Here is a 115,343-nt window from a genome sequence, read left to right as displayed (position 1 = left end):
ACATAATTCCCCACAATGCCATACAGTTCCTGCTTATAGCTACCGGTATAAATAACCTGACCATTGACGCCCAATACATCTACGCTGCGGCCATTCCCTTCGAGTTCAATCTGGCTGGCAACAATAGTGCCGACCGACGACAGGCTACCTTTCACCTCAACCACTGCACCAATCGCCGGAGCAGGTAAATTACCGATGTCGACTTTGGTGCCCGAGACAACAATACTGGTGCCGCTGACCGAATCAACAATACCTTTTATTTTGACGATGCTGCCGGTGGCAAATGTGGAACTGGCGGAAGTCAACTCACCTGCGCCCAACACCAACACTTTCGTTGCAACGAGTTTGCCGCTGACAGGTGCCGCAGCAGAAATAATCCGGACATCAGAGCCAACGCGAATCAACGCACCTTTGGGAACAACTTTGTCGGCGCTATAAGATACGCTGATACCGTTCGCCAGAGTGAAACTGTCATTGCCCGCAGTTGTTGATGCAACGATCCCGCGCAATGCAACACCGCTGATTGCGCCTGACGTCTCTGCATACGACTCGATCCGTGTTGCAACAAAACTGCCGTCGGCCTGAGGCAACCCATACACCTCAATCTGATTACCGACGAGTAACCCGGCAAGCGTCGTTGTATTGCCATCAAATACCGTATTGTTCGTCACCTTCACCAACTGATCGTTAACACGCAAAGTGCCAAGTTGCAGATCAATTCCGGTAATTTTTCCACGCAATCCACCAACAATACGGATATCTGAAGCGCTGCCAGCAGCACTTTTTTCATCTACATTTCCCGCCACCGCGACCGTCGTGCCAAGCCCAATCACAGATTGATATTTCGCCGAGCCATAAGGATCATCGCCATCATGCACAAACGCGCCCACAGTTTCAAAGCGAACGCCATTCACAATGATAGAACCTAGACCTGCCACCGGCCCGGTATAGGTACTCACTGCAAGCGCTGGATTGACTGCTGACTGAGGCGGGGATGACACCGATGTGCTGCTACAGCCACCACCACAAGCGCTCAGCACAAGCAATGCACCAGCGCTGGTAGTCATCAATTGAATTCGGGATTGCCATTGGCGAGTAAAACCTGAAGATCTGATCATGTTGGATTCTCCTTTTGTCTTATGTTTGTGAATATGACTGACACAGCAGATCGGAAGAGAAGTGATCAGACTGTCGGCAAAAGTATGTGCAGTAAAACTTAAGGCAAAATTAAGTTGTACCAATGCAGTCACAATCTGCAAAAGACGTTGTCAGAGGAAAAAATACGTCGTCTGTGTCTGAAGAGAAACCATATCCTGAGTCAGTATCTGATCAAGGAATATGTAGATCGTGCAGGCAAGGCAATCGGCCGGAAACCCATTGCCAGCAAGCCTGTCGATTGATTGATGAGCCGCCATCTGACGATCTGTATATTACCCAGACCGCAGACGACGTCATGTTGTGTGGATACCAGCTCAGTTATCTGGAAGAATCTGAACATAGCGACAATAACCCCGTGCCAACATCAGCACACGGGGTTGATCTAATACAGATCAGGCAATCGCTTCGTAAGCGCCAGTGCCGTCTGGCCACGGAGTCAGCACTTCAAAACCGTTGGCAGTCACCACCACCATATGTTCCCATTGTGCCGACAAGGAATGATCCTGCGTGACGACAGTCCAACCGTCCTGCAATTCTTTGACGCCGCGTTTTCCGGCATTGATCATCGGTTCTATCGTGAAAATCATGCCTTCTTCGAGGCGCAAACCTTCACCACGTTTGCCGTAATGCAGTACCTGCGGTTCATCATGATAAATTTTGCCGATACCGTGGCCGCAGTACTCACGTACCACGTTGAAACCATCGCGATGCGCAATGGTCTGGATCGCATGGCCGACATCGCCCAGTGTCGCACCTGGGCGCACCTGCATGATGCCCGCCCGCATTGCCTCATAGGTCGTATTCACCAGTCGGCGTGCCTGTGGGCTGGGCTCTCCGGCAAAATACATGCGGCTGGTATCACCAAACCAGCCGTCTTTGATGACGGCAACGTCAATGTTAACGATATCGCCTTTTTTCAGAATTTTTGTCGATGACGGAATACCATGACAAACCACGTGATTCACCGAAGCGCAAATCGTTTTTGGGAAACCGTGATAGCCGATATTGGCAGGAATCGCCTTGAGTTCATCCACGATGTAATCATGGCACAGCTTATCCAACTCTTCGGTACTGACGCCCGGTTTGACATGCGGCGTAATCATATCCAGCACCGCTGCCGCCAATTTGCCGGCGGCACGTGACATGGCGATTTCGTCCGGCGTATTGATTTTTACTTTAGCGCCTCTCATTGCACACCTCCGACGGCGGCACCTGTGCCTGGTCCGGCGGTACGGATAGACGATAAAGTCGCCAGATCGAAACCACCGGCCTGTTCGGCACGAATCAGCAACTGACAGATATCGCGGTGATCCAGATCAGGGTAGATTTCGGCCAACATGCCGATACGCATCCAGTGTTCAGCCTGCGCGTTGATAGAACGAGAGAGCGCATTGCTGGCAACACGCAGATTCTCATGCATTTGTTCGGAAATTTTTACGATGCCCATGGCTTTTCTTATATATGAAACATAAACAATTCATATATTACCATAAAGCTAGGCAAGCGTTGCCAGCCAGCGCCTTTTCTAGCCCCGAGCGACGACGTGCAAACTATTCCGCATCAAATTGCTGTGCTGGTGCCGCCAGTTGAAATGCTTCCAGCGACTCACATGCAGCAACGATGCGGCTGATCACGGGTAAGTCGTCCAGCGGACATTGAAAACGCCGGGCATTGAATACCTGCGGGATCAGGCAGCAATCCGCCAGTCCCGGCGTATCGCCATGGCAAAAAATGCCGGTGCGCGGATCGTTGGCCAGCAATTGCTCAACCGCTGCCAGCCCTTCATTGACCCAATGCCGGTACCAGTCATTTTTCTGCTCTTCAGTGATGCCGATATTTTTTGTCAGATAAGCGAGTACCCGCAAATTATTCAGAGGATGAATATCACAGGCGATGGTCTGCGCAATCGCTCTGACGCGAGCGCGTCCGTCGGCATCGTCGGGCAACAAAGCGACTTGCGGATAAGTTTCATCTAACCATTCGATGATCGCCAGCGACTGCGTGAACACCGCATGTTCAGTCTCCAGCGCAGGGACGATGCCTAGCGGGCTTTTCTGTTTGTATTCCGCCTGCTTCTGCTGACCACCATCGCGCAGCAAATGCACAGCCACGGCGTCATACGGCAGTTGTTTCAGATTCAGCGCAATGCGGACACGATAAGCAGCCGAGCTGCGGAAATAGGTATACAGCTTCATGGAAGAAATTTCAGTGTGATGATTGATCAGTCGGTTATCAGCGCAACCTTTACTCGCATAACCAGAAAATACAGCCACTGTATTCTATTGAAGTTTGAGCGCTAACGTTCGCTTATCTTGTGCGAAATTTGCGTCGAATTTTCCCTGATCTTGCGTTCGCCATTCATCACCGCACCGGCCTCGACCATCACATCAGGCTGATCACCAATTTCCCCAGTGTCTGCAAGGCCGCATCCATACGCGCATCAAAGCGATGTCCATAATTGATACGCAAACAGTTTTTGAAATGCCGTTGCGCTGAAAACATCGGCCCCGGCGCGACACTGATGCCCAATGATAATGCCCGCCGATGTACCTCTAAGGCATCCACATGCGCGGGCAATTCTACCCACGAAAAATAGCCGCCACCCGGCCGCGTCGCTTTTGTCTCTGCCGGAAAATAACGGGCTATCGCCTCAATCACCGCGCTTTGCTGCACCGATAAAACATGCCGCAACTGCCGCAAATGGCGATCAAACTGCCCCTTCGCCAGATAATCCGCCAGCGCCTCTTGTGCCGGAACAGACGCCGATAAGGTCGTCGTCAGTTTATGTCTGGCGACCGCGCTGGTAAAACGCCCCGGCATCGCCCAACCGACGCGAAAGCCCGGTGCCAATGATTTGGAAAACGACGAACAATGCATGACCAGCCCTTTGCTATCAAAGGCTTTTGCCGGCAACGGGCGGCGCTCGCCGAAATACAACTCGGCATACACATCGTCTTCAATCAGCGGCAATTCGTAACGGGTAATCAGTTCCACCAGCGCGCGCTTTTTTTCGTCCGACATCTGGCTGCCAAGAGGATTCTGGAAATTCGTCATCAGCCAGCATGCTTTCGGCTGATGCTGTTCTATCGCCTGCGCCAGCGCATTCAGATCGACGCCTTCACGCGGATGCGTTGGCACTTCAATTGCCCTAAGACCCAGACGTTCGAGTGCCTGCAAGGCACCGTAAAAACTGGGGGACTCAATAATCACCGCATCGCCCGGTCTGGTCACTGCCAGCAGACATAAATTCAGTGCATCCAGTGCGCCGCTGGTGATGATGATGTCGTCGGTATGCACATGCATACCGCTGACCAGATAACGCAAGGCAATCTGTCGCCGTAAATGTATGCTGCCGGGAGTCAGATCATCGACTGTGCTCCACGGATCCATCACCCGCATGCTGGCATTCATTGAACTGGCGAGCTTATCAAACGGAAACAATAAGGGGCTAGGAAACGCCGAACCAAAAGGCGCAACATCGCGCATTTTGGACGCTTCCAGAATATCAAATACCAGCCGACTGACATCCACTTCAGTCGAACTGCTGGCTGGGCTGGAAACGCGCTCCGGTTCCGGCGGCAGCTTTTTTGCGCCCGCAATCACGTAATAGCCACTGCGCTCTTTGGACCGTATCAGCCCACGCGCTTCCAGTAAATAATAAGCTTCAAAAACAGTAGACGGGCTGACACTGCGACTGATACTGGTCTCACGTACCGATGGCAATTTGTCCCCGAGTTTCATGACTCCGGTGCGGATGGATTGGGCGATATCTTCCGCCAGGGTCTCATACAATTTCATATTTTTTCTATCTGCGCAGCCATCTTTTCAACACAGTTATACCTGAATTGCAGCGGTGCTGACCAGCGCATTATTGCGTAGGTTTATCAGCACGTCGCCGCTATAAGCACACTCAGCAGGCTACTGGCGTGGAACGAAGAACGTCGCTTTTTCAGAAATTTTCACCTGCTCATTATCCAGCGCCTGCAATTCGATATGAATAGGATTAGCACCCTGCACACCACTACCATCTGGCACCCGCACCGTCACCGGTACGATTCTGGATTCTGTCGGGCTCAGCGTCACTTCATTGGCCGTTTCCAGCATGATATTCGGAATGCCGCTGACACGAATCTGATAACGATGCGCCTGCTCATCCGAATTCATGATATGCAGGCGATACACATTTTCTACCGCGCCATCATTCACTATCCGCCCCATATTACCGCGATCGCGAATCACATTCATTTTTAACGGCACATGCGTCGTCAGTGTATAAGCAAATGCGCCTACCATCGACATCAGAATCAGACTATAAATGAGCACCCGTGGACGCAGAATATTGCGCATGATCTGCTTCGTTGTCAGCCCGTTCTGCACTGCATTTTCTGTCGTGAAGCGAATCAGGCCGCGGGGTGAGCCTATCTTATCCATCACACTATCGCAGGCATCGACGCAGGCCGCGCAACCGATGCAATCATGCTGCAAGCCATTACGGATATCGATACCCGTCGGGCATACCTGCACGCACATAGAGCAATCGATACAACCGCCTTTGGCGATCATCGCAGGGTCAGATTTATTCAACACATTCCGTGGCTCGCCGCGCGCTTTGTCGTAACTGACAACCAGCGTGTCTTTATCAAACATCGAACCCTGAAAGCGCGCATACGGACACAGGTAACGGCACATCTGCTCACGCATGAAACCCGCATTGCCGTAAGTCGCGAAACCATAAAACAAGATCCAGAATGCTTCCCACCGCCCCAAAGAAAAACTCAGCACTTCGCTACCCAGCAAATGCACAGGAATGAAATAGCCGACGAAGGTAAACCCCGTCCAGATACCAATCAATCCCCACACCGTATGCTTGCTGAATTTTTTAGTGAATTTTTCCAGATTCATCGACTGCTTCGCCAGCCGCATACGCGCACTGCGCGGCCCCTCGATCTTATTTTCTATCCACATGAAAATCTCGGTGTACACCGTTTGCGGACAAGAAAACCCACACCAGACCCGCCCCGTCACTGCCGTGAACAGAAATAAGGAATAAGCGCAGATGATCAGCAACACCGCCAGAAAAATGAAATCCTGCGGGAACAACACCAGACCAAACAAATAAAACTTACGCGCAGCAAGATCAAACAACACCGCCTGCCGCCCATTCCAGCTCATCCACGGCGAACAATAAAACACGCATTGCGTGAGCCAGACAAAAAACCAGCGCCAGTTGGTATACCGCCCCTTAGACTGCCGGACATAAATGTCATCAAACTTCCTGTAAATACTCACTACGGATACGCGTGCGTCTGCCTGACTCATCATTTCACTCAATAGAAAAACAGAAATTAATCCCCGCCACCGCATAGTGCACACGACAACGGATGAGGAATAACGCAAACTTGTTCCGGCAAGGCATGGCCTCACATGGATTCACAGAACATCGCCATCAGCGCCAGCGATGCAAGCAATGCACATCTGCAAAAGCTGTATCACCGCTAGCCATCACGCCACCGTGGCGGTTTTGCGTCAGTCCTGTGGATATAAAAAGAGACAGTTCAGATAAAACCGATGCAGAACACCCACCACCGCATCCCCCACCATGAACCATCACCACTGGTATTGACGGTGCCAGTGTGCTACGGAGCAGAAGCAAAAAACAGTGGCAGAAATGGATGAAAAACCATATCAGATGGAAATTCAGCGGAGCAGATTAGGGATGTTTTGTAGGATCTCAAATTTAATGAAAATTGTCTCATTGAAATGAAAAACGTTTCTCGGAATTAGTGAAAATTTCCTTCAATAAGCTATTGAATAGAAAAATGGGTAACAAACGGAATAGTCCGCTTGTTACCCATTTTTCTATTTTCTTTATTTTAATTAATGCCACTGTCGTGCAGTTATTTCAAATAAGCGAATAATTTTGACTCATCAGAAAGAGTTAAAAACATTATCGAATCGATAGCCGATCATTCGCAAAAGCCAAGACTTGCTGGCGTCTCACAGAAATACTATAAAAAAACATTGACGATGGCGACAGTAGTTTCATTAATACTTCTCAAATTATCAAATCATGTTGTCAACACTTGATATGTTTTAAACAGGCAAAAAATTTCCGCCTAAATGACAGTTGCTATAATTTTGTTAAATTTAAGTTAATGATGTTCTGCGAACAGTTTCGCAAGGCGAGCCTTTTCTTTACGCTCTGATCGTTGAGTTTCGAAAACCAGCTCCACTTCTTTGCAATAATTATCTGTTGCAATTATCCCATTAGAGAAACAAGAATCAGAAATTTTTTGTAATTGCTCGTAACTCAATTTCTCAACAGGTTCTCTTGCTGGTTCGCAAGCAATTAGAAGGAAGACGATTGAGCAGAAGCCAATCCAATTCTTTATAGCCATATTTAGGTCCAATCTTTTTTCTGATTGCCGAGTCATCGCAACCATTGAAATGCCGATATTAATTAGTAAGCACGCGTTGATTTTCACAAAATTACCAATATATTGTGAAGACTTAATATTAACCGAAGAACACTATTTCTCCCAACATATTGGGAGAAATGTTTGGATCCAGCGGTCGTTTTTGGTTATGTGTTGCGACGCCTACGTAAGGAGGCAGAATTGTCGCAAGAGCAACTTGCGTTGGAAGCCGGTGTGGAAAGAAATTTTGTTAGCTTAATTGAGCGTGGAGTTAATCAACCAACGATTCGTATTATGTTTAAGTTAGCAAAAGCATTAGGAACGTCTCCGTCAAAAATGCTAATCGATGTTGAGTTTGAATTGAGTCTCACAAAAAAATCCAACCAGGAATAAGGTTTAACCAGCGCACCCTCTATCGGTTTATCACCTTCAATATAGCCGCTCTCTTCCCAGCACGATGGTCATCCTCGTCAATAACGCGGTACGCATGGACTGGAATCCGAGTCGTGACAGCTGTCTAAAAGGGCGCCAAGAAACGCGGAATCTTGCTCTCGTCAAAGAGGGGTTGTAGCAGGCGGCTGAATTTTGATGTCAAATCGGCCGAAACAATCCGACAGCAAGCTTCGAGGAAATTGTCCCCGGCATTGCCAAAATGCTTTTCGTGCATCTGGTTCTGTTCAAGGATGTCCAGACTTTTCAAGATGAATATCGAGTGTATAAAGAACTGGCATGTTTAATCATGGGCATGACACAGCCCAAAGTTTCAAAAGCTCGCCGTTGCTAACTTCAGGACGTCTCGCTCGAATGATTAATGCAAGCGTTGGTTGTATTGGAGCAACGAATCGAGATTGTTGTGCAATCGATATCGCTTTCCAGAGTTTCTGGCATCACAATGGCGCAGGTTCCTGTCTGGATAGCTAAACCAAGCGGACCTTGCTTTCCTTTTACTTCCCCGTCCTATGGAGTATCCTGTGGGAAACTAGCTTTCGACGCGTCGGAAGCCGAGCGCCCGGACAGCGAGGTTGATCCAGACACGTCCCAATTCCCTGCGAGGTACCATGCAAATCAAGAAGATCGAGGTCAAAAATTTCCGACTGCTCAAGAACGTGGAGCTGTTTCTTGAAGCGCGAACGACCTTGATCGTCGGCCGCAACAACAGTGGCAAGACGTCACTCGCGGAACTGTTCCGCAGGCTTCTTCTGGAAAACTCGGCCAATTTCCGCCTGGAGGATTTTTCCCTCGGGGCGCACGCGAAATTCTGGGAGGCTTTCGAACTCGCCAGTGCGGGGAAGGAGGAGCCCGAGGTACGGGCGGCGTTGCCGGTCATCGAGGTCGCCCTGACGGTCGAATACGACAAGGCGGCCGCCGACCTCGGATTGTTGGGGAATTTCATAGTCGACCTCAATCCGGATTGCGTCGAAGCGCGCATCTACATCCGCTATGAACTAGAAGACGGCAAGCTCATGCCCTTTTTCGATGCCGTCGGGCTGGACGCCAAGGCCGGCAAGGAACAGCAGCAGGTCGCCTTCTTCGAAGCGATGAAGGATCTGGTTCCGAGCCATTACAAGTGCTGCCTCGTGGCCATCGATCCGAACGACGCCACCAACCGCAAGCCGTTGGAATGGTCGAGGCTTAGGGCTCTCATCCAGGGCGACCTCATTACCGCCCATCGCGGCCTTGACGACACTACGCACAAGGACAACGACTCGCTTGGCAAGATACTGAGCGCCCTGTTCGCGACCGCCGATTCGGAATCGGCTGCCGAAAGCGACCGCAAGACCGTTGCCGAGCTGAAGGCTGCGGTCAAGGAAGTGCAGGGCAGCATCGACAAGAGCTTCAATGGCCAGCTGGCCAACCTCCTTCCAGCGTTCAGTCTTTTCGGCTACAGGCTGCCGGATCCAAAATTGCGTACCGAAACGCAGCTGGACGTGGAACTGCTGCTGAAGGACCATACGCGGATCCGCTATTCCGGCGTAAACGGGGTCCACCTGCCCGAAGCGTACAACGGCCTAGGCGCGCGCAACCTCATCTTCATTTTGCTGAAACTCTTCGAGGCGTTCAAGGCGTTCAGGGCGAAGCCAACTTCCCCTGCCGTGCATATCGTGTTCATCGAGGAACCGGAAGCCCACTTGCACCCGCAGATGCAGGAGGTCTTCATCCAGAAGCTGAGCGAGATCGCGCAGGTATTCGCGAACATTGCGGGAGGCGACCAGCTCTGGCCGGTCCAGTTCGTGGTGAGTACGCACTCGTCACACATGGCGAACAAGGCGTCGTTCGACGCGGTCAGGTATTTCCTGTCTGCGGCAGATCCCGTCGCGGCCAATTCGTTCAGCAGCAAGATCAAGGACCTGAAGCGGGATTTCGGCGACAAGGCCGACGCGGACAACGCGTTCCTCCACCAGTACATGAGCCAGACTCGCTGCGACCTCCTGTTTGCCGACAAGGTGATCCTGATCGAGGGCACGACCGAACGCTTGCTGCTGCCGAGGATGACGGAGAAATGCGACGCGGGCCTGCCCGCGAACACGCGGCTCGGCAGCCAATACGTGGCTGTGCTGGAAGTGGGCGGCGCGTATGCGCACGTCTTTTTCAAGCTGCTCGATTTCCTGGAGCTGCCCGCACTGATCGTTACCGACCTCGATACGGTCAATGCTGCCAACGACGGGAAGGCCTGCAAGGCATCCGACGGGACGGGGACCAGCAATGCGTGCATCAAGGCGTGGTTCGGCAAGGTTGGGACCGTACCGAAGGACCTGATTGCGAAGAAACCGGAGGATAAGATCAGCGGGATCCGTCGGATCGCCTACCAGGTGCCGGAAAAGGACAGGCAGCCGTGCGGGCGCAGTTTCGAGGACGCCTTCATGCTCGCCAACGCCGCGAAATTCGCCATCGGCGGCGCGGATCCTGAACAGTCCGCCTGGGATGGCGCGACCGGCCTGAAAAAATCGGCGTTCGCGCTGAAATACGCGATAGAGGATGGCGAGTGGGCCGTGCCCCGCTACGTCGCCGAAGGCCTTGCGTGGCTTGCCGGCGTCGGAATGCCGCCGGAAGCAGGTTCGGCCCCGGCCGAAGTGAAAGTCGAAGTCGCTATTCCTAAAGAGGCCGCCCTTGGCAAATAAAGCCGCCGCAGCGAATCCCGCGAAGGAAGCCGCCGAGAAGTCCCTCGGCATGATTTTCGAGTGCCTTGATGGCAGGAAGAGCTTCCTGCTCGAAGCCGGCGCTGGTTCGGGAAAGACCTATTCGCTCGTCGAAGCACTGCGCTACCTGATCAAGAAACGCGGAAGCGACCTGGCGCGCCGTAACGGGAAGATCGCATGCATCACCTATACGAATGTGGCCAGCGACGAAATCAAATCGCGTATCGACAGCCATCCTGCCGTCGTATCCTCGACCATCCACGCTTTCTGCTGGTCCCTGATCAAGGACTTCCAGCCGTTCCTGAAGAGCGAGCTGCCGAACCTGCCGAATTGGAAAGAACGGCTCGACGAGGGCCGCGGCGTCGCGGACAGGGAAATCGAGTACGAACTGGGCTTCCCTTCGGCGAAGCCGGAAGACAGCAAGATCTCGCTGCACCACGACGACGTGCTCGCGTTCACCGTACGGCTCATCGGACAGCCGAAGTTCCGCCGGCTGCTCGTGGCGCGCTACCCCGTCCTTTTCATCGACGAATACCAGGACACGGACAAGGACTTCGTCGACGCCTTGCGGGAGCACTTCCTTGGAAAAGTCGAAAGCCCCCTGATCGGATTTTTCGGCGACCACTGGCAGAAGATTTACGCGGAAGGCAGCGGGAAGATCGAGCATCCGGATCTGGTCGTCATTGAACAGAAAGCGAATTTCCGGTCGGTGCAGCCGGTGGTCGACGTCCTCAATCGCATGCGTCCGGAATTGCCCCAGGCCTGCGCCGATCCCGATAGCGAAGGGGTAGCGGTAGCGTTCCATACGAACGACTGGGTGGGTACGCGGCGTACCGGACAGGGCGGAGGCCATTGGACAGACGACCTGCCGGCCGACGCCGCGCATGCCCATCTTGAGGCGTTGCGGGCCAAGCTGGAGGACGAAGGGTGGGATTTTTCGGCCGACAAGACGAAAATCCTCATGCTCACGCACAACGTGCTTGCTGCGGAGCAGGGATATGACAAGATTGCCAAGGTGTTTTCGCGGAACGAGTCGTTCGTCAAGAAGGAAGATCGGCACATCAAGTTCCTGCTCGAAGTCGTCGAGCCGGTCAGCGTCGCCTACGAGGCCGGACGGTTCGGCGAGATGTTCGCCGCCCTGGATACCAGGACGCCGATCATCCGCTCGTACGAGCAAAAGGCGCAATGGATCCGCGACATGTCCGCGCTGGTCGACCTGCGGGCGACCGGCACCGCTGGCGACGTGCTCGACCACTTAAAGGCGACCAGGCGCCCGCGCCTTCCGGACGCAGTCGAACGCCGGGAACGCGAGCTTGCGGAATGGGTGGCCGAGGCCGGGGCGGAGGAACCGTCGACCATCAGCCGCCTGCGGAACCTGCGGGCCGTTCCGTACCAGCAGGTGATCGCGCTTTCGCGGTTCGTCGACGACCATACGCCGTTCTCGACCAAGCACGGCGTAAAAGGCGCCGAATTCGAGAACGTGCTGGTGGTCGCGGGACGGGGATGGAACCACTACAATTTCAACCAGCTGCTCGAATGGCTCCAGAACCCAGCAAGCGTACCGGCGGATCGCACGGGGTTCGAGCGAAACAGGAACCTGTTCTACGTAGCCTTTTCGCGCCCCAAGAAGCGCCTTGCCGTGCTGTTCACCCAGCGGCTGTCGGCGGTGGCATTGGCGAAGCTGTCCTCGCTGTTCGGGGAGGGCAACGTTCATTCGTTCGGCCCCTAGCGCCTGGTCGCGCGTGCCTGCGCAGCCAGCCGTCCGTGCAAGGGCTGGTTGGCCGGGCAAATAACGAATCGAATGGTCGCTACTTGGACGCCGGAGTCGGCTTTGGCGGCGCGACCGGCGCCACCGGAGTTGCTATCGGCGCCACCGGTTTCGCGGCAGCATTCGGCTTCGCTGGGCCATCGCCAAAGAAGATGACGGCGATCAGTCCCATCAAGATCACGACCATGGCAAGCAAAAGCGAAGACGAGGATCGCAGGGCGCGACGATATGCTGGCTCGCCCACCTTCACCCGTTTCCACTCTTCTTTCAGAACCCGGGCCGCTTGGTCTGCTGCGTCCTGCGCCACCTGGAAGATGCTGTCGATATCGGCGTCGGCGTTTGCGAGGTAGGAGTTTTGTGCTGCCGCAAGCGCTTCCAGCTGATTGAGCAGTTGCACGTGGTCCGGCTCTTGCGGATTAAGTCGGAGCTTAATTTTATAAAACGTGTCGGCTACCGCATGTCGGATTTCCGTGATTTTTTCGCCGCTGATATGAAACTTCGCGTTCGCTTCGCGCAGTTTGGAATCCTCCTGGGCATGGTGTGCCCGAGCCTCTTGCGCGGCCCTTGCCATGGTCCGCGTGCTGGCGAAGAACGTCGCGAGCTCTGCTCGCAGCGCATCGATCCATGCCTGCCTGAATTCCGACGTTTTCGCTTCCTTGGAAATGATCAGATTCGAGTGGGCTATCCCACCCGCAATGAGTGCGGCTGCCAGCGTGGTTAGCGCAGGTACGAGAGCGGCAGCGGATATATCCACAATGAATGACTCCAGTTTAAAGTTTTGAGGATGGTATAGTAACTTGGAACCGGTCGCAAGGACCGGACGAACGTTCGGGGGACATTGCGCAATCGCGTGGTACGCAATTTCAAACTAGCCAGGCGGCCAGCTCTCGGTAGCGCTTGCGCCCGGCAGCTTCTCCACCGCGAATACGCCCAAGGCATGCAATACCTTGCCGATCAGCGCGACGCACTCGGAAATGAATGCGTCCGTCATGTAGCATACCCACGGTTTGGAATCGCTCGTCGCCCACGCGAACCAGTGATCCGGCCATTTCTCGCTCACGATGAGCGCGCGGAACTTTTCCCGTTCTTCCATCGGCCATTCGAATCCAAGGTGGAACATCTTGTTGCGGTACGCGAAAACCGCGCCCAGCGTTTTTCGGAGGTCGGACGGCAGAAATTCCTCCAGTCCGGTCGCGTTGGACAGCTGCATGATGCCTTCGATCAGACTTCCCTTCTTTTCCCCATTTTTCCAAATGAATCGGCAGTCCCAGCGGACCTCCGGATCCGCCTTCCATCTCGGATGCTCGGGGAGCAGGTCGGTCGCATCGCCGAAGTGGGTCCGGGCGGATTGGAACGCCTGGTAGAAAACCGATTCGATGAACGGTGCCTGCATCCCGATTGCGGCCATGCTGTGCGCCGCGTCCGCATACACCGACGTGTTCAGGAGGTCGACCCGCTCGTCGTTCGCTTGGTGGCTTCGCATGCCGCTCAGGCACGGCAGCTCCCGCTCGATCTCTAGGACCCTTTCGCTGCAGCGCTGTTCGTTCTGCCTGTGCTGCTCCAGCAGGGATCCGCTGGCTTCCGCCGTTCATACTGCGCAGGTACTTTCCGCGCGATAGGCTCGCGGCGCTCCAGTACGTCGACCTGATGCCCCGCCACGAATCGGTGAGGGTGGATCTCGGCGAAACCGCATCGTTCCAGCTTTGGCTGAACGTCATCAACCTGTCCCCGTTCGAAGTCGAGTTGAACCGGGCGGAATTCGAGTTTTCGTACGCTAGCGCGGCGTTGAAGGCGACCGTGCTGCGCAAACAGAAATTCGCGCCGGGAGAGATCGCCACGTTTCAGATATCGAATCCCATTTCCGACGGCCTCGCCAATCAGATAGTGCGGAATCGTAAAGTGAACGCCCCCGATCTGGAGGGCGCCCTTTCTGGACATATCGAGTTCAATTGCAAGCTGCATCCGTTCCCGCGTCAGGTCCAGCATCTCGCGGAATACGGCCGCGCGTCGTCAACGAGAACCATCGGCAACTGTCCTGATACCGCCGCTGTAGGCTGCGTACCCAAGCCGGCTGCTATGGAGCTGTTGGCACGGGCTTGGAGCTAGTGATCCAGGACGGTGATGGCGCGACCATTCATTTCTTCGATGTCCATATCATTTCCGCTTCGAGGCAGCAGATCAGGCGGTGGTTGTGGACGTGGAACAGGCCGGGATCTGCCTCGTCCTGCGAGCCGACGAAGAAGATCCAGCCCTTGACCTGCTTGTTGGTTTTCGCTTTCTCCTTCGCCTCCTCGCGCGTCGTGTTGAATTCCCGCATGAATGTGTCGCGCCGCGACTTGCTCCATTCGGTCCAATGCACGCGCACGCGGCTCATTGCCTTGTACCCGCCTTTTTCCTCGTCCCATTCGCCCGCGTTAAGCGTCAGGTCGCAATGGGATTCCTCCGGGATTGGCGCCGCAGTCCAGCGGATCGCGGCGTAGTAGAGCCGGGTCGGCGATTTGAAGTGCTCCGGCTTCTTGCTGCCCAGGTACTCGAAAATCTTCGCGTAAGTATTGCCCGTCACCCCGGGGATTTCCAGCGGGAGCGTGCTGCGGTCGTATGGGAAATTGATGAACGCGCGGCACGCGGGCCGTATGGTCTTGACGGTATGGCCATGATGCTTGCGCGGCGCCGTACCGTCTTTCGCGCCACGGGTGCTTGCCCTGCCGTCGCCGTGGCCGCCCTGTAATTCGTCACCGTCCGGTTGCGCCGGGCGCTCGTCGGTAAGCGTCAGTTTGTTCGGGAATGGAAGCGGAAATCCCTCTGGCGTGCCGATGCGGTCTTTTTTGGCCCGCTCGACGACCTTTTCCTCGCCGTCGACATCGCAGTCTACGTGCTTGTTGACCGGCCCGAGCGTGAAGTAGGGGCGCTTCTTGTTGTTCGCCTTGTCGTACGAGGCGGGGAATACCTGCGTGGGGCAACCTCGGCAGATATACGCTGCGCTATCGACGGTTTCCATGCTCCAAAGCTCTTCGGCTTCGACCAGTTCGTGCGTTTGCTTGTTGCGGGCTGTATCCAATTTCTTCCTTTGCGATTATACGGGGAGTATGGTTGTCGTCATTTGATGTCGGTTTGGTGAATGGCACCCGTCATTCGCGTATCCCGATCTAAGGGTGCGCCGCCAAACTTTGGCGGACGATACGGATATAGTCGTTCATGTGCTCTTCTGGGATCCTCGCGATACCTGCGCTGGACATATGGATGGGAAACGCGAGGTGGTCGACCGGGATTTTCACCTGAATCTTTTCCAGCGTAAATTTTCTCTTGGCCGAAAGATGCTCAAGAGCTTCCCGAACGTCTTTCCCGCCCTTCAGAAGAATTTTTGCGCTGATCTCTGGTTCGATCTCAAGGAAGGCTACTTGGAGCGAATCGACAATCACTTTCTTGCGCAATTGTTTTTGCAAAGTTTCGACCCACAGCAAAAGGTCAACGTTGACTGGTTCGACCGCAACCGAGAAATTGCAGAGTTCGAGTATCTTGCTGAGGAATTCGCGCGTGCTTCGGTGAGCATCGCGCAGCTCAATATGCGGGAATTCGGAAAAGAGGGTGAAGTCAATTCGCCTGTATGTAATCCGGTCAAACGATTCTTCGTTGCCGAACGGATCGGTAACGGTCTCTTTATAATTCAGCTTTTCGATGTAGTGGGCCTCGATGGAGTCGTCGCGAACTCGTTCGATTACGAACCCGTCAAAACTGTCCGGGGTAAAAAGCTGGGTCTTCATTTTCGAGGCCAACGTTCTAATCGTGACGGGCCAATGAGCTTTCAACCACCGAACTCGTTTCATGATTGTATTCCTGGCAAAGCCTGCACGGCGGTGGACTCCGACTCGGCAATTGCCTTTCGGATTTCCGAAATGATGCGACTTGCGGTCTGTTCGATTGTTGCCAGGAATTCCTGCCGGTCTTCAGTCGAAATCGGACGCAGCGTCTTCGTGTATTCGCCGTCGGAAAAATTCAATGCCCCGCGCACGGAATACTTGAAACCTTTTCCTGCGCCCGGATCTTCGAACGCAGCTTCGAATTCGACAATCGGATATGGCACTTGCGTTTGCTTCGAGCGCCAAATGATCGACGTGATGAAGAATCCTTTTTTCTGAAGGCTTTGGTACTCTTCGGACGCAAGCAGGCTTTCTCCTTTGAGGGCTACGTTCCTAACCAATGCCAATGCTTCCTGCTTTGCCAGATCCTTGCCTTGATCGTCCTCAAGGTCCAGCTCGTCGTCGTCGACCTCCCGCTTGATCGGCTCGACCTTTACGCTCGTTACGTTGTCGAGCTTGAAGCCATCCAGTGAACTGATCAGCGACGTGAAGAACTGCGTCCTCTTGGCTGCGGTGGAAAATTCCGTTATCTCGATGAGCTCTGTCGGGATGTCGGCTTTCTTCCTGCTATCGAGCCGGTCCTTCAGGTTGCCGACGATTTCCCTCGCCTTCGCGTTAGCGGGCATCCGCACAACCGTCTTGTCGCCTTCGACGTGAAACTCGATGCCGGCTTCCTTTGGAGTGCGCTGGACCAGGCGAGTCTTCGAATAATCGATTTCGGAGTACCTGACGTTGACTACGTACTGGTCGGTCCCCTTTTGATGCGATGTTGCCTTTTCGTCCGACGGCGAATCGGCGATGTACTCTTTCGCTATCTCCTTGATATCTTCAATCGTAAGCGCGGCATTGAGGGTAACCGAAGTGATTTTCTCCGCGCGACCGGCGTGCTCACGCTGGTCCAGGATAATGTTCAGGTCGTTGTAGTCATGAGTCAGCAGCGACAGGCTGTCAACCAAGGTCTCTCGACTGTCCTTCGACGAATAAAAGATGCCTCTGTCCTTTGCCAGTTCGAGAACTACGGCTGGGCTGATGCGTTGTTTCGATGACATCAGGACATCGTAGATTTCCTTATCCGTAGCGCAGTACAGCAGCGTGTTCTTAGCCATTGTCCATCCCCAATTCAAGTTCAGAAAATTTCGTCCGCACGTCGTTGATCTGGGAAAACTGGATCGAGTTCAAGCGTTCCTTGATGTCGCTGCCGCCGCCGTATTCATCGACATACTGATCCTTCGCCTTGCCGAAATGCGCTGCTGCGCTCTGGTGGGCGTCCAGCGTCTTGACGAACACGTCGGTGCCGTCCACGAGGACTTGGTAGTGCATAAGATAGTCGATGAGGTACAAGTACTCTTCTACGGACGTTCCCCGTTGCCTGCAAAAAATGACGAAGCCTTTTCTGTTCTGCTTCTTTGGATCCGTATATGACAGCACTATCCAAGGCGCGGTCAGCATTTCCAGCGTGCATGCCTTCGCGTGTTCAAGCTGAACGTTCTTACGCCGTACAAGGTGCGGGTAAAAATATCGGCAATGCTCCCGGTCTGGCAGGATGCCGGCGCTGCCGCGCATGTACGCAATTTCATGGTGCACGTTGTTCAACCAATACACGTCGCTTGGTCCGAACACGACGATTTTCGATTTGCTCGGGATATCGAGTTTCTCGTTCTTAATCTGGGTCAGCAACCCATTGAAGTCCTTGTCGTATTCGCCGTCATGGTTATAGACGAACAGCAGGCCGCAGATTTCTGGCGAAACGTGGTCGTGCAAAAAATTGGTCCGGAATTCATCGCTTTTTTCAGCGCAGCTAATCGCTCTCGCGAGACTTTCAATCGCGGATCGAATGCTGCCGACAGTAATCGAACCTTTGCCGTAACTCTTCAGGTCACAGTTAACGTAGGTCCTGGCCTGCTTATAGGGTTCTTCATAGTAAAAGACGACATCCGATGGATGCGTTTTTACCTTGTGGGAAGCTTCGTCCTCGCAAGGCCAATTCAGGTTGGTGGGTCCCATTCTTTGCCATAGGAATTCAGCAAAAATTTCCTTTGACAGTTTTTCAGCCATTTTGGCTTTGTTGATTGTTTCACCTGCCATCGTCACTCCCTTGGTACGGTTCTTTTCTGGGCATGCGTCCTGTCGGCGCAGTTACCTTTTTCTATGGGTGTTAGCGATATCATCGTGTGACCTAACATTTGAATTTTTATATTTCAAATAAGACTGAGTGAATCCGTGTTTATTACCGGACATTGTGCCCATCATTATTGTTGCCAACAAGATATCTTGGCACAGGCCGTTGCACCGTGTCTAGTTGCTCTTTACGCGACATAAATTAATTAGCTTTTAAATCCACCACTCATCTGGAATTTATTCACTAGAAATATCACTAAAAATCTACGTAAGTATTTGATTATAAATAATTTTTCGCAATTTTAGCCGAATAAGTATAAAATTTAGGACATTAATTTGTTCTTAAAAATCGAGAAAATGACCCCGTTTTCAGTTTTCATTCAAGATTTATGTCGCTCCCGTCAGATGCGCCAAAAAGAGCTCGCTTACTTGATCGGGGTTGATCCATCGTATTTGAGTGCGCTTGCTGGTGGACGTAAAGGAATACCAGGAATTGCAATCGTCAAAAAATTAGAAGAGGCGGCGAAATTAACGAATGAAGAGAAGGTTGCACTGCAAGAATCAATCAAATTTTCAAGAATGCGCTACAGCATGCCGGCACAAGCAGACCCGCGTGTATATGAAATGGTTTGGAAGATATTTGATTCAGTGACTAATTTGAAACCAGCACAAATCAACGCCATTAGCGAAGTCTTAAAGCTATAAGACCAAGGAAAACATTTGAATATGGATAGGAGAAAAACAAACAGGACAAACTTTTAACGGCTTGTCCCGCATGTGGAATAACTGACGTTACCCCGATTCGCAAATCAAGTATCGCCCTCTTCCACTCCGCGGTCAAGCCCCCTCGCCAATCTCAATCGACAATTTGCGTTTTGTAATGACTATGTTTGAGTCAATTTACTGACGCGAAAGGGGTACTTATGTCTGCAACAATCGTATCGCAGTGGATGACGTCTACTGCGAATGGGCTACCCATCGCCCAAAATAAATCAAAATCTTTAAACCCAATTCGTGCAAGAGAACCTGTAAAAAATTCATGGGGACACGTACGCGGGAAATTTCCGTCACGCAAAATGAATCGGATGATTCATTGGGAGAGTCAATTAGAACGTGATGCGATCCTCCTCTTTGAGTTCTCGCATGGCGTGTCTGCCTATCGCGAACAACCCCATACGACCAAATATGTTCTTGATGAAAAAATTCGTCGCTATACCCCTGATTTCGAATTAACTTTGAAATCAAATGAAGTCCAATATGTAGAAGTTAAGCCGGCCGAGAAACTACTTGATCCGGTTGAACGCATGCGGTTTGAAAATATTGAACGTCATTATTTGCGATATGGATTTACTTTCTGGATTTTTCTGGATCACCAGATTAGGCAAGCTGAATTACTCGTAAATCTGGGACTGATGGCGAAATATCGTGGTATGTCATTTTCACTTTTTGAACGGCGTCAACTCATCGAAAAGCTCTCGAAAATACCACAAACTACTTTTAAGCAAGTCACGGCACTGCTTGGTGATCCATGCACAACATGGCGGTTGATTGCCGAGCAAATTCTATTTTGTGACTTACGACAAGTCGTCAATGAAGATACCAAATTAAACATACAACCAAAGGAAAATTTCGATCATGAATTATTCTTTTAAGGTTGGTACGACTATCTCCATTGAGAATGTAAATTTTCTTATTCGTCGTGTGTTATCAGAAGGTCGATTACAACTAGAGAGTGATGTCGACGGTGCGCTAACAAACACAACGTTAAATGAACTGCTGGGGAAATACGAGCAAAAATTACTCATATTCGTTAACACATCAGAAAATAAAAAAATAGAAATAGAAAAAACTACCGACAGAGCGCTTTTCACATTTCCAGACGCTGTTCAACAAAAAGCGATTCGCAAAAAAAAGTATGTCGAATTTGTAATTGACTATGGTGAGTTCACTTCTTCTCCAGAAAAATTGCAGCCACTTATTGAAGCTTGCGCAGTAACGTTAAAAGATGCAAAACCTCCGTCATGTACCTCTGTTTATCGATGGTATCGCGCAATCATCAGGAATCAAGGAGATTACCGGGCATTAATCGATCGATTCGATCAACGCGGTGGATCTGGAAGTCGACTGTGTCCGGAAATTCAAACTCTTTTGAAGCAATCCATTGAGAGAATTTATATGACTCAATTGCGAGAGCCTGTGTCAGAAGTGTATTTCGATCTTTTGCATAAAGTTAATAAGGAAAACGAATTCCGTTCTAGCAGTGAGAAACTAAAAATGCCTAGTCGGGCAACGGTTTATCGAGCAATTGCAAAACTAGATAAATTTGAGACTACGTGTGCTAGATATAGCCCTCGTATCGCAAAAATGAAATTTCGCTCAAGCGGAAACGGACCAAATCCAACTCGCATTTTGGAAAGAGTGGAAATAGACCACACTCCATTGGATCTTTTCGTAATTGATCGAGAAACAAATCTTCCCTTGGGTCGCCCAACTGTTACTTTGGCAATCGATGTATTTTCAAAAATGCCTGTCGGGATTCATATTGGTTTTCAAGGAACATCAATCGAGTCTATTTTCGCGTGTCTGCGTAACGCAATGATGCCGAAGACATATTTGCGAGATAAGTTTAAAACCGTAGAATCTGATTGGCCTTGCTATGGAATTATTGAAAATTTAGTTTGCGACAATGGCAGTGAATTCCGGGGCGCGGAGCTTGAACGGGTAGCGTTGGAAATGGGAACTCATCTTACATTTTGCCCAAAACGTCAGCCTTACTACAAAGGGACGATCGAACGTTATCTAAAAACAGTAAATTTCAGTTTCTCACGCATGCTTCCTGGGAGTAGTTTCGCACGTTGGTTTCATCGGGAAGACTATGATCCGCTAAAAGATGCAATAGTTGAGTTTGATCAGTTGGTTCAATATCTACACAAATGGATGCTGGATATTTATGCGCAAACGATACATCGCGGGATACGTGCAATTCCATACGTTAAATGGAATGAGGGTATGTCGGCTTACCCCCCGGCGTTACTTCAAAACCCAGAACGCCTAGACATTGCATTAGGTCGTACGTCTCAACGTGTTCTTGCTAGTTATGGAATTGATCTTAACAATATTCGCTATAACGACTCAGCATTACACGTTATCAGAAAACGTTATGGCCCTCGCATAAAAGTGGATGTTCGCCATTATTTTGGTAATCTTTCATATGTGCACGTCATTGATCCTGCTACCCAGTCTGCGATATTAGTTCCAGCATTAAATCGGGAATACACGCGAGATTTAAATCTTGTCCAACATGACCTTCTTTCCAAGCATGTGCGCGAAAAAAATGCTGGCCAAGTGGATATTAATGCACTAGCCAAAGCAAAAGCTGAGCTTCGGGAACTCGTATATGAAATGGCGAATAGCAAGTCACAGCGTACCCGTCAAAAATCAGGAAAACTTAGGGGGATAGGTACGAACCAAAAAGACATAATAAAGTCCGATCCTACAGCCATAGATGAGATCAAAGAAAATTCCGTGCGTTTTTCATCGTCAGTAGGTAGTGAGGATCTGCCATCTATTGGGTCAATTAACATGCATGTTCTTGGCAAAAAGCGGGATTGACTCAATGAAAAAACTTCATGTAAATGATGATTTTTACGCGCACCTCAGAGAATGTGAAAATCATCTAATTCCCCATAAAAATTTCGCTAAAGTAATAAAGCGGCTTGAATACGCGATGGAGGTGTCTGTCCACGGAGCAGAACCTAGGCACACCCTTTTAGTTGGAGAGGCGGGGGCGGGAAAAACTTGGATTGCCCGTTACCTGCGATTTCTCTACCCAGCCTGTCGACAAGATGGGAATATGGTGATGCCCATATTGTACGTAGAGACGCCTGCTGTGCCTACACTTAAGGGACTGGCGGAAGCTATTCTGATCTCTTTGGGTGATCCAATTTCTTATCGTGGAACAGCATCTGACAAACGTAGACGTGCGTTAGACCTGATGCGTAAATGCAAAGTGCAATTAATTATTTTTGATGAGTTCCAGCATTTTTATGATCATGGGCGTAATCAATCATTGCAGTCCGTAGCGGACTGGCTTAAATTATTTATCGAAGATGCTCACCGCCCATGTTTACTCATGGGATTGCCCCGTTGTGAAAATATTCTGCATGTGAATGAACAGCTTCGTCGTCGATTTTCAACCCGTCTCGAGCTGTCTGCATTCTCAATAGACTCTGAAGATGGAGAAATCGAATTTCGGTCTCTTCTGAAAGAAATGGAAACCACTTTTTCGAAGAAAAAAACGTCTGGACTAGCGGAGGTCGACATGGCTCGACGCATATATTTCGCATGTAACGGTTTAATTGGATATTTGAAAAAGCTGTTGATGGGGGCGTTTGAAATAATGATTTCGGAAAATAAGATTTCATTAGATAGCCATTTATTAGAACAAGCTTTTGTTCAAGAAATATGGCGGGATGGGGTTGGAGTACTTAATCCCTTCAATGATAAATTCAAATTCCGCCACCTTGATCAACAGGGAGAGCCATTTTCTGGCGATACGTCGACTATCACGAGACTCAAAAGTAGGCGTGGATGACTTCATCTTTATTACTCCACTTATCGCCATTGCCTGGTGAGAGTGTTCGCGGTTTTCTACGGAGACTTGCGGATAAAAACTCATATGAACAGGTCACGTGGTTTAAAGATGTCGCTAATTTGGAAGAATTTCTGCGCCCGCTTGTCGGCGTCTCCTTACATGGTAGCGTTCCGAGTTGGATTCAACGTCTTCTCGGAGGTAAATCACATACGATTGGTATTCATCAAATTTATGTCGTGAGTTCTACATCTCGTTTTTGCCCGATGTGTTTGGCAGAGGAAGCCATCTGGAAATGGGTGTGGGAATATTCCTTTTATGTGTCTTGCTCGAAGCACCGCATTCAACTGCTTGGGAACTGCACGATATGCGGAGAGAAAGTGACATGGAATAGACGAAGTTTATCCCAGTGTTTGTGTGGTGCTTCTTTTGCCAAAATGAGTTCTATGAATAGTGATGTAGAAACACACCGACTTTGTCAATTCATAGAAAAAAAATTATTGTCTGCCGCGGGACAATTTAGCAATCAGCATTGCGGTGAACATCAATATTCCATTTTAGAAAAAATTGATACTCTTGATATTGCAAAGCTAATACTTACGCTTGGTAGCCACGCCAATAAAAGTGAATCAATACCAACCCAGAGAAATTTTAGGCCATCGGATATCAAACACGCGAACGCATTAGTATTTGAAACCGCACAGTTGCTCGAAAAGTGGCCAACAGAGTTCGACTCATTTTTAAGATCTTATTCGGGATTTACCCAGAAAAATCCGTTAATTTCGGCGCTGCCAAAGGACTTTTTACGATTAGCTAAAATGATTCAGCGTGATTTCAAGCCACCAAAATTTGAGTTTTTAAGATCGGCGTATACAGATTTTATGTGCAGCCATTGGCATGGCTCAACGGTTGATTCTGAAAAATTTTCTGAAAAAGATATTGCAAGACCACGCTTCATTTCGAAAAAAAGTGTGACCGAAAAATTTCATATTTCAAGTGAGAAAATGGAAAATTTACTGTTTCACGGTATTCTTGTTAGTAGATTTGGTAAGTTGGGAAATAACTCGGATTGCATTTTTATAGAGCAAGACTCCGCTAAAAAGGCCCGCAATTATCTTGAAAATCAAATTACAAAAAAAAATGCTAAACATTTACTTGGTATATCCGAGGAAAGAGTCGATGAACTCGTTAACGCTGGGATACTTCACATTTTTCATAAGTTTGAAAATAGCTCTTTGGGTCCATATTTTTCTTGTTTGGAAATCTCACAATTCGTAGAGCAGCTTTCGGTTTATCGGCGTGGACGTACACATGCAGGCAGTGATGAAAATATTTTCGGACATCGCATTTTGGAGTATTACGGTTTTTCAGATAGTGAATTTGTGAAATTTATATCTGACATCCTGAACGGAAAATTACCAACGTTGGGGAGTGTTTCGTTTTATCGAGGAATTGCGGGATTGACTTTTAACACAATTGATTTCAATGATTGGTGGAAAGAAAATCGTTCGCCGACTTTTGAATACCTTAATTCTAATTAGAAATTTGAAGCCAGGTAAATTTTGTGCAGGAAATCTCTTGGCTACTTATGTGTAGTAAACTGGAGTCGATTTGATTATCACTGTCTGATTTTATTGAGACTCGAACCAATTCCTTTTTAGGAGTAGTCATTCGCGACAGACAACAATCCGTCAACTACTTCAGCTCAAGCGGTGGTTTCGTTTGAAAAAAGTGATCTTGTACCTGGATGGCATTGGGCGAACAACCCGCGGTCTCAAACAAGGCACTCCATATGGCCAATGACGCGTCGCCCGTAAGTGTTTCGCAGTCGCTCATTGCATCCCGCGTCGGATATTTTCTCGCAATTGTGTAAGGTGTGCATTCGTAGAAATACCTCGCTCGATCCTGTCACGCAATGAATGATAGCCCGACCAGTAATCGTTTCCGTTCATTTGACGATCCCAGATATCCTCCCACCACGTAGATTTTCCTTTGTTGAGAAACAGTCCAGGATTTGTGTTTCCTTTTACCAATACGAAAATATCCTCACGCGTCATTTGGTGTCCTACGACGGGAACTTTGAATCCCCCCTCAATACGGCGCTTATACAAGAATTCCAATGTGACGAAAAGGGACATCAAGTCGGCCTCACCAGTCGCACCAATCACCTCTGAAACATGAATTAGGGTGTGGTAGATTCGAAAGTGATGGCGCTTGGATTTTTTCACTATATACAAACCGCCCGCATCATCCATTGCCCGAATCAAATGTAGCTCTTCTAACTTATCGTCTTCTCCCTCCCAACTCAATAAACGATTTACCGCTTCGATCGGGTTCCTTGACAGTTCTTCGCTCGACACTGGATAAATATGACCATCGCCGTGCTGTAGCCATTTGGCTTCTACTCCAAATAATTCGGCGATGCCCAAAAGATTGGTGAACGTCGGAGTTCTCTTACCAAGGAACCAGCCTTCAACTTCCACTGCGTGGTCCTCGCCAAGCATCTGAGCAACATGAGACGGACGAACCTTTTCATGGCGATCTATATTGATTTGACCGAGAAGTTGATTCAATCGAGTGGGTATCTCGCCTGGCAAAAATTCTTGATATTCCTTACTGCTAAACACTGCTCGAAGAGCATTTTCAAAGTCTTTTGCGAGCGAATCCCTCGCTGCCGCTTTAACAGCATCACTTGCACCTTCTGGGCAAAAATATGTAATTGGATTACGTTGGTGACGAAGATCAAATGGCATATTCTCGCCGCTTGGTTCGCCATACGCGGTGTTCATTACGCCAACAACGCGACCATGCCCGAGAACTTTGAGCGCCCATCCATATTCGATCAAGACGTTCGGATTTGGTGTTGGGCGTCGATCGCTTCGGGTACCAACGAAGGTTAGATCAGGAACGAAAACAGCAGCGGAATCTATCTTTCTAAAGATAGTTTCCACTATAGGCGGGGAGCCTGCAACGTTCCTTGTGTCGCGGTCGAGTATTAAGGCCCCACCATCTCGATCAGGTTCAAACAAATTTATATCTTTTGAGATTTTTGAAATTGCTCGCTCGAGTGCTCTCTCGATAAGGTTTCGGCCAGTAAGCGAGTTTCGGTCGGATTGCCATGAAAAAAATATGGATGTTTTTGTCATCACTGGATAATTTAGTGTCAAAATTACATGCTTAGTATTGTACAACGGCTATACTTGCTATGTGACTAAGCGCCGTACCGTACATCATTGAGCGACCGCCGGGTTGGTTTGGCGATTATCGCTATCTATGACACATCCTGATAAGTTAAATAACAACTTATACGACTCACACTGTTTTTGACTGAGAATCGCCATGTTCTGACATAGTGGGTGTGCTGTGGCCTTCACCAGTCTCGTTCAATATTGACGCCAATCGAACGGCAAGATCGATATAACCAAGTGTCGACTCAGATGTTGGTTCAAAGTTCGGCATGTGAGATGCTTGATTTCGTAACTTCCTAAGGTCATTGAACAAAGTGAGCTGCTCAACATTTAAGAGACCCGCCTTCTCAAGTGTTTGCTTAACTTCGTAAGGAAGCATCACGCCATTATTCGCATTGAAAGCACCAGATCGCTGTAACAAATTTTCGGCAGCAAATATTACCTCTCGCCAGGCTTCAATAATTGCTGATCGAGGATTTACTGAGGCGAGTTGATGAAGTTTTCTAAGTTTGGGCGACAATAATGTCGTTTCTTTGGGTAACGGAATTTTCTGATTTGTCTCAAAGCGAATTTCTTGCACTTCTCTTTCGAATTCTGCTTCCAAGGGACCTGCCTTGAATTTCTTCAAAAATGGTATTAGCGCACCGATTTCTTTTTTTAGTAATAACACTAAGGAAATCGTTGTAATCGGCCAAGCTGCTGCCTCAACTATTTTTATAATAAAGGTGAGGATATCCATGAAGTATCACATTCTGCGATTATCTAAGGCAGGTATTTTCTCAGTTTCTGTGAGAAAAAGTAGGGAATTTTCATTTCTTTTGAGACTGCAGTATTACTTATATGCCTCATCAGCTTGAAAAAAGCCTGAAAAATCAAAGAGAGTAATTTTCAGCAACTCTGAGATCCTTCATGTTTTAGGTTTTGAAGAATAAATTCTGAAATTTGAGATGGAGAGAATTTTTTTGCGTCAAGGTACCCGTCGATGCTAAAAAAGCCATCGATTTGTTCATCGTCGAATTTAACAATGATGATCCTCTCAGACTGCTTTGTTTTTATTAAGTCACGTATGGCACGAAGTTCCAGGCCGCACCATTCTTTTTTCGCGTACTCAGCGCAAAGAAACACAACGACAATTTCGGATTGTCGATGGTAAACATTCTGCAATATTATGTCGGCACTCGGGTGGCACAAATAGGCTTGGTAGTCAAAGTCGTAGAAAACGGAATTCTCGCCCAGATGCACTTTTAAGTTGCGAGCCACCTCTTCAACGTAACTTCTTTTCTCTCCGGGGAACGACAGTGCTACCTTGAATTGAATGTCAGAGAGACTTGCAAACGAAGCTGTCATCTTGCCTGCTTCGCCTTGCTGCTGGAAGTACTCCAATGCTAGCAATGACAATGCGAAAGGGTCAGGTTCAATACGGCGTGACAACTCTCTCCCTGGGTGGGTTTTTGATACAAAAAATAGCAAGAAGTTTAGCCAGATAGCAAGCGGATTGTCGTTTGATGAAGCAACCGCTTTTGTTGTTGGATTTTTGGCTCGTTCGGCCTCTATTATCTCTGAAAGCATTCTTGTTTTGAATTCGTATGCTTCTTTTTTCGTGAAAATGGAGCCCGCTCTCTTTGCCATTGCGACAAATGTTTCGAATGCTTCGCCTTCAATTATCCCAAGGCATGTCAACTCCGCATTGGGGACTCCCCACGTTAGATCGCTAGTTGTTAATGTTTTTACGAGGTTTTTATTGTCGCCATTGTTGCCCAAGAGACCAACGAATTGCCAGAGAAATATACCGTGATGCTTTTTCTTGATCGGTCGTGAAAAAGCGTTTTGGTCTTTGGCGATGTATTCGATTGAAAATGTTAAATCATGAAATTGGGCTGCTTGATGCTCGAACGCCGTTATTAGGCGATGAACTTCTTTGGCTCTGCTTTGCGGATTCATCTTGTGTAATGTGTGAGTGAAATGTCTAACGTTTGAGGTGAGAGGCAAACAACGGCGGCTGTGCGTTGGCACGAGAGAGCGAACTTCGCTCGCCGTTGTTTGTTCTCTCGACCGAAGGGTTCGGAGCCATTGATCGCTCCTACGTCCATGCCGTACTCAAAACCTCCTTGCAATTGCGCAGAGCTCTTGGTTTCGCTTGTTAAGAGATTCGAGAGAGTGAAATTCAACGCGATCGCTCGCAGATAGATCATATCTTGGTCGTCATCATCTGACCTAGGTTCTAAGAAACCCATTACCTTGTACCCCATGCCATCGAGAAACCGACCATCTTCAGTTTTTCTTTGTCAGTGTCCACAAAGAAGAATGACCAACGGCATACGTCGTCGATGTCAAATTGCATCCTACCGCCGGCTCGAAGTTGCCTTGTGTCCGCGTAGAACTCGTTCAGCGTCTCGATGGTGATCATCGTGGCCTTTAACTTGTTTTAAAGTACAAAGTGGCAAAATATCAGATCGATAAAAAATAAGCAACGAGCTCCAATGCGTCGCAAGTCCTTATCTGGTATCGGTTGCAGTGCGAGTATGACGTCCTCGCCACTGAAAAGTGGTAACTGCATTGAGGATGGATTGCTTTTTTCCGGTCTGCGTCATCTACCAGAAATAGGGGACGCTTGAATAGCGGGAGCGAGCGATTTGGATGGCGCAGAGCATTTGCGTGCGGCGCTTTGCAAAGCCAGCATTTACCAAATCAGCGCTTGCGGTAATGTGGTGGTGGCTGACGCAAACATCACCAGCAACGGCGTAGTTTTCGTTCGGTGGTGCCGGTGTTTTCGATCTCCCTGCAGGCATTCTGATGCTGAAGGATAATGAGTCTTCGTATTCAGTTCACCACTTATTCGAACGCTGTTGCAAACGCAGCGGATGTTGCCACAGCGTCGTTGTCCGCTGTAAAAATCGACCGCCGATTTTTGATGCAAAGCGTTTGTTTGTTGACTGATGTTGAGCCTTTTTATCTGACCCGATTTTACGTTCACACGCCTGAGGAGACTCCATGAAAAATAAACTTTGTTCCAGTATCGCTGCCGGTTTGATTTCGACTTCCGCTTACGCCGCTGAACGGCTGCCGACCATACCGTCCGATCAATACACGACGGAGCAACAGAAGGCCGCTGAAGAGTTTTTGGCGACGCGTAAGGTGCCCGTGTTTGGCCCGTTTGAACCCTTGATGCACAGCCCGCAAGTCATGACGCAAGCCAGAGCCATGGGCGATTATTTGCGCTACAACTCGGCGATCGGCAATACCTTAAGCGAGCTGGCAATTTTAATTACCGCACGCGAATGGACGCAGGATTTTGAATGGTACGTGCATTATCCGATCGCGCTGAAAATGGGCATCAAACCAGAAATCGCCAACGCCATCGCCGACGGCACTCGCCCTGTCGGCATGACTGCAGATGAAGAAATTGTGTATGATTTTTCAACCGAGCTGCATAAAAACAAACGCGTCTCGGACGCCACATTCGCGCGAGCCGAAAAACGTTTTGGTAAAAAAGGCGTCGTCGATTTAACTGGCATCAATGCCTATTATTCTTTGCTGGCGATGCAGCTCAATGTCGCACAATATCAAGTGCCCAAAGAAAGTAAAAAACTCGTCCGCTTTCCAGAATAAATCTGTCTGGTCATTGTGAGAAATGGGGTGTTGAATAGTGAGCGTCAACACCCTTCTTGTTCCGATAAGTACGCCACAACAAGTCGTGCAAAGCTCTGAGGACACCAATAAGCGAGGCTTGTTGGTGTCGGCTTTTCCCACCATTTAAGCCGCTGCGCGAAGACACAGCATTTACTTACATTGGCATTCCTGGGGACCTTTACCACCCATTCCTACTGTCATGGTTGCAGGGTAAACGTAAACTATCGTTCCGATTTTACCTCGTGCTGCACACTGTTTTGAGCAGGCCAATTCTTGCGAGGGGATTTGCGCGACAAGATAAGACATGGCAAGCGATGTCCCAATAACGACCAAAAAACCTGCTGCCACTATCATGCCAGGGGGGATACGTCTTTGCTTGCTACTCATATCAAAAGGCCTAACGTTTGAATTCACCGGCCTGCGCGGCTTTTAGCGCAGGTCCGGTGGAATGATGGGTTAGCCAAGCCACGGGAAAAGACACTTGGCTTTTTCAAAAATAACGCTGGCGATCAGGTTAAGGGAAATTGCGGATAACGCGGCTACGATCAAAGCAAGAATAGGATGCGCCTTAACCCAATCTGACATGCGGAAATAGAGGGATTTTTTGATTTTTTGTAGTTCTTTGGAGAGTGCTGGCAGAAACCCAGAATATACTTGCTTCGATAGAACTCGAGCTTTACAAGCGTCACAAAGTTTTGGTTGATGTAAAGAAAAGACGACGTCCGATTTATTTGCATTCATGTCAAACAGGCAACCTCTAACATCGTCGTGCGCCCACGAATGTGCGTCAGTCGGAATTAGCGCGTCATTAGCTGCATAAAGGACTGCAAGTTCGTAGATGTTGCGGAGAATGTAGTTTTCAACTGTAAAGTCTGAGAAGCGAACAATCTCAGCCATTTCAAATAGCGAGAGGACGGCGACCTTGTCTCCTAGTCGCCGCATGTAGTAGTTGCCCTCCAAGGGGGCACTAATTAGCGCGACTGTAAAACTTGTATTGTTGTTTGCATGCACAAGTGAATTGAGCTGGCTGCTTGTGTACTCCCAATTCTCACCTTCGGCATCAGGCAGATGACCAACAGATGCTCCGTGAGTCAGCTTAATAAGCTGACTCTTCCAGCCTTCCAGATAGGACATGTTGACTGGGTATTTCAAACTACCCAGGGAGACAATGGTTATTTTTAGTGGATGCATGGCTTGTTGTTCTTGTTGGCTAACTTGTTTTAAAGTGCAAAATGGCAAAATATCAGATAGATGAAAAATGAGCAACGTGTTCCAATGCGTCGCAAGTCTTTATCTGATATCGGCTTTTTCGTTATACCGATGAAGTACACAGTATGTCCGCCATGAACGCGCCCCCTCAATTCCTCGATGAAGTCCGGCATAGCTTGCCGTGCCAGTATGATGTCCTAGCCACTGAAAAACGGTAACTGCATTGAGGCTGGATTGGATTGATTTGGTTTGCTTTGTTCTGGTCTGCGTCGACTACCGTAAATAGGAAAGGCTTGAATGGTGGGAGCGAGGGTTGGGATGGCGCTGCGGATTTGTATTTTCTGCTGCGCTGACAACAGCACATAAATCGCCGCTTTGAAACGATCATTTTGGCAAAAATCGGGGAGTATGTGCCCAAAACACCTTATTCTCAGCATAAAACAAGGACGTTTAAAAATACTCCCCCCAGTATATTTAGTCCTTCAACAGGCAAAATTTGCGGCAAACGACGCGGTTGGCGCAGCTGACGCCATCAGCGTCATGCGCTTTGCGGTGGGTCAGGCGTATAGCTGAACATCGGGCAGATTTGCCAGCACCTGATCGTAAGTGTCGTAGCTGCGCAGCGCGGTGACGATGACGGGTAAAGGCTCGCTCCAGACTTCGGGCAGATCGCGTTCATGCGGTGCGATGACGGGAAATGCGAGCGCTTCCTGCGGCGGATGAAACTCTGCTGCTACACCGGGTTTGTTGCCGCGCGCATCGATCCGATACCAGCCATGTTCCGGCAGATAAACGGCGTTGAGGCCGTGCAGGCAATACGGCGCGCCTTCGCCGGTGACGGATAAGCGTTGATAACACAGCCCGGTCGGAATGCCGTTCGCGCGCAACAGCGCAGCGAGCAGGTGGCTTTTGGCGTAGCAGTAACCGGTGCCGTGCAGCAGCACGTCAGACGCTTTACAGGTCACGGGGTTGAGCTTGTAATCGGAGCTGTGTTTGATCTGATCGCGCACAAAATGAAAGATGTGGCGTATCAGTTCATGCGTGTTGGTCGCGCCAGCGGATGCCGCGAGTTCCTGCGCTTTTTGCCGGACGGCGGGATGGTCAAGATCGATGTATTCGCTTGCACTTAAAAATTGCTTCATAAAAAATTCTGATGAAATGAGGAGTGTGCCGCGACACTGTATGCACGATCAAGGTGCCACGTATTTTTAGATTATCACTGATGATGTTCGGCAGGCAGTGCGAGCCTCAATCGCGATGCACGTCTGCGGAATAGTGAACGTTGATTACCGGTCGGTTGCGCATTCTGCGACATGCGCTTTGCTTGCCTCGAACAGCACCAGAACCAGACTTAGCGCGAGCCCCAGCGCCAACGTGGTGGCTCGCCTTTGAGCAGACAAACTGCAATCAGCGCGGCGCAGATGATTCCGAGGTAGAGATTAAATATCAATTGCCCCTGCGTTGGCAGCAAGACGACAGCGCCGACCACTACCAGCAAAAGGAAGACAAACAACACCAGCCAACCTTGCCAAACGTTGGGAATACCCCAGCCCCAGCCGTAACGTTTTGCGGGAAACCAGTATATTTTTTCGACGGACATGTGGTGCCTCCTTATAAGTGTGTTGCTTGCTGAAGTGTAGCATCCGGACGGCGGCGCTGATCGCATGCAAATGAGAAAACTTAAACCGCATCCCCATCGCTTCAACCTCAGATGCCGGATAGCCGTTTGCTGGCTTATTCCTGATGTCAGCAATACGGTTTAGTTTTTTGTGCTTAGTGGCGAAGCCATCACATCGGCACCGGAGCTTTTCCTGCGAGCGAGGAAACCACCCAACCATGAGCAACCGGCGGCAATCGGCATCACGAAAACATACGACATTAAAACGCCTGCGGCAGATATCAGCCCTTTCCCATCGACAGCGGCAGGAAAAAAGAAATGCGCTAATACAAAGTAGCCGCCCTTGAGAACAATATGATCAATCAACAATACCAGCGGCCCGACTGCGGCGGCAAACCAAAGGTTGCGGTCAGCTGCGGCAACAACCAACCAGCCGCCAGCCAAGGCGATAATCACGCGGCCTGTTTCGAATATAACGTTACCGAACAAGCTACCCAAAAAGAAGTTGAGAACGGACGCCCCGACGAGCATCCAGAATATGTTTTTAAGTGATCGTTTCATCGAAGAACTCCTGTGGGACGTCATATGTAATCCACCATTGGTGGCTCTGCTGGATTGCTGGTTGTGAGCCAGCGATTACCTCGGTAAGACCAAATGCGGTGATGGCGAGAAAGACCATAAGTTCCTGACGTTTGAATTCACCGGGCAGGCGCGGCTCGCCGCGACAGGTTTGGTGGAATGATTGGTTGTACATCACGCTGCTGTTGCGACGCCGCGGCTAAGGGAATGAAGCCTTTGGCCGGAGGGCAGTTTTCAGTGCGCACGGTATCGATCTTGAACGGTCCATACCAGTTGGAAACACCGGCAAAACCGCCGTACTGATAAACCCACGCCTGTTGGTTCTTGCGGTCGATCAGCGCGGAGTACATAAATTGATCCGTTGCGCCCGTAGGTTCGTAGAGAGATATCGTGCGAGACGCTTTAAGGTCAACCTCGGAAAGTACTGGTGTCGTCACAACGCTGGACATGCCATCGATAGATGAAACAATAGAGGAAACTGAGCACGCAGATTGTGCGTCCTCTGCATAGGCGGAGACAGATGCCAAAGCAACGACAAGGAGCGGAAGCAGAGATTTCATGATGTCTTACGTCGCTCTAGACGACCGGTTTTGACTACGGTTTTGTGGGATACATTCAATTGACATTTACGTTCCCCTCCAGATAAGTTGATGCTGCTCATTAGTCAGCATGGTGCAAGAAAGGCTTGAGGGCAAGAACCCGATAGCCGCCAGCACTGCTGGTAGTCAAAGGAAAATTTCCAACCACGAAAATTCCTATGAAGTTGGTATCAGGCAAAATTTGTGCTGACAACAGTTCTTCAAGCCGCTCCGCCGAGGTGACACCCGGCGGTATTTCAATAAGTAGAGCGGTGTTCGAACCATAGGCTTTCTTTGCCTTCGCTGCGATTCGCGTGATAACGGCTGTAGCAAGCGACTTATCAGGATTTATACCGAACCAACTTGCAGGAGCATCTGGCGCATTCTTCGCGCCTTTCCAAAGGAACTCTGCGTGTTTTTTTTCGTCGTAGTAGGCCGCAGTGATCTCGATGAACAACTCGCTCCCTCGATATAAATAGACGAGATCAGGAGCGCGATCCGCTCTTCGCAAAAATATGCATGGTTCGCCGTACACTGCGCTGATCCACGAAGCGAACCGATCACCGACACCTCGCTCAAATTTCTCCTGGAGTGGATCCATGCTCTGACGCCTGACTTGATTTAATTTGACAGAAATGAAGCTTAACTCGAGGTGTTAAAAAAGACAATTTTTTCAAATTCACCGACATCCGTAAAACCCCGCTGATCAGGTCTGATTCGTCAGCAACGACGTTGTGCACATATCTACCTCACACCCCAAAATATTCACCGGATTTGTATTTCCTGCTGTGCCGACTACAGTACGAAAATCGCCGTTTTAAAACGACCATTTTTGGTGAAAATGGGGGAGTATGTGCCAAAATCGACTTATTCTCAGCATAAAACAAGGGGCTTTAAATATACACCCCCCAGTATATTTAGCCCTTCAAAAGGCTAAAAGTGAGGAAACTGGTGCGATTGGCGGAGGTAAGGCGGTTAAGACTATGGGCTACCTGCGGGCAGAACCATTTCGCCTTTATACGAACAATTTTAAGAACCGTACACAGTCAATGACGTTGAGCCAATTCAGCCCTGCGCCATAAGTAAATGGCGCTTGCCACCAGGCAGGCTGTTGCGAGTTGCAGCGCGTAGCTGAGTGCCGTTGCGTGGTCAGCGGCAAATTGCTCCATCACGGCCACGACGACGGGGCCGAGCAATTGACCAAACGCGAAGCTGGCGGTCATGCGTGCCAGGACGGCGGTCGGGTTAGCTGCGGCGCGAGCCCGTGCTTCCTGCATCCCCAGCATGGTGATGACCATGAAATTTCCGCCGACGAACAAGGCGGCCAGTACGATGCTGGCCATCGAAAGCCAGATGCAGGGCAAGATCACGCCAACGGCCATCAGCGCATGGGACATTGCCCACACATGCAGGCGATTGCACTTGCCGAGCACGCCAGCAACGATCAGGGTCGATGCGGCAGCCGCCATGCCGAATACGGGCCATGCCCAGCCGAATATCTGCGGGTCATCCAGCAATTGTCTTGCCTGTGCGGGCAGATACGTCGCTGGCAGGATGTAGCCAAAACCAAACATGCCGTAACAGACTATCAGCCCCGTCACACCGGACGCTGAAGTTGATGCTGAAGTTGATGCTGATTCTGATACTTGCGCGGCATTCACAGGTGCAGCGATGCTGTTTGCAACTGGCGGTAAGGGAAAGTAAAAGCTGGCGATCAGTGGCAATATGGCGACCAGTGACGCCAGACAAGCTAAGACTATCCACATCTCACTGGCGGGCATTTTTTCTGCCGCCCACAAACAAAAAATACCCGCCGCGACGATACCCAGCCCAACGCCAGCATAGATAAGCCCCGCCATACGGGGCCTGGCCAGATTCGCCATCCAGCCCAGCCCCCACGCGCTGGTCGCAATCAAGGCCCATGCACTGCACAGACCAGCCAGAAAACGCAAGATCAGCCAGATCCGCTCAGACGAGGTAAGGCCTATCGCAGCGGTGACGATCACAATGCAAATCAGGCTGAGTGCCAGCAATCTGGCGGGCGGCAAACGCACCCGGCTGGCACAGAGCGCGCCGATCAGATAGCCCAGATAATTACTGGCGGCCAGCCACGCACCTGCATCGCTGCGCAACACGCCGTCCCGCAACATCAATGGCAGCAGAGGTGTAAACGCAAAACGGCCGATTCCCATCGCCAGCGCTAAGGACAACATGGCGGCGATAGCGATGATGATGGCGAAGTGTTGCGGACGTGTAGCAGGATGCAATGCCGGTGTATTCATCCGTTCATTAAAATGGAAATCTGCTTCACTGACAAATGAATTATTCTGGATTAAGATTCTCTTTATGAGAACAATAGATTTAGAGTCACTGCTGATATTCCGAACCGTGGTTGAAGAAGGCGGCGTCGTGCGCGCGGCAAGCAAGTTGCATCGTGTGCCTTCGAATGTCACTACACGCATACGGCAACTTGAAGAATACCTGGCCGTTCAACTCTTCCGACGCGAAGGCCGTACGCTGGCGTTGACGACGGAAGGACACACACTGCTGAACTACGCGCACCGATTGCTGCGTCTGGCAGACGAAGCGGTAAACGAAATGCAGACCGGAAAGCCGCAAGGTACGTTCCGGCTGGGCTCTCTGGAAAGCACCGCGGGCAGCCGTTTAGCGCCGATACTGTCGCACTATCACGAGCAACATCCGGATGTGATTGTCGAACTGATGACTGGAACCACCGCCGCGCTCATCAAGCGCGTCACGCAGTTTGAGATCGAAGCAGCATTTGTTTCTGAACCATACACAGCGCCGGAACTGGAATCGATTCCCATCTTTCAGGAAAAACTGGTGTTGATCACTTCAAACAAAATCAGCCGCTTACACAGCCCCAGTGATCTAGGCAGCAGCACCATGATTGCATTTGCGCAGGGCTGTTCGTATCGCCAATGTCTGGAGAACTGGTTAAGCCATCACAATGTGATTCCGCAACGTGTGCTGGAATTTGCTTCCTATCAGGGAATGATCGCCTGCGTTGCCGCCGGAACCGGATTTGCCATCGTGCCGGTATCGGTCTTGAGCGCTTTGCAGGCGAATGACAAAGTCAATCAGCATGCATTACCAAAACAGGTGTCGTCGAACAAAACGCATCTGGTCTGGCGGGGTCAGGCATCGTCAGCATTAACGGCATTCATCAAAATGCTGAAGACAAAAAAATGAAGCCACAACTGGTCTTCTTCACATCTTAAAATATCCGACAGGCTGATCGCCATACTAAAATTAAAACAGGAAAAATTCAGGCCAGATCGTGCGCCACCTGATCTGCGATCTGAGCCCATTCTGCATCGGTGAACAGGCGGGAACGGGTGTGAAACGCCTTACCGCTTGCGCCTTCCAATGAAAATGTGCCGCCGTGGCCGTCGATCACATCCAGAATCAGCTGTGTGTGTTTCCAGTAGTCGTATTGCAGCTTGCCTATGTAAAACGGCACGCCGCCGACCTCGCCCAGTTTGATGTCGTAGGGGCCTATGGTCAGATCGGTGGGCAGATAGCAATTGGCTGCGCTGTTATCACAGCAGCCGCCGGACTGGTGAAACATAATGCTGCCATGTTCTGCCTGCAATTGCTGTATCAGTTCCAGCGCTGCGGGTGTGGCGGTGACTCGCTCAACCATAATCGCCCCTCCAAAACCGTCCATCTCTATTTTTTAAAGATAGGCGGTGGTTTGTGATGCATTGGGCATGGCGGTTTTATCCGCCACCCTTGTTCCAATCAAATTTTATGAGCGTTTGCCGTAAGCCGATGCAAATATACCCACAATCTCAGCATGCGATGCTTGAATCGGATTGGTTAAACCGCACACATCTCTGAGCGCGTTTTGTGCCAAGACAGCAAAATCCTCTTGCTTCACACCCAATTCTTCGAGCGATTTTGGAATGCCCACGATATCTGCTAATTTTTTAATCGCTTCAATGACGCCCAAACCTGCCAAATCTGGATTGCTGGCATTCAAAATGCCGCCAATTTGATTTAAGCGCTCTTGTGCGGCACGCAAGTTAAACGTTTCCACATGTGGCAAAAGGAGTGCATTGCACACACCGTGCGGTAGATTATAAAAGCCGCCCAATTGGTGCGCCATCGCGTGAACATAACCCAAGGACGCATTGTTAAATGCCATACCCGCTAAAAACTGCGCATAGGCCATTTGCTCGCGTGCTTCCTGATTTTTAGGTTCTTTGACCGCAATCGGCAAATAGCGTCCGATTAACTCTATGGCCTTGACTGCACAAGCGTCAGTCAGGGGGGTGGCAATCGTTGAAACATAGGCTTCAACTGCATGTGTCAATGCATCCATCCCCGTGGCCGCAGTCAAGCCAGCGGGCATCGCCTCCATCAAACCTGAATCGTTGATGGATAAAAATGGTGTCACGTGGCTGTCGACTATCGCCATTTTAACGTGCCGGGTTTCATCCGTGATAATGGTAAAACGCGTCATTTCAGACGCGGTTCCTGCCGTTGTATTCACGGCGATGAGCCTCATTTGTGGCACTTTGGATTTATCTAAGCCCTCGTAATCCTCAATTTTCCCGCCATTGCTCGCAACCAGCGCAATGCCCTTGGCACAGTCATGCGATGAACCACCACCCAAAGAGATGATGAAATCGGCTTGCGCGGTTTTGAGTTTTTCAAGGCCGGAATTGACGTTGCCAACGGTTGGATTGGGTTGCACGCCATCGAATACGTCTGCCGAAATACCTTGGGCGGCTAGCTTATCGGCGACGGTTTTTGCTAAACCCATTTTTGATAAAGCGCCGTCCGTGACGATTAAGGCTTTTTTATAGCCCATTTGTCCTATTTGATTAATTCCCTCATCTAAAGCACCCAAACCAAGAATGTTTTTACCTGGCATAAAAAATTGTGAAACGCCCATAACGATTTCCTTAATTTTTTTAAATAAGAACTTACGTAAATTTGTCGCGGCAAGGTATGGCGGCGAAGACAGTACGCACAGTACGGAGAGGAGTCATAACGCCGCAGTGATGATTTTTGCGTAAGTCCTGCAAATATTCAATCAACACTACAAGGGGCACTATGGACAGGTGACGAGCCACCTGTCCAAATCAGAGACTTAACTCCCCATGGAAATTAAAAGAAGCCGAGTTTATTCTCACTGTAGCTGACCAGCAGATTTTTGGTTTGTTGGTAATGATCGAGCATCATTTTGTGCGTTTCACGTCCGATACCGGATTCTTTATAGCCACCGAACGCTGCATGCGCTGGGTAAGCGTGGTAGCAATTAGTCCAGACGCGACCCGCTTTGATAGCACGACCCATGCGATACGCGACGTTACCATTACGGCTCCATACACCGGCACCCAGACCATACAAGGTGTCGTTGGCCAGCGCCAGCGCTTCAGCTTCATCCTTGAACGTTGTCACTGCCAGCACAGGGCCAAAAATTTCTTCCTGGAAGATACGCATTTTGTTGTGGCCTTTGAACAGCGTAGGCTGCACATAGTAGCCGCCTTCCAGATCGCCACCCAGATGCGCCTGACTACCACCCGCCAGCACTTCGGCACCTTCTTGTTTGCCGAGATCCAGATACGAGAGGATTTTTGTCAGTTGTTCTTTGGAGGCCTGCGCACCCATCATGCTGTCGGTATCCAGCGGATTTTTATGCTGAATCGCGGCAACGCGTTTCAATACGCGTTCCATGAATTTTTCGTAAATCGATTCCTGTATCAGCGCGCGCGATGGGCAGGTGCAGACTTCGCCCTGATTGAAGGCAAACAAGACCAGACCTTCGATGGCTTTATCGAGAAATTCGTCGTCTTTATCCATGATGTCGGCAAAGAAGACGTTCGGCGATTTGCCGCCCAGCTCCAGCGTGGCCGGAATCAGATTATTGGCGGCGGCCTGCGCGATCACGCGGCCAGTGCTGGTCGAACCAGTGAACGCAATCTTGGCGATACGTTTGCTGGTCGCCAGTGGCATACCGGCTTCGCGCCCGAAACCGTTGACGATATTGAGCACGCCAGGTGGCAACAGATCGGCAATCAGATCCATCAGAATCAGAATCGAGATCGGCGTGGATTCAGCTGGTTTCAGCACGACGCAATTACCTGCGCCCAGCGCCGGAGCCAGTTTCCATGCAGCCATCAGAATCGGGAAATTCCACGGAATGATTTGCCCGACGACGCCGAGCGGTTCCTGAATATGATAAGCGACGGTGGTTTCATCGATATTCGACAAGGCGCCTTCCTGCGCCCGCACGCAACCGGCGAAATAGCGGAAGTGATCGGCGGTCAGTGGAATATCGGCATTCAGCGTTTCGCGTATCGCTTTACCGTTGTCGACGGTTTCGGCATAGGCCAGCAATTCCAGATTCGCCTCGACACGGTCGGCAATTTTCAGCAGGATATTCGAGCGTGTGGCGGCATCGGTTTTGCCCCAGGCATCGGCTGCAGCATGTGCCGCGTCCAGCGCCAGCTCGATATCTTCGGCTGTGGAGCGCGCTGCCTGTGTATAGACTTTGCCGTTGATCGGGGTGATGACATCAAAATACTCGCCTTTCACAGGCGCAGTCCATTTGCCGCCGATGAAGTTGTCGTAACGGGATTTATATTGGATTTTGGCGCCTGCAGCACCTGGGGCTTCATAGATCAAGGTTGTCTCCTTCAGTTAGTTGTTATTGACAGTCACAAAGTTTTTTTGCGCTGGTCAGCGCCACTATTCGCAAAAGCCATGCCAACATCGGATGACAAGATAATCTGACCTGCTTTCCCGTCTGGCGTCGTCTGTAGGAAAGCAATGAAGACGGCTATACATGCACTTTTGCCGACGGATTCCTGCTAAGATAGTTGTCAACTGTCCGCTGATGTCTGTGACACCTGACACAAAATGAGACAGGTATAACAGTGGCAAAAAAAGCAGTAAAAGCAGCAGTAAACACAGCGGCAAATACCGATGCCGCAGGAGACAAGTTCATGCGCAACCACGCCATTCTGCCCTCATCCCATCTGAAGCAGGCCCGTTTGCAACTGGTCGAATATGGCATAGCTCCGGCTCCGGGCATTGATGATCGCATTGCACAATCCTGGCAACGCAGCTTGTCGGCAGGGCTTTTCCCGGTAGGACGGGTCGAATGTGAAGACAATTTAAGCAGCAGCAATTTACAACATGCGCGTCATTTCAATCATGAGCTGATCAGCCATTCAGAACCGGTGATCGAATATCTGTTTGAACAGGTGCGGCACAGCCATAGCATGGTGATACTGGCCGATGCGCAAGGTGTACTGATGCATACGCTGGGTGATTTGGATTTTCTGAATAAGGCTGACCGTGTCGCATTGAAATGCGGTGCCACCTGGGCGGAAAATCAGCGCGGCACCAATGCGATCGGCACGGCAGTGGCTGAGGCAAATGAAATCGAGATTCACGGGGCGGAACATTATCTTGAGCATAATGAATTTCTGACCTGCGCTGCGGCACCTATCTTGTCCGCACAAGGTAGGTTGATGGGGATACTGGATATCTCCGGCGACCATCGCAGCCGCCATCCGCATACGCTGGGTCTGGTCTCTACAGCGGCACAAATGATAGAAAACAGCATGGTACTGAGCGCTTGTCAGCATCAGATTATCGTGCAATTGCATCCGCGCGCCGAAGGTTTGGGCTCGGTAGCGCAAAGTGTGCTGGCATTTTCAGAAGATGGCTGGCTGACTGGCGCGAATCGTAAAGGGCTGGCATTACTAAAATTGCAGTACAAAGACATCGCGGCAACCTGCTGGTCGGATTTATTCGAGACAGAATTTCAACAGATACTGTCATTTCACCAGCGCGCAGTGATACGGCCTGAAACGCTGCGAACCAAAGATGGCGGCATGTTGTTTGCGCAAGTACATAGTCACAGCCTGGCGCGGCAAGCACTAAGCGCCAATACAAAAGCCCCTCCGGCAACACCCATATCCCCGACGACGAAAAATGAAGATGCCCAGTGGCTGGCCGCAAGCGAGAGAGCACGCAAGGTCATCGACAAGGCGATTCCTTTACTGGTGACGGGCGAATCCGGGGTTGGTAAAGAATTGTTTGCACAGGCAACACACCGGGCATCACTGCGCCGGAATAAGCCGTTTGTCGCGGTGAATTGTGCAGCGATTCCAGAACATCTGATCGAAGCCGAATTATTCGGTTACGTCGCTGGCGCATTTACCGGCGCGACAAAACAAGGTGCACAAGGACGTTTGCGAGAAGCGCAGGGCGGCACTTTATTTCTGGATGAAATCGGCGATATGCCTTTAGGCTTACAAACACGATTGCTGCGGGTGTTACAGGAACGTCAGGTCACACCGCTGGGAAGCAGCACGCCGGTGGCGGTGGATTTCAATTTAATTTGCGCCACCCATCAAAATTTAAAAAACAGCATCACTACTGGCCGTTTCCGCGAAGATCTGTTTTATCGCATCAATGGTTTAAACGTCTGCCTGCCTGCGTTACGGGCGCGGACGGATTTTGAGTTTTTATGCGGAAGACTATTGCAAGAATTTGCACCGGACAGCGATCTGCACATTGCACCCGATCTGCTGAGCGCGATGAAAACCTTTCACTGGCCCGGCAATCTGCGTCAACTCAGCCACGTGCTGCGCGCTGCGGTCGCTTTACGGGATGATGACCAACACTGCATCAGTTGGGAACATCTGGCAGACGATTTGGTCGCAGAGTTGCGGGCGCCGACTGCTCAGAAAGCCGCTGCGCCAATCGTCAGCGACAACGCTGGTGAGCCACAAGAACTCAGCTTACATGCACGTTCGATGAAAGCGATCCGGCAGGCACTCGCCAATGCCAATGGCAATGTCTCGGCAGCGGCACGCGAATTAGGTATCAGTCGACAAACGCTGTACCGCAAGCTGCAAGAGACTTAATCCGTCAGACAATTCCGGCAAAATTTTTTCTGATGACGCATAAAAAAACACTGGCTCGCGAGCCAGTGTTTTTTATTGTTACGACCGATAAGTCACTAGCAAAGTGACTAGCAATCACTCAGACATCTAAACGGATAGTGACGGAATCTGCGTTGTAAGTGACCGTCGCTTTAGGAAAGCCATCGACCGTCACGGTAGCGAATTTACCACCGACCGATTTTGCGCTCAGTATTGTCAGTACGGTTCCTGCCGCGGGTTTGTAATCGGCAGCAAATTTCAGATTCAGACTGGCCGCACCATCAATCGCAACTGCACCTGCGACTTGAACTTTGCCGAGGTTACTGCTGTTGGCGACGATTTCCAGCGCGCTGCCAGTGAGTTGCGTGTAGTTTGCCAGCAGTTGCAAAGGCAATTTGCTGTTATGCACCAGCTTGCCACCATTCAGATAAACATCGCCTTTACCAAATGCCAGATTGCTGTCTGCTGCCAGCGTGCCTGCACTGATAATCGTGCCGCCACTGTAGCTGTTATTACCGCTCAGACGCAGGATACCCGTACCCAGTTTCGTCAGGCGACCAATACCGATGATGTCATTTCTCCAGCTATCCTGTGCAAAGAAGCCACCTTTCGTTGCATCCATCGTGACGCTGACATCGCCGTTGAATGCAGCGTAAGCATCCGCCGCCGCGAACAGATTCAAGCGACCCCAGCCTTCTTCATCATCCAGAATCGGATAGCCGGATGGCAATGCGGTAGTTTTCAGCACAACGCGACGCTGATTTGCATCGAGATAAGGCAAACGCGTTTCCAGTAATATTTCCGCCCCTTTTGGTACGACAGCTGGTTTGCTGGCGTCGCCCATCGCTGGCAAGCCAAAAGTCAGACGACGCAGATAATTTGCCTTATTGATCTGGTAGTCAGCAAACCGGTCACTCGCCGCCGTGCCGCTATGGGCATAGGTCTGTAAAGCATTAGCATCACTCAGTTTCAGGGCATTTTGCAAACCGGATTGTGCCTGTTGATATGCCTGCGTTTTCAGATCATTCTTAGCATTCGCACCAGTGGCAATACTCGCTGTCGCCACGGCCTGCGCCTGTACGCGGCCACTGATCACGTCGAGCGGAGAATGCATGCCAGCGAGGATACGGTTTTCACCGAGTTCCAGCCCCCGCGCCAGCATTTCCTGATAGCGCTGCGGCACCAGATACGCCATCGCAATCGCCTTGCGCACCGCTTCCGCAGAGTGACCGCTGATATAACCGCCATCGGTTGCCGGGGTGGTACTTTTCGCTGGTTCCAGCGCCGCGACGACCTTGACATTGCTGTTCCAGCGCCATGGGCGGGCATATTTGAAGAAACGTTTGGCAGGTTCGGTAGAACCATTTTCACCGATGTTATTAACAAAATCGACCGCGAGACCAAAGCTGGTGTTGGTACTGCTGCCGACGCCGGTATCATTGCCTTTATCGTCATAGCGCACAGTCGTCGCATCCGCCGCGATGTCGGTGATGGTGGTGGTTTGTTGCGCACTGCTACGCCATGCCTGCGTCAACGGGCCCATGCCATCGCTGATGCTGTATCCCTTGTTGCGGCGATCATCCAGATAGGCGGCGAGTTCCTGCTCAGGCGTACGCACTTTAGTTGCGTCGACTACATACTGAATATTGGCGTTGTGTATCGTCGTGTTGAGCACTTTGCCATCGGTCGCATCACCTGGAATACCAGTCCAATCCGATGCTGTCACTGCGGGAAAACTACCATTCGCTGCGGCTGGAGAACCCGCATCCACCAACAGACTGCGCGGTTGCCAGAGTTGCAGAAAGCCCGCAACGACACGCACACCGGCGTTGGTTTGGAAGGTCGCATAGCGTGCATCGCCGCGTTGATTGGTATAAGCAAAGTCAACGTAAGGAAGCACTTTACTTTCGTCAGCAACCGGCGCGCTATCGGTAACGCCGGAACCTTTGGGTGCATCCGGAATAACTAACGGCGCCGTCGCCACGACCGAATCGGAAGATCCGCCACAAGCGACAAACATGAAGCCAGAAATCAGAACGGCGGAAATCGTACGTAGCGGAAATGAGGTTTTTATCATTTTCTATACACAGTGAGATGAATGGGTCGGCCGAATCAACGAATAGAACAAGTCGAATACGGGCGCTCACTATAAGGGCGGCGTATGTCATCCCTGTGACACCGTTCATTCAATACAGGTTGTGATGAAAAATAACTCACCGATTCAGGCGTAAAACTTATTTTTAAGTATTTACTGAATGAGATATAGTATACCCCCCTACCCTATTTTATTTGATATGAGCCATACGATTAAAGATAAGCAAAAGCTACTGAACCGGGTGCGTCGTATCCGTGGCCAGCTCGATAGCATAGAGCGGGCACTGGAGGAGGAAAAAGGCTGCATGGAAATTCTGCATCAGATCACCAGTTGCCGCGGCGCGATGAATGGCTTGCTCGCCACGGTATTGGAAGACCACATACGCACGCATCTGATTGACGCACCGCATGACAACACTGAACACAATGAAGATCACACCGATGCACGCGAACAGCTGATCGATGTGGTGAAAAGTTACTTAAAATAAAGCGCTCAACATGATTGAATTCTCAACTCTGCTGCAACAAGGCGCAACGAATGCGTGGCTGTTTATTCCCAGCGCCATCCTGCTTGGCGCTTTACACGGACTGGAACCCGGCCATTCAAAAACCATGATGGCGGCATTTATCATCGCCGTGCGCGGTACGCTGACACAGGCCGTTTTGCTGGGGCTGTCGGCGACCCTGTCGCACACCGTGATCGTCTGGATCATCGCACTGGCCGGTATGTATTTCGGCCAGCAATGGAATGCCGAAGCCACTGAACCTTACTTACAGGTTGTGTCCGCGATCCTGATTATCAGCATCGCCGTCTGGATGATGTGGCGTACCTGGCGTAATCAACATCATGCTCACCATCACCACCACGACGATATGCAAGAGATCGATACGGGGCATGGCATTGTGCGGCTGGAGATATTTGAAGATGGTGTACCGCCACGGTTCCGGCTCTATCAAGACAATCAGGACAAGCAGCACTATCACGTCTGGACGGCGGAACAACTGACGTTAGAAACCGTGCGTAACGAGAAAGATCACCAGACTTTCAGCTTTGTGCAACGGGAAGGCTTCATGGAGTCGGAACAGACGATTCCTGAGCCGCATGAATTCTCTGCCCATTTGCACTTAGGTCATGGCAGCCACTCGCATGAATATGTCGTGCACTTCACAGAACATGAACATCATCATACTGAGTCAGACGGCCTTGACGTGGCCGGTGACGACTATCAGGATGCGCATGAACTTGCCCATGCGAACGACATACGCCGTCGCTTCACCAACCGCGAAGTAACGACCGGACAAATTGTCATGTTCGGTTTAACCGGCGGCCTCATTCCCTGCCCGGCATCGATCACGGTCTTGCTGCTCTGCCTGCAACTGAAAAAGGTCGCGCTGGGTGCAACACTGGTGCTGAGTTTCAGCATTGGCCTGGCGCTGACCATGGTCATGTCTGGCGTGTTGGCCGCATTGAGCATCAAACACATCTCGAAACGCTGGAGCGGTTTCGGCACATTTGCCCGCAGAGCGCCGTATTTATCCGGCGCGCTGATTTTACTGGTCGGCTTCTACCTGGCTTATGAGGGCTTGCATAGCTTACTGAAATAAGATGAGTAAAGAGCGGCAAGAAAAGCCGCTCCGCTATCAGCCCTGAGCTTGCGCCCTGCCCCAGCATTAAAACGTTTTGCTGATGCTGACGACTAGGGCGGTCTTACCAAGAAACTTCCCGTTTGCAGGCGATGCATAGCTCGTCTCACTGGCATTCGTACCAACTACCGCCACAGCGCCTGTCAAGACGCCGAAATCTTTGGTGATGCCGATTTTCCAATCCGTATAGCTGCTGGCACTGTTATTTTTCACCTGTTGATGCCCCGCATGGATGTTCAACGTCAGCCCAGTGGCGACGTCGATGTTGGCACCCAGATCGAGATAGCCGCTGTTTTTACTGTCAGCAATACCGAATAAATTGGTGACCGCATGTGAATACTTCACGTAGGCCGGGCCATAGGTCAGTTGCCCGTAAACCTCGGTGGTATTCGCATCCGTGGCCAATCCATTGGAAGGATAAACATAAGTCAGAACACCGATGTCGTAGCTGATGTCTTTGTTTATCTCACCACGGCGACCAGCATACAAATCCGCTTCAAGATTACCGCCGCCGCCCGCATCTTTCGTCCACTTAATGCTGGAAAACCATGCGCCCGCATACAATCCGCTAGGATTATGAACGTAATCAGCACCGCCTTGCAAAGCTGCTTGCAGACGTGTTTGCGAAATACCGCGATAACGGTAGTCGGAAGTCAGCGCAGCATTAAAACTGACTTCGTTGTCCGGCTTCATTTCAGGTTTGACTTCCTGCGCCTGGACATAGCCCACAGAAAATAAGGTCGGGAAAATTGCTGCAACAAGTATTTTTTTCATAGCACTTCCTTTCATGATAACGACAATGTCGTTCTGATTGATGTTCATCGTCCGCCGCAAATTTCAATTCGCTGAGTGACGAAAAACATATAAAAACTTAAATAACAGGCGTGCAGACGCCCCTCCGGCGAGCAGATTCTGGCGCCGGATACTCAGAGAAAAAATGGAAAATCAGCTAGGTAATAACAATCGGTAGCCGACCGCTGTTTCGGTCAGAAGATAACGTGGCTGGGTCGGATCATCTTCTAATTTATGCCGCAGATAGCGCATGTAAATGCGCAGATAATGGCCACTTTCTGCATGCGATGGCCCCCACACTTCGCGTAATAATTGCGGGTTAGTCACGACCCGGCCAGCACTATTGATCAGTGCGCTCAGAAGACGAAATTCAGTCGGGGTGAGTTTGACGATGACGCCCGCTTTCGTGACCATACGCGCCTGCACATCGACTTTAACGTCGCCAAACTGAACGACGCCATCTGGTGTACTACCGGGTTGACGCTGACGCCGCAAAGTTGCCCGCACCCTCGCCTGCAATTCACCGACACCAAATGGTTTCGTCAGATAGTCGTCGGCACCGGCATCCAGCGCTTTAATTTTTTCCGCTTCGCTCACTCTGGCTGACAACACGATGATAGGGACACCCGACCATCTGCGCACGTCTTTAATGAAGTCGATACCGTCACCGTCAGGCAGACCAAGATCAAGAATAATCAGATCAGGCTGGCGGGTGCCGGCGTCGACCAGTCCGCGTTGTAAAGTGCCGGACTCAAACACCTGCCAGCCACCTTCTTCTAAAGAGCTGCGGACAAAGCGGCGGATTTGCGGTTCATCTTCCACCAGCAAAGCGGTGGGCAGAGTGGCATTGTGTTCTGACATAGGCGGCGTCGATGCTGATGTGTTCATACGGATAATGGTCGTATCGGATGGTTGCTGCCGATGGTGTGTGCTTCCTGGTTCATGAGGCTCATGATTTCCATATCCGGCATATCTGGCGGATTTCCTAATGGCAGAGAAATGATAATACAGGCACCGCCATCGGGTGATACCCCAGCATGGATACGCCCTTTATGGGCTTCGACAATAGCGCGACAGATGGCCAGCCCAAGACCCACACCCGGTTTGGAAGACTCTCTTTCACCACGGGTAAATTTTTCAAACACCGCCTCTTCTCTGCCCTGTGGCAGACCCGGCCCATTATCAAATACCTTGATATCGATGTCGGCTCCGCTGGTTTCGGCACTGAGGGTAATACGGGAACCTGCCGGTGTATATTTCGCCGCATTTTCCAGTAGATTACAAAGCACACGTTCTATCAGCACGGCATCAAAATGAATTAACGGTAAATCCGCTGCCATGATAGTCTGCACCTGATGTTCTTTCAGTTGTGGAGCGCAGATACGGATAGAACTGCCGATCACTTCTTCCAGTGGCTGCCATTGCAGATCGAGTTTGATTTCACCACTCTGTATGCGCGCCATATCTAACAGATTGGAGACCAACGCACTCATACGCAAGGTTTCATCATGTAAGGCATGTGCCATTTCTTTCTGGCGATCACTGAGCGGCGGTGTTGACATCGTCAGCGATTCGGAGATCCCCACCAGCGAGGTCAGCGGTGTACGTAAATCATGTGACAGCGCGGCCAGCAAGGAATTACGTAAACGCTCGGACTCCATGTGCACCAGCGCATTCTGTGCCACCTCAATGTAATGCAGACGCTCCAGCGCAATCGCCGCCAGCGCAGCAAATGTATCCAGCTGCTGCCTTTGTTCCGGTATGAGTATCCAGCGACGATTATCAGGTTGTATCGCTAATAATCCGCGTGTACGCATAGGTGCCACCAATGGCAGATAAAAGAAATTGCTGGCAGGCAGAGTGTCAGTGCCGATACCTGCGGTTTCGGCTTTATCAAAAGCCCATTGCGCTATCCCCATATCCAGACCGGGAACTTCAGGTGACGGCGGCTGTAAGCGGCCTTCATCGTCAGGTAACAAGAGTGTCGCGTTCGCCCGGAACGCACGCTGTATGATGGCCTGGGTTTTATCAGAGATCTGTTCGCCCTGTAACACACCGGATAAATCACGGGCAAATTCGTATAAGGCACGAGAGCGGGATTCTCTGCGTGAGGCGACTTTCGCCTGATACCGCAAACCCGCCGTGAGATGTCCGGTAATCAGCCCCACAACTAACATCACGACAAACGTCATGGCGAATTGCAGATCACTGACGGCAAACGAAAAACGCGGTGGTACAAAAAAGAAATCAAACGCCAATACGCCCACCACCGTTGCCAGCACGGATGGCCCCCGGCCAAAACGCACAGCGACCAGCACGACCGTCAATAAAAACAACATCGCAATATTGACCAGATTAAAAATGTCGAGCAAGGGCGTCGCCACCAGCGCTGTCACCATACTTGCCAGAGCGGCCAGCAGATAACTCCGTATCTGGTTTCGGTTGTATCGATTGGCAGCCGGAATGCGTTTATCCGGTGAGTGCATCGCAACGGATTCCGCCGCCATCTCTGACAGCGAATCCTCATGATCAGATGCAGCGCGACCAATTTCTATCAGATCAATATGCGGCGCTAATGCAGCGACTGTCCTCGCATACGACGTCGTCCACGGTAACCGGCGTGACAGGCGTGACGGCCGCCCCATCACGACGCGTGAAAAATTCTGTCCGTTCGCATAATCAACAATTGCCTGCGCAATGTCATTACTGAATAACACCGCAGTGTTGGCACCCAGATCCTGCGCCAGCTTCAGACTTTTTAAAATGCGTTCACGCTGCGCTGCCGGTAATTTTTGCAATGCAGGTGTTTCGATATAAACAGCGTGCCAGACTGCATTCATCTGCCCCGCCAGTCTGGCCACACTGCGGATCAGATGATCCGCGCCACGCCCGGGTCCAACACAAGCAAGCAATGCTGCATCCGTTTTCCAGACGGTATTGATCGATTTTTCAATTTTATAGGCGCGAACATCGTCCTCTACCCTGTCGGCAGTGCGACGCAAGGCCAGTTCACGCAGCGCAATCAGATTTCCTTTGCGAAAAAAATTCTTCGCAGCGCGTTCTGCCTGCGGTATCTGATATACCCGCCCTGATTTCAGCCTGGCTAACAGCTCATCGGCAGGAATATCCACCAGCACCACTTCATCGGCTTCATCAAACACGGTATCCGGCACGGTTTCTGCCACCCGTATACCGGTAATACTGCCGACCACATCATTCAGACTTTCTAAATGCTGGACATTCACGGTCGTGTAGACATCGATGCCGGCATCCAGCAATTCTTCGACATCTTGCCAACGTTTAGGATGGCGGGAACCAGATGCATTCGAGTGTGCCAGCTCATCCATCAGTATCAATGGCGGATGCCGCTCCAGTGCTGCATCAATATCAAACTCGGACAACACTTTGTCGCGATAAGGGATATTCCTGAGTGGTAAGACATCCAGACCATGAAGCAATGCAGCGGTTTCTTCCCTGCCGTGAGTTTCTATCACGCCGACTAATACCTGACGACCATCCGCTATCATTTTCCGCGCGGCGGTCAGCATTGCATAGGTTTTACCAACACCGGCAGACGCGCCGAAGTAGATGCGCAACTTGCCACGCGCGGCGCGGCGCTCCTGCGCCTGCACATGTGCCAGCAACAAATCGGGGTTAGGACGCTGATCGCTATTGATGGCCATCGTTATGGTATTTCTCTTGAAAATCAGTTAAAGCAGCTGAGTGACAGAATTGCCGGAAGCACAGCATTCGCGCACTTCCGTATCACATCAAATTTCTGCAACATGTTGCACTACTTATTTTTTCTTCTGATCCAGCGCCAGGTTTAATGCCAGAACATTGACCCGTGCTTCGCCAAATAAACCTATCACCGGATGTTCGGCAAGTTCATCAATCAGGTTACGCACCTGGTCTGTTCCTATCTGACGCACATGCGCCACACGAGACGCCTGATAATACGCTGCAGCAAGGCTGATGTCAGGATCTAGCCCACTGGCAGAGGCCGTTACCAGATCGACCGGTATTTTGGCCGTGTTTGCAAGATCTGCGGCTTTCAGAGCATCGATACGGGCTTTGACTGCATCCGTCTGAGCCTGATTGCTAGGGCCAAAATTGCTACCGCTGGAAGCAAGCGGGTTATTTGGCATAGGGCCTGTAGCGGAAGGACGCCCCCAAAAATACTGCGGCGAACTGAAAGCTTGTCCTATCAGGGAGGAGCCAACAATTTTCGCGTCTTTGCGGATCAGACTACCTTCCGCTTTGTCTGCAAAAGCGATCTTACCGACGCCGGTCAGCGCAACCGGATAGAGCACGCCAACCAGAATTGACAGGCTGCAAAACAGCATGAATGCAGGACGCAGCGTGTGAGTGAAAGAGTGAGTGACAGAGTTCATGAATATCCTCGATTTCTACGTTAAGCCAATTGCAATGCGGTCAGAATCATATCGATCAGTTTGATACCGGCAAATGGCAAGAGAATGCCGCCAAGGCCATAAATCAACAGATTGCGACGCAATAACAGCGATGCACCGATCGCACGGTATTTCACGCCTTTAAGCGCCAGCGGAATCAGAAACACGATGATCAGCGCATTAAATATCACCGCAGACATGATCGCAGATGACGGGCTGGTCAGATGCATGATGTCCAGCGTTTTTAATTCCGGATATGTCGCCACAAATGCGGCCGGAATAATTGCAAAATATTTAGCGATATCGTTGGCGATAGAAAAAGTCGTCAAAGAGCCACGCGTCATCAGCATCTGTTTACCGATTTCGACGATCTCCAGCAACTTGGTCGGATTGGAATCCAGATCCACCATGTTTCCCGCCTCTTTGGCGGCCTGCGTACCTGAATTCATTGCCACCGCCACATCTGCCTGTGCCAAAGCGGGTGCATCATTAGTACCGTCACCAGTCATGGCGACGAGGCGACCGTCGGACTGATAACTGCGTATCAGCTTGAGCTTATCTTCCGGCGTTGCTTCTGCCAGAAAATCATCGACACCCGCCTCTGCCGCAATTGCTGCTGCCGTCAGCTTATTGTCGCCGGTAATCATGATGGTTTTAATTCCCATACGACGCAACTCGGCAAAGCGTTCCTTGATGCCCCCCTTGACGATGTCTTTCAGCTCTATCGTTCCCATCACCCGGCCATCATCCACCACGACCAGCGGAGTACTGCCACGACGGGAAATGTCATCGACAGTTTTCGCGACTTCCAGCGGAAACGAACGCCCCATCGCCTCGACAAATTTTCTGGCTGCGTCAGCAGCGCCCTTGCGTACAACGCGTTCCCCGATATCAACGCCACTCATGCGGCTTTGTGCAGTGAACTGGACAAACTGTGCGTGGAGTGAAGACATTTCTCTCTCACGCAAATTAAAGCGTTGTTTTGCCAACACCACGATACTGCGTCCTTCCGGTGTTTCGTCGGCCAGCGATGCAAGTTGCGCTGTATCTGCAAGTTCAGAAGGTGTCACGCCGGGTGCAGGGAAAAACTCGGATGCCTGACGGTTGCCTAAGGTAATCGTGCCGGTTTTGTCGATTAACAGGATATCCACGTCCCCGGCAGCTTCAACCGCACGACCCGATGTAGCGATCACATTTGCCTGCATCATGCGACTCATTCCCGCCACGCCTATGGCTGACAACAAGCCGCCGATGGTTGTTGGGATCAGACACACTAACAGCGCAATGAGTACCGTGATAGAAATTGGCTGTGAAGTCATTCCTAGCGCTTTGGCCGCATCGACACTGAACAACGAGAACGGCAGCAGGCTTACCGTCACCACCAGGAAAATAATGGTTAAGGCGATCAGTAAAATCGTCAGCGCAACTTCGTTTGGTGTTTTCTGACGTTTAGCGCCTTCGACCATGGCGATCATACGATCGATAAAGCCCTCGCCCGGATTCGACGTCACACGCACCACCAGCCAGTCAGACAACACCCGGGTACCGCCCGTCACGGCAGAGAAATCGCCGCCAGATTCACGTATCACTGGAGCAGATTCGCCTGTGATTGCGCTCTCGTCGACGGTGGCAACGCCCTCTATCACTTCGCCATCGACCGGAATGACATCGTTGGCTTCGACTAAAAAGACATTGTCTTTACGCAGATCTTCCACCGCCGCTGGCAGCCAGGTGGTGCCATGTTTAGGGATAGCCAGCTTTTTGGCCATCACCGTTTGCTTCAGCGCCCGTAATGATGCCGCCTGTGCTTTGCTGCGCCCCTCTGCCAGCGACTCAGCAAAATTGGCGAACAGGACGGTGAACCATAGCCATACGGAAATGGCCAGAATGAATCCGGAGCTGGCTTCCCCCTGACCAAACAGGGATTGCAAAAATAACAGACTCGTCATCACACTGCCCACATAAACGACAAACATGACCGGGCTGCGCAACTGCGTACGAGGGCTGAGTTTTCTGAAAGAGTCGGCAATTGCCGGGCCTATCAGACTTGCATCAAAGAGCGGAAGACGAGGCTTGCCGCCGGTTTGCACGGCATAGTCAGCCCCTACGCTGGTGCGATCGGTGGAACGATCATTGCTGTGATCAGCGGAACCAGCTTTGTTATCAGAACTTTTTTGGACATTGGTACTGGACATCAGATTTCCCCTCAATTCTTAGCGTGGTGCAACAAGCTGCAGATGTTCGGCGACCGGCCCTAAAGCCAGCGCTGGCACATAGTTCAGTACGCTGATCAGAACCACGGTACCTGCCAACAAGGCGATAAACATCAAGCCATGCGTAGGCATCGTGCCGGCATTCACTTCCAAACGTTTTTTCGCAGCCAGCGAACCGGCAATTGCCAATACCGGCACAATCATGGCGAAGCGCCCGAACCACATCGCAATCGCCAGCATGATGTTGTAGAAAGGTGTGTTGGCACTGATACCGGCAAATGCGCTACCGTTATTGTTAGCGGCGGAAGTGAATGCATACAGCACTTCAGAAAAACCATGCGCTCCCGGATTCAGAATGCCGGCACGACCAGCCTCTGTCATGACTGCAATCGCGGTACCTGCTAACACCAGTACAGGCGTGACCAATATAGCGACTGAGGTCATTTTCATTTCATACGACTGGATTTTTTTACCCAGATATTCAGGCGTACGACCTATCATCAGACCAGCAATAAATACTGCGAGGATGGCAAAAATCAGCATCCCGTACAAACCCGAGCCAACCCCGCCGAATACAACTTCACCAAATTGCATCAGGGCGACAGGAACCAAACCACCGAGTGGCATTAGGGAGTCATGCATCGCATTCACCGCACCACAAGAAGCCGCAGTAGTCACTGCGACAAAAAGTGAAGATGCACTGATACCAAAGCGGGTTTCCTTGCCTTCCATATTGCCGCCTGACTGCAGGGCGCTGCTGCCCTGATCAACATTCATCGCTGCCAAAACAGGATGTGTCTGCTGCTCGGCCACCATCACGCCGACCGTCATCACAACGAACAGCAATGTCATGGTCGCCAACACCGCCCAGCCTTGTCTCTGATCACCGACCATGCGGCCAAATGCAAAACACAAGGCTGCCGGTATCAGGAAAATCGCTATCATCTGAAAGAAATTGCTCAAAGGTGTAGGATTTTCATAAGGGTGAGCAGAGTTCACATTGTAGAAGCCGCCACCGTTGGTCCCCAACAGCTTGATCGCTTCTTGCGAGGCAACCGGCCCCATCGCCAGTGTCTGTGTGCGGGTTGTCATCTCTTCCGTTACAGGTGCGCCTTTGCTGTCTTTTAACGGCTGACCATCCGCGCCAGTCTTAGGCATGCTATAGGTCACGGCATCGGCTAACTGCACGTCTTTATATGCCGAGAAATTCTGCACCACGCCTTGTCCCATCAAGAAAATGGCGAAGATCACAGACAAAGGCAGCAACAGATATAAGGTCGAACGCGTGAGATCGACCCAGAAATTACCTATAGATTTGGATGAGTGTGCGGAGAAGCCACGGATCAGGGCGAAGACCACGGCAATGCCAGTCGCCGCTGAGAAAAAATTCTGCCCCGCCAACGCCAGCATCTGCGTCAGGTAACTCATCGTTCCTTCACCGACGTATCCCTGCCAGTTCGTGTTACTGACAAAGCTGACCGCTGTGTTAAAGGACGAATCCGCACTAACATTCGGCATCGCTTGCGGATTCAACGGCAACCATAATTGCAATCGCTGTATCGCATAAACAAACAAGGTACCAAGTACATTAAATACCAGTAAGGCTAAGGTATACCCTTTCCAGGTCATCCCTTCGTCTGCTTTGACTCCGGCGAGTTTATACATACCTCGCTCTAACCAGGCCAGCCATCGCATTCCGGGCACTGACGCTTTGCCATCAGCAATTTTTGCAATCAGTATCCCTAATGGATACGACAACACCAGTAATACCGCTAAAAATACGATTAATAGAATAAGCGCTTGTGTCGTCATCACAGTTCCTCTGCGTTCAATAACGCGATCACCAGATACACCAACAAACCTGCGGCAATTAACGCACCGCCGATATAAAACATGTTCATGACTTCGCTCCTAATTTTTCACACACCAACATCAGGATCCAGATCATCAAAAAACAGATGACTATCCCGCCTGCATAAAGAATGTCCGTCAACAATTCCATCACATACCTCTTCCGTTTTTTCCACACTGTGGAGAATAGACAAAAGGGTCTAAGAATTTTGTTAAAACTCTGGGTGAAGCTGTAAACAAACTGTAAAAATTGGGGTTGGAAGAGAACTCGTGCAGACGCGGTACGGACTACGTTGAGATGCCTAAATCAGAACAGGAAAATTGAAAGTGAACTATCAGCGCAAAGGAGAGGGCCTAGCAGTGATCGCCGTGAAATAAGCCGCTTTCCGTATTGGAAAAGGCGTCATTACCGCGAGTAAATGTAGCTATCGGATAGACGGGGAAGACAGTAGCAGCTTTTGTTATACCGGTTGAACAGCATTGGAGATAACAAGCTACTACTAGTGGTGGCTCGACTTACCAGTGAATATTCACCCAGCCTTCACTTTACTTATGTCAGGCATAGAGTCAACCGTGTCTGTCGATTGCTGTAAACAAACGATCTGATTTCTGCCCTGTGCTTTTGCTGCATACAATGCCTCGTCGGCACGTGTGAGAGTTTTCTCGAACGCCTCTCCTGGCTGGTATCTGGTCACACCGATAGAGACGGTCAGGCTGATCCATGAACTGGCGAATTTGACAACATCGGCTGCGACTGCGGCACGCACACGTTCCAGGCAAATCAGTCCGACGTCGAGTTCAGTCTCTGTCAGTAAAATCAGAAATTCCTCACCGCCCCAGCGCGCCAGAGTATCGGTAACGCGGATTTTTTCCTGCACGGTTTTAGTAAATTTCTGTAATGCGACATCGCCGGCCTGGTGGCCATAAGTATCATTGATGCGTTTGAAATAATCGATGTCCAGCATCGCTACCAGCAACGGGTTCGCAGAACGATCGGAACGCTGGCTTTCGTACTGTATCAGTTGCAGCATATGCCGCCGGTTTGCGGCACCGGTAAGTTCATCATAGTTAGCGGTTTGCTGAATTTTTTCCAGCGCCTGCGTCAGTTGCAGCTTCTGATGCCGCATGTGCTCACGCATTTCGCACAGTCGCCAGGTCAAAAAAGTGGAACTGGCAAGCACAATCACCACCATGAAATAGTAAGCACCATACAAATAGTAGGTCGTTCTTTCTGTCTCCCGCAGCAGAGAAAAAAGAATCGCTTCAGCAAACAGCATCAGGCCGTACACCGCAACGGTAATCACCTGCTGTATGGATAAACCAAACATGCCGAACATCAGAATCACGGCCAGCAACGGTAAGGTCACGCCCCGGCCATCACCGGCCAGCGCGAACGCCGCAGCATTGCAGGCAATCGCAAACAGCATCTGTACAAATGCCAACGAAGGGTCAGCCCAGCGCAAGGAATAGCCACTGCGTATCAGCGCATACACGATCATCAGACCTGCGGTTGAACAGGCGGCCCACAATCGCACGTCTCCCATCCCGCCAATACCCACCGATTTCATGAAAAATAAGACACCAATGCTCGCCAGCATCAGCAATGCGGCGAGTACAAACTGACTGGTACGGATGCGCATCGCCTTTCCCGATCCGAGTACCAGATCAAGGCTGTACCTGATGAGTGTCTTCATAACAGACATGCAAAAAACTCCGACCATCAATCTGAGAAAAATTACCAACTGTCTGCGCACATACCAGTTGTACGCCTGACAGCAAATGCCTGAAACCAGATACTGCTGCGACACTGACTGTTGACTACTAAAACAAATGCAAAATATCGGAAGAAATAACAAATGGAGGTCACGCAGTGTATCTGTTGTATTTGGGGAAAGTTCCCACCCTCATTTATTCATGGCAAGCGCTGAACCCTGCTGCCATCCACAGATACAGGATGTATAGGTCTCCGATCTATTCGATTTATTCTATTTTCCGACGCAAGCAATGTCTTCACAGCACGCTGTCGTCATTCCGCTTTGCATTTATAACATTTTTAAAAAGACAGATCAGCCTAATTCAAAAAAGACGTCCCTCGGCTCCACTTGTGGACAACGGTTTACCCTGAGCTGAACATCTGCCGATATTGTCACTTGATCATACCGACATATGACGGCATCGCGTTTCAGATTACTGCTTTTTTGACCAAATTTCACATTGGCAATTATTTTAAAGAATTACAATGGAATGATGTGTGGCACATACACACCAAAGCCCATGAAAACCTGATCAATAAACATGCGATCCGAAAATATAAAGAACAGGCATGCAGAATCTTTTAATCAATACTTTGCGCCCCGCTGACGATCAGGAATGTGATGTCGAGGCGCACCTGCTGTATGCAACATACAGCCAGGAGCCACTGAATCAGACGATGGCTGTGATTACTGCGGTCTTTGGTGGCGCTATCGTTTGGGGCATCGTTCCCGTCCCGCAATTGTCACTCTGGATCGCCGCTGTATTAGGAAGCGCAGCACTCGGACATGTGCAATATCAGTTCTTTAAAAAGGCAGCACCGTCCGGTTCCACCATCAAAAAATGGCAAAAAATATTTTTTGTACAGGCAACGACGCATGGTGCAGCGTGGTCTCTGGGACCTGTCTTATTACTCCCTCACAGCAGCGGCGTTCTGCCAGCCTTTTTTATCGGCACCCTATTGTGCGTCAGTGCCGTTTCGGTCAGTACAGTAGCAAAACAGTTTCATGCCATGCGCGGATTTATCGTCGCCAATCTGCTGCCTCCTGTTGTTGCGATATGGCTGTCCGGTGACAGCAAGGAACTCATGCTGATTCTGATCCTGCTGGCCAGTAGCATGGCATTTATCGCCGTTGGCTACTACTCAAATCAGTCTGCACGCACTATCTACGAGACGCAGTTTCAGCTGCGGGGAATTTTAAATTCATCGCAGGACGCGATTATCACCATCGACTCCCGGGGCAGAGTATCCGACTGGAATCCACGGGCAGAACACATGCTGGGCTGGACAAGGGCCGAAGCGCTGGGGCTGGTATTAAATGACACTATTACGTCCCCCAAAAACCGCGAGTATTTTCAGTACGGAATGAAACGCTTTCTGGCGTTAGGTGAGGGACTGATATTAAATAAACGCATAGAAACAAGCGCATTGCATAAAAACGGCACAGAATTTCCAGTTGAGCTGACCTTCACTCATCACAAATTAGGACGACATTTTTATTTCACTGCCTTTATCACCGACATCACTGAACGCAAGGCGATAGAAGACCGTCTGGAGTTATTCCGTCGCGTTTTTCATGCCAGCAATCAGTGTGTCGGCATCTGCGATGGCAAAGGCTATCTGCTGTATCAGAATCATGCTCTGGAAAAAACGCTGGGGTATACCGACGCAGAAATAATCGGTCAGCATTTCAGTTTTGCTTTAGCAGAAGCACAGGCAAAAGAGATTACGCAGGAAGTGGGCAGGTGTATCCGAAGCGGTAAAAACTGGGTAGGGGAATTGCCGCACCGTCGCAAAGATGGTTCCGTTTTCATCACTATGAGCAACATCGGTTTTATCAAAAATGATCTTGATGAAATTCAATATATCTTTAATATCTGGACTGATTTCAGCCAGGAAATCTCCCGCAGAAACGAACTCGCTCTGGCGCGAGAGGCGGCTGATAAAGCAAATCAGGCAAAGTCAGAATTTTTATCCAGCATGAGCCATGAATTGCGGACACCCTTGAACGCTATTCTCGGCTTCGCCCAGATGCTGGGCTATGAAGCGCCACTGACTCCCGCCCAACAGGATCATGTACAGGAAATTCTGAAAGGGGGGCGACATCTGCTGGAGCTCATCAATGAAGTGCTGGAACTGGCCAAAATAGAAGGTGGCCATGTGCGCCTGTCGCTGGAACCTGTCAACCTTGAAGACCTGATTACAGAATGCTTCGATCTGATCCGCCCGTTAGCGGCAGAAAGAAAAATATCGATGCAATCGCTGATTACCTCGCCCGTCGCCGTGCGTGCCGATCGTGTCCGCTTAAAACAGGTTGTATTGAATCTGCTGTCCAACGCCATCAAATATAACTACACCGGTGGTAACGTGCAGGTCGATGCCGCAATGCAGTCTTCCGGAAATATGCGGCTGTCTGTGACCGATACCGGCATCGGCATTCATCCGGATAAGATGGGTGAACTGTTTCAGGCATTCAACCGGCTTGGCGTCGAACTGGGAGATACCGAGGGCACCGGTATTGGTCTGACGATCACGCAAAAACTGACCGAACTGATGCATGGAAAAATCGGAGTGGAGAGTAAATTAAATCACGGCAGTTGCTTCTGGATTGAGCTTCCAGGTGACGCCATTCCTGCCGCGCCTATGCATGTTGTACCGCAACTGTCTGACGAACCAATCTGCGCCTGGGGAAATAATGCGGTCATCCTGTATATCGACGATAGTCCGGTCAATCTGAAACTCGTCAGACAAATCCTCGGCTTACGATCTGGCATGCAATTACTGACAGCACAAACACCGCAAGCAGGCATTGAGCTGGCGCACCAGCATCAGCCGGATATTGTGCTGCTCGACATTAACATGCCAGGGATGGATGGCTACGCGGTATTGCGTCAGATGAAAGCCGATACCCATCTGCGTTGCACGACATTTATTGCATTGACAGCGAATGCAATGAGTCAGGATATTGAAAAGGGGCTCAACGCCGGTTTCCATTCTTACCTCACCAAGCCGCTGGAAATTAATACCCTGCTGTTAACGATAGACCGCTGTCTGGCTCCAGGAAATGCGCGTGCTGCCATGCAAACACCTGAAGCATGAGCATTGCCAGCCTGAGTGAGGCCTGCATGCCCGTTTACGCACGTATCAGCAATGTGGGGAAAAGCGCACGTATTTTTTCCTGCAATGGCAGTGAAGGATAATCGGCGATCAGCGCCTGGTTCAACGCCTTTGTCTGGCATCCCTGTGTACGGAATTTTTGCAGTACGTAATGTTGCACACCGATTGCCGACAGTTCCAGCGCCAGCGCCATTATTTTTTGTTCACTGAGTAAGGTCGGATGTATGGTAGTCCGGCATTCGTAATCAACGCCGCTGGTAAGTATCATTTCTGCGCATTGGTGAACTGCACGGTCGCTGCCCTGCACACCGGTAATAGCTGCGTAGTCCGCCAACGGTGCCTTGACGTCGAAGCCAACCCAGTTCAGCAACGGCAACACACGCTCTAACTGTTTGGGATAAATGCAGGCAGTGTGCAAGCCCACCTGAAAACCGAGTTCGCGAACCTCTTTCATTGCCAATGCTAAAGCGGGATCCATCGTCGCTTCGCCGCCGCTGAAAACGACCGCATCAATCAATCCGGTTCGGCGTGACAAAAAACTGCGGATAGCCTCCCAAGTCTGATCCGTTGCGGTTCCGCGCTCCTGCAAATGCGTATTATGACAATAGGAACAACGCCAGGGGCATCCTTGCACAAACACCACAGCAGCGAGTTTCCCCGGATAATCTGTTGCGCTGAATGGGGTAAACCCGCCAATTCTCAGGCTGTTCCGCATGCCACGGTTATCGCAGCTGAGCGGCATTTTCGGTGAAATAGGTACGCTCGCAGAACTCCCCTTTTTTCCCGGTGTTGAAAGAACTGACCGGGCGATGGTAACCCATCACCCGTGTCCATATTTCACATGGCTGACGTTCTTCGTCATTGAGTACAACGCTATGTTTTTCAATAGTCTGAGCGGTATGAAGTAATGACATGGTGAATGACCTCTGGTTAGTTGGTGGTAGTTTGCATGGCTGTCATGCGTTTGCGGGCAATGATCTCGTCATCACATTTCGGACAGAATGGATGGCCTCCCTGCAGATATCCATGCTTAGGACAAATGGAAAAAGTCGGCGTTACTGTGATGTACGGCAGCCTGAAACGGCTCAGTGAGCGCTGCACCAGTTGCCTGCACGCCTCTGCGCTGGATAAGGCTTCGGTCATGTACAGATGCAGCACGGTGCCGCCAGTATATTTACGCTGCAAATCGTCTTGCAGCTCCAGCGCTTCAAATGGATCTTCGGTAAAGCCGACCGGTAATTGTGATGAGTTAGTGTAGTAAGGCATCTCGGTCGTACCGGCCTGCAGAATATCCGAAAAGCGCTTGCGGTCTTCTTTCGCAAAACGGTAGGTTGTTCCTTCCGCAGGTGTCGCTTCCAGATTGTACATATGGCCGGTCTCGTCCTGAAATTCCAGCATTCTGGCGCGGATATGATCCAGCAGACGAATCGCCATCGCATGGCCAGCAGCGCTGCTGATATCGTCTTCACCGGCAGTGAAGTTACGTATCATCTCGTTGATACCGTTCACACCCAGCGTCGAAAAGTGATTACGCAAGGTTCCCAGATAGCGCTTGGTATAAGGGAACAAGCCGTTATCCATGTGCCGCTGTATCACTTTGCGCTTTATTTCCAAGCTGGTTTTTCCGAGTTCCAGCAAATGATCCAGTGCTGTCAGCAAGGCAGACTCATTACCTCGATAACGATAACCGAGACGGGCGCAGTTAATCGTGACCACACCGAGCGAGCCGGTCTGTTCAGCAGAGCCAAACAAACCGTTACCGCGCTTCAGCAATTCGCGCAGATCCAGCTGCAAGCGACAACACATGGAACGTATCATGTTCGGCTTGAGTTCAGAGTTAATGAAATTCTGAAAGTACGGTAAGCCATAACGTGCCGTCATTTCAAACAGACGTTCGGCGTTCGGGCTGTACCAGTCAAAATCCTCGGTCATGTTATAGGTAGGAATAGGAAAGGTGAACGCGCGCCCTTTTGCATCACCGGCCATCATCACTTCGATGTATGCACGGTTAATCATGTCCATTTCGGCCTGTAATTCACCGTAGGAAAATGGCATTTCGATGCCAGCGATGACCGGTATCTGATCACGTAAATCAGCCGGGCACACCCAGTCGAAAGTCAGATTCGTAAAAGGCGTCTGAGTGCCCCAACGTGACGGCACATTCAGGTTGTAAATCAGCTCCTGCATACACTGTTTAACACTGGCGTAACTCAATGCATCCTTGCGCACGAAAGGCGCCAGATAGGTATCGAAAGAACTGAATGCCTGAGCGCCCGCCCATTCATTTTGCAATGTCCCGAGAAAATTCACGATCTGCCCGACCGCGCTCGATAAATGTTTTGGCGGCGCAGATTCGACCTTACCCGGCACGCCGTTCAAGCCTTCGTTCAACAAGGTACGTAAAGACCATCCGGCGCAGTAGCCAGCCAGCATATCCAGATCATGAATATGCAGATCCGCTTCCCGGTGTGCCATACCGACTTCTGGCGGATACACATGACTCAGCCAGTAATTCGCAATGACTTTGCCGGAGACATTCAGAATCAGACCGCCGAGCGAGTATCCCTGATTGGCATTTGCATTGACACGCCAGTCCTGACGCTGCAGGTATTCATTGATGGATGATTCGACATCAACGAGGGTGTGTTGGTCATGCCGCAAACGTTGGTGCTGTTCGCGGTACACAATATAGGCGCGCAAGGTCTGGCGATAACCGGACTCAAATAAGACTGATTCGACTACGTCCTGAATCTGCTCGATATGCAGTAGCGGCGTAGCGTTTACCATCGCATTACTTTGCATTACCTGAGCACACAAATCACTCGCCACGCGTAAATCAAATTCACCACTCGCCTGACCTGCGCGCTGCAGGGCAAATTCAATTTTCTTTGCATCAAATGCGCTGATGCTGCCATCCCGCTTGATGACCTGTATCTGCGATTCACAAAATTGCTCAGTCATTATCGTTATCCAAATACACAATATTTAGTAGTTGAATTTAGAATAATCACTAAATATAGTATAGTCAAACGAAGACTGATGCTTTTTTAAAATCATTGATCCGGGTCAAAAAACTCATAGATCAACTGATTGATACGAAAAAACTCGCAGCGCCACGATATTACGCTTGCTGTGCTGATCGGCCTGTCGCCACTGTAATGCGCACTTTCTATCAGTCTTTCGAGATCAAAAAAAAAAAGACTTATGCCCGCAGACATCTAAGCCTGCGGACAGATCAACATAGGCATAAAGAAAGACAGCGGGAAGCTGGCGTGTGCAAATCTTGCCTGCGGTAACTATATAAACAGATACAGAAATATTTGTACTGACGCCACAGCCATACACGAAGGAATGTGGCAACATTTATAGCCAAAAAGGGCGAGTCGGATTGCGAGACGACAATCGACTGCGTCAACACTACAATGCTCTGCAATTGCTGACACGTATCCGGGATTGCTTACTATTCTAAACATAACGCGTTCAGGTATGAGACAAACGATGAACTTGTTGATGCAGATAATGACGGCGTTAATTTCAACAAGTGTTGCGGCTGAAACACCTGGAAATTTACATATTTCTGTCAACGTCGACTCTGCCACTGGCATGTTTGCAGCATCCATACTTCGCGAAGTATACAAACAGACGAAGCTGGAATTTTGTATTATCAACCTGCCGCCACTGCGCGCAACCAAAGAAGCTAAGGCTGGAAACATAGACGGCGAAGTATTGCGGCCACCCAATTACGCAGTGTCACATCCAGAGTTAATACGTATTGATCCGCCTTATATCGTCGTTGAAACTCTGGCGTACACATTAAAAACCCGCAATCTGACTATTCAGAAAAAAAGCGATTTAAAGCCACTCAGAGTTGGTGTCGTGCGCGGAATTATAAATGCGCAAAATGCGACCGAAGGGCTAAACGACATTACGTTTGCCGATACGTCAGAAAGTCTCTTCAAAATGTTGACCGCTGGTCGTATTGATGTCGCGGTGGACTCCAGATATAGCGCAGACCGGGCAATGAAAAAAACAATGATCAATGACATTGTTTCGGAAAAAATCGTCTTGCTGGTACAACCCGCTCACCACTATCTGAATATCAAACATAAAGCGTTGGCAGCGAGTCTGGCCACAACAATCAGTCAGCTCGCGGCAACTGGAGAATTGCAGCGACTGGCAACGACTGCAGAATCTGAGCAAATGAAAAACGACAACGCAACAGCGACACTTCCTGTGAAAAACTGTAACTGAATTACAGTCAGATAAAAAAGTGATTTTATGCAGCAGATTCATCCGTAGTGTGTTTCACCCCGTGTGTCAGAAGAAAAGAAACGTCGATAGTAATCGCAGGCCTGAACTCAACAATATACGAAGAGGACACCATGAAAACGCGTTTATTTTTATCCGGAATAAGTCTGGCAGGAATGTCTGCCTTTTCACCAACTGTTTCAGCACAATCAAATGTCGTACTGTATGGCATCGCAGACCTTGGCATTCATTACAGTAATGGATTAAACGCCAGTAATGCTCCCACAGCATCGAATTCCACCACGGCTCTGAGCAGCGGCATCAACAATACCAGTCGCTGGGGCATCAAAGGTCAGGAGGTGCTGGAAAATGATATGTCAGCACTTTTCCAGCTTGAAGGCGGCCTGAATATTGATACGGGTGGTTCTGCCAAATCGGATAAGTTGTTTGACCGTATCGCATTTGTTGGCTTAAAGACCAGCGCCGGCGTACTGACGGCCGGGCGTCAGGCGACGATATTATCGGATGCAATATCGCCGGTCGATCCTTTAGGAATGCGCTTTGCCAGTTTCAACCCTAACATCAACGTGACCGCATTAAGTAATACGGCTTTTGGCACTCATGCCTTTGGAATGCAATACGGCACCAGTGGCTACAACGACAATTACTATCGTCTGGACAATATGCTGAAATTCACCAGTGACTTTGGTCCGGTGACAACTCGCGTCTCCTATTCATTTGGTGAAGTGGCGGGAAACACCAGCGCGTTGTCGACGGTGGGCGCGGGTCTGAGCTATCAGCAAGATGGCCTGGCTGTTTCTGGCGCGTATATGAAATTGAAAAACAGTGCCAGTTTCAGCCTTGACGCCTATACGCTGGGCGCTGCCTATAACTTTGGTGAATTCACACTCAAAGCCAATTATGGCAATAACAAAGCAGAAACGGCAATCAATAAGGAAACAAAAGAAAATATCTATTCAGGCGGCGGCAACGTCGTGATTCGCCCCGGCCTGTCGCTGACCGCCGCGTATTATCGTGTACGACGCGACAGCACCGGCTTTACCTCGGATGGGTTTGATCGTGTGGTTGCCTATCTTGAACAGGAAATGTCAAAGCGCAGCACTTTATATGTCGAGCTTGATTCAACCAAATGGAATGGTAATGCAGCTGGCACAACCGGAACGCAGGCAAATAAATCCAACGGGTATGGTGTCACCCTGGGTCTGATGCATAAATTCTGAAGAACGTCTCTGCAACGGATCATCTGCCATAGCGCGCGGCTGAAACAGATTCAGCCGCGCTGCAGAGTCAGGCAATTACTATCCCAGTCTGCGGGTAACACGGGAGACTGAAGTCGCATCCAACCGGAAGACACTCACGGCATTCGTCAAATGCACGGCCTGATCCTGCATGGATTGTGCTGCCGCTGCGGCCTCTTCCACCAATGCAGCATTTTGCTGAGTCACTTCATCCATCTTGATGATGGCGTTATTCACTTCCTCAATTCCTATGCTTTGCTCTTGTGTCGCCGCACTGATTTCATTGACGATATCGCTGACTTTACGCACACTATCAACCACTTCATCCATGGTGCTTCCTGCCTGATTCACCAGCTTGCTACCAGCCGCCACTTTTTCTACTGAATCGTTAATTAAATCCTTAATTTCTTTAGCTGCTGCGGCACTACGCTGAGCCAGATTCCGGACTTCGCTGGCTACCACAGCAAAGCCGCGCCCCTGTTCTCCGGCACGAGCTGCCTCTACTGCAGCATTCAGTGCCAGAATATTCGTCTGGAACGCGATACCATCAATCACGCTGATAATGTCCACAATTTTGCGGGAAGACTCGTTGATGGAACTCATGGTCGCAATCACTTCGCCAACGACCTCTCCACCTTTTCCAGCGACCGTTGTGGCAGAGCCGGCCAGACTATTGGCGTGTCGTGCGTTGTCCGCATTCTGCTTTACCGTCGACGTTAACTCTTCCATCGCCGATGCGGTTTCCTCAAGAGATCCCGCCTGCTGTTCAGTACGCGCAGACAAATCAAGGTTGCCGGTCGCGATCTCCTGAGAAGCGGAATTAATTGCATCCGTACCCTCGCGAACCTGTCCCACCAGTCTTTGCAGGCTCGCATTCATCGTTTTCATCGCGCGCAGTAACTGGCCGATCTCATCGTCCGATTCAGCCTCAATCGATACCGTCAGATCACCGCTGGCAGCACTTTCCGCCATACTGACTGCCGCACGCAGTGGTCGGCTGATCAGGCGTGCAATCCATAAAGCCAGAATCACGCTGAGCACCATTGCCGCACTCATAATTCCAATAATCCACGAGCGTGAAGACGAAAACAAATCATCGTTGGTGACCAGTGCACGCTCGCTTTCAGCCTGACTCATCTCCACCAGTTTATCGACGAGATCGTTCACAGATCGAAATAATTTTACGGAATCACCACGGATCGCTTTCCGCGCCTCATCCTGATTTCCGGCACGGGATAGCTCAAGCACTTTTTTGCCTGCATTGCGATACGATATAAACGACTGATCTAAGGTATCGAATATTTTTTTCTCTTCTGCCGAGTTGACCAGGGATCGATATTTCGTTTCATACCCCGTAAATTCTGAAGTACGGGATTCAATACTCTTTTCGTAATAGCTGAAATCCGACTCTTCGCTGGAAAGAATATGCTGCAATTCCGATACCCGCATACGGTTCAGCGTTGCCTTCATCAGCAGCGCATAACGCACTCCCGGCAACGTATCATTGAGTACCGTCGTTGACGCAGCATTCAGGCGCGCGGTCTGAACGATGCCAAAAATGCCTGTAGCCAGGGTCAGACTCAGGGCAATAAAAAAAGAAAGCAGTAATTTATACGCAATCTTCAGATTCAGAAACCAGCTCATATCAGCTCCTTTAAAGCTATTAACAACGACGTTTCCCGCGACGAAGTAATGGATTCATTTTCAAATGCTCTTTGCACGAAGGAGGACCAGAATTTGATTCTGCACAGAATCCAATGACTGGCCGTCCTGACGTTGCTCAGAAAAAAGAATCGACAGAATGGTAATCACCGGCGTTGCGACAGGCAGATCTGCTCCTATCATTCACACGAAAAGCGATGATGGCAAACAATAAGAAGCGACTCAGAATTCCTTTTTCCAGAAATGTTGTCAGCCAGAGACACATATCGGTAAATTGACAGTCATGCGCTTTCTTAAACCTCGTACAAATAATAAAAAAGCAGGCAGTAGTGATTCACTCACTATCTGCCATGCTTTTTACTTTGAAAAACTGGCTTTAATTGCCGGCCAGGGCAATTAACGTTCCTTGACTACACCGCGATAAATCAGGAAAGTCGCCAGCAAGCCAACACTGCCGGCCATTGCCATCCAGTATCCCGGCGATGCCTTATCGCCCGTAGTTTCTATCAACCAGGTGGAAACCAGCGGTGTCAGACCGCCAAACAAGGCTGTTGCCAGGCTATACGCCAGTGAGAAACCTGTGGTACGGATACGGACAGGAATGATTTCGGTCAGAGCAACAATCGTCGCACCGTTATAACTTCCGTACAGGAACGACAGCCATAATTCTGCCAGCAACATATGCTCAAAACTCGGATTGGCGATCAGCCATGACAACAGCGGATAAGCCGTCACAGCAGTCAAGCCGGAAAACAGTGCCATGATGGGCCATCTGCCGATACGGTCAGACAAGGCTCCCATAACTGGCAACCAGATAAAGTTGGATACCCCCACACACAGCGTCACCACCAGACTCTCGACTGTTGTCAGCTTCAGTACGGTTTTACCAAAAGTTGGCGTATAAACGGTGATCAGGTAAAACGAAACCGTGGTCATCACGATCAGCATGGTACCGGTCACAACCAGTGGCCAGTTCAGAGAAATAGTTTTCAGCATTTCTCTGAACGTAGGATGCGTTTTCTGTGCCAGATATTCTTCTGTCTCTTGCAAAGAACGGCGAATGAAGAAGACTACAGGAATAATGGAGCAACCAATAAAGAAAGGTATGCGCCAACCCCAGTCCGCAATGAATTCCTTACTCAAGGTTTCATTCAAAAAATATCCCAACGCTGCGGAGAAAATGATGGCCACTTGTTGACTGGCTGATTGCCAACTGACGTAAAAACCTTTGTGGCCCGGTGTTGCCATTTCGGATAAATACACAGACACGCCGCCCAGTTCAACCCCGGCAGAAAAACCCTGTAGCAAACGACCAATCAGGACCAGCAAAGGTGCCAGCAAACCGATGGTGGCATAACCGGGGATAAAAGCGATCATGGCGGTACCCGATGCCATAATGCCCAGCGTCAGCACCAAGCCTTTGCGGCGACCGATGCGGTCAATATAGCTACCCAGAATAATCGCGCCCAGCGGCCGCATGAAAAAGCCCGCACCGAAAGTCGCAAATGTCATCATCAGCGCCGCGTATTCACTGCTGGCAGGAAAAAAAGCTTTAGCGATATAGGTTGCGTAAAATCCAAACAGGAAGAAGTCATACATTTCAATGAAATTTCCACTCGTCACGCGGATGACGGTAGAAAATTTCGAATGGCGTTTTGCCGCAACGTGACCATCCTGATGGACGTTGCTTACTGCGTTAGAAGTTGTGCTGGACATACTATCGACCTTTTTAATCGGCGACCGTGCAGTTGCACAGCCAACCCGTCAAAACAAGATAAAAAAAACGAACAAAGATTAACGCTGAATCAGCGTCTTACTTTTTAGCAGCAACCGGCTCCAGGCCAGTCTCTGCAATCACACCGGCATTTTTTTCCGACGACAGGAAGTCAAGCAAAGCCTGTGCGTTTTTCTGTACCTTACTGCCGCTGACTATGGCTGCAGAGAAAGGTGTGCTCAGTTGTACTTCCTGCGGCAGCAAGCCAACAATATCAATTCCTGCGACCGGCAATAATTCACTACGTTGCTGGCACCCGAAATCGGCCTCACCGTGAGCGATGATTTCACCGACAGGTGTGGCTGGAATTTGTGCTGCCTTGCCCTGCATCTGCTCTGCGATACCCAGCTTTTTCATCAATTGGTGCTTGATGTATTCACCGCTGGCACTGTCGGAATAAGCGACTGTTCGCGCTTGCAAAAATGCTTGTTTCAGACCATCAACGGTGCTGATATCGGGCTTGGCATTCCCCGTTTTTACCGCGCAGGCTATCAGTGAATTTGCCAACACCACTTTGCTACCGGCAACCAGTTTTCCTTCCTTCATCAAAGTGTCCAGAGAATCACCTACCATGATGACGACATCAATATTCTCACCACGAGCCATACGCACCGGAATCGCATTTGTGGTCGTTCCCATCGATGGTCCCCAGCCAGATATCAGCTTATCGCTACTACTCTTTTCATATGCAGAAGCGAGATTTTTGTATGCTTGCGCAAAGCCGCCCGAACTGATGACGCGAATGTCCTCCGCTGCTGCCAGGCTGGTAACAAATAAGCTGCTGACCGCCAGCGTGATTGCCGTCATATTGAAACGAAGCTTAAACTTCGACATAGTGATTCCTTTCATTGCTCAGAACTTGTGCATCAGACCTATCGTCAGGCCATATCCGTTACTGCTGTTCGTTTTGTTACCGCTAACACCGGCAGCGTTAGCTTTCCAGTTTGTGTAATCAGTTTCGATATACGCAGTGCTACGTTTTGACAGGGATTTTTCCAGATAAATAAAGCTGCGATCAAAGCCATCATCGGCAAAGCCGGTGGCTTCACGACGGACGCGGTAGTACGCCGATGTCAGCGTCAGATCAGCGGTTAATGCCAGTGCAGCACCGCCAGAGGCGATGTGTTGGCGGGTTTGTTTTGTTGTACTGGTATCAGCGCGGTTCTGACCAAAATTGACCTTCAGTTGCACGCTCCCCAATTGATAGGCAGCACCCAGGGTATAAGCCTGTAAATCAAAGTCAGCGCTGTTCTTGAATTTCATCCAGGCACCAGAGATATTCAATCCGTCTTGTTGATATGCGAGGCCGACACCCATGGTCGACAAGGCGCTGCTATTGCCTGCCACCTCACCAAATGAATATGACGCGCGCGCCACCAGCGGACCAAAGTCACCGGTGTATTTCAGCATGTTGTCCAGACGATAGTAATTGTCGTTGTAGCCGCTGGTACCATACTGGACGCCAAACGCATGAGTACCAAACGCGGTATTGCTCAGTGCCGTGACGTTGATGTTTGGGTTGAGGCTTGCATACCGCATCCCCAGCGGATCAACCGTCGAAATCGCATCCGACAGTATCGTTGCCTGGCGGCCGGCGGTCAGGCTGCCATAACCGGTTTTAATGCCAACGAAGGCGAGGCGATCAAATAGCTTGTCTGATTTTGCAGATGCGCCGGTATCGATGTTTAAGCCGCCTTCAAGCTGAAACAGGACAGTCATATCAGCACCAAGAGACTCTTGTCCTTTGAAACCCCAGCGGCTGGTATTATTGACGCCGCTGCTGACGGAGCCGGTGGAACCGGATACGACAGGCGCATTGCTGGCATTGATGCCGTTACTGTAATGCACACCAAGATCCGCGATGCCATACGGTGTGACAGTAGATTGTGCAAAGGCGCCGCTGCTGATGCCCAGCAAGACGACGAGATAAGAAGGTTTCATGTGGTCTCCGAGGTATTGCCTTCTTAATGAGGCCTTGAAATATCTGTAATGCTTGGTTTGAGCCGGTCAATATTCACGTACCGCCGACTTTTTATTTGGTCTGCATCATCCGCCACATGGCATAATTTGTGAATTGCAATATTTATTAAGATTAATGCATGGGACGCATCAATTTCGATTTACAAGAACTGCAGGCCTTTGTCGCCGTCGCAGAACGCAGCAGTTTTAAACAGGCGGCGGAAGATCTGTTTTTATCGCAACCGGCATTGAGCCGCCGTATTGAAAAGCTGGAAGATATGCTGGGCGTCAAATTATTTGAACGGACCACGCGGCGCGTGCAACTGACTAATATCGGTAGAGTATTTCTGAGCAACGTCCGTACCGCACTCGATGAACTGGAAGGCGCGATACTGAACATGTCAGATCTGGCTGCGCACCGCACCGGTATCGTGACCCTGGCATGCGTTCCATCGGCAGTGCATTATTTTTTGCCCGACGTATTGAAAGGCTTTACCGAGCGCTTCCCCAAAATACGCGTGCGCATATTTGATGAGAGCGCGCAAGACGTACTGAATCTGATATTGGCCGGCGAGGCGGATTTTGGTATTAACTTTGCCGGTGCGGAAGACCCGGAAATTGATTTTCACCCAATTTACAAAGAGAGTTATGTGCTGGCGATGCGCCATGATCACGCACTGGCAAAACGCAAAAAATTATCCTGGAAAGAAACTGCCAGCGAGCGTTATATCTCGGTCTCCAAGTCCAGCGGTAACCGCAGCTTGATCGACAATGCGTTGGCGGGCGTAGAAAAACACCCCGTCATTTTTTATGAAGTGAACCATGTTTCTGGCATTCTGGCATTGGTTGAAGCAGGCATGGGAGTCGCCGCCGTTCCTCGCTTATCGCTGCCAAAATATATGGATGCAACGCTGGTCGGCATTCCCTTAGTCAATCCTTCCATCCACAGAACCTTAGGCTTGATCTCTAAACGCGGGCGCATCATGCCACCAGCAGCCAGAACCTTATTCGACATGTTGGTGCAAAGTAGTAAAACGAATAAATCAGTGCTGCCGAAATGACCTTGCCCTTCTCATTTCTGAGCAAACGTTTATATCTGCAAGTTTTGCTTGCCGTGTTTCTCGGCATAGGATTTGGTCATTTCTGGCCAGCACTGGGAACAGAATTAAAACCGCTGGGAGACGCATTCATCAAACTGGTCAAAATGATGCTGGCACCGCTCGTGTTCTTTACCATCGCTGGCGGTATCGCAGGCCTGAATGAGCGTCGAGGAGTTACCAGTACGCTTGTCAAAGCGATGCTGATTTTTTATTTGCTGACTTTACTGGCGTTGTTAACCGGATGGCTGGCAGCGTCCCTCATGCATCCGGGGGCTGGCTGGCATTTTCACCCAACCGCCACCGACAAAAATACTCTGTCGCCGATGTTGGGTCATGCCGAATATCAGGGTTTCGCCGATTTCATTCTCCACATCATTCCACATTCCTATGTCGGTGCTTTTACCCAGGCCGAGGTCTTACCAGTCTTGTTGCTTGCGGTACTGACCGGTTTTGCGATCGCCCGCAGCCGACGCCCCGGTGACCGTATGCTGACAACAATTGATGAGTTAAGCCGCCTGTGTTTTAACATTTTTGATTACGTCATGAAACTGGCGCCATTGGCGGCATTCGCCTCTATCGCCTATACGGTGGGACGTTTTGGCATAAAGTCTGTGGCTGCGTTCAGTTATCTGATTCTGAATTTCTACATCGCTTGCGCGGTTTTTGTCGTCGTCATTCTTGGAAGTCTTGCGAAGCTGCATGGTTTCAGTCTGTGGAAACTGATGAGTTATATCCGGGAAGAGTTGCTCGTTGTATTGGGTACATCCTCATCAGAGCCGGTGCTGCCGCCGCTCATGAAAAAACTACAAACGCTCGGTTGCAAAAAAGATGTTGCAGGACTGGTGTTACCGATGGCGTATTCGTTTAACCTCGATGGCACCGCAATTTACCTGACGCTCGCCTCAATGTTTATTGCCCAAGCCTGCGACATACAACTCAGCAATGGTCAGATCCTGAGCCTGATCGCCACTATGTTGCTGACATCAAAAGGTGCCGCCGGTGTCAGTGGCAGTGGCTTCGTCACACTGTTGGCAACGCTTACTGTCATTCCGGATCTGCCGTTGGCAGGTGCTGTTTTATTGCTTGGCATAGACAGATTCATGTCAGAAGCCCGCGCCGTCACCAGCACGATCAGCAATGTTGTGGTGTGTATAGTCGTTGCACTCTGGGAAGGTGCCTGTGACAGAACGATACTCAAACATCAACTTGAAACGTCAAAGTCAATATAAGGCCGGATGTCGTCATGTATTGCAGAGGTAATCTATCCTGAATTCGTCGTATTCAAGCTTGATCACAAGACGGGTTCACAATAATACGACGAGACTGAATCAGCACGACGTCCAGCGCTAAAGTGGTCAGCACTGACGATACGCATAAATTCTCCATCCCAAATTTGGTAATAGCACCCTGCTCTAAACCAACTGATCAAGTAAGTTGATTACGCACAAGGCAGACCTCGCTGCAGTAAGCATGCCGGACACTCCTGAATGAGCCCAACGTTACCACGTCAGTGTAAAAAGAGCTCCGTGGAATTCCATCAATGCGCTCTCATGTTTTTCCACGCATGCATTACAAATGCACGTTGAAATTATATTGAAACGAACTTGGAACGATAAAAAAGACCCTAAAAATTCGTGCAGATAAACATCCCATCAGACTATCAGTGCAAAAAATATCGCTTGCTGACAATATACGAAATATATACAATTAATATACATTACATATATACCTATAAGGTTGGGAATTTTAAATACCTCCAATGATCTGCACAACCAGATGCACACAGCAAACACGATGATGACCGCAACCATGAATAGAAAATCTGCTGGAATAAAGATTGGTAGCTTGATTGATATCAGGCCACCGCAGACTGTCACTGAAGCCTTTACCTGGGAGCAAAGGAATGCTCATGCCAGAGCGATAGTCGGAGCATTCATATGACAAAGCGACCGGAAGAAATCGCCTTAATGGCGGAGTCGGGCAGACTACTGGCGCAGGTATTTAGCCATCTGGATAAATTGAGCTTGATCGGCATGTCGACCATGCAGGTAAATAACTTGGTCGATAGATATATTGTGAATGAGCTTAAGGCACGTCCGGCAAGCAAAGGTCAATACGACTACGCTTACGCGCTGAATTCTTCACGCAACAACGTCGTCTGCCATGGTGTTCCTTCCACCTCGGATATCTTGCTGAACGGAGATATCGTCAATTTTGATATCACGTTAGAGAAGAACAACTTTATCGCTGATTCCAGCAAAACCTATCTCGTCGGCGATGTATCGAATGCTGCCAGACGGCTGGTAAAAGTCTGCTACGAAGCCATGTGGAAGGGAATCAACGTTGTCCGTCCGGGTGCCCAGCTCGGCGATATTGGTCATGCTATCGAGCGTCACGCCCGGAAAAACGGCTATTCCGTCGTGAGAGAATATTGCGGTCACGGGATTGGTCGTGAAATGCACGAGCCACCTCAAGTACTGCATTGGGGAAGAGCGCACACCGGACTGATAATGCAGGAAGGAATGGTGTTCACCATCGAACCAATGATTAATCAAGGTCGTCATACCGTTAAGACGGAAGAAAATGGCTGGGCGGTCGTTACGACGGATGGGAAATTATCCGCGCAGTTCGAGCATACGGTAGCGGTAAAACGTAACGGGGTACAGGTTTTAACGCTGCGCCCCGAAGAAATAGCATTATCTGAATCCGCCCACGGGAAAAGTTTAGACATATAGTCCAGACATTCAGCCAGTTGCAAAAATACGCCCCCTCAAGAATGTGAACCTACGCGATCTTTTGCGATGAATTCCGCCAGCTGTGATTGATACGTCAAATGATCGCAGGTGTTTGCAAGCGGCGCTGCCAATCTTCAACACTGCCGTTTCTTAATCGGTCTTGCGCGATTTTTTTCCACGAGGGTGTCAGCTCCTCAAGTTCACTCATGGCTTGCATCGCTTGTGCATTCATGGTGTCGATATACAGGTAATGTAGCAAACGTGCCAGCGACCAATCCGGTTGTGTACGATCAAGCAAACGCAAGCTATCGCCCGGTGCAACGGAACCTGCTTGCAGGACACGGTAATACCAACCTGTACGCAAACTGTTTTGCACGATGCTGGCCATATGATGGTTTTCAAAACGGAGATTCAGTTTCCAGCACGGCTGCCGTGCTTGTGTCACTTGCAGTATTGCAGTACCCAGCATAAAGACATCGCCGATGCAAACCTTATGCTCGGTCCAGCCCGAGGTAGAAATATTTTCACCAAAGCCGCTGGGGCAAAAGCGTGACGCTGCATCGTCCCCGAATTGCGCACGCCAGATGGCATAATGTTCAGACGGATAGTGGTGTACGGCCTTATCCGGGCCGCCGTGATACAACTTGTCACCCTGTTCGTCTCCCTGCAAGCCAGACGTAGTAACTGATACCGCATCCCAGACCTGCTGTTTTTGTATAGCGCTGACTTCACCATTTGGCCCGAAAGCACGTGCTTGCCCGATAAAGATTGCATCAATGGTGCTTTGAATAGTTCGCATCATCGCCCGCACGCGTTAAGCCATTCAGCGAAAAACAAACGCGCCTGTTGTGCCAGTTTCGGACCATGGATAGCGGCCTGTTGACGCATCAGTGACGGCGAATGTTTTTCATGCTGTATTTCATGGGCATGCCCGACATACCAAGCCTCCAGGCCGGTGGCAGTAACTTCTGGGTGACATTGAAACGCCAGTGCGTTTTTTCCCCAGCTATATACCTGATTTTGACAGGCGTCACTTGACGCCAGCAATTGTGCGCCAAAAGGTAAATCGAAGGTATCGCCGTGCCAGTGGAACATCGTGCAATCTCTTTCGTCAAAATATCGCACCGGCGTATGCTTACCTTCCTGCGTGATCCTTAGCGGATACCAGCCTAGCTCTTTGGTTGTGGCCGGATACACACTTGCACCGAGTGCCCGCGCCATCAATTGTGCGCCGAGGCATATCCCCAGTGTCGGCAAGTCTGCATGCAGACGCTGCTGTAAAAAATGTACTTCTTGTAGCAAAAATGGGAAATGGTGATCTTCGTAGGCACCGATAGGCCCGCCCAGCACGATACAAACATCGGCATCAAGCGGGTTGAGTTCAGCCCAGTTGTGGTTGCAGGCATTGACTTCCTGAATAGAAAAATTCATCTCCTTCAGCAAAACAAGAAAACTACCCGCATCTTCAAAAGCGACATGATGGATGATTAACGCCGTTTTCATCTTCAAACTCCAACTGGCAAAATAGAATAAATTTCATAAATCAAAATGACACGATGTGTCATATATTACACTAATTGTCATTTAATTTTCCATTCCTGGAGTTTCAGTAAGATTCATCAGATCAGGCAAAAATAAGAAACGGAAAACAAAAAATGTCGCAAAAAATTAAAATGCTGCGCCAGCAAATAGGCATGAGTCTGCAAGATATGGCAGATGCCAGCGGTCTGACCAAGAGTTACTTATCAAAGGTCGAACGTGGAATCTGTGTACCTTCGATCGCCGCCGCGATTAAAATTTCCACAGCACTGAAAGTCGATGTCGGCCAGTTATTCAGTCCCACAAGCAGCAGCGAAATGCTTTCTGTCGTGCGACACAATGAGCGCCTGCGCATCGTCAGAGCGGCTGGTGAGGGCAGCAGCATGGAAGCCCTGGCAGCAGAAATCAACAACAAGCGCATGCAGCCTTTCATTGTGTACCCGCCCAGTGAGCTGTCCGACGGCCCGCATGCTGCTGGACACGCGGGGGAAGAGTTCTTATACGTGTTGACGGGGAACATAGAAATTCAATTCCCCGACCATCGCGAGCAACTTAAGAAAGGCGATGCGATTTATTTCAACGCCCTTCTACCGCATTGCTTGCGATCTGCCGGTAAGCAACAGGCATCAGCGTTGGTGGTGATTAGTTACGATCAGGGGTAAGTTTGAAGCAGAAGAAATCGCAAGTCGGAAACTAGAAAATGCTATCGCGTGACACGGACTCTTCCGTAATTCACGCCATATCAGGATGGGCTGGTATTGCGATTGTTTGACCAACGCTTGTAATCGACAGGCGACATGCCAATGAGTTGGATAAAAGCGCGCCGGAACGAAGTATCGTCGTTATAGCCACATTGCGTGGCAACCTGCTTGATACTGGCACCCGGAGTATCCAGAAGCATACAGGCAGTTTCGATTCTGACGCGGGTGATGAATGCTTTGGGTGACTCATTAACCAGATCTTTCAGACGCCGATGTAAGGTCCGTTCACTCAGATTCAATGCCTTAGCTAACCGTTCGGCAGTCATACCCGGTTCATCATGACGGATGATTTGCTCGGCTTGGAGCAATAAAGGATCGGTGGTGTTGATGAAACCTCGCGGCGCATAAACCAATTGCGGCAGCGACTGACTGTCGGCCACCGAGATGTTGGCAGCCAGTTTGGCGACTTCGGCTCCGGCCAACCGACGAATCATGTGCAAAGCCAGATCGACCCAAGACAGTGGCCCACCAGTCGTCACAATACGATCCTGCTCTTCAATCGCAGCCCCCCATGCGACATGTGCTTTGGGAAACCGCCGTTTGAAAGCATGATGCAGCCACCATGTGGTCGTGCAACGTCGTCCATTCAGCAGGCTGGCCTCCCCTAGTACAAAGGTGCCCGCGCATGCAGCACCAACCCAGGCACCTTGCTGATGGCTTTGCTGGAGCCAATGCGCAGCCTGCTGAATGGACTCTGACATCGGTGGTAGGCCGTCAGCCCCGAGCGCTATGCCAGTGACAAGAACAACATCGTATTCCTTCGCTACGGCAAAACCCTCGTCTACTGGAATCAGGCGACCCTGTGGATCACGTAAAGGCTGTCCATCGGCACTGACGATACGGGTTTCGAATGCCAATCCAGACGGAATCGCCAACCCCTGCTCCATGCCTTCCGGTGGCGCACGCAGCGCCTGATTGGTAATCCAGAACAGATCGGACAAGCCTGCTATTGCAGATAGCAGGCTCCCCTCTACGGCAACAATCGCGATCCGCATGTACGGCTCCAAAAAAATGGCGAACTTTGCATGAAGTATGTCTGACTTGCCATCTAACGTAAAGCAAGCACTCCATCTAGACTTGAATGCATCGACATTGCAAACACTGCTGATATGAAAACTTCAACCAAAACACCACGCCCTCATCCGTGGTTCAACGCACTTGCTGTGGCACTGAGTTTCACCCTCATGCTGGCAAATGTGCCGACTCTCGCAGCTGCTGACGAGGCCAGAATCAAAAACATCGTGCTCGTCCACGGAGCGTTTACGGACGGATCAAGCTGGACACCTGTTATTTCCCGACTACAAACTATGGGTTATCACGTCACCGCCGTCCAGAATCATCTGACCTCGCTGGCAGATGATGTCGCCCAGACTGAAAAAGTCTTACGTCGGCAAGCAGGCAAGGTATTGCTAGTTGGTCATTCTTGGGGTGGAGCTGTAATTAGCCAGGCCGGTAATGCATCGAATGTAGCGGGTCTGGTCTATCTCTCCGCTCTAACGCCCGATAGTGGTGAATCAGTCGCCGAGCTATTGCAACGGTTGGATGTCAAGATGACGGGTCTTGTACCGGATGAAGCGGGTCTGATCTGGCTCGATCAGCCAGAGCAATTTAAGAAGGTCATGGCTGGCGATATACCCCTCACACGAGTACGTCAACTCGCTGCTGTACAGCAACCCATTGCAGCTCATAGCTTTGCAGAACCGGTCACGCAGGCAGCATGGCATACCAAGCCCAGTTGGTATCTGTTGACCAGCCTCGATCAGGCACTACCTCCTGCTGCCCAGCAAACTATGGCGCAACAGATAGGTGCCAGCGTGCGGAGTATTCCCGCAAGTCACCTGTCCATGATTTCACGACCGCTTGCCGTGGCAGCGTGGATTGACCAGGCCGCAAAAGCAGTGGTGCATACCGCAGCACATTGAAGTCCAGCCCGATTCACTAATAGAGAGATAAATATGAAAATCTTACACATTGATTCAAGTATTCTGGAAGGCAACTCAGTCACTCGTGAGTTGTCCTCAGCCATCGTCACACAACTGAAAGCGGCTCATCCTGAAGCTAGCGTGACCTACCGCGATCTGATCAAGAATGAGATACGCCACCTCACTGGTTCAATAGCGGCAGGTTTCAGGATAACCGGATTTGAAAATTTTGATGAGGCTACACTCCAAGAGCATCAGATTTCCGCCGAGCTGGTTAGTGAGTTTCTGGCTCACGATGTGATCGTCATTGGTGTGCCAATGTACAACTTTTCTGTACCAACTCAGTTGAAAGCTTGGTTGGATAGACTTGCTCAAGTTGGGCGCACCTTCAAATATACCGAGACTGGGCCAGTCGGACTAGTCAGTGGCACGCAGGTGTTCGTCGCTTCTGCTCGGGGTGGCTTCTATGCTGAAGGCCCGCTTGCTCACATGGACTATCAGGAAAGTTACCTCAAAACATTCTTCGGATTTTTGGGGATTAATGATGTTCACTTTGTTCGTGCAGAAGGCGTCTCCAAAGGCCCCCAAGTCAAAGAAGCAGGTATCCGGCACGCCCACACCACTATTGCCGAGACGCTTGCGATCTTCCAAACAAACTAACCCACTGAAAACACAAAGAATAGGATCGTCATATGCTGTTTGCTATTACCCTGAATTACCTCCGTCCCCCCGAAGAGATCCAGACGCAACTGGATGCTCACAAAGTCTGGTTGGTTCGATACATCCAGACTGGCAACATCTTGTTTGCTGGCCCGCTACACTCCAAGGCTGGAGGTTTCCTGCTCGCGCATGCCTCTGATCAGATAAATATTCAGAATATGATCGCAGAAGACCCATTCTATGTTCATAACCTTGTCAGCTTCGATGTCCAAGGCACCGAGCCCGCAATCCGTGCTGAAAATTTTTCGGGTCAATGGGCAGTAGATGCCAAAGCAATTCCTTTGGCATAGACAGATTTTGACTACGTGCTCATTCCGTCACTAACCCCGACCATTACAAGCTAAAGGTGAACTACATGAAGCGGAGAAATTTCCTTACATCAATCGCAACAATCACAGCGCTGTCTATTGGCCCGTCTTTACCCTCATTTGCTCAGTCACCGCAGAATTTTGGGTTGCCTAATCTCCCGAAAGAACGATTCCACAGCGTCAAAGTTGGAGGCATTGAAATCATCGCATTGCATGATGGCGCCACCCGCCTACCTCTTAATGAAAAGTATGTAACCAATGCCCCATTCGCGGAAGTTAAAAAGCTAGCTTCTGACCTGGTGCTCAGTACCGATTATGTGGAGCTTCCGTTTACCGCGTACCTCATCGTTTCTGGCTCCCGGCGGATTCTTCTCGATACCGGTCTAGGCGATTTTGGCACTCCCACTGAAACGACTGGCAAACTTGTGAACAGTCTGAGTCGTGCTGGATACAAACCGGAAGACATTGATACAGTCCTTATTTCACATTTCCATCCTGATCACATCAGCGGGCTGCGAAACCGTGCTGGCGTATTTACCTACCCCAATGCCAAGGTCTGGGTTCCTAATAGGGAATACGACTATTGGATGAGCGAAAAAAACATGCAGGAAGCCCCTGAACGAAAAGCGGCGTTCGAAGTAGTCAGACGCGTGTTCATTGGCATGCCTGATTCCATGCTTCAGAAGTTCGAGCCCGGCGGAGAAGTTACGCCCGGCGTATTCTCACACGCAGCTTATGGACATACTCCAGGGCATACGATATATGAGGTCAAGTCAGGGAAAAAGTCGTTCTACTACATTGCTGATATGATCAATGTTCCAGCCTTCTTTGCACGAAATCCCGAATGGATGGTCGCTAGTGACATCAATCCAACTGCAGCACTCAGCGTCAGAAAACAATTTCTATCGACCGTAGCCCAGTCAGATGCCCTGATTGGTGGCTTCCACTTTCCATTCCCTGGAATAGGATATTTGCGTCAAGAGGAACAAGGATTTAAATTTGAAGCTGTAAAACAATGAATTTCCGAAGTGAATGATCTTGAGTCACCTAGTAACAGCTCAGATCTTACCTCGGGGGTTACAGGTATGGTGATGCATCCCGACTCAGCCCACTGACTTGATGAGGGAAACAGTGCGAGCAATATCACACTACTGTTAATCACATAGTACGAACCACTATACGCACGTATGGTGAGGCCTCAGGCTTAACATATTCATCATTAGCGTCGAGTTCGCGCAGAGCACAGATATCCGAAGGTTAGAGCATATTTAATCAACTTAATCGTTGCCTGATTTAAGCAAAAACGCGACAGAGAATTAAATATAGTTAAATGAGTTTCGCACTCCTTTTCCTCAGAGCAATTTCTAACTAAAGTGAAGGCTAGTAGTTATATTTTTCTGCAATAGCTGCTGTTTTTATTTGTCGTTCTGACTCATACCGTATGCACGATTATAAGGAGCAAAGTTACCTTTACTAAGTAGCTAGCTCATAGTCAGATTTCCCTACGAAGATTACTAGCCGGAGTAAAAATGACCATCGCCAAACGCCTTTATATATTAATGGCTGCAGTATTGATTAGTATCGTAATGCTGATTGGTATTGGAATTTCTCAGATCAACAAAGTGTTTGAAACGACGAATTATGTGAACGTCAATGTTGTTCCTAGTTTGATTGATCTGAATCTGATTAAGTCTGGAACTGCGCAGAATCGTATCTTGAGCTGGCAGTGGCTGGCTGCGTCCGATGCTGCAAAAAAAGCTGAACTACAAAAGAAAATTGACGAAGCAGAGTCCGGAGTACTCAAAGCCTTTGATAAATACGAGAAAGATGACATTAGTAACGATAAAGATCGCGCGATGTTGTCAGATGACAGAAAAGCTTTTGAGGTATACCGGCAGATCCGGAATAAAGCGATCGAGATCGGTAACGGTGCCGGTGCTGAAGAAGCCCGGGCTTATCTGTTTTCTCAGCAGACCGATGCAAACAAGGTAGCAAAGCTAGTCGATGATCATATTGATTACAATGTACAGATAGGTATAAACAGCGCTGAGGAAGCAAAAAAAGTGCAGAATTCCGCTATCTGGATGTCACTTGCCATTGGTGCAATCGCACTGGCAGCGATTGGACTGATGGGGATCCGTTTAGCGCGCAACATTTCGTCTTCTCTCAATTCGGCAATTGATATCGCAGAACGTGTGGCGGCCGGTGATTTGACTCAGGTGATCGAAGTCAAAGGCACGGATGAAGTCGCAAAATTGATGATCTCCCTGAAGAACATGTCATCCAGTCTTGAGCACATTTGCACAGAAATTCGCCATAGCACTGATTCGATTGCGACTGCTTCTGGAGAAATAGCTTCCGGCAATATGGATTTGTCGTCACGTACTGAACAGCAAGCTGGTGCGCTGGAAGAGACCGCATCGTCAATGGAAGAGCTGACCTCGACCGTGAAACAGAACTCCGATAATGCACGTCAGGCGAATGTCCTTGCAAGCACCGCAACAACACTGGCAGTGGAAGGTGGTAATGTGGTCGGCCAGGTGGTGCATACCATGGGCGAAATCAATGAGTCCGCGAGAAAGATCGTGGACATTATCAGTGTGATCGATGGAATTGCTTTTCAGACGAATATTCTTGCGTTGAATGCGGCTGTCGAAGCTGCACGTGCCGGCGAACAGGGACGAGGCTTTGCGGTGGTGGCGTCAGAGGTACGGAATCTGGCGCAGCGTTCCGCTTCGGCTGCGAAGGAAATTAAAGCGCTGATTGATAACTCGGTAGAAAAAGTCGATGCCGGTAGCCGCCTGGTAGATAAGGCGGGTAATACGATGTCCGAAATTGTAACGGGAATCCATAAAGTTAGTGATGTGGTGAGTGAGATCAGTAGTGCCAGCAGTGAACAGAGTGCGGGCATAGAGCAGATTAACCAGGCGGTTGTTCATATGGATGAGACCACGCAACAAAATGCGGCGCTGGTCGAAGAGGCCGCTGCAGCTGCGTCTGCGTTACAGGATCAGGCTGAAAAACTGACAGAACTGGTTTCTTTTTTCAAGCTCAGAGAAATGGGTGGCGCATCTAAACGCTCAGTTTCAAGGACAACACAAACGACAGCACCCGCACCGAAACCGGTAGTAAAAGCATCTGCCAAACCAGTCGCCATTGCTGCTCGCCCTGCGTTGAAAACATCCGCGCCGACCAACGACTCCGGCACTGATTGGGAAGAGTTTTAATCAGTGTGAAAATACGAAATCGAGAGGGCAATATGGATGATCCAAATGCAAAAATTACATAAGAAATGCCCTATTCTCTCTCGGCAAAATATCTTCCTATCTCGCGCGATAAGTTAATCGAGATGGTTTGTGAACAGACCGGGGAGTTCCAACGAAGTGTTGTACGTAACGCTGGAATCATTGAAGTTAAGAAAATAACTTTTTCGGACCACAATTAATTGTGCTATTTGTCACCGAAAAGGGACTTATTGCTTAAGTTCTACGAGCGCACCAGCATGATCATCACGACAAATCTGAGCTTTGCTGAATGGTCAAATATCTTTGGAGACGCCAAGATGACCACGGTCTTGCTGGATCAGCTCACGTATCATTGCCATATCGTGGAAACCGGCAACGACAGCTACCGTTTTAAAGAGAGTGCCCAGCAAACAAAAAAGGAGAGAAAAACATCCAAGTTATCCACATCCCAGACGTAAAATAGTAACGAAAAGGGTGAGTCAAAATTCAATGCAAAGCTGGGTCAGTTTTAAATGCAAATCAACAACCTAACCCTTGAAAACACAACTACTTGTCAGAGTTAAGTAGACATTTATATCCCGAAGCGATTGAATAAGCATGGTTGCGGCCAGCAAGTGCTATCACTGTACTCCCTTCAGATACTTTCGACAAAAGTAGTTGCGCATAGTGAAAATCTCTGAATGTCTTCTTACGTCTTATGATTTCGTTCGTAAATCGACCGCCAGTGTCTTCCGATGATAGCAAGGGATTAAACCAAGTCGCGGGCGTTTGACGCCAATCGAAGTCAGGCCAAATCTTTCTAACTGCGACAGTTAGGTCGAAAATGTTTTTAATTGAGACAACATCGTCCAATTCCCTGGCGATTTGATTCCACATCCTAAGCTTTTCGAACGTCGCATCCTCAAGTCTCTCGCCTGAGGCCCTGTGTCGATCTCTTACGAGCTGAGTCTCGCGTAGAACCAATGTGAGTATGATCTGATCCGCGGAAAAGTACTTGCGTAGGTTTACATAAAGATCAATATCGCGAGGTTCCAAAGGAAGTACGGTAACCCTGCGCTCCCTCGCTATAAATCCGAGGTAGCTCGGCTCGCCGCGAGTTGCTATGACGGACTCCTTTTCTTCCGGCAACTTGCGCAAGTACGACACGTCATTTACCTCTATGTATGACTCGCTGGGCTTTTCTTTATCGAAGGTGCTTTCGATTAAGTTGAAAAGACTGCGATCCGGCGATGTAACGTGTGGCCCGCCTAAAAATATCAATTGTCCATTCGAAAGACTAGAAATCATCCGCACTTCGTAAATGTCCTCGCGTGGCTTCTGCGCACTTAGGTTTAGTGAACGTGTCCGTGCGATCGTTCCAATAGGCGCATTAACAGCGGTAGCGTTCTGCAATTGGAAACATCTTTCGAGTGCATCCGGTGCAAGCTCATGCCCCTGACTTACTTGGGCGTGCGATGGGAGACAAAACAGCAAACTACCCAACAAGCGCATTACAAATTTCATTGCGGTACCACCTTTCCTTGAATCTCTAGTGCAATTTAATACTACCTGATTAGTCACGACTCTCAGCCCACTTGCGAATCTGCCGCTCACGCTTTGGCGCAGTAAGTGCGGCGTGACTGAGCAGATTACGCAGAAGTTCCGCGAGGTTGAAGCGCGAGTTGAAGCGGTATGCGAAGGCGCCGAGGTACTGTCGGGCGTACGTAAGCAGTTATTTCCGCCCGATATTACCCCGCCGATCCGCGTCATACAAGTCTGAGCGCAGAGGATTGTTGGCAAACATCTGTTTCCAGACGCGTGGCGTCAGCTGATGCACCAACGACGCAGGATGTTGGCTGATACGCTGGAGCACATCGATAAAGTAGTCGTATGAATTGATATCATGCATACGGCAAGTCGTGATCAGGCTTTGGACGATCCCAACTTGCTTGGCACCAAGCTCTGTCCAACAAAAAATCAATTCTTTCTTCCCATGGGAATAGCACGTAGGGCTCGCTCAAGATGGTTGGTGTCGATTGCGACATCAGGATCATCCAGATACACCGAAAATCCAACCTGGCGCATACGGATAGCGAGCAAGTCTTATAAGGCTTTGCGGGAAGTAAGTCCCCCCGGCAAATAACCTATCGATTCGACAGCGCGCTAACCTATCTTTTAAGCTCGGACACAAGTCAAAATTCCCGATTTTTCCCTATTCGACTGTGACACTTTTTGCTAAATTTCTTGGCTTATCAACGTCGGTGCCGCGAGCAAGGGCGGTGTGGTAGGCGAGTAATTGTAGTGGCACGACGTGCAGGATAGCGGATAGTTGTCCGTAATGTTCAGGCAGGCGAATCACATGCACACCTTCGCTGGAGGTGATGTGCGAATCGGCATCGGCGAATACAAACAGCTCGCCGCCACGGGCGCGAACTTCCTGCAGATTGGATTTGAGTTTTTCAATCAGTGCGTCATTCGGTGCCACAGTTACCACTGGCATTTCTTTAGTCACCAGCGCCAGCGGGCCGTGTTTCAACTCACCTGCGGGATACGCTTCTGCATGAATATAAGAAATTTCCTTGAGCTTGAGTGCGCCTTCAAGCGCGATTGGGTAATGCAAGCCGCGACCGAGGAAAAGGGCGTTTTCTTTTCTGGCGAATTCTTCAGACCATGCAATGATTTGCGGCTCCAACGCAAGTACGGCACTGACAGCCAATGGCAAGTGGCGCAGCGCTTTAATATGTTCGGCCTCGTCCGCATCACTAAGCCGGCCTTTGCTCTGAGCAAGTGTCAGCGTCAGTAAAAACAGCGCTACCAGTTGGGTTGTAAATGCTTTAGTCGATGCCACGCCAACTTCAATACCGGCACGTGTGATATACGACAATACACACTCTCTGACCATCGCGCTGGTGGAGACATTGCAGATCGTCAGCGTGTGCTGCATCCCCAGCGAACGGGCATGTTTTAAGGCAGCCAATGTATCTGCCGTTTCACCACTCTGCGAGATAGTGACGACCAGCGAATTGGGATTCGGCACGCTGTCGCGGTAACGGTATTCGCTGGCGATTTCTACATTGACCGGAATTTTTGCAATCGACTCCAGCCAGTATTTTGCGGTAAGCCCAGCGTAATAGCTGGTGCCGCAAGCGAGTATCAGTACCGAATCAATTTGCTTGAAAACGCCGTAGGCTTTATCGCCAAACAGCTCAGGCATGATGTTGGTCATTCCTTCCAGCGTATCGCTGATGGCACGTGGCTGTTCGAATATTTCTTTTTGCATGTAATGACGATATGGACCAAGTTCAGCGGCACCACTGTGGGCGTGAACGGTGCGCACTTCGCGCTCCGCCGCTTTGCCATGCACATCGACAATCCAGCAGCGCTGCAATTGCAGATCAACGACGTCGCCCTCTTCCAGATAAATGATCTGGTCGGTTGTTCCTGCCAGCGCCATTGCATCTGAGGCGAGAAAATTCTCACCTTTGCCGACGCCAACGATTAACGGCGAACCCTGACGTGCACCGATCACACGATGCGGCTCGTCCCGGCAAAATACCGCAATCGCGTAAGCACCCATCAAGCGTTTCACTGCTTGCTGCACTGTCTCAAATAAATCGCCCTGATATAAATGATCAACCAGATGGGCAATGACTTCGGTATCGGTCTGGCTTTCAAAAACGTAGCCGAGTGCTTTTAATTCAGTGCGTAATTCTTCATGATTTTCGATGATGCCGTTATGTACGAGGGCAATCCGATCGCGTGAAAAATGTGGGTGGGCATTGGCGGAAGAAGGCACTCCGTGGGTCGCCCAGCGCGTATGCGCGATGCCGGTAAAGCCGGATAAGCCACTCTGCTCCACCTGCGCCTGTAATTCGGCAACACGGGATGTGCTGCGTGAACGCTGCAACTGACCATTGACATGCAAGGCAATACCGCAGGAGTCATAACCACGGTATTCGAGACGCTTGAGCCCTTCAAGCAGGATAGGCGTGATGTTACGCTGAGCAACTGCACCGACGATACCGCACATAATGACCTCGTGAATGTGAAAAGAGAATGTATCTATGCTAATGTAGTTTCAATGAATAATTATTTCAAAATTAAATAGATTATGAAATTTAGTTATGCCACTATTTAATTATGACTATATATTTCAAAACTTAAATAAATTCACTTATTTATTTCAAACATGACGATGTTAGATGAGCTTGATAAACGCATCCTGCAGCAAATGCAGCAAGATGCATCGCTGACCAATCACGAACTGGCGCAGCGCGTGCACGCATCGGCACCGACCTGCATGCGACGGGTGAAACGCCTGATTGAGGAAGGTGTGATTGCGCGTCAGGTGGCGATTCTGGCACCTGAAAAAGTAGGCGAGGGATTAACTGCGATTGTCGAAATAACGCTGGATCATCAGGCAACAGAAAGACTGATCGAGTTTGAACAGAGGGTCGCTCTCGAACCCGCCGTACAACAGTGCTACCGGGTGTCACCGGGGCCGGATTTTATTCTTATCATTCAAGTCGCTGACATGACCGCATATCATGCGCTGGCGCATCAGCTTTTTGCGACCCAGAGCAATATCAGAAACGTCAGAAGTTTCTTTTCAATTCTGCGCAGTAGATTTGAAACCAGAATTGCAATCTAGTCAGGAATCTGACCTGATGAGCGTAAAGTATCGCGTGGACGGACACTATCTTTCAGAAATTCTTTTTTGTAATAACGCTGAAAGCCTTTCCAGATCAAACCATCACCTGCAGCACGCTCAAAAATTTCCTGTAGCGCCTGCACATCGGCAGTGCTTAATGATTTTTTAGAAAAATAGACGCCACTTTCACCCCAGTTCAACTCTTGCAGCGGCTGATATTGCAATTTATCTTCGAGATCGGTAACGCGTTCATCAATCTGTACTGAACCGGCGAAAATCGACGGCGCCATCAGCGTGTAATCGGCCGCACCGGACTTCAACAGACGGGCAACCGAGACCGGATCAGCTTCAAAGCGGAGCCGGTTCCGCTTCTGTAATTCCTTAAGAAACGCCTGATACTTTTCTCCGTAATCAAAACCGCGTACTACCGCTATTTTTGCCGCTTTCTGCTCCAGTAGTTCCTTGAAATTTTTTACAGGAATACTTTGCTCCTGAACAGAAATCAGCATCGCCCGATTAGAAATGAGTGGGATAAAAAACCCCAGCTTATCGCGCCTGGCCGTACGCGTTGCCGGTATAAGAATATCCGCATAACCATTTTCAAACATCATTTCAAGCCGGGCACGCGGCACAATTGAAAGTTCAAAATTACATTTTTCTTTTGCAGATAAATCACTCAGTATTTCAGGATACACCCCAGAAATATTTTCTCCGCTGACGATAACACTTAAACCTGTCGCAGCCAGGGGTACCTTCATAGTACGAGAACAATTGCCATATGCTGCAGAAGTGCCGACAAAAATAATCGTTAAACAAAAACACACTGTCTTGTGCAGAATTCGCATAGAAGAGCCTGTGGAAAAGCGGGATAAATATCCAAATACGAAGCTATTTTTTGTGACGTGAAATGAAAACTATAGTGCTGGATTTTACAAAGAATAACAAGGAAAACAAAACCAAAAAATATTGTTTCAATTGATTAATTGAACCTTAATTGCATTATCTTTCACTTTTTTCACTTATCTCCGGCTTTAATCTTTTTCACACAGCATGCGCAGTTTATCCAGCGATGAAATCCGGATAGAGCGATACCCGAGCCGGATCAATCCTGCTTGCTCAAAAAATTTCAATTCCTTGGAAAGACTCTGGCGACTCATTCCCAGCATCATTGCCAGCGATTCCTGCGATACCGGAATATCCGTCTTTTCTGATTCTCCCTGCTCTTTTTCGCTATTCGCCAGCAATACCAGGCGTCTGGCGACCCGCGCTCTGGCTGAACGTAAATGCGCATCTTCAACGATGCCGTACAACAAACGAATACGCTGCGCCAGCATCTGAGCAACCGCCAGTGCAAAGTCTGCGCCTTGCATCAGATGATCAAAACAGGTCGGGGTCATCATCAGCACTTCGGCACGCCCGATCGCCGTCGCATCGTGCGTTCTGGGTTCACCATCGATCAGGGAAATTTCACCAAACCAAGTGCCAGGCTCAAGTATGGTCAGGATCGCCTCGCGCCCATCTTCACTCAAGGTAGACATTTTTAACTTACCGCTCAGCAACGCATAAAACCCGGCGGGTGGATCGCCCTGCCTGAACAACATTTCACCCGGTTGCAGATATTGTTTTTCACTGCAATCCAGCATTTCCTTACGTGTCGCTGCGGGCAATCCCGCAAACCAGTCGTCACCGGCAAGCGAGTTGAGTACAGAAGATGCTGACATAGGCAGAGTCGAGTTTGTTGTGATGACAAATTGGATATGGTCAATTGTAAAATATTTGACAGTTTGCTGCGTAGTGCGCCTGTATGGTGAGAATACAAAAATTAAACAGGAGACAAAAATGCCTCATCGCGCTCATTTCCAGCGTATGGAAGACAGTACGCAACAAGACTGGCAACTGATCGGCGGCGAATTCATGCAATTCGCGAAAAAATTGCCTGATCGTGTTATCCAACATCTGCAGTTACTCGAAGGGGATTACGGCGGTTTTCCGATTGATCGTTACGCGCACTCATTACAAACCGCGACCCGCGCCATGCGCGATGGGCGTGACGAGGAATATATCTGCTGCGCTTTGCTGCACGACATCGGCGACACGCTGGGCAGTTTTAATCATCCGGATATCGCAGCGGCAATCCTGAAACCGTTTGTCAGCGAAGAAAATCTGTGGATGGTGCAACATCACGGCATTTTTCAGGGGCATTATTTCTTTCACCATCTGGGTATGGACAGAGATATGCGCGAACAATTCCGCGCTCATCCGCACTTTGAACGCACCGCGGAATTCTGCGCGCTGTATGACAATCCTTCGTTCGACCCTCACGCAGAAACTTTTCCATTGATAGAGTTTGAGCCCATGCTGAAGCGCTTGTTATCTCAGCCCAAAAATACGATTTACAAAGCTGCGGTAACAGAAAAATAGCGAAATCCAAAACAACTATATTAATAACAACTAACAGGAGACACCATGCAAATACCTTCCCTTAAAGATAAAGTCAGCCCCGAAGAATGGCAGTTACGGGTGGATCTGGCCGCCTGTTACCGGCTGGTCGCCGCTTACGGCTGGAGTGATCTGGTATTTACGCACATCAGCGCCCGCATTCCGGGGCCGGAGCATCATTTTCTGATCAATCCGTATGGCCTGATGTTCGATGAAATTACTGCGTCCTCGCTGGTGAAAGTCGATCAGCAATGCAACAAAGTGATTGATTCGCCTTTCCCTGTGAATCCTGCCGGTTTTGTTATTCACAGCGCGGTACATGCCGCGCGCGAAGATGTGCAATGCGTGCTGCATACCCACACAAAAGCAGGTGTTGCGGTCAGCGCCCAGCGCTGCGGCATTTTGCCGCTGTCGCAGCAATCAACATTCGTCCTCGCTTCGCTTGCGTATCATGATTACGAAGGCGTGGCTTTCCGCGATGATGAAAAGCCGCGTCTGCAAGCGGACATGGGGAACGCGAATTTCCTGGTGCTGCGCAATCATGGTTTGCTCACTGTGGGTAAAAGTATTGCCGACGCATTTTTGTCCATGTACACGTTTGAAGCCACTTGCCAGATACAACTGGCGGCGCAGGCCGGTGGTGAACTGATTCATGTCCATCCGCAGATCGTGCAAGGTGTTGCGGAGTCAATGCGGGTGCAAACGGGTGGCCTCGGCGGGGCATTCGTCTGGCCTTCACTGATACGCAAGCTCAACCGCATAGATGAAAGCTATCAGTCATGAGCGGACCAAATAAAGTCATCATCATTACCGGTGCATCTGACGGCATCGGCGCAGAAATCGCCAGGCAACTGGCAAAATCCGGCGGCAGCCAGGCCTCACTGGTACTGGCTGCACGTAATGAAGACGCATTAAAACAAGTAGCGGCTGAATGCAAGACCTATGGCAGCGTATGTCTGGTCGTGAAGACCGATGTCGGTATCGAAAGCGAGTGCCGCCAACTGATCACTAAGACAGCGGAAAAATTCGGCAGGATAGATGTGCTCATTAACAATGCCGGTAAATCTGCGCAAGCCTTATTCAGCGAGGTCGCGGATCTTGGCTGGTATCAGGAATTAATGCGGATTAATTTCTGGGGCAGTGTCTGGTGCACACATGCGGCACTGCCTTACCTGAAACAAACGAGCGGGCACATCGTTGCGGTTTCCTCGCTGGCCGGACTCATAGGCGTGCCGGGTCGTACTGCCTACAGTGCCAGTAAATTCGCGATGAATGGCTTCTTCGAATGTCTGCGCAGTGAAGTCAAGGAAGCAGGCATACGGATTACGCTCGCCTATCCCGGCGTCGTGGCGACCCGCATCCGCTATCACGGCTATAACGCCGCCGGAAACGCGGCAGGCAACAGCGGTCTGAAAGAAGACGATGCGATGTCGATAGAAGAATGCGCACGCCTGATCATTCAGGGTATGCAACAAGGCAAACGCGAAGTCGTCATGACAGGCAAAGGGAAACTCGGTCGCTGGCTGAAACTGATCGCACCCGGTCTGGTGGAAAAGCTGGCCTTGGCTGCGCTGAAAAAAGAAGTACGTCCGCCGCAATGAAATTGCTTTCGCCCATCTCGCAACACCATAAAAAATGCCGGACAATATTCCGGCATTTTTTAAGTCTGATTTCTGTATCTGATTTCAACATCAATCAGGCAGCGCGAATTACATCGAGAATTGCCACTGCAAAAAGAAAAAACTCAGCAGACCGACAACGATCGTCAGTAACTGTCTTCGGCTCAGCACACAAACAATAACGGCAATCAGCGATGCCAGTAATTGCGGATTACGCCAGTGTAGCTCCAGCCCGTTGCCATGCGGCGCCAGTATCATCGGCGCAATAATTGCCGTCAGCACTGTTACTGGTACAAAACTCAGCGCCAGATTCAGCCACGCTGGAAAAACCAGCCTATCACCAAGAATAAAAAACAGGGCTTTAACCAACACCGTCACTATCGCCATCCCCCCTATCATCAGCACGTAATTCATACCGTCTCCCTTGACCGGATAGCGAAGCGCGTCAAAGCCATACCAACGATCACGCCTGTCATTACCGCACTCAGCAAGCCCAGCTTATACGGCAAGCCCTGCAATAGATAAGCACAACTACCGGCGGCAAGTGCGGCAGCAAATTGTGGAAACCGGTTAAGCTGCGGCACGATAATCGCGATGAAGGTTGCCACCATCGCATAGTCCAGACCCAGCGTCTGCAAAGCAGGAAACAAAGTGCCGAACAGTAAGCCAACCAATGTCCACACCTGCCAGTTTGCATACATCGCGAGGCCGGAACCGAGAAAATACCAGTGCGAATAGCGGCGCTCTTCGCTGCTCAATGCTTGCTGATGGTAACCGGCAACGACGGCGAATGTTTCGTCGGTCAGCAAAAAACCCAGACACCAGCGCCAGCGGGCAGATAAATGAGCAACATGCGGCAGCAACGTCGCGGCATACAGCATGTGGCGCAGATTGACGATGAATGTCGTCAGCCAGATCACCAACATACCGGTATGACTAGCCACCAGGCCGGTTGCAATGAACTGACTGGATCCGGCAAACACCGACATCGACATCAGTTGCCCATGCCACGGCAGCATAGGGCTGGTGGAAATCAGCGCGCCAAAAATCATGCCAAACGGCGCGGCACCGATCAGCATCGGTATCGTATCGCGCGCACCGCGTATCAGGCTGCGGCGCTTCTGGTCGCGTATATTGGGTAAATCAAGCTGCATATCAGACATCGTCATGCTTACTCCTTAGCGACGAAGTATACATGGCGAGTGCGGGGTTCCGGTTTGAAATAAGGTGACGTGACATCCATGCGGATGAAATTCTGCAGATAAAAAAACCAGCCCTGGTAACAGGGCTGGCTGCATATTCAAGGCTTGTAATTTTTGCGGTGACAACGCGGATTATTTCTTTTGTTTCACAGGCCGCTGCCAGTTGTCTATCGTGATTTGTTTCGCTCTTGAGACGGTCAGCTTTCCTTCCGGCGCATCTTTCGTCAGCGTGGTACCGGCGCCCAGCGTTGCGCCTTTGCCTACGCGCACCGGCGCCACTAATTGTGTGTCACTGCCGATGAAGGCATCGTCTTCAATCACGGTGCGGAATTTATTTGCACCATCGTAATTGCAGGTGATCGTACCGGCACCGATATTGACACGGCTGCCAACGGTCGCATCGCCGACATAGGCCAGGTGATTGGCTTTGCTGTGCGCAGCGATCTGGCTGTTTTTAATTTCCACGAAATTCCCGACATGCACGTCTTCTGCCAGCTCAGTTCCGGGACGCAGGCGCGCATACGGGCCGATCTGCGATTGCGCACCGACTTTTGCTTCTTCAATATGGCAAAACGCTTTGATCGTCGCACCAGCGGCAATATGCGCATCTTTAATCACGCAATTCGCAGCAATCGTGACGCCATCTTCGAGTGTGACATTGCCCTCAAATACGCAACCGACGTCAATGCTGACATCGCGCCCGCAGACCAGCGTGCCACGCACATCAATGCGAGCAGGATCTAGCAGAGTCACTCCTTGTTCGAGCATTTGTCGCGCAATGTTTGCCTGATGCACGCGCTCAAGTTCCGCCAGTTGCACTTTGCTGTTCACACCCAGCGTTTCCCAGATCGCGCCGGGTTGCGCTGATACCACTGCCACGCCATCCGCCACCGCGCGGGCGACGATGTCGGTCAGATAGTATTCGCCCTGCGCATTGTTATTCGAGAGAGTCGCCAGCCATTCCTTCAGCTTCACAGTCGGAACGATCATGATGCCGGTATTAATTTCGGTGATCTGGCGTTCTGCTTCAGTCGCATCTTTTTGTTCAACGATACGACGGATCTCGCCGTTTTCACGGACAATACGCCCCAGACCAGTAGGATCAGCCATCTCAGCGGTCAATATCGCCAGCTTGTCGTTGCCGGCAACGCTGATCAGACGTTGCAGGGTCGCTGCCGTCGTCAGTGGCACATCGCCATACAGCACCAGCGTTGGCTGACTTTCATCGAGTACAGGAATCGCCTGCGCCACTGCATGACCGGTACCGAGTTGCGGCTCTTGTCTGGCAAAGCGCAAATCGTCGGCAGCGACTGCCGTCAATACCTGATCACCGCCGTGACCGTATATAACGCAGATACTGCCAGCATTCAGGCTGCGTGCGGTATCGATCACATGCTTCAGCAAAGGCTTGCCCGCCACTGGATGCAACACTTTAGGCAAGGACGATTGCATGCGTTTGCCCATACCGGCAGCAAGAATAACGACGTTCATAAGTAGGCGTGTTTAAAAAAGGTGATTGAAGAGACCGTACCAAAGGCACGAAAGCGGCGAAATTTTAGCATGCGCATGAAACAGACTGCGCACAGCGCTATGATGTCGGCTACCAATGCTCATTACTTTGCACTTATGTCTGCTGACCATCTTTCCGCCGAACAGTATTTCGTGGCAGCCAATCAGGCGATGGCGGCCGGTGAGCTATCACAGGCAGAGCATTTATTTCAGCAAGCGTTGCACGCTGATCCCGCCTGCGCCGAAGCGATGGCGAATCTCGCTTATCTGAAAACGCAGCTCAGACAATACGATCTCGCTGACCAATACTACCGACAGGCGCTCAGTTTATTGCCGGAAAATGTACAGATCCTTCTGAACTACGGCGCTTTGCTGATGTTGCAGTATCGCTTTGATGAAGCCGAAAAACACTACCGGCAAGCCTTACAGATCGCACCAGTATCAGCGGCGGCCTGGTCGAATCTAGGCGTTTTACTGGCCAGCACACAGCGTGAAGCCGAGGCGGAAGAATGTTATCGCAATGCATTGCTCTGCGATCCTGCATATCAGAAAGCCAGCTTTAACCTGAGTTATATCCTGCTCAGACAAGGGCGTTATGAAGAAGGCTGGCAACGGCTGGAATCACGCGCACAGGATCCGGTACTGAACGCCTATTTTCATTTTCCGCGCTGGCAGGGCGAAGCGCTCAATGGCAAACGCATACTGATTGCGTATGAAGGCGGTTTTGGCGACATGATGCAATTCTGCCGCTATGCCTGTCTGCTCAAAGCAGCCGGTGCTGCCAGTGTCAGCTTGGTCTGCCACCCACCGCTAGCGCGCCTGATGCGTAGTCTGCAAGAGATCGACGAGATTTATTCGTATGAAGATGACGTCCCTCATAGCGGCTGGGATTACTGGGTACTGCCCATGAGTCTGCCGTTTTTATGTCAGACCCGTTTGCACAACATTCCTGCCCGTCTGCCATATTTGCACGCCGATCCGGCGCGCGTGCTGTCGTTACCCGGCCTCGCGGCTGACGGCCGTTTGCGTATCGGTTTGGTGTGGCAGGGAAATCATTTATTCGATAACGATGCGGCGCGCTCCATCGTCACGCCGGACATATTGCATCCACTATCTGCGGTCAGCGATGTGCAATTTATCAGCCTGCAAAAAGGCGCAAAAAATGAGCAACTCCTCGCGTTGCAAGCGCAACTGCCAGTCGTTGATGCGGCACCTTTACTACATGATTTTGCTGATACGGCTGCGCTGATACAGCAGCTTGATCTGGTCATCAGCGTCGATACTGCGGTGGCCCATCTGACAGCAGCAATGGCGAAACCATGCTGGGTGCTGCTGCCGTATTATCAGCCAGACTGGCGCTGGCTCAGCAAGCGCACTGACAGCCCATGGTATCCGGAAGTGATGCGCTTATTCCGCCAGCCAGCGATGCATGACTGGGCGTCTGTAATTGCTGAAGTTATTACCGCGCTCAACAGCTTACAAAAACAAAACCCAGCGTGATGCGATCAGCGCCGGGTTTTGTTTGTGGTCTGAAAAAAATCAGACTTTTTTCAGATAACAGGCTTTCAGCATATAGCTGCCGCTATCGGTTTTGCAATCGACTTCATGGTCGCCGCCAACGATGCGTATGCTCTTGATTTTGGTTCCCATTTTCAGTGTCGTGGAAGAACCTTTCACTTTCAGATCCTTAATCACCACGACGGCATCGCCATCAGACAAGACATTACCGTTTGAATCTTTGACGATACGTTCATCATTATCATCGGCGCTGGCTGCGGCCACCATAGGCCATTCGTGACCACAATCGGCACACACATAGTTGTCGCCGTCAGGGTAAGTATTTTCCATGCCACATTGTGGGCAGGCAGGTAAGCTGGACATAATTTCTTTCAACAATTGCGGATAAGTGTCCGTATTATATCCGATCAACCCCGTAAAATCGGCGTTATTGAGGTACAACAATCTCCCGCACCGAAGGATAAGCGAAGTCCACATCATGAAAACCATCGGTACGGAAGGTCGTTTCCCAGCCGCCCCAGTTCACCAGTTTGCTGTACTGCCCCGTGCGTTTTCCTTCTACATCAATGTATTCGCTGAATAAGCGCCAATTGTTTTTTGGCAGGCCGGTGCTGAGATCGAAAGGGTCGGTATCAAGATACAAGCGATGAATCACGCGCTGAGTATCTTGCGGATCATTCCAGCTGATCAGCTTCATGCCTATCCAGACATTCTCCTGCAAAGCAGCGGTAAACTCGGGTTTGAGTGTCACATAATCGTAGCGCGGATGCCGCAGCTCTTTACCGAAACGCGTTACGCTGCCGTGTCCCTCAGGTGATAAAGTCAGCATGACACAAGAAGCTGCATCCGGATTTTTATCACTATGTGCGCCGCCCCTGATTTTCAGCGAAATCTGCGCGCGTGCCGGGTCAAGTATCTGATGCACCCGCATAAAAATCGTCATTTCCTGATTTTTCAGCTCGGCCGGATGGCTCAGAAAACCGCGCTGGTTTTTCCAGTTAAATTTTTGCTGACCGCCGCTGGCGTAGATGTGCAAACGGCTGCTCCAGCCTTCTCCGCCGCTGGCGTAACTCAGTGAGTGCGACGGCAGATTCCAGTATTCGAGCGCACCATCCTTGCCTGCGGTCGCTTTGGTTTTCTTCTCAATCACGAAACCGCGCGTGCTGTTAGGGTTCCGTTTACCGAGCCGGAATTGCGCGCCCGGTGCCGACGGGTAAAACATCAGCACATGGTCGTCATCAAACAATTCAGCAATCGAGGGAACCTGCGCGCCATCCGGCTTTTTATCTTCGGCCTGAATCGCAAACGGCAAAGCAAATGTCGCCGCCAGTAATAAAGAAAGAGAGCGGCGGCGATGACGTTGTTGTTGCGATTGATGTTGTAGTTGATGCAGCAAAGACATGTCTTTTCCTTGTGACGATGATGCCGGTACGGCGACAAAATATATCAGCGGCGTCTGCCTTGTTTTGGCCAGTATTGAAACGCTTCTTCATGAACCTCGATATCGACTTCCATCACCCGCGCCTGCAAACGTTCCTGTACATCAGCAACGGCTTTGTTATACACCAGCGGACCGATTTCTTCGAGAAAAAAACTCAGCAAACCATCCGCTTCCAGACCGCTGACAGGTTCGGGAAAATTTTCGCGGCAATAGCGTTCTATTGAGGCAATCGCTTCTTTGCGCGATTCTTTAGCAATCTGGATAGTCATGGCAGAAAAAGAAAGAATAAAGGCAGGCAGCATACTATGCGGCCTGCCTTGCAATCAACAGCGGAGGATATCAGCGTAACACCCATATCCAGCCCATCAAGCTATTTAACGGCACCTGTCTGCGCCTGATGGCGCTGTACCGTATCGACAATCACGAGTTCAGTTTTCCTGACTTCTTCAATTGCGTCTTCGAGTGAAATTCCGGCGCCACGACGTAGTGCCGACGCAGCCGACATCGTATTTCCCGCCAGCAGATATTCAATCACATCCTGCAACACCGCGTCCGGCATTTCACGCTGAAACAGGTGCGCAACTTTCTCTTTAAAGAAGGCAAATCGCGGTGGCGTCAGCGCATAACGTTTCGACGCCGCCGTACCGGTCAGACCTGAGGGCATCTCATTTGCTTCAACAACCGGTTCTGCTACCGCATCTGCTTTCGTGCTCTCAGCAACCGCCGCAGGAGCGACTGGCGCGGGCACTGGTGCAGGAGCAGGAGCAAAGACACGCAATAAATCGTTTTCTAATTTAGCGACCAGATCGTCTGCCGACTCATAAAAACGCACATCCTGCGTCTGACTCAGGTGTGACTTTAATTCGCTCAGAGACAGCGCCGGTGTTCCGGTATCCACATGTTTAGGTAATACCAGATGCTCATCTTCATCCATGATGTAAATCAGTATCGGCAAGCCCGCCGCCAACGCTGCTTCGTATTCAAGCTGCACCAGCGACTTGCCGGTGGTCGCATCCACGTTGCCATACACCATACCGAACACGCCCACATACGCAGCAGCCTGACGCACCAAGCGCAGCCGTTCAGCAAGACCGGTTTCCGGCGCTGCCAGCACAACTCTCAACGCAGGCGAACCTGATTTCGCCTTTGACAACGCGTCAGCTATTTTATTTCTGTGTAACGCCAGATCGAACGGCGTCGAGCTGATAAACAGAGATGCGCTCATACAATTTCTCACGAAAAAATTAATCCACAACGAAGGCAGACCATTGCATATAAAAATGGTCAGTAACAGCCTCGCCACCGAAACCGACACCGGCACTTGATACTAGCACGAAGGCAGAAGTGGATGAAGACAGTCCGGTTGAATTCCGCTTGTAACAGCGACCGCGCAACAGACATCTGGCACCACATCCGGCGCAGTCAAACTGTCTCAGATACGCGCCGAAATCAGAAATTACCCAGAAATTTCAATGAATTGGGGGAGTATGTGTATTTTTGTGCCTCATGTCCTTATAAACAAAGGCTGTTAAAAAATACTCCCCCCAGTATTTTTTGGGTCAAAAACATGCCTGACCAGGCTGGCTGGGTGGCTGGCCTCATGCTGCAGCCCACTGTAGGCCTGAGTAACAAAATTGATCACGGCAAAAAACACCAAAGTGCGACCTCACAGCAAAGAGCTGGGATCAACCCGCGTTTGTCTGACGAGCCGCGTAATGTAATCAATTCTGGTCAGGCTGCACATTTATAGCGTACATTGAGTCACGCAATTGAGTCATACAAAATACCAGCCACATTCCCTGTCTGTCCCGGGTTCATGCCTTGCCACGCAGTATTCACCCTGAAAGACATCCGTGATTGCCCTTGCACCGTACACATCCTCTTCAACGCCAGACCAGCTCAACGATACTGTTCATGCCAGCCTCTGTAACAATCTGGCGCAACACGGCTGGTCGCAGCACAATCTCTTTTTAACACCAGCGCTGGCGCTGACACTGGCGGCAGAATGTGTGGCATTACGGCACAACGATCATTTGCATTCTGCGCGGGTGGGGCGTTGTGACACACCGACATTGCAAACAACGATACGCAGTGATCAGATCGCGTGGCTGCAAGCCGGACAATCCGTCGCCTGCGATGCCTATCTGCTGCTGATGGAACAACTGCGCATGTCGCTGAATCAGAAACTGTATTTAGGGTTGGAAGAATACGAAAGCCATTTTTCTTTTTATCAGCCCGGCGCTTCGTACAGCAAACATCTGGACCGCTTTCATGACGACGACGCACGTACTATTTCCGTGGTCATTTATCTCAATCAAGACTGGCAAGCAGAACATGGCGGCGCGTTGCGCCTGCATCCGCAAAATTTACCGACACAAGATATCTCGCCCATCGCTTGCCGCATGGTCGTTTTTCTATCCGCAGAAATGCTGCACGAAGTATTGCCCACCACCCGCAACCGCATGTCGCTGACCGGATGGTTCCGGCGGCGTGACTGATGTTGGATAAACCGATTTTATGTTTTCCACCTGCATGGTTGCTTGCTTATTGTTTCTGTGCTGATAGCAATCGCGAGCACATCACTCAAACGACAGTCGGACAGGAAAATCCATGACACAGGCTTTCCCTCCGCATTTTGCTGGTTTAAAACGTATCAGGTACAAGAGATTTGCCGCGAATCTGGTCATTTCCGGACTAGGCGACTGCAAAAGCTTAACTTCCTGAACCGCTCCCTCGGCATCCACGGTCGCCAACATGCTGAGCTGTCCCCGGTCATACAACTTATTATTTGCTTCCCGCAAGGGTTCATAGATCATCTGCAGGCCTTTCAGCGGGAACGGAGGTTCATCACCCTCTGCAATATGCTCATACAAAGAATTCAGTTGTGCTCTGTCGGCTGCGGGTAGCTTCTCAAACGGCAAATTCATCGCGACCTTAAAACCAGTGACCTGGTCACGCCGGATATTAGAACCTGTACGCACTTCATCTTTAATGGAGTATTGAGGTTTCACGTCCTGCGCCAATCCAAGAGAAGATGCCAGTAGCATAGGCAACAGCGCAAAGATTGCGTGTCTAGAATTGTGGCTCATATGAATTCTGATTAGTCTAAAGTATTAAATTATAACTATTATCAGAATGAAACTATGAGCGCATGGTGTTTTTTTCATGCATTTACTACAACCTATGCGGCAGTAAAATGCGTCGGTATATCAATGTTCAGCGTAACATTGAATAAGAAAGCACGGAAGCGAACGCCTTACCCAAAAGGCCTCCGATCAGACTTCCGGCAATCAAACTGCCACTGAAGGCTGCGGCAATCCCAAGCGCTAAGCCAACCGGAACAATACCTGTACCCCATCCCACAGCCGATCCCGCGATATCGCCCAAGGCACCGCCAAGATTGCCGCCAACCACCAATGCAAAAAAAGCTGACGGTAAGAAAATTATCAATGCTCCGATGACTGCCCCCGCCATTACAAAATGGGGTGGAGTGAATAACTGAGGCCAAACAAGAACGAGTGACTTGCAGGCCATATAAGCACACAAACCACCACCAACGATACCCAGCGCTGTCGCCAACATCATGATGTTTTCCATATCTGCTTCCTTCCTTGTTTTACATATGTAAAAACTCAAGCCGCTCAATTGTTCTGGCTGTTCGCAGTAACTGCCGCTTTTTGTAACTCGTCCTCGATATTGCAGCCTGGTACTGCCTCAGTCTTATCCACGACGAGCGACCAATCAGCATCCATAGGTAATTGTCGTCTGGCCGCGAGGAAGTAGCGAGTACATGGCTCAACCTTCAATGCAAACGACTTCTGTACACCGTTTCTTGCACCGGAACCTGGCGCAGCCTCGAACACGATAGAGCGTGATCCCGGAGATATCTGAATCGGCTTGCTGGGGTGGACGAACTGAATGCTCCCGTCCACTGAAACGATGCGCACGGGGTAAAGCGTAAAATCTGTCAGAGTTTGCGGCGTTCCCTGGATAAAAGAAAGTGGAGCAGAAACGCAAGCGGTCAAATTAGTCACTGCGACAAATACTAACGGCAGTAACCCTGTATGAAAATGTCTGCTCATGTGATTCTTCCAATGACTAAAATATCGTTTGTCGGACACAGTAAAAAGTCAATTAATCAAGACAACTCTTTGTCATTTCCCCATGTCCGCCATGATCTTGTCGATTCAGATCATTTACAAAGAATGCATTCCCAGTTAATTCTGAGTAAGGATTTTAAAAGAAAAAAATGAAATTTCGTCGCATACAGAAATAGGCGTCACGCCGACGATGGGATCGAACAACTTCAAAATTGCCTCACTAAAATATAAAAAAATTAATATTACATTTTTTTAAGCTACAGGCCACTTTTTTTAATTCACGACGAAAAATGTTAGTCATTCTTTTTCAGAGAACGAACACCGTTACCGATAGCAAGTAACTGGCGTTCAATTTCTTTGCAAAAAGCGAAGGCATCAAATGCGGGGGTGAAACGTGAGGCAACGGTGGCGCACTGCGCTCGCACGGTGTCAGAGGTACATAGATGGTGCAGGCTGCGGGCCAATTTGCGAGGTCGTAAGCGTTTCGCAGGAATCACCTGGCCAACGCCGATCGCGGCAACACGGGCACCGTTATCAAACTGATCCCAGGCAAAGGGAACAATGAGTTGCGGGATACCTGCGCGCAGCGCTTCAGCGGTAGTGCCAATACCGCCATGATGTACAAGTGCGGCGACATGTGGCAACAACGCCTTCAGCGGCACATACGGCTGCCAGATGACAGAGGCAGGCAGCTTCGATGGTATTTGTGCCTGCTCACGCGTCAGAAAAATCGCACGCCGACCAGCGCTTTGTGTTGCCGCCAGTGCATACCTGAAAAAATCCACCGCATGGAGATTGCCCGTGCCCGGCGTGAACACTACCGGTTTTTCACCTGCAGCGAGAAAGGCCGATAAATCCGACGACAAAGCATCTTGTTTGCTGCTTTCAAATAATTGGAAATCGCCTTCAAGCAAGGGACGCGGCCAATCAGGCATCGTTGGTGCAAACCACGAGGGAAAAAGCGTCACCGCCAGATCCGGCGTCTGACTGATATGCGTCAGAAAAGAATCCACCACAGGCAGCCCCAATGGCAGACGTACCGCATTGATGTGACCCAATGCAACCGGGTCTACCCATTTCTTTTCAACCAGATGCCAGAGCGCACGTCGCCAGCTCATCGGTACCCAGCGTGGCACCGAGACGTCACCGATATTCAGCGGGTCGTGGCAAGTCCGCAAATTCGACGGTGCCAGATAAGCAGCAGCCACTGATGTCACCAAACCTAACTCGCGGGCGATGATGGCGCCGGGAACTGCGAATGGATGAGCGATCACCATTTTCGGTGCGGCAGTGGAAATCGATCGTATGCTGGCGATAGTCTGCTGCAGACCTTCGCCATAATTCGCCATCAATGCCGCAAGACCTTTGCGCGGATTCCAGATATCCGGATTGCGAAGAATACGCAAAAATTCCTCGTCTGTGCCAACGCCGATAAACGCCAGCCCCGCATCTCGCACCATGTTCTCATAATAAGAATGGCTGACGAAGGTCACCCGCCGCCCAAGCGATTGCAAGGTTTGCGCAATGCGCATCATCGGATGCAGATCACCGTTGGTGCCAACCGTGATGACAATGTAGTGCGGCGTGGTTTCAGACACAGCGGCAGACTTTCAGGTAAATACCGACAAACAGCAAACGATTTTTTTAAGGCACAAACAGCACTCTTTTGCCGTACGCGGAAAATGAATACATCAGACAGCGCCCGACTGGTTTACATCTGCCGCGCTGTCACTGAGCCTTAGCGAATGAAGTAGCCTGTGACGCGCCAGGTGCCATCTTTGTCTTTCATCGGCGTCACAACCTCAATTGCCCCATTCTTATTCTCGAATGTGGTTTCAAATTGCACGGTCACATACTCGCCCTCAGGTGCACCTTGAATATTTTTTTTGTAATCAGCCGATTTGATTTTGCGAAATTTCGCCGCCCCCAAAGGGCTGCGGATACCTTGTATCGCATCAAGCCACTTCGATTTCTCGACCATTCCCTTAAACACGCTCCCGGCCTGATCCCAACTCGCGGCGTAATCACCGGCATCGACCACCTCAAGCCACTGCGTTGCTGCTGTCTGAGCCAGAGCAACGCTATCGGTCTTCTGCGCATACACCGACGACAAGGACAACATGCCGACAGCAAAAGCGGCAACGGTAATGAATTTCATAAAGACTCCTGACATTGATAAAAACGATCTGACGTGTGCTGGTGTGTGCTAATCAGTTTCCTGAGGTAACACCAATTTCTTCCCATCTTGGTAGTTGGTATTTACGGCGCCCGATTGCGTAATAGCTTGCCATAAAAAAACCAAAGCAACACCCGGCAATTACTGCACCAAACGGAACAGAAGATAATAAAAAGAGCGGTCGATATAACGTTGCTAGCCACATAAACAGCCCCAGCATCACACCAAAATAGACTCCGGAAATAAAAAATACTGGCCAGAATCGCGCAAAATGTGGCGGCGGACAATCAATACCCATGCGCCACAGCAGCCGGACTGCCGGAGGCGAGTAATTCGACATCTGCATCCCCGTTTTACTCAGTATCTGCAGCGCCAGCTCCCGGCGGGATAATGTACTCATTGAACTCTCCTGCTTCTATCGAAATTCAAGCGAACAAGCTAACAGAACGATGCGTCATCAGCAATGATGCCAAACACAAGCGCACTTCTTGCGCTGTGTATGTGTGATGCACGAAAACATCCTTTTACATACGAGTTCAGACTGTATTTCTCAAAGATAGTTCGAGATCTCGATCAGATTATGATCCGGGTCGCGGAAATACACCGAAACGATAGGCCCCGTTGCACCGGTTCTTTGTATCGGCCCCTCGGTCACTTTTACTCCGGCAGCCTCAAGTTCGTTGACGACTTGATTGAGCGGCGTTTCACTGATCAGACAAATATCGACGGAACCCGGTGTCGGCCTCGATGCTTTCGGCTCAAATTCTTTCCCGGCCTGATGCAGATTCAATTTTTGCTGACCAAACGTGAGCGCTTTCCGGCCTTCGCCAAACGTCACCACGTCCATACCAAGCACCTGCGAATAAAACTGACACGTGACGTCAATGTCAGCAACCGTCAAAACGATATGATCAATGCGGGAAATTTTCATGTCAGACAAGCTTGAAATAAAAAACAAGCATACTACCTGATTGATATTCGAGCGAATAATGAGTCAGCGCCGCAAACTCACGCTGTCATCTCAATCGTCGAGACGATCACCACTGAGCTGGCGTTTGTAATCCTTATATTCTTTGCGCGTAAACCAGATCGCAAACAGCACGACAAATACCGCCAACAGGGTAATTTCAAGTTTCAGGAACAATTCATGGCTCCAGGGTGCAAACCACATTTGCAGCAAAGCGAGAAAAACACCAGCAATAAACAGCACCATACCGGCCAGAATAAGTCTTTTCATTTTTGCTTGCGCTCCACAATCACCGCTGTACCGTAGCACAAAACCTCGGTCACGCCGCGCATCACTTCGGTAGCATCATATTTCATACCGACAATGGCATTGGCACCATTTTTTTCAGCCTGCGTACACATAATCCGGTAAGCGTCTTTGCGCGCCTGCTCGCACATATTCGTATAAATCGTGATGTTGCCACCGACGATCGTCTGCAAACCGCCAAAGAAAGAACCAACGATGGAGCGTGAGCGCACGACGATGCCGCGCACGATGCCGACGTTTTCTTTAATCTCATAACCGGGCAATTCCAGCGTCGTGGTAATCATTTTTGCGTCCATATTTTCCTTCAATAAATCTGTCGTTGCGATAATCCATCAATCGCGTTGAGTCTGCAAAACGAACAGGCAAGCCGTCGTGCAAGGTTAACACCAAAACGGGATCAATCGTTTGCATGACGATCAAAACCAATAGTCGCCGACGCAGCGTCCATCTCTCGGCAAATCATCGAAAGTATCCAGCCCGTCAAAGTGATCAATCGGAATGTTAGCGATCGGTACTGGTTCAGTCAGACGTAAATTGACAGCGACACGGCGGCGGCCATCTTCTTCAGGAATACGCGCCAGCCAGTATGCGACGCAGCCACAATGAGCGCAAAAGTGAAATTCAATCGCCCGCCCGCGGATATATGCGGTGGTTGGTCCGTGAACGCGTATGCCCTCATCAATAAAATCATACGCCCACAAAGCACCATACCGCCGGCATACAGTGCAATTGCATGCGGTCGCCCCTTCCGGCATACCGCGAAATTCCCAACTGACAGCACCACAATGACAGTTACCTTTTAACATGGAGTCATCCTTTCAGAGCTTGGGGGTTAAGGCGATTAAGGCGGTTACGATAGTTACGGTGGTCAGATTAGCTGCTCCAGGCTTAATACATACTCCCCCGTGTATATTTTAAAGCCCTTTAAATTCAAGGACATCAGCACCTTTTATGTTAAAAGTGGGGGGAGTATATGTATTTCTGGCGGTATTTCCGGCGCTATTCCTTTTACGTATAAGCAGGTACAGCGTCTATGGTAAATCAATATTCCCCGGCAACGTCAACAGCATTTTTAAGACGTTTCCCGATGATATGCTTCGCTGAATGTATGCGTCTGCTGCAATGCGCTGTGCCGAACGTGGCTATAATCGGCCTCCGTTCATGCTGACGCCCGCCCTGGCATTTCTACACCCGACAAAGATGATTTTATGAGTAATACCGAATTAGCCTATCGAGCGACACTTGCCGAAGCCTGCGACTGGTTGCAACAGCAAACTGGCAATGCATGGAATTTGCCAGCCTTAATCACCCACGGCGTCACGCCTTATGTCTGGCTTGATTACTCAGATCAATATCCTGAACTATTTGGCGATGCCACAGGTGGTTATGCCGCGCCGATATTTTTCCAGGACGATACCCAACGTCTGGCGGCGGGCAGTGCCGATGTGCTGATCACCATGACCAAAGACGCAGACAAAATTGCGATTCAATTACCACCGCCGGGCATACGCGCGCCACTGCACGACTTGCGATTTTTGCGTAAAGACTTAAGTCGTCTGGTGGCACAATTAAAGACCGCTGCCTTGCCTGTCAAAGAAGAAAAAGTAACGGTATCTGAATCACAATCAGGCATAGATAAAGCGCAGGTCTTGCTGGCTTTTGGTCATCTGGTCAAAATCAATATGGAAAAAGCCCTGCTCAGCGGCGAAGCGATTTTTGGTGACGAGGGTGCGCGCGTCAAAAGCAGCGCCAAAGGTGCTAAAAACAAATGGCGCTGGAATCCAATCACTCTGGCATTGGGTTTGAATGATGTCTATCGCGTTCCGATGCCGCGCCTGAAACGCACATTTGCAGAGCACGATTTCTTGATACCATGGATAGCGCAGTGGAATGAAACCTTAGCAATTTTAGGTGAATGAGGACACAGAAAAATCTGCATTCTCTTGCGGCAAAATTCTGATGCAAGGCAAATGAGCGGGCAATCGCAACCTGAACTTTTCAGCGCATCCGTCATTCCACAAAATGGCGGATCAGGCGCTTGATCACCCCTATCGCCACTACCCCCATCCCCAGCATGATTCCCATCACCATCAGCAGCCCCAGACCAATAGGATTGCCATCAGCCGGCCCGAAAATAATATACAACTGCAGCGGCAGATAGCCCGCCACCGCAATGAGAATGCCAACAATCAGAAATTTCGATAAAGGCCAGCGTCCGTCATCTATCATTTTTTTATCCGCCATCTCAGAGACTCCCGGAATCTATTCACGACAAGTAGCCAGCCTGTTATCGAGCCGTTAATGTGCCGCCGTTGGATCAGCTTGCGCAGAAGAATGGAATAACAACGCTGAAAGAGCGCTTGCCCAAAGAATCAAGCCAGCGCCCAGACACCCGACAGGATCAGCAGCACCCGCCTGTACAAGCTGCGGATACGCCAGTGCCCAAACCATCATCGCAACACCGATCACCGTATGTCGCCTGCTGTGAAACACTTTGGCCAGCGGGATGAAATGCGCACCGACAATAAGAATAAAGGCAGGCAAAAACCATTCAGGGTGCCCAATATTCTTCGCAATATTCGCGGACAAAAAAATGGCAACGCCCTGAACAATATTGACGATGTTAAAAATGCGCTGCTCTTTTTTATTTTCAGGCGACTCAGCAGCGGCCGCATGCGCCTCACGATTGCGCCGGTACTGCCGGAAAGCCGCAAAAAACAAAGCCAGCCCCAAGCCACCAATCAACGCCCACAACACAGCAGCCTGTGCAAAACTTCTGGCAGCCCAGAACAACAACCAGCCTGAGCCGAAGACCGAAAAAATCATGGCACCGATAGCAGCGCCAGCGCGAGAAGCAGATTGTTTTTCCATGACGTTCATCCTGTTGAATGTCCAGATAATGCCAGCATGATTTCCACCTGGCGTTTGCCACAATGCCATCTTATAACACCGGGATCAAGCCATGCAGGGTTCGGCATGCGCAACGCAATTTTCAGACATTTCTCTTTTCAGCTCTTCGCATTTAGCCATAGGCTCGCACGGCGCGGACCATCACGCACCAGTTCGGGGATATTTGAGGCGATGCTTGCTTTTGCGGCAGCGAAAGTGGGTAGAGAGTCACATGCAACGAGTTGCTATATAGCGTATCCACAATAATCCGGTTTCCGAAAGAGAGCTTGCGTCCTAGCCTCATCTAACCATGAAAATTTATCATCGAGTCGATATGCCGCCACAAGGTGATCTGCACATTCCATTTTTTTGAGGAAATAGAGCGATCTCAAAATGTTGTATACCGCATTCGTTTTGTCAAAGAGATGGAAATATTGAGACCTGACAGAATCTTCAGAATGTATGAAGGATGCTTTAGCTTCCTGAAGACCAAGCGAATAAATTCGAACGTAGCTCTCAGAGAAGTACAGCTCATGCGCAAAGTAGAAAAGAGCTGACACACCAGCCAACTTTTCTGGCGTGAGACTCGACTTGATTGAGTTCCAAACCTCCGTCCGTGTCTGGGAGCTCTTCACAAAATCGTCAAACATTCCATCCGCCCCCCACTCGTTACCTTCAATATCAATTGGGTCTTTGTCAGAGGGCAAGTCATGTTGCTTAAACCAATGGCCGAAAAATTCCTTGATATAGTCTTCCTCAACGCCAAGTAAAGGAATCGACATCCCAATTTCTGGAGCAAGTTCATAATGCGTTTCAATGAGTTTTATGCTATTGGAGAGTTCCTTGCCTCCAATATTGAACCTTTTCTTAATCGCTTCCTTAGTAGTGTCAAATGACTCATTTGCCCACATTGCTCGCGGGGGAAGAAGAGATGCGATTTCAAATAGATTTTTTCGAGACAGTCGTTTGGTAAATGAGCCCCACCTATACTCGTCGCGAAGATATTTATTCAAGCGATGCAGTTCATCTAATGCAGCTTCGAGCTCCGCAAAACTGCGTTTAAGAACTACAAAATTTATGATCGAAACATCCACGAGATGCTTTTGACTTTCGGTATTAAGCGGGTATCTAAATGTCTGGCCGGTAGCATCAATCTCGGCAATGTCCGCGATCTTTGTATCAAGCCTACTAATTATCGGATCGTAACGATCATCTACAACTCGAGCCCTCTCAATGAAGAAGCTCCAAATATTTTCGATGTCATGTGACCCAGCCAAGTCGAATTGAAGGTCACGACATCTACACTTTTCGATAAGGATGAGTTCTGCAATTGCACCTTTCAGGCGAAGTTCGACGGAATGTCTCATATTGAAACAAACCGGGTAAATCATTTCGTCAACCGAATGCATTAACCCTCGTTCACTAAGAACTAGGTCAATGAGAGTGGTCGCCGCTTGGGAAAATCCCTTTGCGTAGTCCCAATACCCAGGGAAGCCATTTTCTCCAACGCAAGCGTTTGCCCAAGTTGGGACACCACCAATAAACGTTGTGTTCTTCCGATCTACTGCTGTCGCCATGCGATATAACTTGATTTAAGTTTACAAGATTGCATCTTAACTCAGCGTTAAAAAATTGACCATTTGCTTGCCATGCCTTGTTATTAGTATCCAGTCTGACTATGTTTGGTGATATCGCTTAAAGATACATTACAAGCAAATGACTAAAAACATCGCGCCGCCGCTTCTCTGACCCGATCAAGTCCGTCAGCGTTTGCTGAAGTAAAAATCCCGGACTTGCTCCGGGATTTTTTTGGTGTTCAAAGTCTGCCAATGGAGTCACATGTTGCGACGGTACTGCCCACCCACTTCAAACAAAGCCGTGGTGATCTGGCCGAGTGAACAGACCCGTGCTGCATCCATCAGTTTTGCAAACACGTTTTCATTGTTGATCGCGGCTTGCTGCAACGCTACCAGTGCTTGCGGCGCGACGTTCGCATGGCGTTGATGGAAATCCGCCAGGCGCGTGAGTTGCGATTGTTTTTCCTCTTCGGTTGAACGTGCCAGTTCTATCTTTTGTGGCGTGTCATTTGCCTTAGGATTACGGAAAGTGTTCACGCCTATGATAGGCAGCGTGCCGTCATGTTTCAGGTGTTCATAATGCATGGACTCTTCCTGTATCTTGCCGCGTTGGTAGCCGGTTTCCATCGCGCCGAGCACGCCGCCGCGTTCGGCGATACGTTCAAATTCCTGCAACACGGCTTCTTCCACCAGATCGGTCAGTTCTTCGATGATGAAGCTGCCTTGTATCGGGTTTTCGTTTTTCGCGAGACCCCATTCGCGGTTGATGATCAGCTGTATCGCCAGCGCGCGACGTACTGATTCATCGGTCGGCGTGGTGATCGCTTCATCGTAAGCATTGGTATGCAGGCTGTTGCAGTTATCGTAAATCGCGATCAAAGCTTGCAGCGTGGTGCGGATATCATTGAAGTCGATCTCTTGCGCGTGCAAGCTGCGGCCCGAAGTCTGAATATGGTATTTCAGTTTCTGGCTGCGATCATTCGCGCCGTATTTGTCACGCATCGCCACCGCCCAGATGCGACGTGCAACGCGGCCCAGCACGGTGTATTCCGGGTCCATGCCATTACTGAAGAAGAAGGACAGATTCGCGGCGAAATCATCAATGTGCATGCCGCGTGCGAGATAGGCCTCGACAAACGTAAAGCCATTTGACAGCGTGAATGCGAGCTGCGAAATCGGGTTCGCTCCGGCTTCGGCGATGTGGTAACCGGAGATCGACACCGAGTAGAAATTACGTACCTGATGGTGCACAAAGTATTCCTGAATATCGCCCATCACCTTGAGTGAAAATTCAGTCGAGAAGATGCAGGTATTCTGTCCCTGATCTTCTTTCAGAATATCAGCCTGCACCGTGCCGCGCACATTCATCAGCACCCACGCACGGATTTTGGCAGCTTCGTCGGCAGTTGGTTCGCGCTTGTTATCAGCGTGGAATTTATCCATTTGCTGATCAATCGCGGTGTTCATGAAGAAGGCCAGTATCGTCGGTGCCGGGCCATTAATCGTCATCGACACTGAGGTCGCCGGGTCGCACAGATCGAAACCGTCGTAGAGCACTTTCATATCATCCAGCGTCGCCACCGACACCCCGGAGTTACCGATTTTGCCGTAGATATCAGGACGGATTGCGGGGTCGGCACCATACAGCGTGACCGAGTCAAACGCCGTCGACAAACGTTTGGCATCCATGCCTTGCGACACCAGTTTAAAGCGGCGATTGGTGCGGTAAGGATCGCCCTCACCGGCGAACATACGGGTCGGGTCTTCACCTTCGCGTTTGAACGCAAACACCCCAGCGGTGTAAGGGAAAGAGCCGGGGACATTTTCCAGCATCAGCCAGCGCAGGATTTCACCGTGATCGACAAAGCGTGGCAACGATACTTTGCGTATCGTCGTGCCAGACAAGGATTTGTAAGTCAGGCGGGTGCGAATTTCTTTGTCGCGGATTTTGACGACATATTCATCACCGGAATACGCCTGCTGCATGTCGGGCCACATGCTGATCAGCTTTTTGGATTCGGCATCGAGCTGGGCGTCTTTGTCGCTGGCAAGCTGATTCAATTCAAACAAAATATCGTTTTCGCGCAGACGGGATTGCAATTCCCCAGCCCCGGCCTGCTCTGCCTGCGGGCGAACGAGCACCGGAGCGCGGCCACTTGCATGCAGATGCTCATGCAGCATGCGCGCCGATTCGTGCAGTTGCTGGCGTTCGCGCGCCAGCACCACCTGCTTGCCGGTATGCTTGTGATAACCGCGCACAGTATCGGCGATTTCGGCCAGATAACGGCTGCGGGCCGGCGGCACGATCACGTTTTTGGCGCTGGAAAATTTCACTGTCACCGGTGCCAGTTTGCCTGGAATAGCTTTCAGGCCACGCGCGGTCAGCGCTGGCAGCAAGCCCTGATACAGCGCCGTGACGCCGTCGTCGTTAAAGCGCGAAGCCTGCGTGCCATAGACTGGCATGTCTTCTGGCTTTTTGCTCCACAGTTCGCGGTTGCGCTGGTATTGCTTGGCGACGTCGCGCAAGGCATCCTGAGCACCTTTGCGGTCGAATTTATTGATCGCCACGAAATCGGCGAAATCCAGCATGTCGATTTTTTCCAACTGGGAAGCAGCGCCGAATTCCGGTGTCATCACATACATCGATACGTCGACATGCGGCACGATCGCCGCATCGCCCTGACCGATGCCGGAGGTTTCCACGATCACCAGATCAAAACCTGCGACTTTGCAGGCAGCGATCACATCCGGCAAGGCCTGGGAAATTTCAGAACCAGCTTCGCGCGTGGCGAGCGAGCGCATGAACACTCGCACTTGCCCGGCCCAAGGGTTAATCGCATTCATGCGAATGCGGTCACCCAGCAAAGCACCACCGGATTTGCGGCGCGAAGGGTCGATAGAAATCAGCGCGATATTCAGTTGATCATCCTGATCGAGGCGGATACGGCGGATTAATTCATCGGTCAGCGAGGATTTACCAGCACCGCCGGTGCCGGTAATGCCGAATGCTGGCACAGTGGTTTGCTCTGCGGCTTTCAATAATTCGGCGCGCAATTCTGGTTGAACGCTGTCGTTTTCGAGCGCTGTAATCAGTTGTGCCAGCGGGCGGTGTTTGGTCGTGATGTCGCCTTCCGTCAGTACATCGAGCGAGGTCGGCGCATAGCCGGATAAGTCGATGTCGCATGCCTGTATCATCGACAATATCATGCCGACCAGCCCCATACGCTGGCCGTCTTCCGGGCTGAAAATACGCGTCACACCGTAAGCATGCAGATCGGCGATTTCTTCCGGCACGATCACGCCGCCGCCACCGCCGAACACTTTGATGTGTGCGCCGCCACGCTGTCTGAGCAGATCGATCATGTATTTGAAATACTCGACGTGGCCGCCCTGATAGCTGGAAATCGCAATCCCTTGCGCATCTTCCTGCAAGGCAGCAGTGACGATTTCCTCGACTGAACGGTTATGGCCCAGATGAATTACTTCGGCACCATTCGCCATCAGGATGCGGCGCATGATATTGATCGAGGCATCATGGCCATCGAACAGCGAAGCAGCCGTGACGAAACGGACTTTGTTAGCAGGTTTATATTCGGTCAGATTCTGGGCTACGGACAGGTCAGTCATGTCTTCCTCAACAAGGTATGGCAAAGGTTTGCGCTCTGGGCGGCGGATTTTCTTTGCTGATTAATTATGCAGCTAAGTTATATGACGTTAACGTAAACGTCAATGAGTATATGTAAGCAGGTAAAAAACGCGACACTCAATACTGGTGCGGCTTACAGACCAAAAATGGCTCAGCATGCCCATGCAGATTGAGTGCCTGAAAAATATTCACGATTCCGGCAATCATTTCCGGTTCGCAAGCGCGCCCCTGCCATAAAAAAGCAGCGGCAGGAGCACGCTTGTCAGCCTCAGGCGACGCGGGAAAGTTCGGTTACCGTTATTTTTTGCTGATCGAGCAACGCGGCTTTTTCAGCATAGTAGGTTTGTAGCGACTTTTCCTTCACGTGACCGAAACCACGGATATGCTCAGGCAAATTTGCCAGCGCCACCGCCTGTTCCAGATTGCCCTGATTCAGGTCAGAAATCAGCGTCAGGATCAGATCGCGGTAGTCGGTAATCAGGGCACGCTCAGAGCGACGTTCTGCGGTATAAGCAAAGATATCCAGCGCAGTGCCGCGCACACCTTTGCATTTCGCCAGCAGTTTAAATGCCTGCCAGACCCAGGAGCCGTATTGCGCCTTGACCAGATGACCTTGCCCATCCTTTTTCGAGAAAATGGGTGGTGCCAGATTAAATTTCAGACTGAAATCACCTTCAAACTGTTGTTTGAGTTTGTCAGTGAATTCGCCATTGGTGTACAGGCGCGCGACTTCGTATTCATCTTTGTACGCCATCAGTTTGAAATAGTATTTCGCCACCGCCGTACTCAGACGATTACCCTGACCCAAGGCGCTTTCCGCACTGCGCACACGGCTGACCAGATCGCTGTATTGCGCGGCATAGGCGGCATTCTGATAAGCCGTCAGATAGTCAACGCGGCGCTGGATCAGCTTGTCCAGACTTTGCGGCATGGTCACAACGACGTTCTGAGCCGGCATCGCAATTTTTTCGACTTTTGCCAGATCGACCGCAGCACGGCGGCCCCACAGGAAGGCTTTTTTATTGGAGTCTATCGCTACGCCATTGAGTTCTATGGCACGCATTAACGCTGCTTCCGATACCGGGATCGCGCCTTTTTGATAGGCAAAACCCAGCATGAACAGATTGGTCGCAATCGAGTCTCCCATCAGCGCAGTGGCAAGGCGGGTCGCATTGATGAAATCAACCTTGCCACCTACTGATTCGCTGATCAGATGTTCGACCGACTCCAGCGGGAACTGCCAGTCTGCATTTTTGGCAAACGCGCCGGTAGGCTGCTCATGGGTATTCACCACGGCACGGGTACGGCCTGCACGCATTTTGGAAATCGCATCATGCGCGCCAGCGGTCAGGATGTCGCAACCCAGGATCAGATCAGCTTCACCGGTGGCGATACGTTGTGCACGCAGTTTGCCAGCCTGTTCGATGATGCGGATA

The 115,343-nt window shown here is 50.2% G+C and carries 103 protein-coding genes and 2 pseudogenes (2 of these 105 running past the window's edge); 34 read left to right on the top strand and 71 right to left on the bottom strand.

Translation table 11 applies throughout. The features are described from left to right. From H8K29_RS02020 to H8K29_RS01990, 7 genes are all read right to left on the bottom strand, one after another. A protein-coding gene (locus tag H8K29_RS02020; RefSeq protein WP_186896208.1) for a DUF5666 domain-containing protein crosses the window boundary here: on the bottom strand, window positions 1–1,118 show its 5' portion. 427 nt of this gene lie to the left of the window's left edge; only the first 1,118 of its 1,545 coding nucleotides appear in the window; it begins with the start codon at window positions 1,116–1,118; its stop codon lies beyond the left edge, outside the window. 432 nt (window positions 1,119–1,550) lie between these two features. Next, entirely contained in the window at window positions 1,551–2,348 is a 798-nt protein-coding gene (map, locus tag H8K29_RS02015; RefSeq protein WP_186896207.1) for a type I methionyl aminopeptidase, read from the bottom strand. Then, the gene (locus H8K29_RS02010) at window positions 2,345–2,605 is read right to left on the bottom strand and encodes a ParD-like family protein (RefSeq protein ID WP_186883840.1); all 261 of its coding nucleotides are present in this window, start codon (window positions 2,603–2,605) and stop codon (window positions 2,345–2,347) included. The genes map (H8K29_RS02015) and H8K29_RS02010 overlap by 4 nt, the downstream gene beginning before the upstream one ends. Before the next feature lie 103 nt (window positions 2,606–2,708). Then, a complete protein-coding gene (maiA, locus tag H8K29_RS02005) occupies window positions 2,709–3,353 on the bottom strand; it encodes a maleylacetoacetate isomerase (RefSeq protein WP_186896206.1) in 645 nt (214 codons plus the stop codon). Between the two features lie 187 nt (window positions 3,354–3,540). After that, window positions 3,541–4,956 carry a PLP-dependent aminotransferase family protein gene (locus H8K29_RS02000; protein ID WP_186896205.1) on the bottom strand — a complete coding sequence of 472 codons (1,416 nt, stop codon included), beginning with the start codon at window positions 4,954–4,956 and terminating at the stop codon, window positions 3,541–3,543. Window positions 4,957–5,076: 120 nt separating this feature from the next. Continuing rightward, window positions 5,077–6,477 (bottom strand): cytochrome c oxidase accessory protein CcoG, encoded by a 1,401-nt coding sequence (ccoG, locus tag H8K29_RS01995; protein ID WP_186896204.1) that lies wholly within the window; start codon window positions 6,475–6,477, stop codon window positions 5,077–5,079. Between the two features lie 833 nt (window positions 6,478–7,310). Beyond that, on the bottom strand, window positions 7,311–7,643 hold the full coding sequence (locus H8K29_RS01990; RefSeq protein WP_186896203.1) for a hypothetical protein: 333 nt from the start codon (window positions 7,641–7,643) through the stop codon (window positions 7,311–7,313). A gap of 75 nt (window positions 7,644–7,718) precedes the next feature. Between H8K29_RS01990 and H8K29_RS01985 the strand changes: the two genes are divergently transcribed. The 3 genes from H8K29_RS01985 to H8K29_RS01975 all read left to right on the top strand — a co-directional run bounded on the left by H8K29_RS01985 (window position 7,719) and on the right by H8K29_RS01975 (window position 12,440). Next, window positions 7,719–7,967: a helix-turn-helix domain-containing protein gene (locus H8K29_RS01985; RefSeq protein WP_222611388.1), complete on the top strand. Its 249-nt coding sequence runs from the start codon at window positions 7,719–7,721 to the stop codon at window positions 7,965–7,967. A 665-nt stretch (window positions 7,968–8,632) separates the two neighbouring features. Beyond that, the gene (locus tag H8K29_RS01980; protein ID WP_186896202.1) at window positions 8,633–10,693 is read left to right on the top strand and encodes an ATP-dependent endonuclease; all 2,061 of its coding nucleotides are present in this window, start codon (window positions 8,633–8,635) and stop codon (window positions 10,691–10,693) included. Then, the gene (locus tag H8K29_RS01975; RefSeq protein WP_255423219.1) at window positions 10,683–12,440 is read left to right on the top strand and encodes a UvrD-helicase domain-containing protein; all 1,758 of its coding nucleotides are present in this window, start codon (window positions 10,683–10,685) and stop codon (window positions 12,438–12,440) included. Before H8K29_RS01980 ends, H8K29_RS01975 begins: the two co-directional genes overlap by 11 nt. Window positions 12,441–12,519: 79 nt before the next feature. Here the strand turns inward: H8K29_RS01975 and H8K29_RS01970 are convergent, their stop codons facing one another. Further along, window positions 12,520–13,233, bottom strand: a complete 714-nt coding sequence (locus H8K29_RS01970) for a hypothetical protein (RefSeq protein ID WP_186896201.1) — start codon at window positions 13,231–13,233, stop codon at window positions 12,520–12,522. 114 nt (window positions 13,234–13,347) lie between these two features. Next, window positions 13,348–13,962: a hypothetical protein gene (locus tag H8K29_RS01965; RefSeq protein WP_186896200.1), complete on the bottom strand. Its 615-nt coding sequence runs from the start codon at window positions 13,960–13,962 to the stop codon at window positions 13,348–13,350. Between the two features lie 164 nt (window positions 13,963–14,126). On the opposite strand from H8K29_RS01965, the gene H8K29_RS01960 reads away from it, so the two are divergent. Next, entirely contained in the window at window positions 14,127–14,585 is a 459-nt protein-coding gene (locus H8K29_RS01960) for a hypothetical protein (RefSeq protein WP_186896199.1), read from the top strand. 28 nt (window positions 14,586–14,613) lie between these two features. Here the strand turns inward: H8K29_RS01960 and H8K29_RS01955 are convergent, their stop codons facing one another. The 4 genes from H8K29_RS01955 to H8K29_RS01940 form a co-directional block, all read right to left on the bottom strand. Continuing rightward, on the bottom strand, window positions 14,614–15,537 hold the full coding sequence (locus H8K29_RS01955) for a hypothetical protein (protein ID WP_186896198.1): 924 nt from the start codon (window positions 15,535–15,537) through the stop codon (window positions 14,614–14,616). Between the two features lie 88 nt (window positions 15,538–15,625). Beyond that, window positions 15,626–16,303 carry a hypothetical protein gene (locus H8K29_RS01950; RefSeq protein ID WP_186896197.1) on the bottom strand — a complete coding sequence of 226 codons (678 nt, stop codon included), beginning with the start codon at window positions 16,301–16,303 and terminating at the stop codon, window positions 15,626–15,628. After that, complete coding sequence (locus H8K29_RS01945) at window positions 16,300–17,442, bottom strand: hypothetical protein (RefSeq protein ID WP_186896196.1); 1,143 nt, start codon at window positions 17,440–17,442, stop codon at window positions 16,300–16,302. The genes H8K29_RS01950 and H8K29_RS01945 overlap by 4 nt, the downstream gene beginning before the upstream one ends. Next, entirely contained in the window at window positions 17,435–18,421 is a 987-nt protein-coding gene (locus H8K29_RS01940) for a hypothetical protein (protein WP_186896195.1), read from the bottom strand. Before H8K29_RS01940 ends, H8K29_RS01945 begins: the two co-directional genes overlap by 8 nt. Window positions 18,422–18,790: 369 nt before the next feature. Between H8K29_RS01940 and H8K29_RS01935 the strand changes: the two genes are divergently transcribed. The 5 genes from H8K29_RS01935 (at window position 18,791) to H8K29_RS01915 (ending at window position 24,586) form a co-directional block, all read left to right on the top strand. Beyond that, window positions 18,791–19,159: a helix-turn-helix transcriptional regulator gene (locus tag H8K29_RS01935; RefSeq protein WP_186896194.1), complete on the top strand. Its 369-nt coding sequence runs from the start codon at window positions 18,791–18,793 to the stop codon at window positions 19,157–19,159. A 218-nt stretch (window positions 19,160–19,377) separates the two neighbouring features. Continuing rightward, entirely contained in the window at window positions 19,378–20,106 is a 729-nt protein-coding gene (locus H8K29_RS01930; RefSeq protein ID WP_186896193.1) for a TnsA endonuclease N-terminal domain-containing protein, read from the top strand. Further along, the gene (locus tag H8K29_RS01925) at window positions 20,090–22,066 is read left to right on the top strand and encodes a DDE-type integrase/transposase/recombinase (protein WP_186896192.1); all 1,977 of its coding nucleotides are present in this window, start codon (window positions 20,090–20,092) and stop codon (window positions 22,064–22,066) included. Before H8K29_RS01930 ends, H8K29_RS01925 begins: the two co-directional genes overlap by 17 nt. A 4-nt stretch (window positions 22,067–22,070) precedes the next feature. Then, window positions 22,071–23,048 carry a TniB family NTP-binding protein gene (locus tag H8K29_RS01920; protein WP_186896191.1) on the top strand — a complete coding sequence of 326 codons (978 nt, stop codon included), beginning with the start codon at window positions 22,071–22,073 and terminating at the stop codon, window positions 23,046–23,048. After that, on the top strand, window positions 23,045–24,586 hold the full coding sequence (locus H8K29_RS01915; RefSeq protein ID WP_186896190.1) for a TniQ family protein: 1,542 nt from the start codon (window positions 23,045–23,047) through the stop codon (window positions 24,584–24,586). Before H8K29_RS01920 ends, H8K29_RS01915 begins: the two co-directional genes overlap by 4 nt. A 291-nt stretch (window positions 24,587–24,877) precedes the next feature. Here H8K29_RS01915 and H8K29_RS01910 read toward each other — a convergent pair whose 3' ends face one another. The 3 genes from H8K29_RS01910 to H8K29_RS01900 form a co-directional block, all read right to left on the bottom strand. Next, window positions 24,878–26,074, bottom strand: a complete 1,197-nt coding sequence (locus H8K29_RS01910) for a hypothetical protein (RefSeq protein WP_186896189.1) — start codon at window positions 26,072–26,074, stop codon at window positions 24,878–24,880. 283 nt (window positions 26,075–26,357) lie between these two features. Continuing rightward, entirely contained in the window at window positions 26,358–26,972 is a 615-nt protein-coding gene (locus tag H8K29_RS01905) for a hypothetical protein (RefSeq protein WP_186896188.1), read from the bottom strand. A 149-nt stretch (window positions 26,973–27,121) separates the two neighbouring features. Next, window positions 27,122–28,174, bottom strand: a complete 1,053-nt coding sequence (locus H8K29_RS01900) for a TIR domain-containing protein (RefSeq protein WP_186896187.1) — start codon at window positions 28,172–28,174, stop codon at window positions 27,122–27,124. A 1,050-nt stretch (window positions 28,175–29,224) separates the two neighbouring features. Between H8K29_RS01900 and H8K29_RS01895 the strand changes: the two genes are divergently transcribed. Next, the gene (locus tag H8K29_RS01895; RefSeq protein ID WP_186896186.1) at window positions 29,225–29,842 is read left to right on the top strand and encodes a carboxymuconolactone decarboxylase family protein; all 618 of its coding nucleotides are present in this window, start codon (window positions 29,225–29,227) and stop codon (window positions 29,840–29,842) included. A 477-nt stretch (window positions 29,843–30,319) separates the two neighbouring features. Here H8K29_RS01895 and H8K29_RS01890 read toward each other — a convergent pair whose 3' ends face one another. From H8K29_RS01890 to H8K29_RS01860, 7 genes are all read right to left on the bottom strand, one after another. Further along, window positions 30,320–31,129: a hypothetical protein gene (locus H8K29_RS01890; RefSeq protein ID WP_186896185.1), complete on the bottom strand. Its 810-nt coding sequence runs from the start codon at window positions 31,127–31,129 to the stop codon at window positions 30,320–30,322. A gap of 500 nt (window positions 31,130–31,629) precedes the next feature. Continuing rightward, on the bottom strand, window positions 31,630–32,214 hold the full coding sequence (locus tag H8K29_RS01885; protein ID WP_186896184.1) for a transglutaminase family protein: 585 nt from the start codon (window positions 32,212–32,214) through the stop codon (window positions 31,630–31,632). Between the two features lie 209 nt (window positions 32,215–32,423). Further along, window positions 32,424–32,672, bottom strand: a complete 249-nt coding sequence (locus H8K29_RS01880) for a hypothetical protein (RefSeq protein ID WP_186896183.1) — start codon at window positions 32,670–32,672, stop codon at window positions 32,424–32,426. Between the two features lie 159 nt (window positions 32,673–32,831). Next, window positions 32,832–33,251 (bottom strand): hypothetical protein, encoded by a 420-nt coding sequence (locus tag H8K29_RS01875; RefSeq protein ID WP_186896182.1) that lies wholly within the window; start codon window positions 33,249–33,251, stop codon window positions 32,832–32,834. A 137-nt stretch (window positions 33,252–33,388) separates the two neighbouring features. Continuing rightward, on the bottom strand, window positions 33,389–33,829 hold the full coding sequence (locus tag H8K29_RS01870; RefSeq protein ID WP_186896181.1) for a hypothetical protein: 441 nt from the start codon (window positions 33,827–33,829) through the stop codon (window positions 33,389–33,391). 100 nt (window positions 33,830–33,929) lie between these two features. Beyond that, window positions 33,930–34,448 (bottom strand): hypothetical protein, encoded by a 519-nt coding sequence (locus tag H8K29_RS01865; RefSeq protein ID WP_186896180.1) that lies wholly within the window; start codon window positions 34,446–34,448, stop codon window positions 33,930–33,932. A 445-nt stretch (window positions 34,449–34,893) separates the two neighbouring features. Beyond that, window positions 34,894–36,129 carry a YbfB/YjiJ family MFS transporter gene (locus H8K29_RS01860; protein WP_186896179.1) on the bottom strand — a complete coding sequence of 412 codons (1,236 nt, stop codon included), beginning with the start codon at window positions 36,127–36,129 and terminating at the stop codon, window positions 34,894–34,896. Between the two features lie 64 nt (window positions 36,130–36,193). On the opposite strand from H8K29_RS01860, the gene H8K29_RS01855 reads away from it, so the two are divergent. After that, window positions 36,194–37,060 (top strand): LysR family transcriptional regulator, encoded by an 867-nt coding sequence (locus H8K29_RS01855; protein ID WP_186896178.1) that lies wholly within the window; start codon window positions 36,194–36,196, stop codon window positions 37,058–37,060. Between the two features lie 76 nt (window positions 37,061–37,136). Here the strand turns inward: H8K29_RS01855 and H8K29_RS01850 are convergent, their stop codons facing one another. The 3 genes from H8K29_RS01850 to H8K29_RS01840 all read right to left on the bottom strand — a co-directional run bounded on the left by H8K29_RS01850 (window position 37,137) and on the right by H8K29_RS01840 (window position 40,507). Then, window positions 37,137–37,514, bottom strand: coding sequence for a DUF779 domain-containing protein (locus H8K29_RS01850; RefSeq protein WP_186896579.1), 378 nt, complete (start codon window positions 37,512–37,514; stop codon window positions 37,137–37,139). A gap of 105 nt (window positions 37,515–37,619) precedes the next feature. Further along, window positions 37,620–38,771, bottom strand: a complete 1,152-nt coding sequence (locus H8K29_RS01845) for an iron-containing alcohol dehydrogenase (protein WP_186896177.1) — start codon at window positions 38,769–38,771, stop codon at window positions 37,620–37,622. Window positions 38,772–38,986: 215 nt separating this feature from the next. Beyond that, window positions 38,987–40,507 (bottom strand): aldehyde dehydrogenase family protein, encoded by a 1,521-nt coding sequence (locus H8K29_RS01840; protein WP_186896176.1) that lies wholly within the window; start codon window positions 40,505–40,507, stop codon window positions 38,987–38,989. A gap of 320 nt (window positions 40,508–40,827) precedes the next feature. Between H8K29_RS01840 and H8K29_RS01835 the strand changes: the two genes are divergently transcribed. Beyond that, window positions 40,828–42,762: a sigma-54-dependent Fis family transcriptional regulator gene (locus H8K29_RS01835; protein WP_186896175.1), complete on the top strand. Its 1,935-nt coding sequence runs from the start codon at window positions 40,828–40,830 to the stop codon at window positions 42,760–42,762. Window positions 42,763–42,880: 118 nt separating this feature from the next. Here the strand turns inward: H8K29_RS01835 and H8K29_RS01830 are convergent, their stop codons facing one another. Then, window positions 42,881–44,857: an autotransporter-associated beta strand repeat-containing protein gene (locus H8K29_RS01830; protein WP_186896174.1), complete on the bottom strand. Its 1,977-nt coding sequence runs from the start codon at window positions 44,855–44,857 to the stop codon at window positions 42,881–42,883. 217 nt (window positions 44,858–45,074) lie between these two features. Between H8K29_RS01830 and H8K29_RS01825 the strand changes: the two genes are divergently transcribed. Together H8K29_RS01825 and H8K29_RS01820 are read left to right on the top strand one after the other, a co-directional pair. After that, window positions 45,075–45,362: a metal/formaldehyde-sensitive transcriptional repressor gene (locus H8K29_RS01825; RefSeq protein ID WP_186896173.1), complete on the top strand. Its 288-nt coding sequence runs from the start codon at window positions 45,075–45,077 to the stop codon at window positions 45,360–45,362. A 10-nt stretch (window positions 45,363–45,372) separates the two neighbouring features. Then, window positions 45,373–46,479, top strand: coding sequence for a nickel/cobalt efflux transporter (locus H8K29_RS01820; protein WP_186896172.1), 1,107 nt, complete (start codon window positions 45,373–45,375; stop codon window positions 46,477–46,479). A 66-nt stretch (window positions 46,480–46,545) separates the two neighbouring features. On the opposite strand, the gene H8K29_RS01815 is transcribed toward H8K29_RS01820, so the two are convergent. From H8K29_RS01815 to H8K29_RS01780, 8 genes are all read right to left on the bottom strand, one after another. Further along, on the bottom strand, window positions 46,546–47,292 hold the full coding sequence (locus tag H8K29_RS01815; protein WP_186896171.1) for a TorF family putative porin: 747 nt from the start codon (window positions 47,290–47,292) through the stop codon (window positions 46,546–46,548). Between the two features lie 171 nt (window positions 47,293–47,463). Next, entirely contained in the window at window positions 47,464–48,198 is a 735-nt protein-coding gene (kdpE, locus tag H8K29_RS01810) for a two-component system response regulator KdpE (RefSeq protein ID WP_370527116.1), read from the bottom strand. Beyond that, the gene (gene kdpD, locus H8K29_RS01805) at window positions 48,195–50,993 is read right to left on the bottom strand and encodes a two-component system sensor histidine kinase KdpD (protein ID WP_186896170.1); all 2,799 of its coding nucleotides are present in this window, start codon (window positions 50,991–50,993) and stop codon (window positions 48,195–48,197) included. Before kdpD ends, kdpE begins: the two co-directional genes overlap by 4 nt. Window positions 50,994–51,107: 114 nt before the next feature. After that, the gene (gene kdpC, locus H8K29_RS01800) at window positions 51,108–51,704 is read right to left on the bottom strand and encodes a potassium-transporting ATPase subunit KdpC (protein ID WP_186896169.1); all 597 of its coding nucleotides are present in this window, start codon (window positions 51,702–51,704) and stop codon (window positions 51,108–51,110) included. A 20-nt stretch (window positions 51,705–51,724) separates the two neighbouring features. After that, complete coding sequence (gene kdpB / locus H8K29_RS01795) at window positions 51,725–53,917, bottom strand: potassium-transporting ATPase subunit KdpB (protein ID WP_186896168.1); 2,193 nt, start codon at window positions 53,915–53,917, stop codon at window positions 51,725–51,727. An 18-nt stretch (window positions 53,918–53,935) separates the two neighbouring features. Continuing rightward, the gene (gene kdpA / locus H8K29_RS01790) at window positions 53,936–55,747 is read right to left on the bottom strand and encodes a potassium-transporting ATPase subunit KdpA (protein WP_186896167.1); all 1,812 of its coding nucleotides are present in this window, start codon (window positions 55,745–55,747) and stop codon (window positions 53,936–53,938) included. Continuing rightward, a complete protein-coding gene (gene kdpF / locus H8K29_RS01785) occupies window positions 55,747–55,836 on the bottom strand; it encodes a K(+)-transporting ATPase subunit F (protein WP_186883864.1) in 90 nt (29 codons plus the stop codon). The genes kdpA and kdpF overlap by 1 nt, the downstream gene beginning before the upstream one ends. A gap of 480 nt (window positions 55,837–56,316) precedes the next feature. Beyond that, window positions 56,317–57,489, bottom strand: coding sequence for a GGDEF domain-containing protein (locus H8K29_RS01780; RefSeq protein ID WP_186896166.1), 1,173 nt, complete (start codon window positions 57,487–57,489; stop codon window positions 56,317–56,319). Between the two features lie 620 nt (window positions 57,490–58,109). Between H8K29_RS01780 and H8K29_RS01775 the strand changes: the two genes are divergently transcribed. Next, window positions 58,110–60,638 (top strand): PAS domain S-box protein, encoded by a 2,529-nt coding sequence (locus tag H8K29_RS01775; RefSeq protein ID WP_186896165.1) that lies wholly within the window; start codon window positions 58,110–58,112, stop codon window positions 60,636–60,638. 34 nt (window positions 60,639–60,672) lie between these two features. On the opposite strand, the gene H8K29_RS01770 is transcribed toward H8K29_RS01775, so the two are convergent. From H8K29_RS01770 to H8K29_RS01760, 3 genes are read right to left on the bottom strand one after another with little or no spacing between them, the layout of a single operon-like run. Continuing rightward, a complete protein-coding gene (locus H8K29_RS01770; RefSeq protein WP_186896164.1) occupies window positions 60,673–61,371 on the bottom strand; it encodes an anaerobic ribonucleoside-triphosphate reductase activating protein in 699 nt (232 codons plus the stop codon). A gap of 7 nt (window positions 61,372–61,378) precedes the next feature. Beyond that, on the bottom strand, window positions 61,379–61,570 hold the full coding sequence (gene nrdD, locus H8K29_RS01765; RefSeq protein WP_186883868.1) for an anaerobic ribonucleoside-triphosphate reductase: 192 nt from the start codon (window positions 61,568–61,570) through the stop codon (window positions 61,379–61,381). A gap of 16 nt (window positions 61,571–61,586) precedes the next feature. After that, entirely contained in the window at window positions 61,587–63,617 is a 2,031-nt protein-coding gene (locus tag H8K29_RS01760; protein ID WP_186896163.1) for a ribonucleoside triphosphate reductase, read from the bottom strand. Window positions 63,618–64,154: 537 nt separating this feature from the next. Between H8K29_RS01760 and H8K29_RS01755 the strand changes: the two genes are divergently transcribed. Next, window positions 64,155–64,907: an ABC transporter substrate-binding protein gene (locus H8K29_RS01755; protein ID WP_186896162.1), complete on the top strand. Its 753-nt coding sequence runs from the start codon at window positions 64,155–64,157 to the stop codon at window positions 64,905–64,907. Between the two features lie 131 nt (window positions 64,908–65,038). After that, the gene (locus H8K29_RS01750) at window positions 65,039–66,145 is read left to right on the top strand and encodes a porin (RefSeq protein ID WP_255423218.1); all 1,107 of its coding nucleotides are present in this window, start codon (window positions 65,039–65,041) and stop codon (window positions 66,143–66,145) included. Between the two features lie 78 nt (window positions 66,146–66,223). On the opposite strand, the gene H8K29_RS01745 is transcribed toward H8K29_RS01750, so the two are convergent. The 4 genes from H8K29_RS01745 to H8K29_RS01730 all read right to left on the bottom strand — a co-directional run bounded on the left by H8K29_RS01745 (window position 66,224) and on the right by H8K29_RS01730 (window position 71,540). Beyond that, complete coding sequence (locus H8K29_RS01745) at window positions 66,224–67,807, bottom strand: methyl-accepting chemotaxis protein (RefSeq protein WP_186896161.1); 1,584 nt, start codon at window positions 67,805–67,807, stop codon at window positions 66,224–66,226. A 414-nt stretch (window positions 67,808–68,221) separates the two neighbouring features. After that, window positions 68,222–69,541 carry an MFS transporter gene (locus H8K29_RS01740; RefSeq protein WP_186896160.1) on the bottom strand — a complete coding sequence of 440 codons (1,320 nt, stop codon included), beginning with the start codon at window positions 69,539–69,541 and terminating at the stop codon, window positions 68,222–68,224. Between the two features lie 97 nt (window positions 69,542–69,638). After that, window positions 69,639–70,433 carry a substrate-binding domain-containing protein gene (locus tag H8K29_RS01735; protein ID WP_255423217.1) on the bottom strand — a complete coding sequence of 265 codons (795 nt, stop codon included), beginning with the start codon at window positions 70,431–70,433 and terminating at the stop codon, window positions 69,639–69,641. Window positions 70,434–70,451: 18 nt separating this feature from the next. Then, window positions 70,452–71,540: a porin gene (locus H8K29_RS01730; RefSeq protein WP_186896158.1), complete on the bottom strand. Its 1,089-nt coding sequence runs from the start codon at window positions 71,538–71,540 to the stop codon at window positions 70,452–70,454. A gap of 158 nt (window positions 71,541–71,698) precedes the next feature. Here H8K29_RS01730 and H8K29_RS01725 point away from each other — a divergent pair, with 158 nt between their 5' ends. The 3 genes from H8K29_RS01725 (at window position 71,699) to map (H8K29_RS01715) (ending at window position 75,393) form a co-directional block, all read left to right on the top strand. After that, complete coding sequence (locus tag H8K29_RS01725) at window positions 71,699–72,619, top strand: LysR family transcriptional regulator (RefSeq protein WP_186883875.1); 921 nt, start codon at window positions 71,699–71,701, stop codon at window positions 72,617–72,619. Between the two features lie 2 nt (window positions 72,620–72,621). Then, window positions 72,622–73,887, top strand: a complete 1,266-nt coding sequence (locus H8K29_RS01720) for a cation:dicarboxylate symporter family transporter (RefSeq protein WP_222611387.1) — start codon at window positions 72,622–72,624, stop codon at window positions 73,885–73,887. Between the two features lie 708 nt (window positions 73,888–74,595). Further along, window positions 74,596–75,393, top strand: a complete 798-nt coding sequence (map, locus tag H8K29_RS01715) for a type I methionyl aminopeptidase (protein ID WP_186896156.1) — start codon at window positions 74,596–74,598, stop codon at window positions 75,391–75,393. A gap of 94 nt (window positions 75,394–75,487) precedes the next feature. On the opposite strand, the gene H8K29_RS01710 is transcribed toward map (H8K29_RS01715), so the two are convergent. Beyond that, window positions 75,488–76,195 (bottom strand): MOSC domain-containing protein, encoded by a 708-nt coding sequence (locus H8K29_RS01710; RefSeq protein WP_370527115.1) that lies wholly within the window; start codon window positions 76,193–76,195, stop codon window positions 75,488–75,490. Beyond that, entirely contained in the window at window positions 76,192–76,896 is a 705-nt protein-coding gene (locus H8K29_RS01705; RefSeq protein ID WP_186896155.1) for a glutamine amidotransferase, read from the bottom strand. The genes H8K29_RS01710 and H8K29_RS01705 overlap by 4 nt, the downstream gene beginning before the upstream one ends. A 152-nt stretch (window positions 76,897–77,048) precedes the next feature. Here H8K29_RS01705 and H8K29_RS01700 point away from each other — a divergent pair, with 152 nt between their 5' ends. After that, the gene (locus H8K29_RS01700) at window positions 77,049–77,594 is read left to right on the top strand and encodes a helix-turn-helix domain-containing protein (RefSeq protein ID WP_186896154.1); all 546 of its coding nucleotides are present in this window, start codon (window positions 77,049–77,051) and stop codon (window positions 77,592–77,594) included. An 80-nt stretch (window positions 77,595–77,674) separates the two neighbouring features. Here the strand turns inward: H8K29_RS01700 and H8K29_RS01695 are convergent, their stop codons facing one another. Beyond that, window positions 77,675–78,688, bottom strand: coding sequence for a GlxA family transcriptional regulator (locus H8K29_RS01695; RefSeq protein ID WP_186896153.1), 1,014 nt, complete (start codon window positions 78,686–78,688; stop codon window positions 77,675–77,677). 114 nt (window positions 78,689–78,802) lie between these two features. Here H8K29_RS01695 and H8K29_RS01690 point away from each other — a divergent pair, with 114 nt between their 5' ends. The 6 genes and pseudogenes from H8K29_RS01690 to H8K29_RS01665 form a co-directional block, all read left to right on the top strand. Beyond that, window positions 78,803–79,615, top strand: coding sequence for an alpha/beta fold hydrolase (locus tag H8K29_RS01690; RefSeq protein ID WP_186896152.1), 813 nt, complete (start codon window positions 78,803–78,805; stop codon window positions 79,613–79,615). A gap of 33 nt (window positions 79,616–79,648) precedes the next feature. Then, entirely contained in the window at window positions 79,649–80,275 is a 627-nt protein-coding gene (locus H8K29_RS01685; protein ID WP_186896151.1) for an FMN-dependent NADH-azoreductase, read from the top strand. A 32-nt stretch (window positions 80,276–80,307) separates the two neighbouring features. Beyond that, window positions 80,308–80,625, top strand: a complete 318-nt coding sequence (locus H8K29_RS01680; protein WP_186896150.1) for a YciI family protein — start codon at window positions 80,308–80,310, stop codon at window positions 80,623–80,625. 65 nt (window positions 80,626–80,690) lie between these two features. Further along, entirely contained in the window at window positions 80,691–81,662 is a 972-nt protein-coding gene (locus H8K29_RS01675; protein WP_186896149.1) for an MBL fold metallo-hydrolase, read from the top strand. 510 nt (window positions 81,663–82,172) lie between these two features. Next, window positions 82,173–83,870 carry a methyl-accepting chemotaxis protein gene (locus tag H8K29_RS18110; RefSeq protein WP_186896148.1) on the top strand — a complete coding sequence of 566 codons (1,698 nt, stop codon included), beginning with the start codon at window positions 82,173–82,175 and terminating at the stop codon, window positions 83,868–83,870. Between the two features lie 245 nt (window positions 83,871–84,115). Then, window positions 84,116–84,346 (top strand): annotated as a pseudogene (locus H8K29_RS01665) (ATP-binding protein); the annotation flags it as partial. Window positions 84,347–85,599: 1,253 nt separating this feature from the next. Here H8K29_RS01665 and H8K29_RS01660 read toward each other — a convergent pair. Together H8K29_RS01660 and glmS are read right to left on the bottom strand one after the other, a co-directional pair. Next, window positions 85,600–85,931, bottom strand: a pseudogene (locus H8K29_RS01660) (transposase domain-containing protein); the annotation flags it as partial. Window positions 85,932–86,079: 148 nt separating this feature from the next. Then, window positions 86,080–87,897 (bottom strand): glutamine--fructose-6-phosphate transaminase (isomerizing), encoded by a 1,818-nt coding sequence (gene glmS / locus H8K29_RS01655; RefSeq protein WP_186896147.1) that lies wholly within the window; start codon window positions 87,895–87,897, stop codon window positions 86,080–86,082. A 159-nt stretch (window positions 87,898–88,056) separates the two neighbouring features. On the opposite strand from glmS, the gene H8K29_RS01650 reads away from it, so the two are divergent. Next, on the top strand, window positions 88,057–88,518 hold the full coding sequence (locus tag H8K29_RS01650; protein ID WP_186896146.1) for an Lrp/AsnC family transcriptional regulator: 462 nt from the start codon (window positions 88,057–88,059) through the stop codon (window positions 88,516–88,518). Here the strand turns inward: H8K29_RS01650 and H8K29_RS01645 are convergent. Both H8K29_RS01645 and H8K29_RS01640 read right to left on the bottom strand, forming a co-directional pair. Next, entirely contained in the window at window positions 88,515–89,276 is a 762-nt protein-coding gene (locus H8K29_RS01645) for an ABC transporter substrate-binding protein (protein ID WP_186896145.1), read from the bottom strand. The genes H8K29_RS01650 and H8K29_RS01645 overlap by 4 nt on opposite strands. Before the next feature lie 273 nt (window positions 89,277–89,549). Next, entirely contained in the window at window positions 89,550–90,239 is a 690-nt protein-coding gene (locus tag H8K29_RS01640; RefSeq protein WP_186896144.1) for a Crp/Fnr family transcriptional regulator, read from the bottom strand. Between the two features lie 118 nt (window positions 90,240–90,357). Between H8K29_RS01640 and H8K29_RS01635 the strand changes: the two genes are divergently transcribed. The 3 genes from H8K29_RS01635 to H8K29_RS01625 are packed head-to-tail and all read left to right on the top strand — an operon-like array spanning window position 90,358 to window position 92,558. Beyond that, on the top strand, window positions 90,358–90,939 hold the full coding sequence (locus H8K29_RS01635; RefSeq protein ID WP_186896143.1) for an HD domain-containing protein: 582 nt from the start codon (window positions 90,358–90,360) through the stop codon (window positions 90,937–90,939). 45 nt (window positions 90,940–90,984) lie between these two features. Next, window positions 90,985–91,740, top strand: coding sequence for a class II aldolase/adducin family protein (locus tag H8K29_RS01630; protein WP_186896142.1), 756 nt, complete (start codon window positions 90,985–90,987; stop codon window positions 91,738–91,740). Further along, window positions 91,737–92,558 carry an SDR family oxidoreductase gene (locus H8K29_RS01625; protein WP_186896141.1) on the top strand — a complete coding sequence of 274 codons (822 nt, stop codon included), beginning with the start codon at window positions 91,737–91,739 and terminating at the stop codon, window positions 92,556–92,558. Before H8K29_RS01630 ends, H8K29_RS01625 begins: the two co-directional genes overlap by 4 nt. Window positions 92,559–92,666: 108 nt before the next feature. Here H8K29_RS01625 and H8K29_RS01620 read toward each other — a convergent pair whose 3' ends face one another. The 3 genes from H8K29_RS01620 to glmU form a co-directional block, all read right to left on the bottom strand. Next, window positions 92,667–92,990, bottom strand: coding sequence for an AzlD domain-containing protein (locus H8K29_RS01620; RefSeq protein WP_186896140.1), 324 nt, complete (start codon window positions 92,988–92,990; stop codon window positions 92,667–92,669). After that, entirely contained in the window at window positions 92,987–93,730 is a 744-nt protein-coding gene (locus H8K29_RS01615) for an AzlC family ABC transporter permease (RefSeq protein WP_186896576.1), read from the bottom strand. Before H8K29_RS01615 ends, H8K29_RS01620 begins: the two co-directional genes overlap by 4 nt. 180 nt (window positions 93,731–93,910) lie before the next feature. Next, entirely contained in the window at window positions 93,911–95,269 is a 1,359-nt protein-coding gene (glmU, locus tag H8K29_RS01610) for a bifunctional UDP-N-acetylglucosamine diphosphorylase/glucosamine-1-phosphate N-acetyltransferase GlmU (protein ID WP_186896139.1), read from the bottom strand. A gap of 99 nt (window positions 95,270–95,368) precedes the next feature. Here glmU and H8K29_RS01605 point away from each other — a divergent pair, with 99 nt between their 5' ends. Further along, window positions 95,369–96,787 carry a tetratricopeptide repeat protein gene (locus H8K29_RS01605; protein ID WP_255423216.1) on the top strand — a complete coding sequence of 473 codons (1,419 nt, stop codon included), beginning with the start codon at window positions 95,369–95,371 and terminating at the stop codon, window positions 96,785–96,787. 39 nt (window positions 96,788–96,826) lie between these two features. Here H8K29_RS01605 and H8K29_RS01600 read toward each other — a convergent pair whose 3' ends face one another. The 4 genes from H8K29_RS01600 to H8K29_RS01585 form a co-directional block, all read right to left on the bottom strand. Continuing rightward, window positions 96,827–97,168, bottom strand: coding sequence for a zinc ribbon domain-containing protein YjdM (locus tag H8K29_RS01600; RefSeq protein WP_186896138.1), 342 nt, complete (start codon window positions 97,166–97,168; stop codon window positions 96,827–96,829). Window positions 97,169–97,232: 64 nt separating this feature from the next. Beyond that, the gene (locus H8K29_RS01595; RefSeq protein ID WP_186896137.1) at window positions 97,233–98,207 is read right to left on the bottom strand and encodes a hypothetical protein; all 975 of its coding nucleotides are present in this window, start codon (window positions 98,205–98,207) and stop codon (window positions 97,233–97,235) included. Between the two features lie 44 nt (window positions 98,208–98,251). Then, entirely contained in the window at window positions 98,252–98,515 is a 264-nt protein-coding gene (locus H8K29_RS01590; RefSeq protein ID WP_186884193.1) for a DUF2164 domain-containing protein, read from the bottom strand. A gap of 101 nt (window positions 98,516–98,616) precedes the next feature. Then, the gene (locus H8K29_RS01585; RefSeq protein WP_186896136.1) at window positions 98,617–99,471 is read right to left on the bottom strand and encodes a DUF4062 domain-containing protein; all 855 of its coding nucleotides are present in this window, start codon (window positions 99,469–99,471) and stop codon (window positions 98,617–98,619) included. Window positions 99,472–100,099: 628 nt separating this feature from the next. On the opposite strand from H8K29_RS01585, the gene H8K29_RS01580 reads away from it, so the two are divergent. After that, complete coding sequence (locus H8K29_RS01580) at window positions 100,100–100,744, top strand: 2OG-Fe(II) oxygenase (protein ID WP_370527114.1); 645 nt, start codon at window positions 100,100–100,102, stop codon at window positions 100,742–100,744. A gap of 81 nt (window positions 100,745–100,825) precedes the next feature. Here the strand turns inward: H8K29_RS01580 and H8K29_RS01575 are convergent, their stop codons facing one another. The 10 genes from H8K29_RS01575 to H8K29_RS01530 form a co-directional block, all read right to left on the bottom strand. Then, window positions 100,826–101,335 (bottom strand): energy transducer TonB, encoded by a 510-nt coding sequence (locus tag H8K29_RS01575; protein ID WP_186896135.1) that lies wholly within the window; start codon window positions 101,333–101,335, stop codon window positions 100,826–100,828. 127 nt (window positions 101,336–101,462) lie between these two features. Further along, a complete protein-coding gene (locus tag H8K29_RS01570; RefSeq protein ID WP_186896134.1) occupies window positions 101,463–101,843 on the bottom strand; it encodes a hypothetical protein in 381 nt (126 codons plus the stop codon). Between the two features lie 44 nt (window positions 101,844–101,887). Next, complete coding sequence (locus H8K29_RS01565; protein ID WP_186896133.1) at window positions 101,888–102,328, bottom strand: hypothetical protein; 441 nt, start codon at window positions 102,326–102,328, stop codon at window positions 101,888–101,890. 311 nt (window positions 102,329–102,639) lie between these two features. Beyond that, on the bottom strand, window positions 102,640–103,944 hold the full coding sequence (locus tag H8K29_RS18155) for a glycosyltransferase (RefSeq protein ID WP_186896132.1): 1,305 nt from the start codon (window positions 103,942–103,944) through the stop codon (window positions 102,640–102,642). Window positions 103,945–104,084: 140 nt separating this feature from the next. Further along, entirely contained in the window at window positions 104,085–104,504 is a 420-nt protein-coding gene (locus H8K29_RS01555; protein WP_186896131.1) for a DUF4019 domain-containing protein, read from the bottom strand. 52 nt (window positions 104,505–104,556) lie between these two features. After that, window positions 104,557–104,922 carry a DUF6404 family protein gene (locus H8K29_RS01550; RefSeq protein WP_186896130.1) on the bottom strand — a complete coding sequence of 122 codons (366 nt, stop codon included), beginning with the start codon at window positions 104,920–104,922 and terminating at the stop codon, window positions 104,557–104,559. 150 nt (window positions 104,923–105,072) lie between these two features. Further along, window positions 105,073–105,453 (bottom strand): VOC family protein, encoded by a 381-nt coding sequence (locus H8K29_RS01545; protein ID WP_186896129.1) that lies wholly within the window; start codon window positions 105,451–105,453, stop codon window positions 105,073–105,075. Window positions 105,454–105,543: 90 nt separating this feature from the next. Continuing rightward, window positions 105,544–105,759, bottom strand: coding sequence for a hypothetical protein (locus H8K29_RS01540; protein ID WP_186896128.1), 216 nt, complete (start codon window positions 105,757–105,759; stop codon window positions 105,544–105,546). Further along, window positions 105,756–106,091 carry a YbjQ family protein gene (locus H8K29_RS01535; RefSeq protein WP_186896127.1) on the bottom strand — a complete coding sequence of 112 codons (336 nt, stop codon included), beginning with the start codon at window positions 106,089–106,091 and terminating at the stop codon, window positions 105,756–105,758. Before H8K29_RS01535 ends, H8K29_RS01540 begins: the two co-directional genes overlap by 4 nt. 120 nt (window positions 106,092–106,211) lie before the next feature. Then, window positions 106,212–106,601 carry a GFA family protein gene (locus H8K29_RS01530; RefSeq protein WP_186896126.1) on the bottom strand — a complete coding sequence of 130 codons (390 nt, stop codon included), beginning with the start codon at window positions 106,599–106,601 and terminating at the stop codon, window positions 106,212–106,214. 402 nt (window positions 106,602–107,003) lie between these two features. Here H8K29_RS01530 and H8K29_RS01525 point away from each other — a divergent pair, with 402 nt between their 5' ends. Next, the gene (locus tag H8K29_RS01525; RefSeq protein ID WP_186896125.1) at window positions 107,004–107,714 is read left to right on the top strand and encodes a hypothetical protein; all 711 of its coding nucleotides are present in this window, start codon (window positions 107,004–107,006) and stop codon (window positions 107,712–107,714) included. Window positions 107,715–107,805: 91 nt separating this feature from the next. Here the strand turns inward: H8K29_RS01525 and H8K29_RS01520 are convergent, their stop codons facing one another. From H8K29_RS01520 to H8K29_RS01500, 5 genes are all read right to left on the bottom strand, one after another. Then, complete coding sequence (locus H8K29_RS01520; protein ID WP_186896124.1) at window positions 107,806–108,039, bottom strand: hypothetical protein; 234 nt, start codon at window positions 108,037–108,039, stop codon at window positions 107,806–107,808. Between the two features lie 54 nt (window positions 108,040–108,093). Further along, a complete protein-coding gene (locus H8K29_RS01515) occupies window positions 108,094–108,735 on the bottom strand; it encodes a hypothetical protein (protein WP_186896123.1) in 642 nt (213 codons plus the stop codon). Window positions 108,736–108,929: 194 nt separating this feature from the next. Continuing rightward, window positions 108,930–110,261, bottom strand: a complete 1,332-nt coding sequence (locus H8K29_RS01510; RefSeq protein WP_186896122.1) for a hypothetical protein — start codon at window positions 110,259–110,261, stop codon at window positions 108,930–108,932. A gap of 258 nt (window positions 110,262–110,519) precedes the next feature. Further along, window positions 110,520–113,888, bottom strand: coding sequence for a fused isobutyryl-CoA mutase/GTPase IcmF (gene icmF, locus H8K29_RS01505; protein WP_186896121.1), 3,369 nt, complete (start codon window positions 113,886–113,888; stop codon window positions 110,520–110,522). 287 nt (window positions 113,889–114,175) lie between these two features. Continuing rightward, window positions 114,176–115,343, bottom strand: the end of a protein-coding gene (locus H8K29_RS01500; protein ID WP_186896120.1) for an indolepyruvate ferredoxin oxidoreductase family protein. The gene runs 2,447 nt beyond the window's last position; 1,168 of the gene's 3,615 nt are visible here — the last part of the coding sequence; its start codon lies off the right edge, out of view; it ends in the stop codon at window positions 114,176–114,178.

The organism is Undibacterium sp. CY21W (assembly GCF_014284265.1).
GTDB classification, from domain to species: domain Bacteria; phylum Pseudomonadota; class Gammaproteobacteria; order Burkholderiales; family Burkholderiaceae_D; genus Undibacterium; species Undibacterium aquatile.
The sequence above is the reverse complement of the archived record's forward strand: the minus strand, read 5'-3'. Positions and strand labels throughout refer to the sequence as shown.

Excerpts from the sequence above, each read along its gene's own strand:
- H8K29_RS01775 (WP_186896165.1), top strand. The coding sequence starts at position 58,110 with ATGCAGAATCTTTTAATCAATACTTTGCGCCCCGCTGACGATCAGGAA.
- H8K29_RS01520 (WP_186896124.1), bottom strand. The coding sequence starts at position 108,039 with ATGGCGGATAAAAAAATGATAGATGACGGACGCTGGCCTTTATCGAAA.
- H8K29_RS01895 (WP_186896186.1), top strand. The coding sequence starts at position 29,225 with ATGAAAAATAAACTTTGTTCCAGTATCGCTGCCGGTTTGATTTCGACT.
- H8K29_RS01620 (WP_186896140.1), bottom strand. The coding sequence starts at position 92,990 with ATGAATTACGTGCTGATGATAGGGGGGATGGCGATAGTGACGGTGTTG.
- kdpB (WP_186896168.1), bottom strand. The coding sequence starts at position 53,917 with ATGTCCAGTACCAATGTCCAAAAAAGTTCTGATAACAAAGCTGGTTCC.
- H8K29_RS01820 (WP_186896172.1), top strand. The coding sequence starts at position 45,373 with ATGATTGAATTCTCAACTCTGCTGCAACAAGGCGCAACGAATGCGTGG.
- glmU (WP_186896139.1), bottom strand. The coding sequence starts at position 95,269 with ATGAACGTCGTTATTCTTGCTGCCGGTATGGGCAAACGCATGCAATCG.
- H8K29_RS01740 (WP_186896160.1), bottom strand. The coding sequence starts at position 69,541 with ATGTCCAGCACAACTTCTAACGCAGTAAGCAACGTCCATCAGGATGGT.
- H8K29_RS01570 (WP_186896134.1), bottom strand. The coding sequence starts at position 101,843 with ATGGAAAACATCATGATGTTGGCGACAGCGCTGGGTATCGTTGGTGGT.
- H8K29_RS01730 (WP_186896158.1), bottom strand. The coding sequence starts at position 71,540 with ATGAAACCTTCTTATCTCGTCGTCTTGCTGGGCATCAGCAGCGGCGCC.
- H8K29_RS01515 (WP_186896123.1), bottom strand. The coding sequence starts at position 108,735 with ATGGCATTGTGGCAAACGCCAGGTGGAAATCATGCTGGCATTATCTGG.
- map (WP_186896156.1), top strand. The coding sequence starts at position 74,596 with ATGACAAAGCGACCGGAAGAAATCGCCTTAATGGCGGAGTCGGGCAGA.
- kdpF (WP_186883864.1), bottom strand. The coding sequence starts at position 55,836 with ATGAACATGTTTTATATCGGCGGTGCGTTAATTGCCGCAGGTTTGTTG.
- maiA (WP_186896206.1), bottom strand. The coding sequence starts at position 3,353 with ATGAAGCTGTATACCTATTTCCGCAGCTCGGCTGCTTATCGTGTCCGC.
- H8K29_RS01855 (WP_186896178.1), top strand. The coding sequence starts at position 36,194 with ATGAGAACAATAGATTTAGAGTCACTGCTGATATTCCGAACCGTGGTT.
- H8K29_RS01925 (WP_186896192.1), top strand. The coding sequence starts at position 20,090 with ATGAATTATTCTTTTAAGGTTGGTACGACTATCTCCATTGAGAATGTA.
- H8K29_RS01615 (WP_186896576.1), bottom strand. The coding sequence starts at position 93,730 with ATGCAGCTTGATTTACCCAATATACGCGACCAGAAGCGCCGCAGCCTG.
- H8K29_RS01735 (WP_255423217.1), bottom strand. The coding sequence starts at position 70,433 with ATGTCGAAGTTTAAGCTTCGTTTCAATATGACGGCAATCACGCTGGCG.
- H8K29_RS01780 (WP_186896166.1), bottom strand. The coding sequence starts at position 57,489 with ATGTCTGTTATGAAGACACTCATCAGGTACAGCCTTGATCTGGTACTC.
- H8K29_RS01930 (WP_186896193.1), top strand. The coding sequence starts at position 19,378 with ATGTCTGCAACAATCGTATCGCAGTGGATGACGTCTACTGCGAATGGG.
- H8K29_RS01950 (WP_186896197.1), bottom strand. The coding sequence starts at position 16,303 with ATGAAACGAGTTCGGTGGTTGAAAGCTCATTGGCCCGTCACGATTAGA.
- H8K29_RS01650 (WP_186896146.1), top strand. The coding sequence starts at position 88,057 with ATGACGATGTTAGATGAGCTTGATAAACGCATCCTGCAGCAAATGCAG.
- H8K29_RS01700 (WP_186896154.1), top strand. The coding sequence starts at position 77,049 with ATGTCGCAAAAAATTAAAATGCTGCGCCAGCAAATAGGCATGAGTCTG.
- H8K29_RS01690 (WP_186896152.1), top strand. The coding sequence starts at position 78,803 with ATGAAAACTTCAACCAAAACACCACGCCCTCATCCGTGGTTCAACGCA.
- H8K29_RS01600 (WP_186896138.1), bottom strand. The coding sequence starts at position 97,168 with ATGTCCAGCTTACCTGCCTGCCCACAATGTGGCATGGAAAATACTTAC.
- H8K29_RS01575 (WP_186896135.1), bottom strand. The coding sequence starts at position 101,335 with ATGAGCCACAATTCTAGACACGCAATCTTTGCGCTGTTGCCTATGCTA.
- H8K29_RS01635 (WP_186896143.1), top strand. The coding sequence starts at position 90,358 with ATGCCTCATCGCGCTCATTTCCAGCGTATGGAAGACAGTACGCAACAA.
- H8K29_RS01550 (WP_186896130.1), bottom strand. The coding sequence starts at position 104,922 with ATGAGTACATTATCCCGCCGGGAGCTGGCGCTGCAGATACTGAGTAAA.
- H8K29_RS01915 (WP_186896190.1), top strand. The coding sequence starts at position 23,045 with ATGACTTCATCTTTATTACTCCACTTATCGCCATTGCCTGGTGAGAGT.
- H8K29_RS01870 (WP_186896181.1), bottom strand. The coding sequence starts at position 33,829 with ATGAAATCTCTGCTTCCGCTCCTTGTCGTTGCTTTGGCATCTGTCTCC.
- H8K29_RS01880 (WP_186896183.1), bottom strand. The coding sequence starts at position 32,672 with ATGTCCGTCGAAAAAATATACTGGTTTCCCGCAAAACGTTACGGCTGG.
- H8K29_RS01525 (WP_186896125.1), top strand. The coding sequence starts at position 107,004 with ATGAGTAATACCGAATTAGCCTATCGAGCGACACTTGCCGAAGCCTGC.
- H8K29_RS01845 (WP_186896177.1), bottom strand. The coding sequence starts at position 38,771 with ATGGGCGTTTCACAATTTTTTATGCCAGGTAAAAACATTCTTGGTTTG.
- H8K29_RS01605 (WP_255423216.1), top strand. The coding sequence starts at position 95,369 with ATGATGTCGGCTACCAATGCTCATTACTTTGCACTTATGTCTGCTGAC.
- H8K29_RS01640 (WP_186896144.1), bottom strand. The coding sequence starts at position 90,239 with ATGTCAGCATCTTCTGTACTCAACTCGCTTGCCGGTGACGACTGGTTT.
- H8K29_RS01875 (WP_186896182.1), bottom strand. The coding sequence starts at position 33,251 with ATGAAACGATCACTTAAAAACATATTCTGGATGCTCGTCGGGGCGTCC.
- kdpC (WP_186896169.1), bottom strand. The coding sequence starts at position 51,704 with ATGAACTCTGTCACTCACTCTTTCACTCACACGCTGCGTCCTGCATTC.
- H8K29_RS01725 (WP_186883875.1), top strand. The coding sequence starts at position 71,699 with ATGGGACGCATCAATTTCGATTTACAAGAACTGCAGGCCTTTGTCGCC.
- kdpD (WP_186896170.1), bottom strand. The coding sequence starts at position 50,993 with ATGGCCATCAATAGCGATCAGCGTCCTAACCCCGATTTGTTGCTGGCA.
- H8K29_RS01555 (WP_186896131.1), bottom strand. The coding sequence starts at position 104,504 with ATGAAATTCATTACCGTTGCCGCTTTTGCTGTCGGCATGTTGTCCTTG.
- H8K29_RS01755 (WP_186896162.1), top strand. The coding sequence starts at position 64,155 with ATGAACTTGTTGATGCAGATAATGACGGCGTTAATTTCAACAAGTGTT.
- H8K29_RS01565 (WP_186896133.1), bottom strand. The coding sequence starts at position 102,328 with ATGAGCAGACATTTTCATACAGGGTTACTGCCGTTAGTATTTGTCGCA.
- H8K29_RS01945 (WP_186896196.1), bottom strand. The coding sequence starts at position 17,442 with ATGGCTAAGAACACGCTGCTGTACTGCGCTACGGATAAGGAAATCTAC.
- H8K29_RS01540 (WP_186896128.1), bottom strand. The coding sequence starts at position 105,759 with ATGAAAAGACTTATTCTGGCCGGTATGGTGCTGTTTATTGCTGGTGTT.
- icmF (WP_186896121.1), bottom strand. The coding sequence starts at position 113,888 with ATGACTGACCTGTCCGTAGCCCAGAATCTGACCGAATATAAACCTGCT.
- map (WP_186896207.1), bottom strand. The coding sequence starts at position 2,348 with ATGAGAGGCGCTAAAGTAAAAATCAATACGCCGGACGAAATCGCCATG.
- H8K29_RS01770 (WP_186896164.1), bottom strand. The coding sequence starts at position 61,371 with ATGCGGAACAGCCTGAGAATTGGCGGGTTTACCCCATTCAGCGCAACA.
- H8K29_RS01630 (WP_186896142.1), top strand. The coding sequence starts at position 90,985 with ATGCAAATACCTTCCCTTAAAGATAAAGTCAGCCCCGAAGAATGGCAG.
- H8K29_RS01545 (WP_186896129.1), bottom strand. The coding sequence starts at position 105,453 with ATGAAAATTTCCCGCATTGATCATATCGTTTTGACGGTTGCTGACATT.
- H8K29_RS02010 (WP_186883840.1), bottom strand. The coding sequence starts at position 2,605 with ATGGGCATCGTAAAAATTTCCGAACAAATGCATGAGAATCTGCGTGTT.
- H8K29_RS01920 (WP_186896191.1), top strand. The coding sequence starts at position 22,071 with ATGAAAAAACTTCATGTAAATGATGATTTTTACGCGCACCTCAGAGAA.
- kdpE (WP_370527116.1), bottom strand. The coding sequence starts at position 48,198 with ATGAACACATCAGCATCGACGCCGCCTATGTCAGAACACAATGCCACT.
- H8K29_RS01965 (WP_186896200.1), bottom strand. The coding sequence starts at position 13,962 with ATGCGAAGCCACCAAGCGAACGACGAGCGGGTCGACCTCCTGAACACG.
- glmS (WP_186896147.1), bottom strand. The coding sequence starts at position 87,897 with ATGTGCGGTATCGTCGGTGCAGTTGCTCAGCGTAACATCACGCCTATC.
- H8K29_RS01885 (WP_186896184.1), bottom strand. The coding sequence starts at position 32,214 with ATGAAGCAATTTTTAAGTGCAAGCGAATACATCGATCTTGACCATCCC.
- H8K29_RS01595 (WP_186896137.1), bottom strand. The coding sequence starts at position 98,207 with ATGTCTTTGCTGCATCAACTACAACATCAATCGCAACAACAACGTCAT.
- H8K29_RS01750 (WP_255423218.1), top strand. The coding sequence starts at position 65,039 with ATGAAAACGCGTTTATTTTTATCCGGAATAAGTCTGGCAGGAATGTCT.
- H8K29_RS01680 (WP_186896150.1), top strand. The coding sequence starts at position 80,308 with ATGCTGTTTGCTATTACCCTGAATTACCTCCGTCCCCCCGAAGAGATC.
- ccoG (WP_186896204.1), bottom strand. The coding sequence starts at position 6,477 with ATGAGTCAGGCAGACGCACGCGTATCCGTAGTGAGTATTTACAGGAAG.
- H8K29_RS01675 (WP_186896149.1), top strand. The coding sequence starts at position 80,691 with ATGAAGCGGAGAAATTTCCTTACATCAATCGCAACAATCACAGCGCTG.
- H8K29_RS01815 (WP_186896171.1), bottom strand. The coding sequence starts at position 47,292 with ATGAAAAAAATACTTGTTGCAGCAATTTTCCCGACCTTATTTTCTGTG.
- H8K29_RS01695 (WP_186896153.1), bottom strand. The coding sequence starts at position 78,688 with ATGCGGATCGCGATTGTTGCCGTAGAGGGGAGCCTGCTATCTGCAATA.
- H8K29_RS01710 (WP_370527115.1), bottom strand. The coding sequence starts at position 76,195 with ATGATGCGAACTATTCAAAGCACCATTGATGCAATCTTTATCGGGCAA.
- H8K29_RS01625 (WP_186896141.1), top strand. The coding sequence starts at position 91,737 with ATGAGCGGACCAAATAAAGTCATCATCATTACCGGTGCATCTGACGGC.
- H8K29_RS01585 (WP_186896136.1), bottom strand. The coding sequence starts at position 99,471 with ATGAGCGCATCTCTGTTTATCAGCTCGACGCCGTTCGATCTGGCGTTA.
- H8K29_RS01940 (WP_186896195.1), bottom strand. The coding sequence starts at position 18,421 with ATGGCAGGTGAAACAATCAACAAAGCCAAAATGGCTGAAAAACTGTCA.
- H8K29_RS18110 (WP_186896148.1), top strand. The coding sequence starts at position 82,173 with ATGACCATCGCCAAACGCCTTTATATATTAATGGCTGCAGTATTGATT.
- H8K29_RS01865 (WP_186896180.1), bottom strand. The coding sequence starts at position 34,448 with ATGGATCCACTCCAGGAGAAATTTGAGCGAGGTGTCGGTGATCGGTTC.
- H8K29_RS01830 (WP_186896174.1), bottom strand. The coding sequence starts at position 44,857 with ATGATAAAAACCTCATTTCCGCTACGTACGATTTCCGCCGTTCTGATT.
- H8K29_RS01760 (WP_186896163.1), bottom strand. The coding sequence starts at position 63,617 with ATGACTGAGCAATTTTGTGAATCGCAGATACAGGTCATCAAGCGGGAT.
- H8K29_RS01535 (WP_186896127.1), bottom strand. The coding sequence starts at position 106,091 with ATGGACGCAAAAATGATTACCACGACGCTGGAATTGCCCGGTTATGAG.
- nrdD (WP_186883868.1), bottom strand. The coding sequence starts at position 61,570 with ATGTCATTACTTCATACCGCTCAGACTATTGAAAAACATAGCGTTGTA.
- H8K29_RS01510 (WP_186896122.1), bottom strand. The coding sequence starts at position 110,261 with ATGGCGACAGCAGTAGATCGGAAGAACACAACGTTTATTGGTGGTGTC.
- H8K29_RS01645 (WP_186896145.1), bottom strand. The coding sequence starts at position 89,276 with ATGAAGGTACCCCTGGCTGCGACAGGTTTAAGTGTTATCGTCAGCGGA.
- H8K29_RS01745 (WP_186896161.1), bottom strand. The coding sequence starts at position 67,807 with ATGAGCTGGTTTCTGAATCTGAAGATTGCGTATAAATTACTGCTTTCT.
- kdpA (WP_186896167.1), bottom strand. The coding sequence starts at position 55,747 with ATGACGACACAAGCGCTTATTCTATTAATCGTATTTTTAGCGGTATTA.
- H8K29_RS01850 (WP_186896579.1), bottom strand. The coding sequence starts at position 37,514 with ATGGTTGAGCGAGTCACCGCCACACCCGCAGCGCTGGAACTGATACAG.
- H8K29_RS01590 (WP_186884193.1), bottom strand. The coding sequence starts at position 98,515 with ATGACTATCCAGATTGCTAAAGAATCGCGCAAAGAAGCGATTGCCTCA.
- H8K29_RS01530 (WP_186896126.1), bottom strand. The coding sequence starts at position 106,601 with ATGTTAAAAGGTAACTGTCATTGTGGTGCTGTCAGTTGGGAATTTCGC.
- H8K29_RS01960 (WP_186896199.1), top strand. The coding sequence starts at position 14,127 with ATGCCCCGCCACGAATCGGTGAGGGTGGATCTCGGCGAAACCGCATCG.
- H8K29_RS01685 (WP_186896151.1), top strand. The coding sequence starts at position 79,649 with ATGAAAATCTTACACATTGATTCAAGTATTCTGGAAGGCAACTCAGTC.
- H8K29_RS02000 (WP_186896205.1), bottom strand. The coding sequence starts at position 4,956 with ATGAAATTGTATGAGACCCTGGCGGAAGATATCGCCCAATCCATCCGC.
- H8K29_RS01900 (WP_186896187.1), bottom strand. The coding sequence starts at position 28,174 with ATGAATCCGCAAAGCAGAGCCAAAGAAGTTCATCGCCTAATAACGGCG.
- H8K29_RS01860 (WP_186896179.1), bottom strand. The coding sequence starts at position 36,129 with ATGAATACACCGGCATTGCATCCTGCTACACGTCCGCAACACTTCGCC.
- H8K29_RS01835 (WP_186896175.1), top strand. The coding sequence starts at position 40,828 with ATGCGCAACCACGCCATTCTGCCCTCATCCCATCTGAAGCAGGCCCGT.
- H8K29_RS01705 (WP_186896155.1), bottom strand. The coding sequence starts at position 76,896 with ATGAAAACGGCGTTAATCATCCATCATGTCGCTTTTGAAGATGCGGGT.
- H8K29_RS01825 (WP_186896173.1), top strand. The coding sequence starts at position 45,075 with ATGAGCCATACGATTAAAGATAAGCAAAAGCTACTGAACCGGGTGCGT.
- H8K29_RS01980 (WP_186896202.1), top strand. The coding sequence starts at position 8,633 with ATGCAAATCAAGAAGATCGAGGTCAAAAATTTCCGACTGCTCAAGAAC.
- H8K29_RS01905 (WP_186896188.1), bottom strand. The coding sequence starts at position 26,972 with ATGGATATCCTCACCTTTATTATAAAAATAGTTGAGGCAGCAGCTTGG.